84 protein-coding genes and 23 pseudogenes (2 of these 107 running past the window's edge) are annotated in these 115,343 nt (G+C 63.7%); 64 read left to right on the top strand and 43 right to left on the bottom strand.

Translation table 11 applies throughout. The annotated features are described in order from the left end of the window. A pseudogene (locus tag ACX12F_RS20345) lies at positions 1 to 70 on the top strand (SDR family NAD(P)-dependent oxidoreductase) (it extends 756 nt beyond the left edge of the window). Positions 71 to 76: 6 nt separating this feature from the next. Here ACX12F_RS20345 and ACX12F_RS20340 read toward each other — a convergent pair. The 5 genes and pseudogenes from ACX12F_RS20340 to ACX12F_RS20320 all read right to left on the bottom strand — a co-directional run bounded on the left by ACX12F_RS20340 (position 77) and on the right by ACX12F_RS20320 (position 7,300). Continuing rightward, positions 77 to 670: pseudogene (locus ACX12F_RS20340) on the bottom strand (TetR/AcrR family transcriptional regulator). Positions 671 to 872: 202 nt separating this feature from the next. Beyond that, a complete protein-coding gene (locus ACX12F_RS20335; protein ID WP_061003864.1) occupies positions 873 to 2,426 on the bottom strand; it encodes an acyl-CoA synthetase in 1,554 nt (517 codons plus the stop codon). 25 nt (positions 2,427 to 2,451) lie between these two features. After that, the gene (locus ACX12F_RS20330; RefSeq protein ID WP_061003862.1) at positions 2,452 to 3,606 is read right to left on the bottom strand and encodes an acyl-CoA dehydrogenase family protein; all 1,155 of its coding nucleotides are present in this window, start codon (positions 3,604 to 3,606) and stop codon (positions 2,452 to 2,454) included. A gap of 56 nt (positions 3,607 to 3,662) precedes the next feature. After that, the gene (locus tag ACX12F_RS20325) at positions 3,663 to 5,693 is read right to left on the bottom strand and encodes an acetyl/propionyl/methylcrotonyl-CoA carboxylase subunit alpha (protein WP_260939851.1); all 2,031 of its coding nucleotides are present in this window, start codon (positions 5,691 to 5,693) and stop codon (positions 3,663 to 3,665) included. Between the two features lie 5 nt (positions 5,694 to 5,698). Further along, complete coding sequence (locus ACX12F_RS20320) at positions 5,699 to 7,300, bottom strand: acyl-CoA carboxylase subunit beta (protein ID WP_082763686.1); 1,602 nt, start codon at positions 7,298 to 7,300, stop codon at positions 5,699 to 5,701. 118 nt (positions 7,301 to 7,418) lie between these two features. On the opposite strand from ACX12F_RS20320, the gene ACX12F_RS20315 reads away from it, so the two are divergent. The 3 genes and pseudogenes from ACX12F_RS20315 (at position 7,419) to ACX12F_RS20305 (ending at position 11,475) form a co-directional block, all read left to right on the top strand. After that, positions 7,419 to 8,594, top strand: a complete 1,176-nt coding sequence (locus ACX12F_RS20315; RefSeq protein WP_260939849.1) for an acyl-CoA dehydrogenase family protein — start codon at positions 7,419 to 7,421, stop codon at positions 8,592 to 8,594. Between the two features lie 777 nt (positions 8,595 to 9,371). Beyond that, positions 9,372 to 10,728 (top strand): annotated as a pseudogene (locus ACX12F_RS20310) (IS481 family transposase); the annotation flags it as partial. 384 nt (positions 10,729 to 11,112) lie between these two features. After that, entirely contained in the window at positions 11,113 to 11,475 is a 363-nt protein-coding gene (locus ACX12F_RS20305) for a DUF732 domain-containing protein (protein WP_260973475.1), read from the top strand. A 508-nt stretch (positions 11,476 to 11,983) separates the two neighbouring features. Here ACX12F_RS20305 and ACX12F_RS20300 read toward each other — a convergent pair. Further along, the gene (locus tag ACX12F_RS20300) at positions 11,984 to 12,214 is read right to left on the bottom strand and encodes a hypothetical protein (protein WP_162563499.1); all 231 of its coding nucleotides are present in this window, start codon (positions 12,212 to 12,214) and stop codon (positions 11,984 to 11,986) included. A 327-nt stretch (positions 12,215 to 12,541) separates the two neighbouring features. On the opposite strand from ACX12F_RS20300, the gene ACX12F_RS20295 reads away from it, so the two are divergent. Then, on the top strand, positions 12,542 to 14,041 hold the full coding sequence (locus ACX12F_RS20295) for an FAD-dependent oxidoreductase (RefSeq protein ID WP_260939844.1): 1,500 nt from the start codon (positions 12,542 to 12,544) through the stop codon (positions 14,039 to 14,041). Between the two features lie 553 nt (positions 14,042 to 14,594). On the opposite strand, the gene ACX12F_RS20290 is transcribed toward ACX12F_RS20295, so the two are convergent. The 3 genes from ACX12F_RS20290 to ACX12F_RS20280 form a co-directional block, all read right to left on the bottom strand. Beyond that, entirely contained in the window at positions 14,595 to 15,701 is a 1,107-nt protein-coding gene (locus ACX12F_RS20290) for an NDMA-dependent alcohol dehydrogenase (protein WP_260939843.1), read from the bottom strand. A gap of 118 nt (positions 15,702 to 15,819) precedes the next feature. Next, positions 15,820 to 16,230, bottom strand: coding sequence for an SCP2 sterol-binding domain-containing protein (locus ACX12F_RS20285; protein WP_061003262.1), 411 nt, complete (start codon positions 16,228 to 16,230; stop codon positions 15,820 to 15,822). A gap of 504 nt (positions 16,231 to 16,734) precedes the next feature. Further along, the gene (locus ACX12F_RS20280; RefSeq protein ID WP_234785433.1) at positions 16,735 to 18,093 is read right to left on the bottom strand and encodes an aldehyde dehydrogenase family protein; all 1,359 of its coding nucleotides are present in this window, start codon (positions 18,091 to 18,093) and stop codon (positions 16,735 to 16,737) included. Positions 18,094 to 18,864: 771 nt separating this feature from the next. Here ACX12F_RS20280 and ACX12F_RS20275 point away from each other — a divergent pair. Both ACX12F_RS20275 and ACX12F_RS20270 read left to right on the top strand, forming a co-directional pair. Then, positions 18,865 to 19,548, top strand: coding sequence for an Rv1363c family protein (locus tag ACX12F_RS20275; RefSeq protein ID WP_061003258.1), 684 nt, complete (start codon positions 18,865 to 18,867; stop codon positions 19,546 to 19,548). A gap of 345 nt (positions 19,549 to 19,893) precedes the next feature. Further along, entirely contained in the window at positions 19,894 to 21,237 is a 1,344-nt protein-coding gene (locus ACX12F_RS20270) for an IS256 family transposase (protein ID WP_074328301.1), read from the top strand. Between the two features lie 24 nt (positions 21,238 to 21,261). On the opposite strand, the gene ACX12F_RS20265 is transcribed toward ACX12F_RS20270, so the two are convergent. Beyond that, a complete protein-coding gene (locus tag ACX12F_RS20265) occupies positions 21,262 to 21,747 on the bottom strand; it encodes a DUF6933 domain-containing protein (RefSeq protein ID WP_043370462.1) in 486 nt (161 codons plus the stop codon). Positions 21,748 to 21,828: 81 nt separating this feature from the next. Here ACX12F_RS20265 and ACX12F_RS20260 point away from each other — a divergent pair, with 81 nt between their 5' ends. The 3 genes and pseudogenes from ACX12F_RS20260 to ACX12F_RS20250 all read left to right on the top strand — a co-directional run. Next, on the top strand, positions 21,829 to 22,413 hold the full coding sequence (locus ACX12F_RS20260; protein WP_043370464.1) for a hypothetical protein: 585 nt from the start codon (positions 21,829 to 21,831) through the stop codon (positions 22,411 to 22,413). A 133-nt stretch (positions 22,414 to 22,546) separates the two neighbouring features. Beyond that, on the top strand, positions 22,547 to 23,050 hold the full coding sequence (locus tag ACX12F_RS20255; protein WP_459366207.1) for an Rv1363c family protein: 504 nt from the start codon (positions 22,547 to 22,549) through the stop codon (positions 23,048 to 23,050). 4 nt (positions 23,051 to 23,054) lie between these two features. After that, a pseudogene (locus ACX12F_RS20250) lies at positions 23,055 to 23,534 on the top strand (CAP domain-containing protein); the annotation flags it as partial. A gap of 314 nt (positions 23,535 to 23,848) precedes the next feature. Here the strand turns inward: ACX12F_RS20250 and ACX12F_RS20245 are convergent. From ACX12F_RS20245 to ACX12F_RS20235, 3 genes are read right to left on the bottom strand one after another with little or no spacing between them, the layout of a single operon-like run. Beyond that, positions 23,849 to 25,081 carry an IS110 family RNA-guided transposase gene (locus ACX12F_RS20245; protein WP_082762236.1) on the bottom strand — a complete coding sequence of 411 codons (1,233 nt, stop codon included), beginning with the start codon at positions 25,079 to 25,081 and terminating at the stop codon, positions 23,849 to 23,851. 51 nt (positions 25,082 to 25,132) lie between these two features. After that, on the bottom strand, positions 25,133 to 25,438 hold the full coding sequence (locus ACX12F_RS20240; protein WP_407667541.1) for a hypothetical protein: 306 nt from the start codon (positions 25,436 to 25,438) through the stop codon (positions 25,133 to 25,135). Further along, on the bottom strand, positions 25,329 to 25,871 hold the full coding sequence (locus tag ACX12F_RS20235; RefSeq protein ID WP_260939838.1) for an IS3 family transposase: 543 nt from the start codon (positions 25,869 to 25,871) through the stop codon (positions 25,329 to 25,331). Before ACX12F_RS20235 ends, ACX12F_RS20240 begins: the two co-directional genes overlap by 110 nt. Before the next feature lie 335 nt (positions 25,872 to 26,206). Between ACX12F_RS20235 and ACX12F_RS20230 the strand changes: the two genes are divergently transcribed. Next, positions 26,207 to 26,737, top strand: a complete 531-nt coding sequence (locus ACX12F_RS20230) for a PaaI family thioesterase (RefSeq protein WP_061010137.1) — start codon at positions 26,207 to 26,209, stop codon at positions 26,735 to 26,737. A gap of 473 nt (positions 26,738 to 27,210) precedes the next feature. On the opposite strand, the pseudogene istA (ACX12F_RS20225) reads toward ACX12F_RS20230, so the two are convergent. Next, positions 27,211 to 28,282, bottom strand: a pseudogene (istA, locus tag ACX12F_RS20225) (IS21 family transposase); the annotation flags it as partial. Between istA (ACX12F_RS20225) and ACX12F_RS20220 the strand changes: the two are divergent. The 5 genes and pseudogenes from ACX12F_RS20220 to ACX12F_RS20200 form a co-directional block, all read left to right on the top strand. Further along, positions 28,281 to 28,906, top strand: a pseudogene (locus ACX12F_RS20220) (DDE-type integrase/transposase/recombinase); the annotation flags it as partial. The pseudogenes istA (ACX12F_RS20225) and ACX12F_RS20220 sit on opposite strands and share 2 nt — an antisense overlap. A 600-nt stretch (positions 28,907 to 29,506) precedes the next feature. Then, positions 29,507 to 29,932 carry a Zn-ribbon domain-containing OB-fold protein gene (locus ACX12F_RS20215; RefSeq protein ID WP_061009849.1) on the top strand — a complete coding sequence of 142 codons (426 nt, stop codon included), beginning with the start codon at positions 29,507 to 29,509 and terminating at the stop codon, positions 29,930 to 29,932. Beyond that, complete coding sequence (locus tag ACX12F_RS20210) at positions 29,932 to 31,074, top strand: thiolase family protein (RefSeq protein WP_110917514.1); 1,143 nt, start codon at positions 29,932 to 29,934, stop codon at positions 31,072 to 31,074. The genes ACX12F_RS20215 and ACX12F_RS20210 overlap by 1 nt, the downstream gene beginning before the upstream one ends. Before the next feature lie 298 nt (positions 31,075 to 31,372). Then, positions 31,373 to 32,266 carry an SDR family oxidoreductase gene (locus tag ACX12F_RS20205; RefSeq protein WP_459370435.1) on the top strand — a complete coding sequence of 298 codons (894 nt, stop codon included), beginning with the start codon at positions 31,373 to 31,375 and terminating at the stop codon, positions 32,264 to 32,266. Between the two features lie 31 nt (positions 32,267 to 32,297). Next, on the top strand, positions 32,298 to 33,902 hold the full coding sequence (locus ACX12F_RS20200) for a class I adenylate-forming enzyme family protein (protein ID WP_061001026.1): 1,605 nt from the start codon (positions 32,298 to 32,300) through the stop codon (positions 33,900 to 33,902). A 569-nt stretch (positions 33,903 to 34,471) separates the two neighbouring features. Here the strand turns inward: ACX12F_RS20200 and ACX12F_RS20195 are convergent. After that, positions 34,472 to 34,736, bottom strand: a pseudogene (locus ACX12F_RS20195) (ATP-binding protein); the annotation flags it as partial. 42 nt (positions 34,737 to 34,778) lie between these two features. On the opposite strand from ACX12F_RS20195, the pseudogene istA (ACX12F_RS20190) reads away from it, so the two are divergent. The 3 pseudogenes from istA (ACX12F_RS20190) to ACX12F_RS20180 all read left to right on the top strand — a co-directional run. After that, positions 34,779 to 36,340: pseudogene (istA, locus tag ACX12F_RS20190) on the top strand (IS21 family transposase). A 49-nt stretch (positions 36,341 to 36,389) separates the two neighbouring features. Continuing rightward, positions 36,390 to 37,141, top strand: a pseudogene (gene istB / locus ACX12F_RS20185) (IS21-like element helper ATPase IstB); the annotation flags it as partial. Positions 37,142 to 37,252: 111 nt separating this feature from the next. Then, positions 37,253 to 37,354 (top strand): annotated as a pseudogene (locus tag ACX12F_RS20180) (ATP-binding protein); the annotation flags it as partial. Between the two features lie 511 nt (positions 37,355 to 37,865). Here ACX12F_RS20180 and ACX12F_RS20175 read toward each other — a convergent pair. The 9 genes from ACX12F_RS20175 to ACX12F_RS20135 form a co-directional block, all read right to left on the bottom strand. Continuing rightward, positions 37,866 to 38,021 (bottom strand): TetR/AcrR family transcriptional regulator, encoded by a 156-nt coding sequence (locus ACX12F_RS20175; protein WP_162563878.1) that lies wholly within the window; start codon positions 38,019 to 38,021, stop codon positions 37,866 to 37,868. 218 nt (positions 38,022 to 38,239) lie between these two features. Next, positions 38,240 to 39,697: an MCE family protein gene (locus ACX12F_RS20170; RefSeq protein ID WP_260940852.1), complete on the bottom strand. Its 1,458-nt coding sequence runs from the start codon at positions 39,695 to 39,697 to the stop codon at positions 38,240 to 38,242. Between the two features lies 1 nt (position 39,698). Then, positions 39,699 to 40,820, bottom strand: coding sequence for an MCE family protein (locus tag ACX12F_RS20165; protein ID WP_061010796.1), 1,122 nt, complete (start codon positions 40,818 to 40,820; stop codon positions 39,699 to 39,701). 5 nt (positions 40,821 to 40,825) lie between these two features. Next, a complete protein-coding gene (locus tag ACX12F_RS20160; RefSeq protein WP_061010792.1) occupies positions 40,826 to 42,169 on the bottom strand; it encodes an MCE family protein in 1,344 nt (447 codons plus the stop codon). Further along, positions 42,166 to 43,458, bottom strand: coding sequence for an MCE family protein (locus tag ACX12F_RS20155; RefSeq protein WP_061010789.1), 1,293 nt, complete (start codon positions 43,456 to 43,458; stop codon positions 42,166 to 42,168). Before ACX12F_RS20155 ends, ACX12F_RS20160 begins: the two co-directional genes overlap by 4 nt. Continuing rightward, on the bottom strand, positions 43,455 to 44,483 hold the full coding sequence (locus tag ACX12F_RS20150) for an MCE family protein (RefSeq protein WP_061010787.1): 1,029 nt from the start codon (positions 44,481 to 44,483) through the stop codon (positions 43,455 to 43,457). Before ACX12F_RS20150 ends, ACX12F_RS20155 begins: the two co-directional genes overlap by 4 nt. 30 nt (positions 44,484 to 44,513) lie before the next feature. Next, the gene (locus ACX12F_RS20145) at positions 44,514 to 45,860 is read right to left on the bottom strand and encodes an MCE family protein (RefSeq protein WP_061010785.1); all 1,347 of its coding nucleotides are present in this window, start codon (positions 45,858 to 45,860) and stop codon (positions 44,514 to 44,516) included. A 12-nt stretch (positions 45,861 to 45,872) separates the two neighbouring features. After that, a complete protein-coding gene (locus ACX12F_RS20140) occupies positions 45,873 to 46,727 on the bottom strand; it encodes an ABC transporter permease (protein ID WP_061010783.1) in 855 nt (284 codons plus the stop codon). Further along, entirely contained in the window at positions 46,727 to 47,488 is a 762-nt protein-coding gene (locus ACX12F_RS20135; RefSeq protein ID WP_082762349.1) for an MlaE family ABC transporter permease, read from the bottom strand. The genes ACX12F_RS20140 and ACX12F_RS20135 overlap by 1 nt, the downstream gene beginning before the upstream one ends. A gap of 274 nt (positions 47,489 to 47,762) precedes the next feature. Here ACX12F_RS20135 and ACX12F_RS20130 point away from each other — a divergent pair. The 6 genes and pseudogenes from ACX12F_RS20130 to ACX12F_RS20105 form a co-directional block, all read left to right on the top strand. Beyond that, a pseudogene (locus tag ACX12F_RS20130) lies at positions 47,763 to 48,098 on the top strand (transposase); the annotation flags it as partial. A gap of 38 nt (positions 48,099 to 48,136) precedes the next feature. After that, positions 48,137 to 48,455 (top strand): annotated as a pseudogene (locus tag ACX12F_RS20125) (transposase); the annotation flags it as partial. Positions 48,456 to 48,755: 300 nt separating this feature from the next. After that, on the top strand, positions 48,756 to 50,588 hold the full coding sequence (locus ACX12F_RS20120; RefSeq protein ID WP_061010673.1) for an acyl-CoA dehydrogenase: 1,833 nt from the start codon (positions 48,756 to 48,758) through the stop codon (positions 50,586 to 50,588). Between the two features lie 242 nt (positions 50,589 to 50,830). Beyond that, positions 50,831 to 51,955: an acyl-CoA dehydrogenase family protein gene (locus tag ACX12F_RS20115; protein ID WP_061010674.1), complete on the top strand. Its 1,125-nt coding sequence runs from the start codon at positions 50,831 to 50,833 to the stop codon at positions 51,953 to 51,955. A gap of 54 nt (positions 51,956 to 52,009) precedes the next feature. Further along, positions 52,010 to 53,269: an acyl-CoA dehydrogenase family protein gene (locus ACX12F_RS20110; protein ID WP_061010676.1), complete on the top strand. Its 1,260-nt coding sequence runs from the start codon at positions 52,010 to 52,012 to the stop codon at positions 53,267 to 53,269. Beyond that, positions 53,268 to 53,409: pseudogene (locus tag ACX12F_RS20105) on the top strand (IS3 family transposase); the annotation flags it as partial. The gene ACX12F_RS20110 and the pseudogene ACX12F_RS20105, both read left to right, overlap by 2 nt. Positions 53,410 to 53,591: 182 nt before the next feature. Here ACX12F_RS20105 and ACX12F_RS20100 read toward each other — a convergent pair. Continuing rightward, positions 53,592 to 53,789 (bottom strand): annotated as a pseudogene (locus tag ACX12F_RS20100) (IS3 family transposase); the annotation flags it as partial. An 805-nt stretch (positions 53,790 to 54,594) separates the two neighbouring features. Between ACX12F_RS20100 and ACX12F_RS20095 the strand changes: the two are divergent. Both ACX12F_RS20095 and ACX12F_RS20090 read left to right on the top strand, forming a co-directional pair. Further along, a pseudogene (locus ACX12F_RS20095) lies at positions 54,595 to 55,906 on the top strand (IS256 family transposase). A 206-nt stretch (positions 55,907 to 56,112) separates the two neighbouring features. Beyond that, positions 56,113 to 56,600, top strand: a pseudogene (locus ACX12F_RS20090) (DUF6933 domain-containing protein). An 85-nt stretch (positions 56,601 to 56,685) separates the two neighbouring features. Here the strand turns inward: ACX12F_RS20090 and ACX12F_RS20085 are convergent. Further along, positions 56,686 to 57,691 (bottom strand): annotated as a pseudogene (locus tag ACX12F_RS20085) (IS256 family transposase). Positions 57,692 to 58,061: 370 nt separating this feature from the next. Between ACX12F_RS20085 and ACX12F_RS20080 the strand changes: the two are divergent. Continuing rightward, positions 58,062 to 58,652 carry a TetR/AcrR family transcriptional regulator gene (locus ACX12F_RS20080; protein ID WP_061006417.1) on the top strand — a complete coding sequence of 197 codons (591 nt, stop codon included), beginning with the start codon at positions 58,062 to 58,064 and terminating at the stop codon, positions 58,650 to 58,652. Between the two features lie 27 nt (positions 58,653 to 58,679). Here the strand turns inward: ACX12F_RS20080 and ACX12F_RS20075 are convergent, their stop codons facing one another. The 4 genes from ACX12F_RS20075 to ACX12F_RS20060 all read right to left on the bottom strand — a co-directional run bounded on the left by ACX12F_RS20075 (position 58,680) and on the right by ACX12F_RS20060 (position 62,317). Beyond that, a complete protein-coding gene (locus ACX12F_RS20075; RefSeq protein ID WP_455984368.1) occupies positions 58,680 to 59,477 on the bottom strand; it encodes a metal-dependent hydrolase in 798 nt (265 codons plus the stop codon). An 822-nt stretch (positions 59,478 to 60,299) separates the two neighbouring features. Continuing rightward, positions 60,300 to 60,872 carry a TetR/AcrR family transcriptional regulator gene (locus tag ACX12F_RS20070; protein ID WP_061003646.1) on the bottom strand — a complete coding sequence of 191 codons (573 nt, stop codon included), beginning with the start codon at positions 60,870 to 60,872 and terminating at the stop codon, positions 60,300 to 60,302. 96 nt (positions 60,873 to 60,968) lie between these two features. Continuing rightward, the gene (locus ACX12F_RS20065) at positions 60,969 to 61,853 is read right to left on the bottom strand and encodes an alpha/beta fold hydrolase (RefSeq protein WP_061003648.1); all 885 of its coding nucleotides are present in this window, start codon (positions 61,851 to 61,853) and stop codon (positions 60,969 to 60,971) included. A 26-nt stretch (positions 61,854 to 61,879) separates the two neighbouring features. Beyond that, positions 61,880 to 62,317, bottom strand: a complete 438-nt coding sequence (locus tag ACX12F_RS20060; protein ID WP_061003656.1) for a PaaI family thioesterase — start codon at positions 62,315 to 62,317, stop codon at positions 61,880 to 61,882. 310 nt (positions 62,318 to 62,627) lie between these two features. Here ACX12F_RS20060 and ACX12F_RS20055 point away from each other — a divergent pair. The 9 genes and pseudogenes from ACX12F_RS20055 to ACX12F_RS20015 form a co-directional block, all read left to right on the top strand. Beyond that, a pseudogene (locus ACX12F_RS20055) lies at positions 62,628 to 63,299 on the top strand (IS256 family transposase); the annotation flags it as partial. Positions 63,300 to 63,426: 127 nt separating this feature from the next. Then, complete coding sequence (locus ACX12F_RS20050; protein WP_226519092.1) at positions 63,427 to 64,191, top strand: tyrosine-type recombinase/integrase; 765 nt, start codon at positions 63,427 to 63,429, stop codon at positions 64,189 to 64,191. Positions 64,192 to 64,225: 34 nt separating this feature from the next. Then, positions 64,226 to 64,498, top strand: coding sequence for a tyrosine-type recombinase/integrase (locus tag ACX12F_RS20045; protein ID WP_234785575.1), 273 nt, complete (start codon positions 64,226 to 64,228; stop codon positions 64,496 to 64,498). A 2-nt stretch (positions 64,499 to 64,500) separates the two neighbouring features. Then, a complete protein-coding gene (locus ACX12F_RS20040; RefSeq protein ID WP_061003650.1) occupies positions 64,501 to 64,818 on the top strand; it encodes a helix-turn-helix domain-containing protein in 318 nt (105 codons plus the stop codon). 563 nt (positions 64,819 to 65,381) lie between these two features. Beyond that, entirely contained in the window at positions 65,382 to 66,245 is an 864-nt protein-coding gene (locus ACX12F_RS20035; RefSeq protein WP_226519091.1) for a site-specific integrase, read from the top strand. Then, positions 66,205 to 66,456 (top strand): hypothetical protein, encoded by a 252-nt coding sequence (locus ACX12F_RS20030; protein ID WP_226519090.1) that lies wholly within the window; start codon positions 66,205 to 66,207, stop codon positions 66,454 to 66,456. Before ACX12F_RS20035 ends, ACX12F_RS20030 begins: the two co-directional genes overlap by 41 nt. A 48-nt stretch (positions 66,457 to 66,504) precedes the next feature. Continuing rightward, a pseudogene (locus tag ACX12F_RS20025) lies at positions 66,505 to 66,681 on the top strand (transposase); the annotation flags it as partial. Positions 66,682 to 67,249: 568 nt separating this feature from the next. After that, positions 67,250 to 68,332 (top strand): annotated as a pseudogene (gene ltrA / locus ACX12F_RS20020) (group II intron reverse transcriptase/maturase); the annotation flags it as partial. A 74-nt stretch (positions 68,333 to 68,406) separates the two neighbouring features. Next, positions 68,407 to 68,822, top strand: a pseudogene (locus ACX12F_RS20015) (transposase); the annotation flags it as partial. A 21-nt stretch (positions 68,823 to 68,843) separates the two neighbouring features. On the opposite strand, the gene ACX12F_RS20010 reads toward ACX12F_RS20015, so the two are convergent. Then, entirely contained in the window at positions 68,844 to 69,518 is a 675-nt protein-coding gene (locus ACX12F_RS20010) for a TetR/AcrR family transcriptional regulator (RefSeq protein WP_061003654.1), read from the bottom strand. Positions 69,519 to 69,614: 96 nt separating this feature from the next. On the opposite strand from ACX12F_RS20010, the gene ACX12F_RS20005 reads away from it, so the two are divergent. The 8 genes and pseudogenes from ACX12F_RS20005 (at position 69,615) to ACX12F_RS19970 (ending at position 78,792) form a co-directional block, all read left to right on the top strand. Continuing rightward, a complete protein-coding gene (locus ACX12F_RS20005; RefSeq protein ID WP_061010628.1) occupies positions 69,615 to 71,186 on the top strand; it encodes an MFS transporter in 1,572 nt (523 codons plus the stop codon). Positions 71,187 to 71,245: 59 nt separating this feature from the next. Beyond that, positions 71,246 to 71,725 (top strand): PaaI family thioesterase, encoded by a 480-nt coding sequence (locus ACX12F_RS20000; RefSeq protein ID WP_061001145.1) that lies wholly within the window; start codon positions 71,246 to 71,248, stop codon positions 71,723 to 71,725. A gap of 17 nt (positions 71,726 to 71,742) precedes the next feature. Next, complete coding sequence (locus ACX12F_RS19995) at positions 71,743 to 72,366, top strand: TetR/AcrR family transcriptional regulator (protein ID WP_061001146.1); 624 nt, start codon at positions 71,743 to 71,745, stop codon at positions 72,364 to 72,366. A gap of 73 nt (positions 72,367 to 72,439) precedes the next feature. Beyond that, entirely contained in the window at positions 72,440 to 72,862 is a 423-nt protein-coding gene (locus ACX12F_RS19990) for a DUF6188 family protein (protein WP_061001143.1), read from the top strand. 120 nt (positions 72,863 to 72,982) lie between these two features. Then, the gene (locus tag ACX12F_RS19985; RefSeq protein WP_226519088.1) at positions 72,983 to 73,657 is read left to right on the top strand and encodes a TetR/AcrR family transcriptional regulator; all 675 of its coding nucleotides are present in this window, start codon (positions 72,983 to 72,985) and stop codon (positions 73,655 to 73,657) included. Between the two features lie 149 nt (positions 73,658 to 73,806). Next, on the top strand, positions 73,807 to 75,135 hold the full coding sequence (locus ACX12F_RS19980; protein WP_061001144.1) for an IS1380 family transposase: 1,329 nt from the start codon (positions 73,807 to 73,809) through the stop codon (positions 75,133 to 75,135). Between the two features lie 334 nt (positions 75,136 to 75,469). Beyond that, a pseudogene (locus tag ACX12F_RS19975) lies at positions 75,470 to 78,389 on the top strand (MMPL family transporter); the annotation flags it as partial. Positions 78,390 to 78,525: 136 nt separating this feature from the next. Continuing rightward, positions 78,526 to 78,792, top strand: a complete 267-nt coding sequence (locus ACX12F_RS19970) for an Imm61 family immunity protein (protein ID WP_060998875.1) — start codon at positions 78,526 to 78,528, stop codon at positions 78,790 to 78,792. 89 nt (positions 78,793 to 78,881) lie between these two features. Here ACX12F_RS19970 and ACX12F_RS19965 read toward each other — a convergent pair whose 3' ends face one another. Together ACX12F_RS19965 and mobF are read right to left on the bottom strand one after the other, a co-directional pair. Then, positions 78,882 to 79,109, bottom strand: a complete 228-nt coding sequence (locus ACX12F_RS19965) for a hypothetical protein (protein ID WP_060998878.1) — start codon at positions 79,107 to 79,109, stop codon at positions 78,882 to 78,884. A 134-nt stretch (positions 79,110 to 79,243) separates the two neighbouring features. Beyond that, positions 79,244 to 85,069, bottom strand: a complete 5,826-nt coding sequence (gene mobF, locus ACX12F_RS19960) for a MobF family relaxase (RefSeq protein WP_071288461.1) — start codon at positions 85,067 to 85,069, stop codon at positions 79,244 to 79,246. Between the two features lie 292 nt (positions 85,070 to 85,361). Here mobF and ACX12F_RS19955 point away from each other — a divergent pair, with 292 nt between their 5' ends. From ACX12F_RS19955 to ACX12F_RS19945, 3 genes are all read left to right on the top strand, one after another. Further along, positions 85,362 to 86,066, top strand: coding sequence for a hypothetical protein (locus tag ACX12F_RS19955; protein WP_162563270.1), 705 nt, complete (start codon positions 85,362 to 85,364; stop codon positions 86,064 to 86,066). Positions 86,067 to 86,206: 140 nt separating this feature from the next. Continuing rightward, entirely contained in the window at positions 86,207 to 86,992 is a 786-nt protein-coding gene (locus tag ACX12F_RS19950; protein WP_162563271.1) for a hypothetical protein, read from the top strand. Then, positions 86,989 to 90,282 carry a DEAD/DEAH box helicase gene (locus ACX12F_RS19945; protein WP_060998886.1) on the top strand — a complete coding sequence of 1,098 codons (3,294 nt, stop codon included), beginning with the start codon at positions 86,989 to 86,991 and terminating at the stop codon, positions 90,280 to 90,282. The genes ACX12F_RS19950 and ACX12F_RS19945 overlap by 4 nt, the downstream gene beginning before the upstream one ends. Before the next feature lie 439 nt (positions 90,283 to 90,721). Here the strand turns inward: ACX12F_RS19945 and ACX12F_RS19940 are convergent, their stop codons facing one another. The 6 genes from ACX12F_RS19940 to ACX12F_RS19915 form a co-directional block, all read right to left on the bottom strand. Then, on the bottom strand, positions 90,722 to 91,468 hold the full coding sequence (locus ACX12F_RS19940) for a hypothetical protein (RefSeq protein ID WP_226519087.1): 747 nt from the start codon (positions 91,466 to 91,468) through the stop codon (positions 90,722 to 90,724). A gap of 133 nt (positions 91,469 to 91,601) precedes the next feature. Continuing rightward, the gene (locus ACX12F_RS19935; RefSeq protein ID WP_061003546.1) at positions 91,602 to 91,814 is read right to left on the bottom strand and encodes a hypothetical protein; all 213 of its coding nucleotides are present in this window, start codon (positions 91,812 to 91,814) and stop codon (positions 91,602 to 91,604) included. A 1,096-nt stretch (positions 91,815 to 92,910) separates the two neighbouring features. Then, positions 92,911 to 93,492, bottom strand: a complete 582-nt coding sequence (locus ACX12F_RS19930) for a metallophosphoesterase family protein (RefSeq protein WP_226519086.1) — start codon at positions 93,490 to 93,492, stop codon at positions 92,911 to 92,913. Positions 93,493 to 93,711: 219 nt separating this feature from the next. Continuing rightward, complete coding sequence (locus tag ACX12F_RS19925; RefSeq protein WP_162563522.1) at positions 93,712 to 93,996, bottom strand: hypothetical protein; 285 nt, start codon at positions 93,994 to 93,996, stop codon at positions 93,712 to 93,714. A 622-nt stretch (positions 93,997 to 94,618) separates the two neighbouring features. Then, complete coding sequence (locus ACX12F_RS19920; RefSeq protein ID WP_459366206.1) at positions 94,619 to 94,978, bottom strand: Rv2640c family ArsR-like transcriptional regulator; 360 nt, start codon at positions 94,976 to 94,978, stop codon at positions 94,619 to 94,621. An 82-nt stretch (positions 94,979 to 95,060) separates the two neighbouring features. Further along, positions 95,061 to 96,104, bottom strand: coding sequence for an ArsO family NAD(P)H-dependent flavin-containing monooxygenase (locus ACX12F_RS19915; RefSeq protein WP_459366205.1), 1,044 nt, complete (start codon positions 96,102 to 96,104; stop codon positions 95,061 to 95,063). Between the two features lie 122 nt (positions 96,105 to 96,226). Here ACX12F_RS19915 and ACX12F_RS19910 point away from each other — a divergent pair, with 122 nt between their 5' ends. The 11 genes from ACX12F_RS19910 to ACX12F_RS19860 all read left to right on the top strand — a co-directional run bounded on the left by ACX12F_RS19910 (position 96,227) and on the right by ACX12F_RS19860 (position 107,049). Then, positions 96,227 to 96,712 carry an ArsI/CadI family heavy metal resistance metalloenzyme gene (locus ACX12F_RS19910; protein ID WP_459366204.1) on the top strand — a complete coding sequence of 162 codons (486 nt, stop codon included), beginning with the start codon at positions 96,227 to 96,229 and terminating at the stop codon, positions 96,710 to 96,712. Positions 96,713 to 96,826: 114 nt separating this feature from the next. Next, a complete protein-coding gene (locus ACX12F_RS19905) occupies positions 96,827 to 97,204 on the top strand; it encodes a metalloregulator ArsR/SmtB family transcription factor (RefSeq protein WP_459366041.1) in 378 nt (125 codons plus the stop codon). Next, a complete protein-coding gene (arsB, locus tag ACX12F_RS19900; protein ID WP_459366203.1) occupies positions 97,201 to 98,319 on the top strand; it encodes an ACR3 family arsenite efflux transporter in 1,119 nt (372 codons plus the stop codon). The genes ACX12F_RS19905 and arsB overlap by 4 nt, the downstream gene beginning before the upstream one ends. Further along, positions 98,316 to 98,984 carry an arsenate reductase ArsC gene (locus ACX12F_RS19895; protein ID WP_459366202.1) on the top strand — a complete coding sequence of 223 codons (669 nt, stop codon included), beginning with the start codon at positions 98,316 to 98,318 and terminating at the stop codon, positions 98,982 to 98,984. The genes arsB and ACX12F_RS19895 overlap by 4 nt, the downstream gene beginning before the upstream one ends. A gap of 321 nt (positions 98,985 to 99,305) precedes the next feature. Further along, on the top strand, positions 99,306 to 101,480 hold the full coding sequence (locus ACX12F_RS19890) for a glutamine synthetase III family protein (RefSeq protein WP_459366201.1): 2,175 nt from the start codon (positions 99,306 to 99,308) through the stop codon (positions 101,478 to 101,480). 426 nt (positions 101,481 to 101,906) lie between these two features. Beyond that, positions 101,907 to 102,869, top strand: a complete 963-nt coding sequence (locus ACX12F_RS19885) for a DUF4129 domain-containing protein (RefSeq protein ID WP_459366200.1) — start codon at positions 101,907 to 101,909, stop codon at positions 102,867 to 102,869. Then, on the top strand, positions 102,866 to 103,348 hold the full coding sequence (locus ACX12F_RS19880; protein WP_459366199.1) for a hypothetical protein: 483 nt from the start codon (positions 102,866 to 102,868) through the stop codon (positions 103,346 to 103,348). The genes ACX12F_RS19885 and ACX12F_RS19880 overlap by 4 nt, the downstream gene beginning before the upstream one ends. 31 nt (positions 103,349 to 103,379) lie before the next feature. Then, the gene (locus ACX12F_RS19875) at positions 103,380 to 104,348 is read left to right on the top strand and encodes an AAA family ATPase (RefSeq protein ID WP_459366198.1); all 969 of its coding nucleotides are present in this window, start codon (positions 103,380 to 103,382) and stop codon (positions 104,346 to 104,348) included. Next, positions 104,345 to 105,589: a DUF58 domain-containing protein gene (locus tag ACX12F_RS19870; RefSeq protein WP_459366197.1), complete on the top strand. Its 1,245-nt coding sequence runs from the start codon at positions 104,345 to 104,347 to the stop codon at positions 105,587 to 105,589. The genes ACX12F_RS19875 and ACX12F_RS19870 overlap by 4 nt, the downstream gene beginning before the upstream one ends. A gap of 4 nt (positions 105,590 to 105,593) precedes the next feature. Further along, positions 105,594 to 106,049: a hypothetical protein gene (locus ACX12F_RS19865; protein WP_459366196.1), complete on the top strand. Its 456-nt coding sequence runs from the start codon at positions 105,594 to 105,596 to the stop codon at positions 106,047 to 106,049. 160 nt (positions 106,050 to 106,209) lie between these two features. Beyond that, positions 106,210 to 107,049: a cutinase family protein gene (locus ACX12F_RS19860; RefSeq protein WP_459366195.1), complete on the top strand. Its 840-nt coding sequence runs from the start codon at positions 106,210 to 106,212 to the stop codon at positions 107,047 to 107,049. Positions 107,050 to 107,110: 61 nt separating this feature from the next. Here ACX12F_RS19860 and ygiD read toward each other — a convergent pair whose 3' ends face one another. The 3 genes and pseudogenes from ygiD to ACX12F_RS19845 all read right to left on the bottom strand — a co-directional run bounded on the left by ygiD (position 107,111) and on the right by ACX12F_RS19845 (position 109,877). Then, entirely contained in the window at positions 107,111 to 107,875 is a 765-nt protein-coding gene (gene ygiD, locus ACX12F_RS19855; RefSeq protein WP_459370434.1) for a 4,5-DOPA-extradiol-dioxygenase, read from the bottom strand. Between the two features lie 52 nt (positions 107,876 to 107,927). Then, entirely contained in the window at positions 107,928 to 109,379 is a 1,452-nt protein-coding gene (locus ACX12F_RS19850) for an FAD-binding protein (protein WP_459366194.1), read from the bottom strand. Further along, positions 109,379 to 109,877 (bottom strand): annotated as a pseudogene (locus ACX12F_RS19845) (VOC family protein). The gene ACX12F_RS19850 and the pseudogene ACX12F_RS19845 overlap by 1 nt, the downstream one beginning before the upstream one ends. A gap of 121 nt (positions 109,878 to 109,998) precedes the next feature. On the opposite strand from ACX12F_RS19845, the gene ACX12F_RS19840 reads away from it, so the two are divergent. Next, positions 109,999 to 110,652, top strand: a complete 654-nt coding sequence (locus ACX12F_RS19840) for a TetR family transcriptional regulator (RefSeq protein ID WP_459366193.1) — start codon at positions 109,999 to 110,001, stop codon at positions 110,650 to 110,652. A 14-nt stretch (positions 110,653 to 110,666) separates the two neighbouring features. Then, a complete protein-coding gene (locus ACX12F_RS19835; protein ID WP_459366192.1) occupies positions 110,667 to 111,806 on the top strand; it encodes a 3-ketosteroid-9-alpha-monooxygenase, oxygenase component in 1,140 nt (379 codons plus the stop codon). A gap of 20 nt (positions 111,807 to 111,826) precedes the next feature. On the opposite strand, the gene ACX12F_RS19830 is transcribed toward ACX12F_RS19835, so the two are convergent. Continuing rightward, positions 111,827 to 112,465, bottom strand: a complete 639-nt coding sequence (locus tag ACX12F_RS19830) for a TetR/AcrR family transcriptional regulator (RefSeq protein WP_459366191.1) — start codon at positions 112,463 to 112,465, stop codon at positions 111,827 to 111,829. Between the two features lie 105 nt (positions 112,466 to 112,570). Here ACX12F_RS19830 and ACX12F_RS19825 point away from each other — a divergent pair, with 105 nt between their 5' ends. The 3 genes in view from ACX12F_RS19825 to ACX12F_RS19815 are tightly spaced (at most 1 nt apart) and all read left to right on the top strand, a layout consistent with a single transcriptional unit that may run on beyond the window. Continuing rightward, positions 112,571 to 113,326, top strand: a complete 756-nt coding sequence (locus tag ACX12F_RS19825; RefSeq protein WP_459366190.1) for an SDR family oxidoreductase — start codon at positions 112,571 to 112,573, stop codon at positions 113,324 to 113,326. Then, a complete protein-coding gene (locus ACX12F_RS19820) occupies positions 113,326 to 114,357 on the top strand; it encodes a phosphotransferase family protein (protein WP_459366189.1) in 1,032 nt (343 codons plus the stop codon). Before ACX12F_RS19825 ends, ACX12F_RS19820 begins: the two co-directional genes overlap by 1 nt. A gap of 1 nt (position 114,358) precedes the next feature. Beyond that, positions 114,359 to 115,343, top strand: partial view of an acyl-CoA dehydrogenase family protein gene (locus ACX12F_RS19815; RefSeq protein WP_459366188.1) — the 5' portion only. It continues 236 nt past the right edge of the window; 985 of the gene's 1,221 nt are visible here — the first part of the coding sequence; its start codon is at positions 114,359 to 114,361; the stop codon falls past the right edge of the window.

The raw sequence follows: 115,343 nt of genomic DNA, 5'->3' as shown, positions 1-115,343 counted from the left end.
CCTGTGCTTTCCCGAGTCGGACTACATCAGCGGCCAGGTCTTGATCTGCGGGGGCGGCTTCAACACCTGAGCAATCTCAGCCGGCCGTCGAGCGTAACCGGTCATTGCTCGCGCTGAACAGCGCGGCAGCTGCCGCGCTGTTCAGCATTGCCTCGACTGTCGCGTCGTCCAGCGACGCGGGCATGTGCGCGGCCGCGTTCAGCAAAGACAGCACGGCGACAACTAGGCCCTGTGCGCGTACGTCGTCCAGATCGTCGCGCGCCAGTACCAGCGCGTCGACCCAGATGGCCTCGTAGCTGCGCTGTCGGCACCCGAAGGGCACGGGTGGCAAGCGGCGATAGTGAGCGGTGCCCGCGGGCGTAGACGGCCAGCAGGCCACGGTGCCGAGCGCCGAAAGCCGCATGCAGCTCGACCAGGGTGCGCAGGACCTCCGACGGCGTCTTGGCCGTCGTGGCGCGTCGCGCGCCGGCTAACAGCTCAGTCATTGCGGAGTCGCACAGTTCGCGCAGGATTGCATCCTTATTCTGGAAGTGGCCGCTGGCCCGCTCACCCCCGCTGCGGCACCGATGTCATCAATACCCACCGAGTGGAAGCCTTGGCGCGCGAACAGGTCGGCGGCGGCCTCAAGAAGCAATTTGCGGCGCAAGCCAGACGCGTTCGTGCCTCCTATCAGTTCGTCGCGATCATTACGTGTGGAGTGCTCCGCAGAACGATAGTCCTATCGACGCCCGGGTTTCCTGCGTCGACACCCACCGCACCGTCTTCGAAAAGGACAACGCAACTGCTGAACTCGGCCGTTGTTGCCAAATTCTCGCATCAGCACGTCGATTGAGAGACCCTGCCCCGAACCCGCGAGGCGCTGCGCAGGCCACTCAGCGCAGAACGACTCCGGCCTCGATGCCTGTGAACTGCGTACGCAGCTCGGTCTTGAGCAGCTTGCCGGTGGCGTTGCGTGGCAGTTCGTCGACGAAGTGCACGTCGCGCGGGCACTTGAAATGTGCCAGCCGCTCACGACACCAGTCCACTATCTCTTGGGCGCTCGGCGCTTCCACCGCGGGTTGGGCGACGACGACCGCGACGACGCGTTCCCCCCACTTCGCGTCCGCGCCTCCGATCACAGCGGCGTCGAGTACCGCCGGGTGACGGAACAGAACCTGCTCGACCTCGATCGGGTAGACGTTCTCGCCGCCGGAGATGATCATGTCCTTCTTGCGGTCGACGAGGGTGATGTATCCCTCGGCGTCCATGCGTCCGAGGTCGCCCGTGTGGAACCAGCCTCCGCGGAACGCCTCAGCGCTCGCCTCGGGCTTCATCCAGTAGCCTGTAAACACGTTGGGGCCACGCACAATCAACTCACCCACAGTGTCGATCGCGACTTCGCGATCGTGGTCGTCGACGATGCGAGCGTCGACGTGCATCGCCACGCGGCCAATCGACCCCGCCCGAGTGCTGGTGTTCTCGGCGTCCAGGACGGTCACCAACGGGGCGGTCTCGGTCATGCCGAAGCCCTCGGTGAAGGGCACACCACGCTCGCGCATGAAATCGATCACCGTCAGGGGAACGGGTGACCCGCCGCCCATAGCGAAACGCAGCGCGGACAGGTCGAAGGAGTCGAAGTCGGGCACCTTCATGAGCGCGGCCCACATGGCCGGCACCATGAACTGAATCGTTACTTGGTGGTCGGCCATCGCTTGCAGCGTTGCTCGCGGGTCGAAGGCGGGCATGATGACGCTGGTGCCGCCGACGTAGAGCAGCGGCAGTGTGTGCACACCCAAGCCACCGATGTGGAACATCGGCGCCACCGCGGCCGTGACGTCGTCGCCCCGCACGCCGATATCGGTGCCGAGGACGTTGATCGCGTTCCACAGCAGGTTGTCGTGGGTGAGGATCGCGCCCTTGGGTCGGCCGGTCGTCCCCGACGTATACATGATGAACGCCGGGTCGCGGCCCTCGACATCGCCGTTAATCGCGTCGAGCGTTCCGCCTGAGACGAGGTCGTCGTAACTGAGCTCACCCGTCGCCGGCACCCCACCGGCGCGCACGATATGGCGCACGCGGGCTCCGGATTCGGTGACGGCTGTCGTGGCTTGTGCGGCCAACGGCTCGTGGAAGATGAGGACGTCGGCCCCGGAGTCGGCCAGGATGTACCCGATCTCGGGTGCAGCAAGCCGCACGTTGAGCGGTACGGTGATAGCGCCGATCTTGGCGCAGCCCAGCAGCACCTCGATGAACTCGGCCGAATTGACCAGCAGCACTGCGACCCTGTCGCCTTTTCGCACGCCGAGCGCGATCAAGGCGGCGGCGAGCTGGTTGGTGCGCCGATCCAAGTCGGCGTAGGTGATGTGCTCGCCGTTGCTGATCAGCGCGGTACGCCCGGCGTTGAGGAAGGAACGCCGGGTGACCCAATGACCGATGCCGCGTTGCATGTGATCTCTTTCCGTTTCCGCCGGCTCAGTAGGACGCTGGAAGACGCAGGCTGTGCTGCGCCACGAAATTGAGGATCATCTCGCGGCTGATGGGGGCGGTGCGCATGAGTCGGGCCGGGCCCCAGAGCGTGGCGAGGCCGTACTCGGTGGCCATGCCGTTGCCGCCGTGGGTCTGAATCGCCTGGTCGAGCGCCAGGATGCCTGCCTCGGCCGCGGCGTACTTCGCCATGTTGGACGCCTCACCCGACCCGGGGTCGCCTGCGTCGTGCAGGGAGGCGGCGCGCTGGGTCATCAAGCGCGCCAGTTCGACCTGGATCTTGGCGTGGGCGAGCGGGTGCGATACACCCTGGTGCGAGCCAATTGGCGCTCCCCATACGTGCCGCTCACGTGCGTAGTTGGCGGCTTTGTCGAGCGCGTAAAGGCCGATGCCGTTGCCTAGTGCTGCGCCCATGATCCGCTCAGGGTTCAAGCCCATGAAGACCTGGCGCAGCCCTTCGTTCTCTGCGCCGATCAGGTTGGCGGCTGGCACACGAACGTTATCGAAGAATAGGGTGAATTGCTTCTCCGGAGTGACGGCCTGCACCGGGATGAGGGACTTGGTCAATCCAGGTGCATCGGTGGGCACGACGAGCAGGCTCAAAAGGCCGCGACCACGGTCGTTGGTGGACGTCCGGGTGACGACCAGAATGGCTTCGGCCTCGTCGACGCCGGAGATGTAGTACTTGGTGCCGTTGACGACCCAGTCGTCACCGTCGCGTTTGGCGGTCGTGGAGATGTTGTGCGAGTTCGAGCCCGCATCCGGCTCGGTGATCGCGAAGGCCATGATCGTTTCGCCGCTCGCGATGCCGGGCAGCCATCGTTGCTTGAGTTCCTCACTGCCGAAGGCCTGAATGATGGTGCCGCAAATGGTCGGCGAAACGACGGTCATCAGCAGCGGGCATCCGGCCGCGGCGAGTTCCTCACCGACGATCTGCATGTCGTAGATGCCGCCGCCGCCGCCGCCGTACTCCTCGGACAGGTTCACGCCGAGGAAGCCCTGCTTGCCTACGGCCCGCCACAGTTCGGTGGTCTTCTCGCCGGCGAGTGACTTCTCGAGGTAGTACTTGTGGCCGAAGTCCTTGGCCATCTCGGCGACCGCCTTGCGCAGGTCTTGGCGTTCCTCAGTCTCGTGTAATTCCATGACATTCCTGACGTCGTGCGGTAGCACGCGGCCGGTCGGCAGCGCGCTGGCTTTACCTAGGGCTGTATGGCGCAGGCCGCCTCGCCGCCGTCCACCGCCTCGACCACGGCGAGTACATCGCCGGTGGAAACCTGCTGGCCGACCTCGACCGGCAGGGCGCTCAACACGCCGTCGATCGGGCTGGCGACGGTGTGCTCCATCTTCATCGCCTCGAGGACGACGAGCGTCTGTCCGGCTGACACCGTCTCGCCCTCGGCGATTGGTAGTCGGACCACCGAGCCGGGCATCGGTGCCGTGAGGGAACCCGGCGGGGTCAACGTGCTCGGGTCGACGAAGCGCGGCACCACTCGTAAGGCGGTATAGCCCAGGACCGAGTCGACATGGGCGAGATCGCCGTCGATGAGCACGTGGAACGTTCGGCGCACTCCGCCCACGCTCAACACGACGGATTCGGTGCTCCCCACCACGACCGCGAGGTCGGCCGACGGTTGGTGATCGACGCTCAACGACGTTCCCGTCGGATGCAGGGTGTATCCGATGCGTATGTCGCGCCCGGTTTGCGTTTGCCAGGTTGTGGTCTGCGCTTGCGAGGGGTTGTTGCGCCAACCGGCGGGCAGTGACGCTTGCAGGGGCGCGACGGCACGCCGAGCGGCCACACCGGCCACGGTCGCCGCGATGGCGTGCAGACTCTCGGCGTGTGAGTCAGCCAGGGGCGCGCCGAGTTCGGCCACGTCGTGTCGTTGCAGGAATCCGGTGTCGGTGCCGCACCCGGCGAACTCGTCGTGGCGCAGGGTTCGCACCAACAGGTCGCGATTGGTGGTGACGCCGTGAATACGGGCGCCGGCCAGCGCCGCCGAGAGACTGGAGAGGGCCTCGTCGCGCGTTGGTGCCCACGCGATGACCTTGGCGAGCAGCGAATCGTAGTGGTGACCGACGACTGAACCGGCGCGGAATCCCGAATCGACCCGCACGCCGGTAAGCGCTGGAACATCCATGGTGCGCAGGGTGCCCGTGCAGGGCCGGTAGTCGTCGGTTGGATCCTCGGCGCACAAACGGGCCTCGATCGCGTGACCGCGAATTCGCGGGTTGTGCATCTCGTCGGGCAGAGGGCGGCCCATCGCAACCAGCAGCTGGGCCCGCACCAGGTCGAGGCCCGTGATCAGCTCCGTGACGGGGTGCTCGACCTGCAGCCGGGTGTTCATCTCGAGGAAGGCGAAGGAGCCGCCCATGCCGTCCCGGCCCACGTCGTAGACGAACTCAACCGTGCCGGCGCCTACGTACCCGACCGCGCGCGCGGCAGCGACGGCGGCCTCGCTCATCCGTGCACGCAACTCCTCGTCGACGACCGGGGACGGCGCTTCTTCGATGACTTTCTGGTGTCGACGCTGCACGGAGCACTCGCGCTCGAACAGAGAGACGACGTTTCCGTGCGTGTCGGCCATGACCTGGATCTCGACGTGTCGCGGGCGCTGGATGTATCGCTCGAGGAAGACGGTGCCGTCGGCGAACGCGGCAGCAGCCTCACGCGAGGCGGAGGCCACCGCCTCCTCGAGTTCATCCGGCGAGGTGACCACGCGCATACCCCGGCCGCCGCCACCAGCGCTGGCCTTCACCAGAACCGGGTAGCCGACGTCGGACGCCAACTTCGCGAGGTGTTCGGCAGACAACCCCGTCGTGTCGCCACCGGGGAGTACGGGAACGCCTGCGTCGGAGATCATCTTCTTGGCCGCTAACTTCGAGCCCATTGCGTCGATCGCCTCGGCCGGTGGGCCGACGAAGACCAGGCCGGCCGCGGCACAGGCCCGCGCGAACGCGGCGTTCTCGGACAGGAAGCCGTAACCGGGGTGAACGGCGTCGGCGCCGGTGAGCGAGGCCGCGGCGATGATCCGTCGCATGTCGAGGTAGGTCTCGGCGGGGGACGAGCCGGGGAGGCGCACCGCCTCGTCCGCGTCGGCGACATGCCACGCGTCGGCGTCTGCGTCGGAATAGACGGCCACCGTGGCGATCCCGAGGTCGCGGCAAGTGCGGAACACTCGCCGTGCGATTTCACCACGGTTGGCCACCAGTACCTTGGAGATCTTGGGCATCGTCATCACATCCGGAAGACGCCGTAGCCGCGCTGGCCACGAACTTCGCCGTTGTGGATGACCGACAGACAGAAACCGAGAACCGTCCGCGTGTCGCGAGGATCGATGATTCCGTCGTCATAGAGGCGACCGCTGTTGGCCAGGGCGACGGATTCCCGCTCGATTTGTTCCTCGACCGCGGTGCGCATCTGGGCGTCGGCGTCCTCGTCGAAGGGCAGCCCGCGGTCGGCGGCGGACTCGCGCGCCACGATGGACAGCACTCCGGCCAGTTGCGCCGGACCCATGACCGCCGACTTCGAGTTGGGCCAGGCGAACAGGAACCGCGGCGAGTACGACCGACCGCACATGCCGTAGTTCCCGGCACCGTACGACGCACCCATGGTGATGGTCACGTGCGGGACAGCGCTATTCGACACGGCGTTGATCATCTTCGCGCCGTCTTTGATGATGCCTCCCTGCTCGTACTCGGCGCCGACCATGAATCCGGTTGTGTTCTGCAGGAAGATCAGGGGCGTGTCGATCTGATTCGCCAGCTGAATGAACTGCGAGCCCTTCTCGGCCTCCTCACTGAACAAGATGCCCCGCGCATTGGCGAGGATCCCGACCGGAAAGCCGTGGATCGAGGCCCAGCCGGTGACCAGCGACGTGCCGTACAGCGGTTTGAACTCGTCGAAGGCCGATCCGTCGACCACTCGGGCGATGACGTCGCGGGGGTCGAAGGGAACCTTCGGATCAACCGACGCGATGCCGAGCAGCTGATCGGGGTCGTACACCGGCGGGTGCGGCGGCAATGTGGGCCCGGTGCCACACTTCCGCCAGTTGAGCCGCGCCATGATGCGCCGGCCGATGCGGATCGCATCCTGCTCGTCCTCGGCCATGAAATCGGCCAACCCCGAAGTGCGCGCGTGCATATCGGCGCCGCCGAGCGATTCGTCGTCGGAGACCTCTCCGGTGGCCATCTTCACCAACGGCGGACCGCCGAGGAACACCTTGGAGCGATTGCGCACCATCACGACGTAGTCGCACATGCCAGGGATGTAGGCACCGCCAGCGGTCGAATTACCGAAGACCAACGCCACGGTCGGCAACCCTGCTGCGCTGTGCTGTGTCAGGTCGTGGAACAGCTGCCCGCCGGGCACGAAGATCTCCGCTTGTGTGGGCAGGTCGGCACCGCCGGACTCGACGATGTTGATGATGGGCAGTCGGTTCTCCCGCGCGATAGCCATGCCGCGGAACACTTTTCGGAACGTGTACGGGTTCGATGCGCCCCCACGAACAGTGGGGTCGTGAGCGATGATCATCGACTCGATTCCCTCGACGATGCCGATGCCGACCACCACACTGCCTCCGACGGGGAACCGGGTGCCCCATGCGGCGAAGGGGCACAGTTCCAGGAACGCCGTGTCGGGATCGAGCAGGAGTTCAATGCGTTCTCGGACGAGCAACTTGCCCCGTTTACGATGCCGCGCAACGTACTTCGGTCCGCCACCGGCATTGGCCTGCGCCAGCTGCTCCGCGATGGCGTCGAGTTGAGCGCTCAGGCCGTCGCGGTTCTCGAGGTAGCCGGGCGCCGTTGCATCGACGTGATCGGGTAGGACGTGAACCAAGGTATTCCTCCGAGCGAGCATCGACGCCGATCTGCTTACGCGGTAATGTTAGCCACAATTAACGTCGGGTGACAACCGTGGCAGAACATGCCTCGGGTCGAGCAGGAGGAGCATCACGATGACCCAGTTGGACGAGCAGTCGGGCACCGCGGTGGTCAGCCCGTGGGAGACCCCTGAGCGCCGCGCCCTGACCGATCTCGCGCAGGCCTTCACACACAAGGAGATCGCCCCGTACGTCACCGAATGGGAGGAGGCCGGAGAACTACCACGCGAATTGCACCGCAGCGCGGCTAAGGCGGGCCTGCTCGGTATCGGCTTCGCCGAAGAAGTCGGCGGCGCCGGCGGCGACCTGCGCGACCTCGTCCTTCTCACCGAGGGCGTGATGGAGGCCGGCGGCTCGTCGGGGGTGCTGGCGAGCCTGTTGACACACAACATCGCCTTGCCGCACATGGCCGCCCACCGAGATCCGGACCAGGTCCGCCGGTTCGTCGCGCCCACTCTCGCCGGCGAGAAGATCGGCAGCCTCGGCGTGACCGAACCCGACACCGGTTCCGACGTCGCGGGGATCCGCACGACCGCAGTTCGCGACGGCGATCATTACGTCGTCAACGGAGCGAAGATGTTCATCACATCGGCGGTGCGCGCCGACTTCGTGACGACGGCCGTGCGCACCGGCGGCCCTGGCGCAGGCGGAATTTCGCTGCTCGTCGTCGAGCGCGACACACCCGGATTCACCGTGTCGACCAAGCTGAAGAAGATGGGCTGGTGGTGCTCGGACACCGCCGAACTGGGCTACGCCGACGTGCGTGTCCCCGCAGGCAACCTCGTCGGCCCCGAGAACAGCGGCTTCATCCAGATCATGCAGCAGTTTCAAGTTGAGCGTGCCTTCATTGCGGTGCAGTGCTACGCCACGGCGCAGCGCTGCCTCGACCTCACCCTGCAGTGGGTGAAGAAGCGCGAGACGTTCGGGCGAGCACTGTCAACCCGTCAGGTCATTCGCCACAAGGTCGTCGACATGGCTACCGCCGTTGACGTGGCACGCACCTACACCCGTGCCGCCGTCGACCGCATCGTTGCGGGCGACACCGATGTGCGTATGGTGTCAATGGCCAAGAATGCGGCCGTCGCCGCATGCAACCTCGCGGTCGATACCGCCGTTCAGTTGCACGGCGGTATGGGCTACCTGCGTGAGACCGAAGTCGAACGCCACTACCGCGATTCGCGCATTCTCGGCATCGGCGGCGGCACCACCGAGATCATGAAGGAGATCATCGCCAAGCAGATCGGTCTTTGAACCGCCCAGGGTTCGATGCACACCATCGTGTGTCTGAGGGGTCTTGAAGGTTCGGTTGACGCCTGATATCTGAGGATCGTGGGGTTCTCGGTGGAAGGATGCCGATCATGGCGAAGGCGTATCCGGAGGAGTTCTGGGACGATGTGGAACCGAAATTAGCTGCTCAATCGGAATGAACCACTGTCGCAACGGGATTGCGAAGAATGATGGCCAGATGCAAACGCGTTGACCGCCAACTGCGATTTCATCGGCAATCGATCGAGTAACCAACTATACGATTAGAAAACACGCCGTTGACCGCACAGATGTAGCTTGCCCTCGGTCGTAACGTGTTAAGTGATATCGATGAGCCACAACTGATTTGGCCGATCGGCGGTGAACACACGGTGCACGAACCCGGGATCATCAAAATGGGGTTGCGACCGCCCCTAGAAACCACCCCGGAGCAGGCTGCGCAGAATTCAACCGGAGCTGACACTCCGGTGCACACCGTGCTTGTCGGCCAGCGCCCTAATCGATAGCCCCTCCACCCGATGATCCAGGCGGATCGCCACGAACTGCTCCACTTTTGATCGCACCCTTTCGAACCCTCACCTTCGAGATCACCAATCCAGACCATCCGGATCCGTGATCACCGTCAGATGAAGCCACTTCGAGCCGTCCTCCCGTCACCTCCCTGTCAATGGAAAGGTTCAAGAACATGTTGGACGCCATGGGTTCTAGACATCTTTGACGGGTTCAGGACTTGCTTGACGGGTCTGGTTTGATCTTGATTTTGTGACTGATGAGCTGCCGGGTAGTCCCGGCGACTGGGTGACCGAACACCGATACCGCGCCGTTCTGCAGGTTCTTGAATGCGCGCCGAAAGCTCAGGTTGCTCGGGAGTTTGGAACCTCGCGCCAATCGGTGCACTCCTGGGTCGCCCGGTACCGGGTCGGCGGGCTGGCTGGGTTGGTAGACGGTTCACGCCGGCCTCATAGCTCGCCGAATGAGCTCGCGCCCGGCATGGTGGCGATGATCTGCGAGCTGCGCAGGACCTACCCACGGTGGGGCCGCAACGGATCGCCCATGAGATCGGACTCCGTGACATTGAGTCTTCACCCTCGCGATCAAGCGTGCATCGGGTTCTGGTACGTCACGGCTTCGTGGCCGCCCAGCAGCAGAACCACAAGCGCAAGTACCGGCGCTGGCAGCGCGATGCCGCTGTGGTAGCTCGACATCATGGGCGGGGTATTTCTGGCCGATGGAGGTGAGTGCAAGTTGGTGACCGGGATCGACGATCACTCCCGGTTCGTGGTGATTGCCACGGTGGTGACCAAGCCCTCGGCGCGCGCGGTGTGCCAAGCCTTACCGCAGCGATGACACGTCATGGTGTTCCGTCGGAAGTGTTGACCGACAACGGGAAACAGTTCACCGGCAGGTTCACCAAGCCCTATCCCGCCGAAGTGTTGTTCGAACGGATCTGCCGGGAGAACGGGATCACCACCGGGCTGACCAAACCACGCTCACCGACAAGGACGGGCAAGATCGAACGCTGGCACAAGACCCTGTGCCGTGAACTGCTCGACGCCGCCGGAGCGTTCTCCGACGTCGAGACCGCACAAGCATCGATCGACGCGTGGGTAAACGGCTTCAACCACACCCCGGCCGCATCAGTCACTGGCCATGGCCGCCCCGGCGACGCTGTTTTGGCCCGCTCCCATCGCACCCGTCGCTGCGCTGCCGACGCTGGTGGACCCACTGACGTCTTCAGTGGTCGATCGTGTGATCCACCCCAGCCGGTGCCGGCACCGGCGTCGGTGGTGCACTCAGACAGTCTGGTCGACAACGATATTCACGCTGTCGAATGGGAAGCCGACCTCACCCCACGCGCGCGATTGGTGTTGCCCGGCAACCAACAGATGAAGTTCACAGCAGCCCTGGCGCGGCGCACCGTCACCATCTGGGCCAACGACCGGAGCATCCACGTGATGCTCGACGGACGCTGATCCGGAACGGCCCCTCGCGATTGTCCGAACACGACCTGCGTGAGCCCGTACGCCGCGGTGCACATCTCGCCGGAGCCGAACCTGCCCGAGGCGCCGTCTCCATGGCCATGCTCACCACCAGTACAGCCATCGAAGTGCACCGCACGTTCCGTGGAGGTCGATTTCGTGGAAGACATTTCGGGGAAGACGAGGCCTGTCTGTACCGCGGCTACCAGGTGCGGAGCCCTGACAGCAGACTAGTAGTCGCGGTCGTAAGTTCGTCGGGGGTTAGGTCCAGGCGGCCCTGCCGGCATCACACCCGCCGAGACGGCCGAATCAACCGGCCATTCGGCGTATGCTTTCCCGATGACTTCCGTCGTGATGGGCGGCGTCGCGCAGAAGAGCCATCCGCGACGAACCCGAAGGTGGCCTGTCGCCCCGACACTACAGGACGGGTGTCCAGCCAAGCTGCATATGCAGCGGCCACGTTCGGATAATTGGACGGGTCACGAAGGCTACTAAGTCAGGATCACGAGTGAAAGGGCGATGCGGTGGTGACGGGAACGGTGCAGAGATCGATCGGCGCGGCAGTCCTTGCGGCCCTAGCGTTTTTGGCGTTTGCTCAGCCGGCTGCCGCTAAACCGGCACCGGAGATCGAGTTCACGTACAACGTTGCGTTTCGACGCCACTATCAGTTCCCGAACAACGATGCAGTTGGATATGGACGCACAATTTGTGATGCTATGCAACGAGGCGATACCTACGGTGTGGTCGTCGCCGATGTGCGGAATGAGATCACACCCAATGACGAGGAATCGGTGAACTACCTTGTAAGTAACGCAGTCGATATTCTTTGCCCAGCCCAGATCTGGGAGCTGCGTCAATCAGCGGCCGGCTATCGGCCGGAGCGGTAGCGCCCGACGAGAAGCCCCATCGCGTCAGATGGACAGTCCAGAGCGTCGCCGAACGGTCGAGAAGCTCGACTTTCTCGGCTTCACTCCCGCCAGGGTCAGTTGTGTCAGACCGAGGCCGATTCTGCATTGTTGTCACGTTCTCGGGCAAAATGCGTGATCTCTCACAGCCGGAGCAGCCGTCGGTGAGACGCTTCATCTCAGACACACGGGCCTACGTCGAACGGTGTCGCGCCGAAGGGCGCACCACCAAGGAGATCCGACGTTGCCTCAGGCGCTGTCCTGCCCATCACCTCTACCAACCTTGCGGAGACTTGCACCGAGCCCGCGACCACACCGCACCCAGCGGTCAGCCACCAGCCATCTGTGTTCCCAACTTCTCAGGTCAGCACTTGGGGTTGACCCCGCGTGCCCGGCAGCGCGATCCTGGAGTCAGGAAGTGAAGGGGTATCGGGTGGCGCTCTACCGGGCCAGTCACGACGACTACAAGACTCGTTTCTGCCCACCTCAATCATGAGCGGCTCAGCAGAAGACGGATGGCGAAGCCCCAGTTTCGTGCTGAGCCGCCGTAGCGCAATCGGCACAGTCGCAACACTTCTCCGTCGGGCAGGACACCGTCGATGTAGGCGAAACCGGCGCGGTAGCGCAGGTGTATCTCACGCAGTTGCGGCCACCGTCGGCGGGAATGCTCGGTCAGCCGTTGATGGAAGGAGGCCTTGGTCGAGTCGGGGATCGTCGCCATCTGCTCATCGTGGACCACCTGGGCGAATGGTGATGTCAACGACGACGGCGTGTCGCGTCCGGGTAGCGAACGCGATTGCGGGACAACGGAACCATGACGATAGCCAGTGCGTTCATCATCGAGTTGAGCTCGTTGGACGAGTCTGTTCTGCAGGCCAGGTCCCGGTCGGCGACCACGGCGCACCGTGAGGTGATCCGCGCACCGATGGTACTCGCGGCAGCGCAAGGGCGCCACCAACTCCGCGATCGCCGCCGGGGTAGGTGTGCACGTCGACACGGGTGCGCAAATGGCGCCGCCGGTTCACCCAGACAGGTCTGGGCGGGCTCGATGACCTGCCCCGCAGCGGACGGCGCCGAACGGTTCACACCGGTGCAGGTCGCCGAGGTCAAGGCACTAGCGTGCACGCTGCCCGCCGAGACCGGTGCGCCGTTGTCGCGGTGGTCGAGCACTGAATTAGCCGGCGAGGTGATCGGTCGTGGGATCGCCGAGACGATCTCGCCGGCTACGGTGCGCCGCTGGCTGGCCGCTGACGCGATCAAACCCTGGCAGCACAGATCCTGGACTTACCCGCGTGACCCCGACTTCGCGATCAAAGCCGCCCGGGTACTCGACCTGTACGCCCGGTCGTGGCACGGCAAACCCCTCGGACCCGGCGACTACGTGATCAGCGCCGACGAGAAATCCCATCTGCAAGCCCTACACCGGCGCCACCGCGGACAACTATCAGCACCCGGGCGGACCCGGCGCGTGGAATTCGAGTACCGCCGCGGCGGCACCCTGGCCTATTTCGCCGCCTACGACGTCCACCACGCCCGGGTGCTCGGCCAGATCGCCCCCAAGACCGGTATCGACCTCTTCGAGAAAGTGGTGGCCCACGTCATGACCACCGAACCCTATGCGTCGGCCCGGCGGGTGTTCTGGGTCGTGGACAACGGCTCATCGCACAACGGGACACGCTCGATCGAACGCATGCACACCACCTGGCCGACCGCGACCTGGTGCACCTACCGATCCACGCATCCTGGCTCAACCAAGTCGAAATCTACTTCTCAATCTTGCAACGAAAGGCCATCAACCCCAACGACTTCGAAGGCCTCGACCAACTCGCCGCAGGTCACTGTGCTGGAGGCGACGGATCGTGTACTTGAACGGGTTATCGCGCCGGAGGTGTCGGCGTTCTTCACGCGGATCCACCGCGACGCGGGCGTGGACATTAGGACTCAGGCCCTCGTCGAAGCCTTCACCGGCAACGGCAACGTGCGAGAGGTAGTGCTGGCGGACGGCGCATTACTTCCTGCCGATGTGGTGATCGTCGGTGTCGGCGTGGTACCCAACACCGAACTCGCTTCAGCCGCAGGATTATCCGTCGATAATGGCATCGTGATCGATGACCAGGCCCGCACCAGCGATCCGGACATCGTGGCCGCCGGCGACTGCACCAGCCACGTGATGGCCCGATACGGTTCACGCATTCGGCTGGAATCGGTGCCGAGCGCCGGCGAGCAGGCCAAGATCGCCGCGGCGACCATCTGCGGGAAGCGCAGCGCCATCGCTGCGCTACCGTGGTTCTGGTCCGACCAGTACGATCTCAAACTCCAGATCGCCGGTCTGAACACCGGATACGACGAAGTCGTGCTCAGCGGCGATCCGTCGCGCCATAGAGAATTCAGTTGCTTTTACTTCCGTGATGGCGAACTCATCGCCGCCGACTGCGTCAATCGACCACGCGATTTCATGCTTGCTAAACGGGCCATCACCAAATGTCTTCCCACCGACCGCGCCGAACTCCTGGCCGCTTCGGAAACAAGTTCGGCCAGCGGGAACTAATGAACCACATCGCGCGTAACTACCGGACCCACGTGTTCGGTGGGCATCTGCGCGCAGTCAGGTACGCTACGCGCATAGCGCGTCAGGCCGGGCTCTGTGCTTTGGCCGCCGCCGCATCGCAATGTGTGGCACAGCTGGCTGTGACGTGATCACGAAGGCAGACGTGTCAACCGGATTACACGGCGGTGACGATCAACGCGTACACCCGGCACCGACCATCACCTGTATCGGTGAGCGTACCCCGGCAGCCGAAGTCGGTCTCGCATTCCACCCCGCATCGCCGTCGGCGACGGGTGTCCTTGCGGCCAAAACCGCTATTTATGTCCGACTGGTACACCAACACCACTCGCCGGACGCAAGCGATTGGAAGGCCGACAACCGCGAAGAGTCCTCACCAGTCTGCTTGTGAGCGTGACACGTCAGATCGCCCCACAATTTCTCGAAGCGACCTGCGGCCGACCAGATTTCACCGCGCGCTGAAGCCGAGCCGACTGCCGCCGTATTCGTGCCAAAGACGAAACACAGCGCCACGACATTGGCGTCCGCTCCGTCGTCAGAACCTGACGAGACCTCGGATGTTGCGGCCCGATCGCATGTCTTCGTAGCCCTGATTGATCTGGTCGAGCGTGTAGTCGCGCGTGATTAACTCGTCCAACTTGAGCGATCCGGCGTTGTAGAGTTCGACCAGGCGGGGAATGTCGTGCGCCGCGTTCGACGAACCGTAAAGTGCGCCTCGAATTTGCTTCTCGTACAGTGTCAATTCTAGAAGAGATCCCGACATCGACGTTTCCTCGGGGTGCCCGATGGCGGTGACGACGACCCGGCCGCGCTTACCCACGAGAGCCAACGCCTCGCTGATGTATGCGGCTTCAGCGACATCCGTCGTAAGCACGCACACGTCGGCGAGCTTGCCTCTGGTGATATCACTAACGAGATCCCACGCGTCGTTCATCGACGTCGCGGTGTGCGTCGCTCCGAACGTCGTCGCTTGCTGCCGTTTGAATTCGACCGGATCGACCGCCACGATCGTGAGGGCGCCGGCGATCCGGGCACCTTGGATGGCATTCATGCCGATGCCCCCGGCTCCCACGACCACGACCGTATCGCCCGCGCGCACTTCTCCTGTTCGGACCGCCGAACCGTATCCCGTCGTTACGCCACATCCGATCAAGGCGGCCTTGTCCAAGGGGGTGCCCTGATCGATCTTGACCACTGACGACTTCGGAACCACCGTGTATTCGGAGAACGTACCGAGCAGACACATCTGGCCGACATCCTCGCCGCGCGAGTGAAATCTGTACGTACCGTCGATCTGCGGACCCATCATGAGCGCCGCGCCCATGTCGCAGAGGTTCCCCATACCGCGCGCGCAGTAAGAGCATGTGCCGCAGGCCGGTAAGAACGTGAGGATTACCGAGTCGCCTTCGGCGATATCATCGACCCCTGCGCCAACTTCGACCACCGTTCCGGCGCCCTCGTGGCCGCCGACAACTGGGAGAGGGAACGGGAGATCTCCGGTGACGAGGTGTTCGTCGGAATGGCACAATCCGGTCGCCGCCAGTTGAACTAGAACCTCACCCGCCCCGGGTGGATCGAGATCGACCTCCTCGATCTCCCATTTCTGTCCCAGGCCCCAAAGTACTGCAGCACGTGTTTTCATCCGTCGACCTCCTGTACAAGTAGATTCTTTGAAATGTAAAACCGCTTCGAAGTAAAATCGGATAGTCAGACCAATTGGTTTCAGTGACGCCCCAGAAAAGTTTGTTGCCGCACCGCTCCTACGCGTCGAGAAGATCCTGCCTGTTGGCGCCGTCCAACATCGATCGGTACTCCGGGAACAGATTCTTGGCTTGCGGAATCAGTTTGATCAACTTCGGCACCGGTCCTTTCGCGCGGACCGTGCCTTTAGCCATCGCCATCGCCAGATTGAGCTTGCCGAGCCAGAATCGGTTGCCGGTATCGGCCGTCATGAACAACTCAACGTTTGGAGTGACCGAACTGTGCGAACCGGTCTCGACAAGTTTGTTGGACATATCCACGGTGATCTTCGCGTCAGGGTCGGTGTAGTGAATCCGGAGTATTACACCCGATTCAGCGAGCTTGCTGGCGAGGGTGTCCTGTTCCATTGCACGCCGGAATATTCCACCCAGATAGGTATAGACTTCATCCTCATCGACAAAAACGGCCATCGATAAACTCCTTCTGTCGTTCGTTAAATGCGCTGTCGCGCAATGCTTCAGCACGACTTGACGTATGGGAAACCCCAGCTGACAAGGTCACGTGACCGGAGTCGTCACTCCGTCGTGGTCGATGTCAATCGGGATCTGAGATCAGAGGCGAACGCTCAAATACCAGAGCCCTCACACTTCGATCGCTACTTCTCGGATACCGCTCAAATTCAGTTAAGTCAATCACCTGCGATGCGAATATGGCAAGGGCGCAAGCACATTCGCCGTCCATGCTTTGAACGGTATCGCCGATCGCCGGCCTCAATCACGGAACCTTGCTTGCCACCAGACAGGACGCAGTGCGGCACTCTTGGAAGCCACGTGTGCGGTCGATACCATAGTTGGTCATCATCTCGCCTATTCGCTGCGCCGGGGCCGAAACTCACCTGCCGGTGCCACGGTGCGGAAACGCGGCCGTTTTATCAACACCTGTGCAGCTCAGAATCGGTGTTCGTTGCGGAAGCGTCAGAAGAGTTTGCGGGCCAGTTTCCAAGCCAAGTCCGAATACGGAGGGTAGACCAGCCTGGACAGATCTGGACGGGTCGTTTTGGTGAGGACCGACTTGCGATGGCTAAATTCCTCGAAACCGAACTTGCCGTGATAAGCCCCGATCCCAGACGGTCCAACTCCACCAAACGGCAACCGAGTAGTGGCGAAGTGAAAGAGCAGATGATTCACCACCATGCCGCCGGCGGGCACGTCCCGGATCACCCGCTCGCGGATGGACCGGGATCGCGTGAACAGATAGGCCGCAAGCGGTTTGGGCCGCGCGTTGACGAAGCGGATCGCTTCATCGAGATTACGAACGGAAACGACAGGCAATACGGGCCCGAAGATCTCCTCGGTCATTAGAGGCTCGTCCAACGCGGGATCGACGACAACGGTCGGCTCGATCTCCAACGCGTCCCTGTCGCAGCCGCCGCCTATAACCACATCGCCAGTCGTAGCGGCAATCGCGCCCGCCAACCGGTCGTAGTGACGCCCGTTGACGATCCGCTTGCCGCCGACAGATTCGGCCTGGAACGCTTCGACGGACTGTCTGATTCGATCCACCAGCTCGTCTTTGATGCTGGTTTCGGCCAGCACATAGTCCGGCGCGATGCAGACCTGGCCCGAATTAATCAGCTTGGTCCACGCGATCCGCTTAGCCGCCACGTCGAGATCGGCATCAGCAGCTACGATCACCGGGCTCTTACCACCGAGTTCGAGGGTCACCGGAGTGAGTTGGGCGGCCGCGCTTTCGTAGACCTTGCGTCCGATCTCGGTACCACCGGTGAAACAGATCTTGTCGAAACCCTGTTGGATGAGCTCCTGGCTGACTCCGCCGTCGCCCTCCACGACTGCGACCGCGCGCGGATCTAGGTAATGCGGAACCAGTTCGGCCATGAGGGTCGATGACGCCGGCGCCAATTCGGATGGCTTGAGCACGATCGTGTTGCCGGCGGCGATGGCACCGACCGCCGGCCCGAGAGTTAGCGCGAATGGGAAGTTCCACGCGCCGATGATCAGCACAGTGCCGTAGGGCTCGTACTCGATCCATCCGCGACCTGGTAGCTGCGAAAGCTCGAGGCGTCGGTATTTGCGGCGAGCCCATTTCGCCACGTTCTTTGCGGCGTCAGTCGCTTCGGCCGACACACTCGCGACATCGGCGAGCCAGGCTTCGAACGGCGGACGGCCGAGATCCTCGTCGAGCGCGGCGGAAATCGCCTGCTCGTTGTCTGCCACAAGCGCGTGAAGAGCCAGTAACTGCCGCTTGCGCCACCCCACGTCACGTGTGAGTCCGTCGGCGAAGGCCTTGCGCACCCCGGCAACGGAGAGCGAAATCCTCTCGGCCGCAGATGAAGTAGCTTCTGGAGATACCCTGATTGTTGTCACTTAGGTCCTCAACCTCCCGATCGTTATCTGTATGGTAGCCAACCGCGGTATGAACGTCGACACCAGTTTGTTAGCAGCAGTTACGGGCTGGACGGCGCGCATCGTCTTGCCGACGACCGACGATGCCGCTCGGGATGAGGAGATTGCTTGAAAACCCAGGCGTCCGCCCGACAATCAGTGCAATCAGTGACGAAGGGTGCGGATAGACGGCGGCCCATTCCGCCCTTAAACGCTGTCGCGACTCGTCAAGACGTCTACTTGTTGGGCATCGATGCTTGCTCGGGTCGAGCTTCTAGGTTAATTTGAGTTCACTCGACGCTACTGAGTCATGGCCTTCGGGCCCAGGTAGTAACTGAACCCACCTTGCGGAGATGGCCACTGTGCAACCGTCCTACATGCGACGCTGGAGGCGATACCAGCTCGTGAACTCTCGGTCGTGCGCGATGACGCTGCGCACGTTCGTCCGTATGCTGCACCACCCGGTCGCGGGCTGCGTACACCCATGCCAGACACTGCTGTCGGCGCCGGTCTCGGTGCCGCCTAAGGCGAGATTGTTCCCGTTCACGGTACGGACCGCACGCACGAACAAAGTAGGCTTCGTAAAACGGTACGTCGGTCTCGACGGAAAGCCCTACCTGCCGACCGACCTCTCGCCAAACGCAACACAACACCGAACGTGGCAGGACATTTCGCTGCCACCAATGCGATAGGGGAAACCGCGTGCTCGGCCGCACTACGAAGAGATCCGCATCGTCACTCCCCGAAGAGGACGGTCCTCTTGAAGCGGATGAACATCAGACGCTGAACGGCGACGACGAAATTGTGGAGGGTGACACCGCGACGAACGCGGCCACACAGACCGATCTCGAGCCTAGCGACGCGGAGTCGATTCCGGCCGCACCGGATGACGATGGCGCGGTGCTGCATGTGTACCGCATGGCCATCAACGTGGGAATCGCAATCGTAGTAGCCCTCGGCGCCCTCGTTGGCTGGCTCGGATTCGAGGTGAACCGCAATGACCGCGTAGCCGATCAGCGCGCGATCTTCGAGCAAACGGCTCGGCAGGGGGCAATCGATCTGACCACTCTTGACTGGCGCCAGGCGGACGCGGACGTCAAGCGCATCTTGGACGCCGCGACCGGAACCTTCCGCGACGACTTCGCTTCGCAATCTAAACCGTTCATCGATGCCGTGAAGGACTCGAAGTCTGTGACCACAGGCACAGTCACCGCGTCGGGCTTAGAGTCGGCGACAAAGGATACAGCCCAGGTAATGGTCGCTGTGAGCGTCCGAACATCTAGCGCGATGGCGCCGGAGTCGGACCCACGCACCTGGAGGATTCGGATCGCCGTTCAAAAGGTGGATAACGAAGTCAAAGTAGCGAACGTGGATTTCGTTCCGTGATCCGGCAGCGGAGAAAGCCGGCGGCCGCTAACAGTCTCGCCGTTGAAGGGGACGCCGCCGACTACGCCCACACGGTACCGGAAGCTCCTGCAGCAGACGGCGCGCCGGATATTCGAGACGAGCCCGGAGATCGAGAATGCGGTGAAGAAACTGGGAACGAACTGGATCCGGGATCGCAGACTTCAGTGGTCGAAGTTAGGCGGTGTCCGAAAAGTTTCCGAAAGCTAGTGGCGTTCGTACTTATGCCCGCTGTAATGGGTCGTGTCCGGGACGCGGTGTAAATACGGAGCACGGGCGTAGGTTCCGCTTCACGACCTGCAAGTCTGCGAAGAAGGAGTCACGCCCGTGCCTGTTCGAGTATCAGCCGTCGATCGCATCCGCACCAGAATCGATGCCCTATTTGCCGAGGATCGGGAGCTTTCGGAGATCCTTGAAGAGGTTGCCCGGCTGGGCGCTCAACTGTTGATGCAGGCGGCCCTGGAGGCTGAGGTCACCGAGTTCCTCGGTCGCGAACGCTACCAACGCGCTGCTGCCTGTCCCGACGCTAACGGCGGCTCGCGCAACGGGTATCGACAGGTGACGGTGAAAACCACCACTGGGCCGGTTACGTTGGAGCGGCCGAAGCTGCGTGGCACCACCGCAGCGTTTGCGTCGCGGTTGTTCGGCAAGCACGTGACGAGAACCAACGCCTTGGAGACGCTGGTGATTGCCTCGTTCGTACGCGGGTTATCGGTGCGCGACGTGCAGGCCACCCTCGCCGAAACACTTGGCGACCAGGCCGCGATCTCCAAATCCACGGTCTCGGAAGTGTGCAAGGCGATCCGAGCCGAATACCAGGCGTGGGCGCGTCGTCGACTTGACGAGATCACGCTGGATTACCTGTTCTTGGATGCCAGCTTCTTTCGGATGCATCCGGGGTCGCCGGCCGAGCCGGTGCTGGCCGCCTGGGGCATCACCACCGAGGGCAAGCCGGTGTTCGTCGGGTTGGCGCCCGGGACCGGCGAGTCGACCGACGCATGGGCCGACTTCCTGACTGATCTGGGCGATCGCGGCCTGGGTTGTCCACTGTTGGTTGTCTCTGACGGCGCCAAGGGCCTGATCGCAGCCATCGAACAAATTTTCCCAAAAGCGTTGCGGCAGAGATGTCTTATTCATCGACTCCGCAACGTGCTCGCGAAGATTCCCGCCGGGATGCAAGCCGAGGTCCGCGACGGCTACTGGGCCATCTTCGATACCGCCGATCTGACGGTTGAACCGGGGCCTGGGCTCGTTGAGATCATCGACAAGCGGATCGAGGCGTTCGCCGCCAAATACTTCGACCTCTATCCGGCGGCGATGCGCATTCTGCTCACCGACAAAGCTGGGTTGACTGCCTATCTGCGGTTCCCGGTCGAACACCATGGGCGCGTTCGACATTCGAATTTTATTGAGCGCTCCTTTGGGGAGACCAAGCGTCGGACCAAGGTCATCGGCCGATTCCCCGGCGAGACCAGCGCCGTTAGCCTGGTATGGGCGGTGCTCGACCGGGCCTCGGCCGGTTGGCGCGGGCTGTCCATGACACCGGTCGGTACCCGATTGCTGCACGACCTACGTCGATCGCTGCTGGACCCACCCCGTGAACTGCGGCTGACACCGTCCACCACGAGTAACGGCACCAACCCCGCAGATCCCATCTCGGCCACCGCGTAACAACTCCGTGTCGCTTTGGCAGGCTCAGTTTCGGTGACGGCTGGCGGTGACCAGGTCGATCGGTGGGATGTAGCCGGTGATGCTGTTGATGGTGCGATGCAGGCCGTGGTGCAGCGCGTCGATGTCGCAGCGGGCCAGGCCGCCAGCGGTGGCGATGACGTGTTCGGTGGTGAACGCCAGGTCGTTGATCGTGCCCAGGATGCGGCGGTCGGCGGTCTTGGCCACGGCCACCTGCTGGGGATCAAGATCGCCGAGCGTATCGGCGGGCAGACCCTCGACGTGCAACGCGGCCTGGATCGCCGAGACGACCGGCGGGCCGATCGGGCGCAACCCGGCGGCGGTGACGTTCGGCATGAACACCGAGAACAAGGTCCCGGCGTGGGTCACCAGCAGGCATTTGCGTCGGTCGATCCAGACCAGGTGGGCATACCAGTCGGTCGCGCAGGCTTGGCCGATGGCCGGCTCAGGCGCCCTCAGCAGCGCCAACACCTTGGCGGTACATCGCAGCATCACGACCCATGATCGTAGGCAGCGTCCCCGAGGATCGGTACCCAAGAACACCGCGACGTGGCGCCGGTACAGTGTGGCGACGTGTTGGTCGCCGATCTGCATCACTTCCTCGACATGCCGCACGACGCTTCCGGTCCCGCGCGCCGCCTGGCACAACACCTGGGCGACATTGTCCGGGCGGGCACCGCCGGCCAGGTCGGTGATCGGTGGGTATCGGCATTGCCGTGTCGGCGCCGCCCCGCCCACAGGCGCTGCCCCGGGCGGATGACCATCGCTATCGCCTCGGCCGAGACGGCGGCGCCGATCCGATGGTCGTGCAGCGTCTGCGACGACGAGGGGGTGATCAGCAACTGGGCAGACTCCCCATACGACCTGCGCCGCCGCCGCTCCAGCGTTGCCGGCGACCTCAAGGAGGTCATCGTCAGCGACACGACCGCCGCCGTGTTACGCGACCTGATGCTGCTTGACCCCGACTGTGAGCGACTGGTGTACGGCATGCGCGCCCACCCAAACGGCGCTGCCTTACTGACCAATGCCGACGACCTCGAAGAGCTTATCGGGTTCGTAGCCGCCGAAGCCAACCACGAACCCAACCGCCGCCGCCAAGACCGCCTCGACGCCGCGTTCAACGCACTGACCGACGCCGCCCAAACCCTCTCCAGCTGAGCATCTCTCGGCCCTACGCATCAGCCCTGGGCGCGCCAAAGCATCCGCAGCAAGCTACCGAACCCGCTCGCCGTTATCCCCAACACCACCAGCTCAAGCTGCAAGAGCCTGTCACTTGAGTTCCCCAGCCCGTATGCTCACCCACGAAGCTGCGAACCGACCGGTGCTTTTACACCCACTTTCGGACGCGACCGCTGTAATGCTGGCACTTGCTGTCACGGCTGGTTTACTGTCTTACCACTATCGGACGGCGCGGGTCACACAAAGCGCGGCCCAATCCTCAGTGCAGGCAGCGAAGGACGGAACCGTGGAACTCCTGTCCTACACTCCCGATAATGTGAAGGCGAAGCTCACTGCGGCGCGGGATCTCCTGACCGGCGACTTCCGAAACACTTACACGTCGCTCACCAACGACGTCGTCATACCTGGAGCACTACAGAAGCGAATCTCGGCGACCGCTGAGGTGCCTGCGGCATCCACGACCTCAGTCACTGCCACCCATGCAGTCGTTCTGGTTTTCATCAACCAGACCGTGGTGATCGGCCACGATGCGCCATCGGAAACCGCATCCGCAGTCGAGGTGACGTTGGACAAGTCCGGGGATCGTTGGCTGATCTCCGGTTTCGAGCCGAAATGACATTATGAGAAATACGGCGTGCGCCTACACGTCTGGGGCAATCCTAATCGCGATGTGCGCGATGCCGTTCGCGCAGCCTGCATGGGCGGACAATCAGCGCCTCAACAACGGCGTTGCGGCCAACGTCTACACCATTCAGAGACAGGCCGGCTGTACCAACGACGTGGTGATCAATCCGCAACTGCGGTTGGCCGCACAGTGGCACACCATTGACGTCCTCAACAACCGCGGTCTCGACGGTGATATCGGATCCGACGGCTCCACCGTCGCGGACCGCGCGCGGAACGCTGGCTATGCTGGTGTCGTAGCCGAAACCGTCGCGATCAATCCGGCGCTCGCAATCAGCGGACTAGAGATTCTCAACCGGTGGTACTACGATCCCACCGCGATGTCGACCATATCCAACTGCGCGAACACGGAAATCGGTGTCTGGTCGGAGAACAGCCTCGATCGAACGGTCGTCGTCGCCGTGTACGGTCAGCCCGCTGCGGCGATTAGCCGTCAATGACGGCTGCACGCGACCCTGGAGCGGACAAGACATCCGACGACGGCTTCCCGCGACCTAGCTTTCGCGCTGGCAGTCAAGGGTGAGTGTGCGCGTTGTTGATTGGCCGGGCGGGTCGCTCGGCTTTTGACGCGATGAACAGTGCGTCGGTGTTGGTTGGCGGGGGCCGTCGTGTTCCGGCAGGCTGATTAGTCGCCGTGAGCGGCAGGCTTTCGTGTGCGCCGTGATGGCGGCCCAGGGCGAGCGGGCGGCAAGCTAGTTTGCGCCGTCGTGCGGCATAGCTATCGTGGCCGTCACCGTTCGCCGCTGAGCCTTCCTTGACGATAGCGCTGTTCATCGAAGGGTTGTTGGGTTCGAAGTAGTCGGTATGCCAGGCGGCATGCATGGCGTGCGAGCGCGACGCGGGCCTGGATCGGGGCCATGCCGCGCGCTCGTAGTTCGGCGTCGCGTTCGGTGAACGACGGCGAAAATTGCGAGAGGCCCCAGGCAATACCCATCAGGGCATCGCGGTGCTCTGCCAGTCCTTGTCGAGAGATTCGGCCGCGTCGGTGCAGGGTGGCTGACTGGTAGAGAGCAGGCGCCAAACCCGTTGCCGAGTAAAGATGATCGGCATCAGGGAACCTTTCGATAGGCAAACTGTGTGCGGCGAACGCCGCCGCGCGGATCGAGGCGACGCCGGGAAGTGTGGTCAGGATCTGGCCGTCAGTTTCGGAAAGCAATGCCCCGATTTCCAGGTCGATAGCATCGATGTCCTCGCGCAGACGGCGATAACGATCCAAGTCGCGGGTCAACCGACGAGCGCGTTGTTCGGCATCGGCCGGCGGAGGCAGACATCGGTGCCATCGTTGCAGCCAGTAGCGAGCGGTCGTCGTTGTCAAGGGCCCAGGTGCCCGGCACATCAATGACCGAAGTTGCGGTGGCCGTCCGGCAAATGCGGCAGCACACGCCAGCACCGCCAAGCCAGTCGAGGTCTCCAGCGCCAGGGACCGGCCGTGGCCCGACGGCGCCGACAATCCAGGGCACAGGGCGTTGAGTTGCTCGTGCAGACGCTGTCGAGCGACCTTGCGGTCGGCCACCAACCCGCGGCGATGCCGCACGGCGGTGCGGAGCGCTTCGACCCCGAACAGCTGGCCGTATCGTCGACCACCACCTTGGCGTGCCATGTACGTCAAGGCTGCGCAGTCACGATCATCGGTCTTGAACCTGCCCGAACCCAGTTGTGTACGAGCCGATTTCGTTTCCGAGGGAGCAAACAGTCGTACCGAACCTGGATGCCGACGTTCCAGTTCAGTGACCCATGGCCGATGCAAACTGCCCGTCGCCTCGATCGCAATCACCGGCACGCCCGGACCGTGCTTGTTCAGTACCAGCTCGAGCTGGGCGATGCCATCGCGCGAGACCGACAGCGACATCGGATCGGCGAGCAACCCCGAACCGTTGCTGATCCACACCCGACTGAACACCTTGCCCGGATCTACGGCGACGATCACCGTCGATGGATCAAGCGCAACTCCTAACACCGCCATCAGTAGCCTCCTCCGAACCGAACCTCCATCGAGGATCCGCCCAGCGACTACTCATGGCCTATCAGCTGAGCGCGAGCGCGGGTCACGACCCAGGTTCAGAGTGGCGCTAACCGTCGTTGCCAGTCGCCGACTGCGAGCCTGGCAGCGTGCTTGGTGGGCCAGGCGTATCGGTGGCAGAACTCCGATTTCAGTGTGCTCCAGAAGGATTCGGCCTGGGCATTGTCCCAGGGTGTACTGCGTGCCACGGTCAGCGTGGAAGATGACCTGTGCGGGCAAGGCCCCACGCAGCGCCACTGCCATCGACGGTGCGGACTCCACCAGATCGGTGCGCATGTGGTCCTCGACTGCCCAACCCAGGACCCGCCGCGAGCACCCGTCGTCGAACCGCGCACAGGTACAGCCAGCCCTCACCGGTGGGCAAGTACGTGATGTCCGAGGTCCAGACCTTGTCGAGCTCACCGCGGTCGAATCGACGGTTGACCAGGTCGTTGGGGCGGTGTGCGTCGAGGTCGACCACGGTGGTCACCGGGGTGAACTTCCGCGGGCTGATCCCGGCCAGGCGTTGGCGGCGCATCGAGGCCGCCACCGTCTTGCGGGAGATCACCTCCCCGTCTTCACGCAGATCGGCCAGGATGCGCGGTGCGCCGTACACCTGATCGGAGGCGTCGTGGAAACCCTTGACCTTGACGTCGATCGCCTCACGGCGCTGCTGGGCCGGCGTGGGCCCCGCCGCACGGGCTGTGCGCCACTTGTAGAAGCCCGACCGGGACACCTCCAACAGTCCAGTCATCCGCACGATCGTGAAGTTGGCCTTCTCCGCTTCGATGATCCGGTACATCTCTACCAGTTCTGTTCGGAGGCGAAGAAGGCTGCGTCCTTTTCAAAAACGCACGGTCCAAACGCAATTCGGCGTTCTCTGTGCGCAACCGTTCTCACTCTTTGCGTTCATCATCGTCGAGCACCTCGGGATGATCGGATGCCGACGCCGATGTTGTCCACGGGGGTGGGGTCGGCCGGGTGGCGTTTCTGCGCATTGCGGACAGACGTTATCCGTGACTAACATCACGACGCGAATCCGCGGCTTCCGAATGGTCTGCTTGATAGCCTGCCCCAATGAGTACTCCGATGGGGCCCGATGACGACGAGCCGCTGTTCAGCCTCGAGTTCGGGAAGCTCCTTTGTGCGGGCTGCCGTGCGATGAACCGTTGTCGATTCGGCATGCGTTTGCACCGCGTCGCCGAGTGCGACGCGGTTGAAGGTACGGCGTGGTTCGCGCCAGACCACGAGGGAGCCGGGGGCGTCGTGCACGGCGGGTCAGTGATGGGCGCACTGGATGAGGCATGCGGTGCGGTGCCGATCGCTGCGGCGGTTTTGGCGGTTACCGCCGAAATGGAGGTCAAGTTCCGGCGCCCGGTTCCCCTGGAGCGTGAACTGCGTATCCACGCCTGGCCAGAATCGCGCGATGAGCGCGGCCACTGGATTATTCGTGCCGAGATCCTACTGCCCGAGACAGACACGTTGCTGTGCCACGCGCGGGCACGCTTCGTCGAACGGGACCCCGTCGAGCACTATGGTCGATTCCGGCGGTGGCTCAATGGTGAGCCCGGCCCATCTGGCGGCGAGCAGGCTGTCGTTCCTGTCACGAATCCCATGTGAACGCACCTCATGGTGCGGGAAGCTGTCGGACATGGCGCGGCGGTCGCGGGAAAGCACGTCGCCCGGCTAGATCTGCCATTCGTACCCGGATCGCAGTTCACTGCCATCCACTACGGCGAACGCATCGCCGTAGTCGCTGAGGTACCCTAGCATCGGTGCTCCGTTAGCGGCTGGCGCATATAAACCTAGAAAACCCCGAAACCCCCATCGCCCCAGGGGACTTAGCGCTAGAAGTTGTTAGTGGCCCTTTTCCGATCGCATTCGTTGGTCTATCGTCTCCATCAGTAGCGATCGACGGTTAACAACGCTGATTGGCGTCGAATGACATCAATCCGGGCCGCATCCTTACCGAAGACGCACGAAGCGCCGGAGGTGGAGAAAGTCGACGTGCTCGTTTCGGCTCGGGTTTTGCGGGGCTCTGCCAACTCCAGTGCCTCCGCACGCAGCGGCTGTCAGTGAAGGTTTACCGAGTCGGGATCGCCAGCGTCGATGGCGCGGGCGCAGGCAGCTTCCAGACGGTCCATGCCGTGCTTTTCGCGGAGCCGCGGTGTCCCCTGAGCGGCGCGCAGGCGGTGGATCGCATTGGGTGACAACAACTCACCGATCACCAGTTCGCAGGCCGGGCCGACTTCGGCGGCGATCTTGCGGCACCAGGTCGGGCCTTGCAGGTGGAAGGCGATCTTCTCCGGAGGGTAGTGCTCCAGGTTGGTTGCCCGCCTCGACAGGTGCAGCACGTGGGTGGCCACGACGTTCTGGTCACGGAAGATTTGCACGATGTCGCCGCTGGTGCGGGCGTGCCGCCGTTGCCCGATCAGCCGACATGGCACCGAATACAGGGGCTTTGCCGATTTTCATGTGGGTGTCCGAGCCCACCACCCCAATGGACCATACCGATAGCGTGAACGGCGCCGCCGGTAGCGGTGCCAGCTCACCTGCTTCGAGGCTTCGAATACCCGCACCGGCTGCCCACCATCGAGAGCCCACGAGTTCCGCATTCCGGCGACCTGCAGACTCCACCGGATCGCTTCGGCTTACATCGCCGTGATGCTGGTGAATTCCCTTCCCCGCCAGAAAGACGCGCACGTACTGCATGGGGCGTTCGACCCGGGGTTTGTTGTTGGGCTTGCTGGCCCGTGCCGGATCGATCAGCGTGCCGTAATGCGCCGCCAGTTCGGCGTAGGTGCCGTTGAGCTTCGGGTCGTAGAGATCGGGCTTGTCGACCCCGGTCTTGAGATTGTCGATCACCAACCGGGCCGGGACCCCGCCGAAGAACTCAAATGCCGCCACATGCGATGCGCACCATGATTTTTGGTCCATCTTGAGCACCGGTTGCAGGAACAGATGCCGCGAACAAGACAGCACCATCACGAACGCCCATACCGCCACCCGCCGGCCGCTGCCCGGATCGAGCCACATCCCGAGCTTGCCGTAATCGGTCTGCGCTTCGCTACCCGGATCCACCGGACCACGCGGCACCGTCACCTTCTGTCGTGCCGCTTCCTCTGCGAAATATGCTGCGACCCAACGCCGCACCGACGACTCCGCACCGCGCATCCTGGCCGATCTGCGTGAAGACGGGGAGGTGATCTCCCGCAAGACGGTGGCGGCCTCGATGCGCCGCCAACGCCTGGCCGGGATCAGCCCGCGGAAGTTCACCCCGGTGACCACCGTGGTCGACCTCGACGCACACCGCCCCAACGACCTGGTCAACCGTCGATTCGACCGCGGTGAGCTCGACAAGGTCTGGACCTCGGACATCACGTACTTGCCCACCGGTGAGGGCTGGCTGTACCTGTGCGCGGTTCGACGACGGGTGCTCGCGGCGGGTCCTGGGTTGGGCAGTCGAGGACCACATGCGCACCGATCTGGTGGAGTCCGCACCGTCGATGGCAGTGGCGCTGCGTGGGGCCTTGCCCGCACAGGTCATCTTCCACGCTGACCGTGGCACGCAGTACACCCTGGGACAATGCCCAGGCCGAATCCTTCTGGAGCACACTGAAATCGGAGTTCTGCCACCGATACGCCTGGCCCACCAAGCACGCTGCCAGGCTCGCAGTCGGCGACTGGATCGAACGGATCTACAACCGCCGACGAAGGCACTCCAAGATCGGCATGATCAGCCCAATCGACTTCGAGCACCGCCATCATCAGACGGCACAAGCCGCCTGACCCCGTGTCCACCATCCGGGGGCAACCTCACACTATGCCTTCACGGAACTATTTTGATAGTATGTTAACGACCAATAACTTCGGCTCAACCTGGGCGCTGCGGAGATGACTTTGAGAGTGGGGAGGTGGAGGTGAGTCGATCGCTGTCGGATGCACCGCGGACCGAGTATTCGACGTTCGGCCCGGCCGGGGAGCTTACGGAGAAACGAGCGCGGGTACCCTTCCTCATGGCGCAGGGACAACAACATGAGACACCACCTTGACTTCAAAGGTGTTGTGGCAACGGCAATCTCACCTTCGGCGTCGAAGCCCGCTGTAGCTGATCCGGTGCGGAATTGCTGATGTTCGCCCGCTTCTGCCGTGCCTCATCGGTCCTCCCTCAAGTGGCAACCGTCTTCGGCGCACTTACTGACCACGCCAACACACTCAGGGATGACCAAACAACGCGATTCCAATTTATAGCCACTGCACGCGAAGCAAGAGTTAAGGCGATCGATCCTTCGGAACGCCGCAAGGCGAGGGGTCGTCCAGCATTCGCCACGACAAATGAGACAAATGAATTGTCCAACCTCAATCCCACACGACCGGAGACCCCACACGATGCGTCGACCATTCGAAGACGGTTACTTCACGATGCCCGACGGCCACGAACAGCCGCGGTTGATTGGTTCCTACAGCCAAACCGCAGACAAGTACTTCTTTCCACGTCGGCGCCGCTGTCCGCTGACGGCAGGGGCTGTGGAGGATGTCCTGCTGTCGCCAACCGGTGAGCTGTACGCCTGGACCTTCGTAGAGTCGGCGTGGATGGGGAAAACGCGTTTCAGCTCCACCGGCGACGGCCACGGTGTCGGCCAGATTGAACTGCCTGAAGGCGTCCGTGTGCAGTCCATCCTGCGGGGCGGAATGGGTGACTGGGAGATCGGGATGCCCATGCAACTCGAGGTGTATCCCCTCGTCACCGAAGCCGACGGCACCGAGTTGTGTTCGTTCCGATTCGGCCCGGCGGGACAGGAGACACCCCAGTGATGGCTCGCGATGTTTATGTGATCGGCGTCGGGATGGTGCCGTTCGGCCAGCCGGACGCCAATGCCGCTGACCTGGGCTTTGAGGCGGCGGTAAACGCGCTCGAAGATGCAGGTATCGGCTTCGAAGCCGTGGGCTATCTGTACAACGGGTACATCAGCGCCGGTCTGCTCACTGGTGTCACACTCGCCAAGGATCTCGGTCTCACCGGCATCCCCATCTCTCACGTGGAGAATGCTTCGGCAACCGGATCGTGCGCCTTCCACGAGGCGGTCCAGGTGGTGGCGGGGGGTAGCGTCGATGTTGCGATGGCGCTGGGTTTCGACGACCTCAACCGAGCTGCGCCGGCTATCGGGGGCGACAAGCCGGGTATTGGCCAAGTGATTCTTCCGGCCGCGTTCTTCGCCATGTGGGCGACGCGGCGGATGTACGACGTGGGTACGACGGTCGAGACCTATGCCGCCATCGCCGCAAAGAACTGGAATCACGCTCGCCTCAATCCATATGCGCAGCGGCGGGCTGATCATGAGGTCACCGTGGAAGAGATTCTCGCTTCACGCATGATCTCCTACCCACACACCTCAAAGATGGCCTGTGCCGCTGGCTCAGGAGCTGCGGCCGCCATCGTCGCAACCCGAGAGGTGGCAGAGCGACTGGCCGGTTCACGTCCCCTGATTCGGGTGGTCGCCAGTCAGCAGCAGTCCGAGCAGTACGTCGACGGCCACATCTTCATGGGCGCGGTCGTCGGTCCGGGTGAACTCACCCAGACCACGGCCAAGGCCGCCTATGAGGAGGCCGGCGTAGGGCCGGCTGACCTTGATCTCGCCCACGTGCACGACGCTTTCCCGATCGAGGAACTGATGTACTACGAGCTTCTGGGTGTGTGTGAGGCAGGGGAGGGGGACAAACTCGTCGCCGAGGGGGCGACAAGTTTGGGTGGTCGGATCCCGTTCTCCACCGACGGCGGGCTAATCGGTCGCGGACACCCCGGTGGTCCGACCGGCCTGGCTCAGATCTGGGATGTGACGCGGCAGCTCCGGGCCGAGGCGGGGCCGCTGCAGGTCGAACGAGCCCGCACCGGGCTCGCTCACATGATGGGTGCTGGCGCGGTCTGCGTAATTCACATTCTGCAGTCCACCGCGTAGCCGGCGGCTCGGTAGCGCAGACCTTCGAGTTGGAGGGCCACACCATGCTTGCGACTAACACCGCAAGCTTCGCAGCGGGGACGGGAGCGCAGATGGAGCCGCCGCGGCAATCCGTTCAGCGCGTTTCCCACTGGAATGTGGCTCGCGTTCGATCGCTCAGGTAGCCGCGAGGGTATACGGGCGTTCGGTCGGGTGAAGTCTGTCGTCGCTGATCGGACCACCCGCATGAATGGTGCTGTCTTTGTTCGACGACGTTAGAGAACCCGCCCCGCGGGGCAACGAAATGAAAGGAATTGGCATGGATGGTTTTAGCTACGACGGGAAGGTCGCCATCGTCACCGGGGCTGGAAACGGCGTCGGTAAAGAGCATGCGATGTTGCTGGCATCACGCGGCGCGCGCGTCGTCGTGAACGATGTCGGCGGCAGCGTCGCCGGTGTGGGTGCCGACTTGACCCCCGCGGAGGCCGTCGTGAAGGAGATCGAAGCAGCCGGCGGTGTCGCGGTCGCCGACGGTCACAGCGTGGCGACCCAAGAAGGCGGGGTGGCAATCGTACAGACTGCGATCGACGCCTTTGGGCGAGTCGACATTCTCGTCAACAACGCCGGCATCTTGCGAGACAAGTCATTCCATCATCTGACGCCAGAGTTGCTCGACCCGGTGATAGACGTCCACCTCTACGGCACCATATGGGTGACGCAACCCGCGTTCACGAGAATGCGTGATCAAGGCTACGGGAGGATCGTCAACACCTCGTCGGCCGCCGGCATCTTCGGCAATTTCGGTCATGCAAACTACGGGGCCGCGAAAATGGGGATCGTCGGCTTCACGCGTGTGCTTGCACAGGAGGGCGCGAAGTACAACATCAAGGTTAACGCGATCGCACCGATGGCGCGCACGCGGATGACCGAGGAACTTCTGGGGCCGGTCGCAGAGAAGCTCGATCCTGCACTTGTCGCCCCGGTTGTGGCCTATCTATGCCATGAGTCGTGTGATCTCACGTCGAGGATCTTCTCCGTTGGGGGCGGGCGAGTAGCGGAGATTTTCATTGGTGTGACGAAGGGGTTCGCATCGCCGACGCTCGATATCGAAGCAGTCCACGACAACCTCGAGGCGATCTGCGACCGAGACGGCTACATCACTCCGACGCAGGCTAATGACGAGATCGGCTTCGTAATGAAGGCGCTCGGCTGACGATGAACGCACGACGAGAAGGGGCTACCTCATGGCAGTGATCGATTTGCTGAGCCGGGCCGCCGAGCTCCAACCGGACAAGCCCGCCGTCATCGCCGATGACGGCGCAGTGACCTTCCGAGAACTCGATCTCGCCAGCAGTCGGGTCGCCCACCGATTGCACGCCGTCGGTGTTAGCCGCGGTCAGAAAGTGGCCATGCTTCTCGCGAACGACCAGGCCATGCATTTCAACGCCGCGTACTGGGGAATCCACAAACTAGGTGCCGTGCCGGTGCCGCTCAATACCAGGTGGGCTGCGCCGGAGAAACAGTATGTGCTCGAGCACAGCGACGCCGTGGCGGTGATCAGCGGACCCGCCCACCGTGACGTCCTAGTCCCACTCGCCGCAGGGCGAGAGGTCGAGCTCGGCGGTCGTCCCGGCCGCTTCAAGCTCCAACATTTCTTCGTGACGGGCGGCGAAGCACTGGACGGCCTTCATCCCCTCGGCGACGTGACGGGTGAGGGGTCGACGGACGTGCCTGCCCTCGAACCTCCCCCTGGGGCCGATGACCCGGCAGACCTCCTCTACACATCCGGTACGACGGGGATGCCCAAGGGCGTGTTGGTGCCCGAGGGCAATCTCGCAGATGAGCCCGGACAGGCGAATCTCAGTGCGCTTCTTGGTGCGCTCTTCGGCGACAGCCTGCTCCACGCCGTTCCCCTGTTTGGCTTTACGGGCTGCCACGGACTGATGCTCCTCAGCGTTCGTGCAGGCATCACGCAGATCGTGCTGCCCCGCTTTGATCCGGAACAGTTGCTCGCTTCGATCGAAAAACACCGAGCGACGTCGATCATGGGGGTGCCCACCATGCTGAACTTGGCTATGAAACACCCCAAGGTGAAGGATCACGACTACAGCTCGCTTCAGTTCGTCTTCTTCGGAGCAGCACCGATTCAACCCGACACGGTGCGCAAGATGTTGGAGATCTGGCCGACAGTGAAGATGCTGAACGGCTACAGCCTCACCGAGGCAGGTGCCGGTGCGGCCTGCATGCTCGGTCCCGACCCGCAAGACATACTTGCCCGTCCGGGTTCCGTCGGCCGACCTCTGGGTTGCGAGGTCGTCGTGGCCGACGATGACGGTAACCCGCTCCCGCAAGGTGAGGTGGGCGAGATCTGCTTCAGGTCGGAGACCCCGCGGCGCAGCTACTACAAGGGTGAGCAGACCACCACAGAGCTTTGGCGCGGCAACGTGCTGCACACCGGTGACGTCGGGTATGTCGCTGAGGACGGCTACGTCTATCTGACCGACCGCAAGAAGGACATGGTCTTACGCGGCGGCTACAACATCTTCGCTATCGAGGTCGAGCGCGTGCTGCTTGAGATGCCCGAGGTCCTGGAAGCCGCCGTCATTGCGGTGCCACACCCCGACCTGGGTGAGGATATTCTAGCGGTCATCGTGCCCCAGGCGGGGTTCGGTGGCGAAGATGATGTCAGCGCCGAACGGGTCAACCAGTTCTGCCGGCAGCACCTCGCTGATTACAAGTGCCCACGCCACGTTGTTGTCGTGGACGAACTGCCGAAGAATGCGATGGCCAAGGTAATGAAGGCCGAACTCCGACAACGCTTCCGTGAGTACGTGCTCGACCGACGGTGAATCGCCGCAGACCGGACAGGTGATTCGTCTTAACTTCAGTAGTCTCTTGACAGAGCGGCGGCAATCGGCGTGGCGTTGTCCCCATAAGCCCTGGGTGCAGCCAGACAGCGAAGCCGGCCGGCGATCAAGCAAGGCGTGGAACTGGGCCACTTGAAGCATCGGGGCTGTGACGTGATCAGAAATTTCACCAGAATCGGTCACCCGATAGAACACTGCGTAATCCATTGCACAGCAACGGGATTGACCTAGATGTAGTTCCCATACAGGTTGTGAACGGCGTGGTGAGCGCAGATAGGTGAGGACCTCCGGTATCGGTGTGGTTACCACACGAGGTTGTCCCGAGTTCCGTGGAACTGCGGCTGCGGCCCGGTGAGCGTCAGGCTGCGCTCAGCTTGTCATTGTGCACGACGGGTCCGACAGTTTCGGCGAACTGATGCTCACGAGCGGTGCGCAGTGCCGCGAGGTGCAGGTGGCCATTGACGCGGCGGAACCGCTTGCCGGCTGGCAACGGCCATGTAGAAGTCTTCGTTTTTGGCCGGGGAAAGTCCCCACTCAGTTGCGGTGATTGGCTAACTTTTTAGGGTCCCGTTCCTGTGGTCGGCGTGGCGCATCCGGTAGGACTGGCCGGAGGTGATGACGATGCTGGCGTGGTGCAGCAGGCGGTCCAGGATGCTGGCTGCGGTGGTGTGTTTTGGGCAGGAAGCGGCCCCGCTGCTCCCACGGCCAATGTGAGGCGACGGCCAGCGAACGGCGTTCATAGCCGGCGGCTACGATTCTGAACAACAGTTTGGTGCCGGTGTCATCGAGCGGGGCGAATCTGATCTCGTCGAGGATGTGTCAGCGGTCATGTAATTCCTCCAGGTGTGGGCGTGAGAGATGGCCGCATCGCTAGGGATCGACCGGAAAACGATCCGTAAATACACCGCCCCGGCGATCGCTGAGGGCATCAAACCGGGCGGGCCACCGCTATTGTTGACGACGCCTGAAAACTGACCCCCTATCGACGCTACGGGGTCAATTTTCGACCGTCGTTGACAGCTATCGATGGAGCAGTGGGCAGTCAAAGCGGCGCAATGGTTTCCGGCACTTCAAGATCCGACCGCCCGCGCAGTTACGTGGCCGGCAATCGCCGGGCACGCCGAGCAGATTATGGACTGGCTGGCCGCTGAGGTGACGGTGGCCAGGATCGCCCAACGGCTGCGTGACGAGCATGACGTGGCCGCGTCGGAGTCGTCGGTGCGGCGTTGGGTCGCAGCATATTTCGCAGAGGAAGCGGCACGACAGAAGGTGACGGTGCCGCGTGGTCCGGTGGATCCGGGTAGCGAAGCGCAGACCGATTACGGCAAGCTCGGGATGTGGCTCGATCCGGGCAGCGGCCGGCGGGTGGCGGTATGGGCGTTCGTGATGGTGCTGTCTTGTTCGCGGCATCTGTTCCTGAAACCGGTGCTCAAGATGGACCAAAAATCATGGTGCGCATCGCATTTGGCGGCATTTGAGTTCTTCGGCGGGGTCCCGGCCCGGTTGGTGATCGACAATCTCAAGACCGGGGTCGACAAGCCCGATCTCTACGACCCGAAGCTCAACGGCACCTACGCCGAACTGGCGGCGCATTACGGCACGCTGATCGATCCGGCACGGGCCAGCAAGCCCAACAACAAACCCCGGGTCGAACGCCCCATGCAGTACGTGCGCGTCTTTCTGGCGGGGAAGGGAATTCACCAGCATCACGGCGATGTAAGCCGAAGCGATCCGGTGGAGTCTGCAGGTCGCCGGAATGCGGAACTCGTGGGCTCTCGATGGTGGGCAGCCGGTGCGGGTATTCGAAGCCTCGAAGCAGGTGAGCTGGCACCGCTACCGGCGGCGCCGTTCACGCTATCGGTATGGTCCATTGGGGTGGTGGGCTCGGACACCCACATGAAAATCGGCAAAGCCCCTGTATTCGGTGCCATGTCGGCTGATCGGGCAACGGCGGCACGCCCGCACCAGCGGCGACATCGTGCAAATCTTCCGTGACCAGAACGTCGTGGCCACCCACGTGCTGCACCTGTCGAGGCGGGCAACCAACCTGGAGCACTACCCTCCGGAGAAGATCGCCTTCCACCTGCAAGGCCCGACCTGGTGCCGCAAGATCGCCGCCGAAGTCGGCCCGGCCTGCGAACTGGTGATCGGTGAGTTGTTGTCACCCAATGCGATCCACCGCCTGCGCGCCGCTCAGGGGACACCGCGGCTCCGCGAAAAGCACGGCATGGACCGTCTGGAAGCTGCCTGCGCCCGCGCCATCGACGCTGGCGATCCCGACTTATCGCACCGTGAAAGGGATCCTGTTCGCCGGCACCGACACCGATGACCCGATCAGCACCACCAGTGGCCGCAAGATCGCGGCGGTCCCGGCGTTCCTGCGCGGCCCCGACGAGTTCGGTGATTGCGGCGCCGCCTGAAAGCTGCTGCCCACCATACACTTTCCCAACGCACCTTTTAGGAATCATGATGTCTATCAGTGACCCCGCGCTGCGTAACGTGCTGCGCACCCTCAAACTCACCGGCATGCTCGACACCCTCGACGCCCGCCTGGCCCAAACCCGCGAGGGAGAGCTCGGGCACCTGGAATTCCTGCAAGTGCTCTGCGAAGACGAGATCGCCCGCCGTGAAACCAACGCTCTCGCAAGGAGAATCCGCCGCGCGCGCTTCGAGGAACAAGCGACCTTCGAAGACTTCGACTTCGCCGCCAGCCCGAAACTCCCGTCCGCGATGATCCGCGACCTGGCAGCCGTGCGCTGGCTCGACGCCAGCGAATCCGTGATTCTGTATGGCCCGGTCGGGGTGGGAAAACCCATGTGGCACAGGCACTCGGGCGTGCAGTCGCCCGCCGCGGCGGTGACATCCGGTTCGCCAAAACCAGCCGGGTGCTGGCCGATCTGGCTGGCGGTTACGCAGACCGGTCCTGGGGCAAAAGGATACGCGAGTACACCAAACCCCACGTCCTGATCATCGACGGTTTCGCGATGCGTGAGCACACCGCCCTGCACGCCGACAATCTCTATGAGCTCATCAGCGACCGAGCGATCAACGGCAAGCCGTTGATCCTGACCTCCAACCGCGCCCCGAAAGACTGGTACCCGCTGTTTCCCAACCCCGTGGTCGCCGAAAGTCTGCTCGACCGGCTGATCAACACCAGCCACCAGGTCCTCATGGACGGCCCGTCTTTCCGACCCCGGAAACGACCGGCCGCCCCAACAGCCGACCCAAGTTCAGGCCCGCGCTACCCTCAACACCGAGGCCCGCCCTGGAGGAATTCCGTGACGGCAGGCCGGGGAATTGCGTGACGGACGACATTCGTCCGTCGTTGACACCTGCAATCAGCAGCCTACGAACTCGTCGTGGAAGGCGAGTCCTACTGGCAACGCCAGAAACCCGGAAAGTCAAAACCGGTCCCTCCGACTTCGTCGGATTGACCGGCAACCATCGCATCGGTCACCATCGACACACGGCCTGAAATCGGAACAACCCGGTCCCATGCGAATGGCAAACCAGTGGTCCCATCACCCTGGTAGGCTACAACCAGGTCCCGCGCGGTCGCCAGCTCATCCGGTGTGGGTGAGCTGGCCATGGACACATCATCGTGGGTATCAGCTGCAGAGGACACAGCCTTCATCGTTTCGGTCACTGTGGACACTTCCCGCCAAGCTCACGCTCGGCGTGTTGGGCCATTTACACCGAATTCCGCAACTCCCGCCTGATCCACTTCGCGAGCCCAACGCCGTAGTTGCGCCGCCCACGCCGAAAAAGCTGGTGCTGATCCGCCAATAGGATCTTAGAGTAGGCACGGTCGCGGATAGCCTAGTCGACCTGTAGACGAATGTAGCTCTCAAGTTTCGTCCGAGATGTGTAGTCGCTGTTCACAATCTCCAAGACACCATCGCGCAGCGGGTAGATCAATTGCTCGACGATCGTTTCCAACGGCCACTACGTGGATTCGACGTATTGATAGACGGTCGGTTTGCTCACCCCTGCTTCTACTGCAATATTGCCGATCGTCGCGTCTCCGTACCCTTTGCGTTCACAAGCTTTCGCGGCCGCATCGACAATCGCCTGCGCGCTCGTTGCCCGTTGCCTTGCCATATACACCTCCCTGATTCTTTGGAATCCTATCCACATGGGCCGCTGGGAAGTACTTGACGCGGCACTGGGAGGCCAGGGCGGTTCATCAACGCCGACGATGCCGTAGCTGGCCAGCGTGCTTTTCGCCGAGTTCACAGGCAAGTGGCCAACCACACCCTGGTCCGCCGGTTCTGGGCAGTCCGCTTCTCCGCGATTCGCGGCCAGCGGGCCCTCTGCTGTCACCTGCTCTGTGGCGGCAGCAGCATCGCCTTCCAGTCGTTCGCCGGCTTCACAGTCTGGCTCACGCTGATTGCCGAGTAGACCTTACCGTCAGGACCGGTGAAGTTTCCCGTGCCAGGGTCGTATTCGACAACCGACAGCGGCGGCGGTGTCGATGGCGGCGTGTTAGGCACCGGCGGTGCGCCCGCAGGGAACTGCGGAATGCCCTGGCCGGTCAGGGTGGCGTTCGGGTCGCCCTTCCAGTTGTTCCCATCGTTGAGCGGCACATACCGCTCGTCGCTCTCGCACATCCACGCGGTCGGAGCTCGCTTACCGGGCTTCGTCTCGCACGGGATGTTGCGCGCGCCGCGGACCGCCATGGGCGAGTCCTGCGGAATACGACAGTACAACGCGCCTCGCGGCGGGTCCGGGTAGTCCTCAAGTGCAGGCGAGCGTCGCTGCTGCGCAGGCAAATAACCGGTTGTGCAGGGCGGCGGTAGGTTGATGTTGAGATTGAAGTCCAGGGTAGCACCCCGGTACGCCTGTTTGGTGTTGTGGTTGGCGACGGTGACAGAGTAAAAGTTCTGGACAGTCATCGGCACAGCGACTAAGAGCTGTTCGATACCGGCCTGGTAGAGCACCGCCACCTTCCCCAAGCTCACCAGATTCGCCAACAAGATCGGCACGGTCGGCCGCACCCGCTTGAATAATTGGCGAGCTTGGTCGGTGGCCGAAGGACCCGTTGTCAACAACCCGGCGACGTCCGCGTCACGGTTCCGCAACTGAGCGGTTATCTCGGCCAAGTGCGCGGACCATGCCTGAATTGCGTCGGCGGTGCCAGCTTGGGAATCTAAAACCGGCTGGGCCTGGTCGATCAACGAGGTGAGCGAATCCAGCTGGGCGTTGGCGTCGATGGCGAGTGCGGTGGAACCGCGCACGATCCGTGAAATCTCCGGTCCCAAGCCGCCAACAGCGGTGTAGGACTCATCGACGACGGTCTTGAGGTTGTCGCGCGGAATAGCCTGCAGGCCCCGGTTGGTGGCATCGACAAGCCCATTGATGTCGGGCGGGACGGTGCTGCGGTCTAGGACGACGGTGTCGCCGTTCTTCAGGGGCGGTGAGGTGCCGTTGCGTGGAGACAGTGCGACAAACTGCTCTCCGACCGCCGACACGCTGTGCACGTCCGCGTCGAGATCCGAGGGGATCGCGACGTCGGATCGAAGCGACAAGACCGCCGCAACACCCTTGTCTGTGAGATGCACCGCGGTAACGCGGCCCACTTCCGTACCGCGGTACGAGACGTTGGCACCGCCATAGATGCCACCCGCTCGCGGCAGTTCAACGGTCACCGTGTACTCGCCTACACCAAACAGTGTTGCCGGCAGCCGGATGAATCCGAAGATCATGACAGCACCGGCGACCAGGGCCACCACCATGAAGATTGCAAGCTGAAGCTTGACACGTCTGTTCAGTCGCACGTCACGGCCCCTGGTCGGTTCGGTAGGGCGCTACAAGCGGATTGGCAGCAGTGCACGGGCTTGGCTTCTGGCCGATGGTGCGGCCCCACTGCAGCTCGAGTTGGGTTAGCTGGCACTCGAACCGGGTGCCGGTGAACAGCGATGAATCGAGGCGGCTGAGAGTGAGGTCGATAACCGCCGTCAAGTTGGCGAAATCACCTCGCCACCATTTCTGGAGCGTTTCCTTGGCCCACGGGGGAGCGAGGAAGAAGCTGAATGATCGCGTCAGTGCGGAGCCGGCGTTGGCCAGGGACTCCAACACCGGGCCGATGTCGTTGAGTTCTTTGACCAAATTCTCTTTGGTGTTATTGACGGCGTCGGTAGTCACTGCGCTGAATTTGCCAAACGCATCGAGTGCGTCGGCAAGATTCGTGCGCTGTTCGTTGAGCACCGCCAGCGCATCGGGGATCGTCACGAGGGCGCGGTCCACGACCGGCTTCTGCTCGGCGAACTGGCCGGTGAGGCGGTTGAGGCTCTCAGTGGCCATGATGATATCGTTCTTCTGGGTGCTTACCTGCGTCGCGAACCGGTCGAGTTGCTCGACCAGGCTGCGCAGGTCCTTCTCGCGCCCGGCGAAGGCCGTGCTGAACGCCCGGGTGATCTCTTCAATTCTGCCGATGCCGCCACCGTTGAGCAACAACGAAACGGCCGCCAGCGTCTGCTCGGTGGTGGGGTAGGTCGCGCTCGACGACAGCGGGATCAGCGATCCGTTGTGCAGCCGGCCCTGCGGGGCGGCATCTGTCGGCGCGGCCACCTCGACGTGCGTCGAGCCCAGCAGACTCGTCTGCCCGATGGTGGCGATCGCATTCGCGGGCAGGGTCACGTCACCATTGAGTCGCATCGTGATCAGGGCGTGCCAGCCCTGCAGCTCCACCTTCGTGACAGTGCCCACGTTGACATCGCCGATCCGAACACGGGAGTTCGGCTGAATCGTCGTCACGTCCGCGAGCTCTGCCTGAACTACGTACGAGCCGGGTCCGCCCCCCTCGGTGCCCGGCATCGGCAGCGAATTCAGGCCCTGCCAGCCGCAGCTCGACAGCACAGCCGCCAGCGCAAGAGCCAGCAGGATCGCGGGTAGACGCATCGCCGTCACGATCCTCCCCCCGGCGGCAACATCAGGCCGGGCAGACCGGCGGCCGGGTCGGTGGGCACAGCCGTGGGAGCGGGTGCAGGCAAAGACTCCTGACCGTTCGGCAGCGGAACTTCGGCGGGCAGCGGGCCTACCGGGGGCGCTGCCTCCGGCGCCGGCGCGGGCCGCGGTGGCACATAGTCGGGTCGCATCCAGTCCTCGCTATACGTCACTTCGTTGGGGCGGGCGGTTGTTCCGTCGAAGAGGTTCTCTCCGATCGGCGGGAAGTTGTACTGCCGGTTCTTCAAGATCGGCGCCAGATACTGCGCGCACAGCTTCGCCGACTGCTCCCCGTTCTCACGTGAGGCGGCCTCAATGGCCGAGCAGAGGAACTGGATCGGATTAGCGAAATTGTTGATCGCCAGGGCACCTGAGAGAGTCCCCTGCGCGGGCTGGTAGATGTTGTTGAGATTCTGGATCGTATTCGGCGCAGTGTGCAGGAGTTCTTTGATGTCGCCGAGGGAGTCGACCAGGGCCTGGGACACTGATGCGAGCTTGTCAGAGGTGGTGCCGATGGCCTCCCGGTTGTCGGCAACGAAATCCGTGACATCGCGAGCAGCGGTGTTGAGATTCTGGACGGCGCGCCCCACCTCATCGGGGTCGTTAGCCAGCGTGGCGGTTACCGCGGCGAGGTTTACATTCAACTGGGCCAACAAATCGCTGCTCGATTGCAGAGCGGACACAAGCGCATTTAGGTTCTTGACGGTCGAGAAGATGTCGTTGCTGTGGTCTCCGAGTATGGCGAAGGCTTGCGAGATTTTGATGACTGTCTCGCGGATTTTGGCACCCTGACCACGGAGATTGGCCGCGGCCGTGTTGACGAATGCACCTAGCGTGCTGACTCCACCGGGTTGGGTGGGTTGTAGGGCCTTTGTCAGCTTCTCGAGCTGGTCGCGCAGTTCGTCCCACTCCACCGGCACGGCGGTGCGGTTCTGGGGGATTACGGCACCGCCACTCATCGCGGGTCCGCTGGTGTAAACAGGCGTCAACTGGATCGCACGCGCTGTGACTAGGCGTGGGGCAAGAATCACCGCCTTCGCGTCAGCGGGAACTTTGTACGCGCCGTTGATCCAGAACGAGATCTTCGCGCGCTGCGGCTGAGGTTCGATCCGGTCGATCTCGCCTACCGGGACGCCGAGGATGCGCACCTCGTCCCCGACGAAGATGCCGTTGCTGTTGTCGAAGTAGGCAACCATGTGCGTCCGATTCGTCACACCCCACAGCGGACGGACGACAACAGCGACAGCGGCGACCAGGATGAGCAACAGCCCGACGGCGAGGATCGCTCGGCTCTTGCGGCTCACGGTGCCGGCTCCTCTGCCGGAGCTTGGCTGACGACCGTCTTCGGCGCGGGCGGCGTCCACACCGGGCCGGGCGTCGCCTCACTCGGAGGTCCTGGCGGCGGCCCGCCCGGCGGCGGCGCCGGCAAGGGCTCCCGGTACGGATACCGGTGATCGCCCGGATTTCCGGTGATCGAATCAGGGAGCGTCAAGTGTGGCTCGCCGCCCTGACCGGTGCGGGGGTACGGGAGCGGCAGCGGCGGGGTGGCGCGTTGCCCGGTCTGTGGGTCGCTCAACTTGCTGGGCGGCAACACGTTCGGGTCGAGACCGAGATCGGAGAAAGCGGCGTCAATGAATGGTTGCACGAACTGCCCGGGTAGTAGGTTGACGATGTAGGCCATGAAGAACGGGCCCGAAGCAAGGCACTCACCCAAGCTCAGCAGATAGCCCGGGAGCTCTTTCAGTGCTTGCTGCACTTGTTTTTTCCGATTGTCGATGATCGTGAGAACACCGTTGAGCTTATCCAGGGCCGGCCGCAGCGATTGCCGGTTCTCCGCGATGAACCCCGAAAGCTGTCCGGCGGCCGCCGAAATGTTCGCGGAGAGCTGATCGAGGGCAGCGCTCTGCGTTCGTAACTCGGCTAGCAGTGTGTCGGTGTTGGCGATCAGGCCCACTATCTGGTCGGTGCGCTCGGCGAGCACCGTGGTCGCCTTATTGGCGTTAGCCAGCAGGCCGCGTAGTTGGGTGTCGCGATCATTGAGGGTTTGGGAGAACCGGGCCACCCCGTCGATGGCGAGCTTGAGATCTGGTGGAGTATCGGAGAACGTGTGGGCCAGCGTGGCCAGTGACTTCGACACCTGGTCTGTGTCCAACCCGCTGACCGTGGTGGCCAAGTCACCGAGAGCGTCGGGCAGTTCGTAGGCCGGCGTGGTGCGGTCCAGCGGGATCGGCTCGGACAGTTGGCCGTCACCCCTCGACGTGAGGGTCAGGATCTTGGCGCCGAGCAGACTCTTGGTCTTGATCGCCGCCTCGGTCCGCTCGCCCAGGCGAATATTCTTGTCCACCGTGAAAGTGACCCGCACGCGGGGTCCGTCGAGTTCGATGGCAGAAACCTTGCCCGCCTTCAGTCCCGATACCTGCACAGCCTCGCCCTGCCGCAGGCCCCCGGCCTCGGCGAAGTACGCCGAGTACTGCCTGCCCTGGTCGAAGAAGGGCAGCTTGTCGTACTGCAGGGCAGCGAGGATGAGGCCCACGGTCAGTGCGATGCCGATTCCACCGGTGACCACAGGGTTGCGTTGAGCGAAAGGTTTCATCGAGGAGCGCACCGTCCCGAGGTCTGACCAGCCAGCTTTACGAACACCGGTTGACCTCCCTTGCCGTTGAGCTTGACCAGAATTTCGCACAAGTAAAAGCTGAAGAACCCGCCGTACAGCCCCTGACGTCGAAGCATGCGGTACGAATCTGGCAGGGTCTTGAGCAGATCATCGACATATTGGTGATCGGCCACCACGTTGCCGGCCGTGCGGTCGAGGTTGGTGACGACCTTATGAATCGGCGGCCGAGCAGCCCCTAGCAGATCTGCGACTGCCGCCGCAGCGGCGTTGGTGTGTGCAACCGCGCTGCTGATGTCGCTCTTACGCTCAGCGAGCAGCTGAATCAGCTGCGCGAGCGAGTCGATCGCCTTGCCGAACTGGTCGCTGCGCTGTGCAAGTGACCCCAGCACCGTATTCAGGTTGGTGATCACCTCACCGATCAGCTGACCGCGGTCTGCCAGTGTGGCGGTGGCGTCTGCCGTATGAGCGAGAAACGAGTTCACCGTTGTGCCCTCGCCCTGAAACGCTGCGATCAGCTGACCGCTCAGAGCGTTGACCTGGTCGGGGTTCAGCGCCCTGAACAACGGTCTGAACCCGCCGATCAGCGCATCCAGGTCGAGCGCGGGCCGGGTCTGCCCAGTGGCGATGGTCTGCCCTGGCGCCAACCGCTTCACACCCCCGGCACCCTCCTCGAGGGCAAGGTAGCGTCCGCCTATCACGTCGGCCCAGCGGATCGCGGCAATGGTGCCATCAGTCAGCACAGCGGACTTGGCTGCCGAGAACTCCACTAGCACGAGTGCGTTCGGTTCGATGGAGATCTTGCTGACCTTGCCGACCTCTACGCCCGCGATCCGCACGAAGTCACCTTCTTCCAGCCCGCCCACATCAGTGAACTCGGCCTTGAAGAGCTGCTCGTCGCCAAATCGCAGTTGCGCGAACACGGCCAGCAGGCCGAAGGTGCCCAGTGCACACACGACCACGAAGATCGCGAGGCGCCGGGTCGCTCCTGCTAGGTTTTCTTTCATAGCTGCATTCCTCAGCGTCTGGTCGGGCGGTCAGGGTGACGGGGGCGGAGCCGGCGGAACTCCCGGATACAGCGGCGCGCCGTCCGGGCTGTACTGGGGCGCTCCGTATGGTGGTGCTCCCGGGTACGGCACCGGGCCGATCGCCGGTGGCCCGTCACCCCGCACGGATGGCGGTTTGGGCACCGCCTGAGTGCCAGGGAAGAAGTTGATCAACCCCGGATGGCCGACGCCTGGATTCGGCCGCACATCGAGACCGGTACCCCACCCGGTGTTGGTAACCAGATAGCGCACTGGGTAGTTCTTGTTGGGGTCGGGCAGCGAACCGCAGCCTGGCTTTCCGCCAGGGCCGCCCTTGGCCGCGACGATCGGCAGGTTTTCGGGGTACCTGTAGAGATCGTCACCCAGGTCCAAACCCACATCCAAAATGATCGAATGGCCGTTGCCGCCGCCGTACACGTAGTACCCGCCGTTCTCGGACGTGATCAGATTCCTGGTGGCCACCAGGGTGCAGGTGTACTCAGGGTTGTACTTCAGCAGCAAAGCTGTGGTGGGGGCCGCGATGTTGATCGCATTAACCAGGTTGTCCCTGTTCGGCGCCAACACGTCGACACCCGCATTCGCGAAACCGATCGTGTTGAGCAGCAAGGCGTTCAGGTCCGAGGCGTGGTTTGTGATCGTCGTGCTCGTCACGCTGGCCGCATCGATTGTGGCCAGTATGTCGTGAGCGGCCGCACGGTAGGCGTCGCTGAAACCCGCCAGCGAGCGCCAATCCTGCGCCAAGGTGTCCATTCTCGGGTTGACCGCCGTTAACACGCTGTTGGCTGCGGTGGTGGCTTCTCCGATGCGCCGGCCTTGACCGCGCACCCCGTCGGCCAGCGCGCTCAACGTCGCGTTGAGCTTCGAGACGTCGACCTGCTTCAGCACGCCGACGAGACTCTGGAACACCGTGTTGACTTCAGTGCTGACGTTGCGTGATCGCAGCACCGCCCCCTCTGTCAGGTGTTGGGCGCTCGGATCACTCGGCGCAATCAGTTCGACGTACTTCGCGCCGAACACGGTCGTCGCTTTGATCTCGGCCTCGACGTTGGCGGGGATGAACTGCATCTGGGTGGGGAAGAGGTCCAAATTCATGCTTACCGGTCCGGCACCGCCGCTGATCGAGGCCACCCGACCGACCTCGACGCCGCGCATTTTGACTTTTGCCCCTCGCTCCATCACCAACCCTGAGCGGTCCGACACCAACGTCACCGTCTCGAAAGACTTGAAGGACCCCGCGAAGAAACCCAAGCACACCACCACTGACGTCACGATGGCAGCCACCAGAATCAGCGTCCACCACGCCGGGTGAATGCTGCGTTCCCCTGATCGAAAGTCCATGAGCGGAGCTCCTTAACCGGCCAGGTGGAAGTTGCCGGCCTGACCGTAGATGGCCAGCGACACGAACACGATCACCATCGCGGCGCTGATCAACGACGCACGCATCGCCCGTCCCACTGCCTCACCAACGCCTGCCGGCCCGCCGGCGGCTGTAAATCCGTAGTACGTATGTACGAGCATGACCACGATCGCCATCGCGATCGCCAGGAAGAACGACCAAATGAGGTCGGTTGGGCTCAGGAACGTATTGAAGTAGTGGTCGTACACACCGGTCGACTGGCCGTACACGAAGGTAGTGCCGAAGCGCGCAGCGAAGAAAGACATCAGTACCGCTACGCAGTAAAGCGGGATTAGCACAATCACCCCTGCCACCAAACGGCTGGAACCCAGGTATGCGATCGACCGGATACCGATTACCTCGAGTGCGTCGATCTCCTCGTTGATCCGCATCGCGCCCAGCTGCGCCGTTGCACCGGCACCGATGGTGGCGGCCAACCCTATGGCGGCGGTCAGAGGCGCGATGAGCCGGACATTCAGATATGCCGATGCGAAGCCGGTGAACGCCTCGACGCCGAAATCAGCGAACTGGTTGTAACCCTGCACCGCCACCAGCGCTCCAGTTGACAGGGTGAGGAATCCGACGATCGAGATCGTGCCGCCGATGATTGCCAAGGCCCCAGTCCCCAGTCCCATCTGGGCGACCAACCTCACCGTCTCGGCCCGGTAGCGCACCAGCGCGTCACCGGTGGACGCGAGCGTACTGAAGTAGAAATGGGCCTGGCCACCCATTTGGTTCCAACGGTCGACGACGCCCCGCACCGTCCGGCTCAGCCTAGACAAACGTCTGCTGGGAACACTAGCGGTCATCATTTAGCCTTCACGCCGACGGCGGTGGCAACCACGTTGATAAGAAACAGCGCTACGAACGAGAACACCACGGTTTCGTTCACCGCATTGCCGACCCCCGCAGGCCCACCCTGGACGGTGGTGCCCTTGTAGCAGGCGATCAACCCGGCCGACAAGCCGAATAGCGCGGCTTTGATCAGGGCGACTATCACGTCGGACAGTCCGGTCACCAATGTCAGACCGGCGACAAACGCCCCCGGCGTAACGTGCTGAACAAACACCGAGAACCCGAAGCCCCCAGCGAGTCCAACCAACACCACGACCGATGACAGCAGCAGCGCGACGACCATGGCCGCCAGCACGCGCGGCACCACGAGGGTCTTTATTGGATCAACGCCCATGACCCTCAGCGCGTCGAGTTCCTCACGGATGGTGCGGGCACCCAGATCCGCGCACATCGCCGTCGCGCCGGCGCCGGCGACCACCAGCACCGTCACGATCGGACCGATCTGGGTGACTGTCCCGAGGGCAGCACCGGTGCCCGAGAAATCTGCGGCGCCGAACTCCACCAGCAGCACGTTGAATGTGAAGACCAACAGCACTGTGAACGGGATCGACAGCATCACAGTCGGCACGACCGATACCCGTGCAACGAACCACGCCTGCAGCAAGAACTCTCGCCAGGCAAAGGGCGGCCGCACCATTGCCACCAGAGTATCCAGGGTCATCGCGAAGAAGCCCCCGAGCGCACCAACGGGTTTCAGAACTACGTCAGACCGCATAACTCCCCAACTTCTCGGTAAAAGCAGCAAGCTCGCGACTCACCCGTAGAGACCCGGGCCTGGAAGTAATGCAAATGGGAGCGTGACCATCCGCGCTGGCAATCAAACCCTCTTCACGGCCCCTACTAAAGCCGAACTCGAATGTTACTTCAGATTCACAGTCGGGAGCGTACGGCACGTCGAGCGAGAGGACAAGAGGAGCCAGCGGGAGTTTGCGGGATTCGGTGTAAATGGCCCAACACGCCGAGCGTGAGCTTGGTGGGAAGGGTCCACAGTGACCGAGACGATGAGGGCTGTGTCCTCTGCAGCTGATACTCACGATGATGTGTCCATGGCCAGCTCACCCGCACCGGATGAGCTGGCGACCGCGCGGGAGCTGGTGCGCCTGTTGCAGGCCTGCGGGGTGTCGTTCGCCGATACCGCCGACGGGGTGCTTCGGGCGTTGACCAAGACGGTGGTCGAGACTGCGCTGGAAGAACTGGCCGTTCACCTGGGCTATGACAAGCACGACCCGGCTGGCCGAAACGGTGCCAACTCCCGTAACGGTACGCGCACCAAGACGGTGCTCACTGACACCGTCGGCCAGATCGACATTGAATCGCAACGGGAAATGTGGAGGCTCCTGACCTTGGAAACGAGGATGGAGTCATGCCGAGTGAACAGTCACCAGGGAAGCCGACCACACGTAGGTACAGCTGGGAGGAGAACGCCGCTGCGGTCCGGACGGTCCGCACGTTGGGGGCGGGCGGAGCTGGGTACCGAACATGGGACGGTGTATCGGGTCGCCCGTCAGCTCGGCTACGGGGTGGAGTCGGTGCGTTCGTGGGTGCGCCAAGCTGACATCGACGACGGGTACGAGCCTGGCGTGACGACCACGGAGTCGGCGCGGGTCAAGGAACTCGCGCAGGAGATCCGAGAACTCAAGCGCGCCAACGAGATTCTGAAGCGAGTGGCGTGTCGGGTTGGGCATCACCGGCGGCCCATAGCGGTGGCGCAGGTTGACGGGTGGTGTGGTGTTGGTCTCAATTTCGATCAGCCTATCCCGTCCGAGATGAACAATGATTAACATCACCCACATGGGAGTTCTGAGGCCGGTATCCCCAGTGTCGTTTCTCGCTGATCTCTTAGCGGCCGCGGGATGGGTTCGGCGATTCGTAAATAGTTATGCGTGGTTAACTTTCCCAGAACGACGAGGACTTCGGACCGATCGACGACAGGACCCCAGACAAGCCACGCGAGCATCTGAGTGCCCCACGAAGGAAGACTGATGAATCACTACAAGTCACCATTGCGAGATCTCGAGTTCAATCTGCTTGAAGTGCTGCGCCTGCCCGAGGTTTGCGGCGCCGAGTTCAACGGCTTGGACCAAGCGACGATTCGCGAGTTGCTCTCCGAAGCGGGTCGGCTATGCGAAGGTGCGCTGTCCGCTTCGTTCGCCAGTGCCGATCGCAATCCTCCAGTTTTCGATCCCGCCACACACAGTGTGACGCTGCCTGCTCCGTTCAAGGAATCCGTGCGCGCGCTGCTCGATGGGGGGTGGGACAAGGTCGGCATCGAGGAGGAACTCGGGGGTCTGCCGATGCCCAAGGCTCTCGCCTGGGCGCTGCGGGAAATGCTTGTTGGAGCGAACCCCGCCGCGTTCTTCTATGCGGGTGGCGGCGGTTCTGCCAGCATCGTCTACAAACTCGGGACCGTTGGGCAGAAGAGGTGGGCTGTCATCGCCGCCGAGCGCGGGTGGGGCTCGACCATGGTGCTGACCGAACCGGACGCCGGCTCGGATGTTGGCGCCGGGCGTACGAGAGCTGTTGAACAAGAGGACGGCTCATGGCACATCGAGGGAGTGAAGCGGTTCATCACATCTGCGGACGCAGATGATCTATTCGAGAACATCTTTCATCTGGTGCTGGCTCGCCCTGGGGGCGCTGGACCTGGCACCAAGGGTCTGTCCCTGTTCTTCGTTCCGAAGTTCCTGTTCAACTTCGAGACTGGCGAACTCGGCGAGCGCAATGGCGTTTTCGTTACCAATGTCGAGCACAAGATGGGCATTAGGGCCTCTGCGACGTGTGAGCTGACCTTCGGCCAGCACGACGTCGCGGCCAAGGGCTGGCTGGTTGGCGAGGTACATGAGGGCATCGCGCAGATGTTCGACGTTATCGAGTATGCCCGCATGATGGTCGGCACAAAGGCCATCGCAACCCTGTCGACCGGTTACCTGAACGCCCTGGAGTACGCGAAGTCGCGCGTGCAGGGAGCTGACTTGACCCAGATGGCTAACAAGGCCGCGCCAAGGGTAACCATCACCCACCATCCTGATGTGCGTCGCAGCCTGATGACCCAGAAGGCTTACGCAGAAGGACTGCGCGCGCTGTACATGTACACCGCGACCTACCAGGACGCGGTCATGGCCAAAGCAATGCACGAAATCGACGACGACCTGGCTGTCAAGGTCAACGACCTTCTGCTGCCTATAGTCAAGGGTGTCGGCTCGGAGCAGGCTTACGCCAAGCTCACGGAGAGCCTGCAGACCTTCGGTGGTTCCGGCTTCCTGCAGGACTACCCGATTGAGCAATACATCCGTGACGCCAAGATCGACTCGCTCTACGAGGGCACTACGGCAATCCAGGCGCAGGACTTCTTCTTCCGCAAGATCGTCCGCGACAAGGGTGCGGCACTGGCACATGTTTTCGGTCAGATCGAGAAGTTCATCAACGACGACTCCGGCAATGGTCGCCTCAAAGCCGAGAGAGCGCTGCTGTCGACTGCGCTCGCAGACGTGCAAGCGATGACGGCGACACTGACCGGCTACTTGATGGATGCGCAGGAAGACGTTTCGAGCATTTACAAGGTTGGCCTGGGGTCGGTGCGGTTCCTGATGTGTGTCGGCGACTTGATGCTCGGGTGGTTGCTGCAGCGACACGCAGCTGTGGCGTTGAAGGCGCTGGATGCCGGGTGCAGCGACACTGATCGCACCTATTACGAGGGGAAGATCGCCGTGGCTTCGTTTTTCGCGAAGAACTTCCTGCCGCTGCTCACCAGCACTCGCCAGGTGATCGACACCATGGACAACGACGTCATGGAACTCGACGAAGCAGCGTTCTGATGATGCACTCGCCGCAACCTAAGGTGTGTCTTTCATCAGACGCAAACGCTGACTATCGGAGATGGGACTGCCCCGGGGCTAACGCCAAGCCCGCTGGCGGAGCGGCGATTTCGAAGCAGCTTGCTCAAACTGTTTCGGAACTGTCCTGCCGCTGGCAATTGCCATTGCCGGACCGTCGGCATGGATGGGTCGCCACACAGTGGGGTGAGGCAGACAATGGGTTTGAACAGGATTGAGGTGCCATGGATTTCGTGCTGAGCCCGGAGCAGAACGACTTTCGACAGAGCGTCCGGCAGTTCGTGGAAAAACTGTCGCCGTTGTCAAAGGTCCGACAGGTTGTCGCAACTGCGCCGGGATACGACAGCGACCTCTGGTCTCGCATGAGCCGGGAACTCGGGTTGCCGAGCCTGCTGATCCCGGAAGAGTACGACGGGGCCGGAGCAACGATGATCGAGGTGGCCATCGCAATGGAGGAGCTCGGACGCGGCGTCGTACCGTGCCCGCTGTTCGCGACCGTTGCGTTGGGAGTCGTTCCGATTCTGATCGGGGCGAGTGAAGAGCGGAAGAAGGAACTGCTCCCGGAAATCGCGGCTGGCACTCGTACGGCGACGACCGCCGTCAACGAACCGGGTAACGCCGCCAGCTTCGGTGGCGTGTGCATGCGTGCGATGGAAGACGGCGGAGCGGTCACTCTGACCGGATCCAAGAACCAGGTGATCGATGGGCACGCTGCGGATACGTTGCTCGTGCTTGCACTGCCACCTGGGGACTCCGTTGAACCAGAGTTGTATCTCGTCGACGGCGATGCTGCGGGTCTGACTCGGACCCGCGTCGACACGCTTGACATCACCAGGCCGATGGCCACGCTGGTGTTCGAAGCGGTTAAGGCGGTGCCCTTGTCCGACGCGAACGGTGCTGCAGGCGCACGCCAAGCGTTCGATGTGGCGCGGACCTTGCTTGCGGCGGAGATCGTTGGCGGCATCGAAGGTGCGCTGTCGATGTCGGTCGAGTACGCAAAGATACGCCATCAGTTCAATCGACCCATCGGCTCCTTCCAGTCGATCAAGCATCGATGTGCCGAGATGGCAATCGATTTGGACAGCGCACGGGCGATCACCCTCTACGCGGCCTACCTGGCGGCGGCGGAGGACAGGCCTGAACTCGCTAAAGCGGCTCCGATGGCGCTGGCGACCGCCATTGCCGGATTTGATCTCGCCGCGTCGTCGAATGTGCAGATTCACGGCGGGATCGGGTTCACCTGGGAGCACGACGCGCACTTGTACTACCGGCGTGCGAAAGCCGACAGCGTGCTGCTTGGGTCAATACGTGATCAGTGGCTCGATGTCGCCGACCGCATCGGAATCTAAGTGCTCCCGCACTTGGGTTGACGCCATGACTGAAGAAGGGACAACGACCCGACCATGGATCTAACTTATCCCCCAGCAGCTGAATCGTTTAGGACGCGGGTACGCAGCTTCATCGCCGCCAATGTGCCTGCCGACTTCGCCGGAATCGGGGCGCTGAATCAAACCGAGCGCGAGGAGTTCATCCGCAAGTGGCGGAAGATTCTTGCAGACGAGGGACTACTCGCAGTGTCATGGCCAGAGCAGTATGGCGGCGCCGGTCTGAGTCCGGTCGAGCAGGTCGTCCTGGCTGAGGAGTTCGCACGCGCTGGAGTACCTACGGGAACCGAGAACGACATGTTCGGGATCCAATTGCTCGGCAATACGCTCGTCGTCTGCGGCACCGAGGAGCAGAAGGAGTGGTTCTTGCCGCGAGTTCTGTCCGGTGAGGACCTCTGGTGCCAGGGATTCTCCGAACCCGACGCCGGATCGGATCTTGCCAGTTTGCGGACCAGGGCGGTGCTTGACGACGGTGAGTGGGTGATCAACGGATCGAAGATTTGGACCTCCGCCGGTCATCTCGCAAACTGGATTTTCGTCTTGTGTCGGACGGACGTGGACGCCTCCAAACACAGGGGGATCTCCTTCCTCCTCGTACCGATGAATCAGCCGGGCGTCGAGGTTCGGCCCATCAAGAACATGGTCGGTCAGACGATGTTCAATGAAGTATTCTTCACTGACGCTCGGACCTCGGCGGGCAACATTGTGGGGGAGCTCAACGGCGGATGGTCGGTGGCGATGACCCTGCTCGGTTTCGAGCGCGGAACCAGCGTCACCACCGATGCAATCCGATTTCAAGCCGACGTCACTCGGCTCATTGACCTGGCGCGAGAGCGAGGCAAGACGAGCGACCCGCACATCCGTGAACAACTCGCGTGGTGCTGCAGCCGCGTCGAGATCATGCGCTGTCGTGGCTACCAAGCGTTGTCGCGCTTCTTGAAGGGTGAGTATCCCGGAGCCGAGGCGGCGATGACGAAGATAATCTGGAGTGAGTTCTTCCAACGTGAAACCGAACTTGCAATGGAGATACTCGGGTCGGACGTGCTCACGCCGTCTGGCACGGGAACAAATGGAGCCTTGATAACGGCGGACCTCGGTACGCCGAACGCGTCGCTCGCGTGGGTTGAGTCTGCGCTCGCCGCAAGGGCCGCAACGATTTACGCGGGTAGCTCTCAAGTGCAGCGAAATATTGTTGGGGAGAAACTGCTCGGTTTGCCCAAGGAGCCACGACTTGACTCTGGTCCGTTCCGCACCTTGGTCGGCGCCCGAGAAGGATAGTGAGGGCTGGCTGTACCTGTGCGCGGTTCGACGACGGGTGCTCGCGGCGGGTCCTGGGTTGGGCAGTCGAGGACCACATGCGCACCGATCTGGTGGAGTCCGCACCGTCGATGGCAGTGGCGCTGCGTGGGGCCTTGCCCGCGGTGGGCAAGTACGTGATGTCCGAGGTCCAGACCTTGTCGAGCTCACCGCGGTCGAATCGAGGGTTGACCAGGTCGTTGGGGCGGTGTGCGTCGAGGTCGACCACGGTGGTCACCGGGGTGAACTTCCGCGGGCTGATCCCGGCCAGGCGTTGGCGGCGCATCGAGGCCGCCACCGTCTTGCGGGAGATCACCTCCCCGTCTTCACGCAGATCGGCCAGGATGCGCGGTGCGCCGTACACCTGATCGGAGGCGTCGTGGAAACCCTTGACCTTGACGTCGATCGCCTCACGGCGCTGCTGGGCCGGCGTGGGCCCCGCCGCACGGGCTGTGCGCCACTTGTAGAAGCCCGACCGGGACACCTCCAACAGTCCAGTCATCCGCACGATCGTGAAGTTGGCCTTCTCCGCTTCGATGATCCGGTACATCTCTACCAGTTCTGTTCGGAGGCGAAGAAGGCTGCGTCCTTTTCAAAAACGCACGGTCCAAACGCAATTCGGCGTTCTCTGTGCGCAACCGTTCTCACTCTTTGCGTTCATCATCGTCGAGCACCTCGGGATTATCGGACGCCGAACGTGCTCTGGCGGTGGCGACCCACCGGCCGAGCAATTGATCTCCGACACCGATCTCTGCGGCTACGTCCGCAACGGGCCGACCGGTATCGACAAACCAGGCGCACGGCCTGCTCGCGATACTCCGGGGCGTACTTCTTGCGGTTTCCCGACACGGGAACATCCTCCCCGCAGGACCAGCAGTCCCGCGATCAGATGTCCACCATCAGGGGTCAACCCCAACACCCGGCCAAGGACCCCGCACTGTCACCCCCCGTCCCGAAACCCCACCATGCCAGGGGACTTACCCATCCTGATGTCGTTTCATCGCAACTATCACTACCATCGCGCTAGGCTTGCTCGTGTATCGAGCGGTAGATACCTGGTACTTTCGAACCCTGTACTCACAAGAGCGCTCGAATCGTTCGTCGATGATCGAGTGAGCGTCGAACGTGCTCGCGACAATCGCTGTAGAGAACGCCGGCTGGAAGTGAAGACGCGCTTACCAACTGCCGTCACCACGCTTCGGTCGTGGCCCGCTTCGGCACCGCAAGTGAATACTTGGGGGGAGTTTGCGGGATTCGGTGTAAATGGCCCAACACGCCGAGCGTGAGCTTGGTGGGAAGGGTCCACAGTGACCGAGACGATGAGGGCTGTGTCCTCTGCAGCTGATACTCACGATGATGTGTCCATGGCCAGCTCACCCGCACCGGATGAGCTGGCGACCGCGCGGGAGCTGGTGCGCCTGTTGCAGGCCTGCGGGGTGTCGTTCGCCGATACCGCCGACGGGGTGCTTCGGGCGTTGACCAAGACGGTGGTCGAGACTGCGCTGGAAGAACTGGCCGTTCACCTGGGCTATGACAAGCACGACCCGGCTGGCCGAAACGGTGCCAACTCCCGTAACGGTACGCGCACCAAGACGGTGCTCACTGACACCGTCGGCCAGATCGACATTGTGGTGCCCGGGACCGGGACGGCAGGTTCGAGCCGCAGATCGTTGGTAAGCGTCAGCGGCGGTTGACCCGGGTCGATGAGATCGTGTTGTCGTTGTATGCCAAGGGTATAACCACAGGGGAGATCGCCGCGCACTTCGCCGAGCTCTACGACACTAAAATCTCTCAAGATACGATCAGCCGGATCACCGACAAGATCATCGGTGACATGTCCGACTGGGTGGCCCGGCCGCTGGAGACGATCTACGCCGCAGTAATCGTCGACGCACTGAGCGTGAAAGTCCGCGACGGGCAGGTCGCCAACCGGCCGTTCTACGCCACGATCGGCGTGGACCTAGCCGGCCACAAGGATGTGCTCGGGCTCTGGGCCGGTGACGGGCACGGGGAATCAGCCAAATTCTGGTTCGCGGTGCTGACCGACCTGCGCAACAGGGGCGTCACCGACGTCTTTTCCTGGTCTGTGGCGGACTCAAGGGGCTGCCCGACTCGATAAGCGAGGTGTGGCCGGCCACCATCGTGCAGGCCTGCACCGTGCACCTCATTCGCAATAGCTTCCGTTACCTGCCGCGCCAGACCTGGGACGGGCTCAAACGCGATCTGCGGCCGATCTACACCGCACCGTCGGTTACCGCTGCCGAGGACGCGCTCGAGCACCTCAACGAGCAGTGGGGCGCACGCTATCTGGCGTTGATCCGGATGTGGCGGTCCTGCTGGAACGAGTTCATTCCGTTCTTGGACTATCCCACCGAGATTCGCCGAGTGTTGCGCAGTACCAATGCGATTGAGTCACTCAACGCCCGCTACCGGCGGGCCATTAAGGCACGTGGCCATGTGCCCTCCGAGGCTGCCGCACTCAAATGTCTGTATCTGGTGACCCGATCACTGGATCCGAAAGGCACTGGCCAGCAGCGATGGGCAGTGCGATGGAAGCCCGCTTTGAACGCGCTCGCGGTAACATTCGCCGACAGGATGCACGACCTCAACCGAGGCTAGGAAAACCGCCATTTACACCGAAATTCGGATAGGCCCGACGGTCCCGGCAAGCCAACTCAGATGTCACCTATACGTGCAGCACACCCCGGCATGTCGAGGAAGTGATGCAGATCAGCGACCAACACGTCGCCACACTGTACCGGCGCCAAGCCACGGTGTTCTGGCGTACCGACCGTCGGTGGCTTTGCCTGCCATCATGACCCGTGATGCTGCGATGTACCGCCAAGGTGTTGGCGCTGCTGGGGGTGTCTGAGCCGGCCATCGGCGAAGCGTGCGCGCGGGACTGGTATGCCCACCTGGTCTGGATCGACCGGCGCAAATGCCTGCTGGTGACCCATGCCGGGACCTTGTTCCCGGTGTTCATGCCGAACGTCACCGCCGCGGGGCTGCGCCCGATCGGACCGCCCGTCGTCTCGGCGATCCAGGCCGCGCTGCAAGCCGAAGGGCTGCCCGCCGATACGCTCGGCAATCTTGCCCCCAGCAGGTGGCCGTGGCCAAGACCGCCGACCGCCGCATCCTGGGCACCATCAACGACCTAGCGTTCACCACCGAACACGTCATCGCCACCGCTGGCGGCCTGGCCCGCTGCGACATCGACGCGCTGCACCACGGCCTGCATCGCACCATCAACAGCATCACCGGCTACATCCCACCGATCGACCTGGTCACCGCCAGCCATCATAGCCAGCGGTAAAAGCTGTCAGATGCGGGCAGGTAGACCCTCACACGTATAGCGGCGATCCCTTACTGAGTCGTACCGGCGTCGCGACCCGAGGTCGCTACGCGGTGGCCGAAATGGGCTCTGCGGAGCCGGTGTTGGAACTCATGGAGGCGGGCGGCGGCCGCAGTTCACGGGGTGGGTCAAGCAGTGATCGGCGTAAGTCTTGCAGCAATCGGGTGCCGACCGGTGTCATGGTCAGCCCGCGCCAATCGGCCGAGGCTCGGTCGAGTACCGCCCACTCCAGGCTGATGGCGTAAGTCGATGAATAAGACATCTCTGGCGCAACGCTTTTGGGTAGATCTGTTCGATTGCCGCGATCAGGCCCTTGGCGCCGTCAAAGACGACCAGCAGCGGACAGCCAAGGCCGCGTTCGCGCAGATCGGTCAGGAAATCGGCACACGCCGGTCGAGTCGCCGGTCCCGGGGGTCAACCCAACGAACACCGGCTTGCCCTCGGTAGTGATGCCCCAGGCGGCCAACATCGGCTCGGCCGGTGACCCGGGGTGCATCCGAAAGAAGCTGGCGTCTAAAAACAAGTAGTCCAGCGTGATCTCGTCGAGTCGGCGACGCGCCCACGACTGGTATTCGGCTCGAATCGCCTTGCACACTTCCAGCACCGTGGATTTGGAGATCGCGGCCGGATCACCGAGTGTTTCACCAGGGTGGCCTCCACGTCGCGCACCGACAGCCCGCGCACGAACGAGGCGATCACCAGCGTCTCCAGCGCGTTGGTTTTCGTCACGTGCTTGCTGAACAACCGCGACGCGAACGCTGCGGTCCTGCCGCGCACCTTTGACCGCTCCAACGTGACCGGCCCGGTGATGGTTTTGACCATCACCGGCCGATACCCGTTGCGTGAGCCGTCGTTAGCGTCGGGACAGGCGGCGGTGCGTTGGTAGCGTTCGCGGCCAAGGAACTCGGTGACCTCGGCCTCCAGGGCCGCCTGCATCAAAGCTGGGCGCCCAGGCGGGCGACTTCTTCAAGGATCTCCGGCAGCTCGCGATCCTCGCCAAACAAGGCGTGGATCTCGGTGCGGATACGGTCGATGGGCTGATACTCGAACAGGCACGGGCGCGACTCCTTCTTCACAGACTTGCAGGTCGTGAAGCGGAACCTACGCCCGTCCTCCCTATTTACACCGGATTCCGGACACAACCCCGCTAACGTCCACTGTGGTCATGCCATCTCGTCACGCAGGACGACAGGCAACGGCCGCACCGGGAGAAACTGGGAACTTTCACTTAGCGCCATCAAAGACGCTGCACAGCCGGCGCGCTCGGCCATCGGCTCGCCGGCACGATCGCGGGCCATCGGATCTGAATCTCCACCTAAGCCAGTGGGCTTCCCTGATGAGTCGGTGTTAACATTTTGTTCAACCCCTTGTGTGGCATGATAAATTCCACCAATTCGGCGAAAGGGCTGGTCGCCAACGCACATGACAGTCGCTCACAGTCGCGGTAAAGGAGATCAACGTCGGGAGAGGATTCTCGCGGCGGCCGCGCAGCACATCGCCGACCGCGGATACCACGCGGCGTCGATGGCGGATATCGGCGATTCTGCTGGTGTCGTCGGTCCGGCGATCTATCGTCACTTCGACAGCAAAGCAAGCTTACTGACGGCACTCTTCGAGCAGGTGATCGATTCCCTGCTGCGACGCGCTTCTTTGATTGTGGAGAAAAGTAAAAGCGAGACCGAGGCGCTGACAGCGCTAGTGGCAGACCACGTAGCCCTCGTCTTGGATCAACGCGAGCTTGCCATCGTCTACTACCGTGAACTTCACAATCTCGCTGCGCAGCACCGCAGCCGGTTGCGCCGCAAACAACGTCTGTATCTTGAGGAGTGGGTGCACGTACTGAGTGAGTTGCGTCCCGAACTAGACGAAATCGGCCTACGTGTCGTAGTGCACGGAGCGATCGGCGCCATCCAGTCGACGCTTCAGTACGGTGAAACCGGGATGGCGACCGAGCGCACAACTGCGCTACTGACTCAAATGGGTCACGCTGTACTTGGCGTCGACCCGCTGTAACCGAGACGACGTGCGTCGGCCACTCAGCTACGGGCCGACGGACTTCTGCGATCCATCTGCTTCGAACAATTCTCGGCTCCAGTATTCCAAGACCGCGGTACTATCCCAGTCGTCTGGATGGAAGCCGCGTTGCGTGTAAGAGCGAAAGCGCCGCAGTGCGTCCGCAGTAAAAATCGGGCTACGGGAAAATCGATAGAGGCTGCGCAACAGGCGAATGGGATTGTAGGATGCGCGATCTGCGGCCATTGAAAGGGCCGTATGGGCGAACAACTCGGCGAAAAGGATTACCGAAGCGATGCGCATGCCGCGGATACGCATCTGCTCGGTGCCCCCGATTGTTTGATAGACATCGAAAGCCACCGCCTTATGTTCGGACTCTTCAAACGCATGCCAAAGAAGAATCGATCTCACTTCGCCATTGCCGATGAGTTGGCGGGCGCTTTCGCTAGTGAGGATTATCTCCGCCAGTGTTGCGGTATAATGCTCTAACGCTGAGGTCAGTGACAGTCGCATCGCTGGAGAAAGACGCTTTTCGAGTCGCTCTATCAGCCTGCCTACGTGGCGGTCAATACGCGCGGTGGGATATCCCATGGTCTGAAGGCGCTCGTTCAATAGTCGATGCTGGTATCGGTGCGTCGCTTCTTGGCCCACAAAGCCTTTTACCGCCTCTTGCAGGCTTGCGTCGATCACCGAAGTTCGGAATTGGCGCACTGATCGTATGAAGAAATCTTCTCCCTCCGGAAACGTCGCCGATAGTACGGCTATGAAATGACTCATCACAAGATCGTCGTCTACGAAATGCTGTCGGCGATTCCCTGACGGCATCGCAAACGTCACTCGTCGTGGTGTTGGTAGAACGCGAGTATTCCGAGAAGCTTTGTCTTCAAGCATGTTTCGCTCTGACCTTTCGGGAGGAGGCAGCTCTGTGTGTCCGACCTGACGGCGCGGCACGTTTACAGATATATATTGAAAGTAAATATATCGACAGAAGTGCCCTTTTGCAAGCGTAGTCTTATGTGTGCATGGCGGTGTCGGCTCGGTCTAGAAGTGAGCGGGCGGGTGGCCCAGGATCGACTACATTTTGGGCAAGTCGAGCCACCCAAACTGCAGCCGGTGTGACACTCCTACGGGAATCGGCTTGGCGGTGTCGGCGGCAACTGAATCGTGACCAGAGCGCGCGACAACTGATGAGAATTCAGTTGCTGTTGAGAGGCGGCCCCAGAGGATGAAGTACGAGCATGTGGGTAGAGCAATCAACTCTTCGGCGCCCCCAACTCTTCGCTGACCGTCGCCGCGCATTTTGCGTCTCGCGACGAGACCGGGCTGAGACCAGGGTTTGAACTCGGATCGGCCGACCATGCCCCAGTGAAATCTGCTGTACGCCTCGTATTTTCAATGCACGCGTGAAGTGATGAGTTAGAGTCGACGCTGTTTCTGACGACGCCATCGGCAAGTGCTTACTCGGCCTGCTTGTGCCTAAAAGTGCATCGTTGAAGCTGGCAGAGGCATCGGCAGCGATCTGTTGCCTTCGGAGAGTGCCTCTTGAACAGCTGATCTCATTGACTATGCGGCCTTGGACAATAGCGGTGCAACGGTGGCGGCGGCCGCCAGTGCCTCGCGCGTGACAGGCCGATCATTGATGCACCGCTATCGCGGGGCCAGATAGCGCAGTGCTACCTGCGAGATTCGCCGCCCGGTGGTGTGGGCGTCGGCGGCTGGCAGCACGAGGTGGCTGACGGTGAGCCGGACCAGTACGTCGGCCACTTCATTGACGTCCTCGGGATCGAGCTGGTCGAAGTGCTCGCCGAACCACGCGATTAGCGCGGCCGATGACAACTCAAGCAGTGATGCGGATGTGGGCAACAGCGGAAGGACACCGGTTGCGCTGTCGCGTGTCTCCGTTGTAGTTGTACGGGTCGATGTCAACGCGGCTTTCAGCAGAGGACTGGCCTCAGCTTCCTTGAGCGTGTACTCCACGGCGGCGGTGATTCCACCACCGATATCACCGGTATGCGATGCAAGGACGGCGTGAATTCCTTCCAAGAAGAGCTGACCTTCAGTGACAACCAATGCGTCGCCTAGGCCCTGCTTGTCGGTGAATTCCTTGTACAGAGTTGGGCGAGATACGCCGACGAGCTCGGCAACCTCGCTCATTCGGACTCGCTCCCACCCTTTCTCGATCGTGAGTTCTCGGGCCGCCCGCAACACCTCGTCGCGCATGTGTCGGCGGAATGACATCCGCATGGATTCTGTGGGCATGTGAGCAGGATAAACGCGACGGCGCCGGACGCCGCATCAGAGTGGTTGATCAAGGAGCTAGACGAGGTCGTCGAGGAAATCGAGCACCGCTTCCGAGAAGACAGCGTTGTCATCGCCGGCGATCATATGGCCTGCGCCCGTGACATCGACAGTGCGCGCATGCGGCACGAGGTCGCGGAAATCGTTCACAGTTTCGTCGGATACCACGTCGGACAGCAACCCGCGCACGAGGAGTGTTGGTGCCGTAACACGCTGCGCACCGTCGACCAACAAAGTGCTCATCTTCTCGAATTCCGCTGTCCCGGCTGCCTGGTCGCCTTGGAGAAACTGGAAATTCGATGCCACGAACGCGGGATCCCAACGCCACACCCACCGGCCGTCGCTTCGTTGATGTAGGACTTTTCGAAGTCCGTCGAGGTTGTTCGGTCTCGAGCGGTGCGGGTTGTATGCCGCGATGGCCTCGGCGGCGGATTCCAGGTTGTCGAACCCGTTGGCGTGCGCCGACATGAAGGCGACGACGCGCCGTGCGCCTTTCATCTCCATACGTGGTGTGACGTCCACAAGAATCACGGCGTCCCACAAGTCTGGCGGAGCTAGCAAGTGACTGCCGAGAATGGTGAGGCCGCCAAGGGATGCCCCGATGGCCACGATCGGCCGTCCCAGGTTCGCGTACGACCGTACTGCGATCAGATCGGATCCGAGCCGATTCAGATCGTAACGGCCTGTGGGATCCCAGTCGCTGTCACCGTGCCCGCGTGCGTCATACGCGGCCACCGTGAATCCGCGCGCGCGCAAAAGCAGTGCTGTGACGTCCCAGGCGTGTCGGCTCTGACCGCCGCCGTGGAGTAGCAATACAACCGCGCGAGGTGCGGCACAGCGGTAGAAGTCAACAGCCAGAGTGAGCCCGTCGCTGGTTGGCACGCGCTCAAGCGCAGCGGTCACCCTTCAGCCCTTCCGCTCGCCATTGATCACGAGGTCGGCTTCAGGCCCACGATCGTCACAGTGCCCTGGGCGACACATACTGCGCGACTTTGGTTGGTGATGTCGATCCGAGCAACGCCGCTGGTTCTCCCGAGCGCGACAATCTCGGCGACTGCGACGCACTTGCCGGCGGATACGGGCCGAAGCAGGTTGAGCTTGAACTCTGTTGTCGCAACCCATGAGCCCTCAGGGATGACTGGGTAGAACACGACACCGAGGCAGTGATCAACCATGGCGGACAGGCAGCCGCCGTGCAGGTTGCCGAACGGTGTCTTCAAGTCGTCTCGGGCGTCCATTTCTGCGACCAGTCGGCCGGCGATGAACTCGGTGTGTCGGAAACCGAGGTAGCCCGCGAGTCCGCCGACGGTCACTGTGGAGTCCTTCAACTGTTCGGCGACACGGTCGTTGAATGTGGCGAAGTTCACCGGCATATTCAGCCTTTCAAGACATAGATGCTGATGAGACAGTACGTCAAGGTTGTTCCGTTGCGCGATCGTTATTGCTGGAGGCGATCGCGGGAATTAGCGGCCGTTCGTCGTACCCGCGTAATCCGTCTCCGCTGCGCTCTCGGGGCCCGCTGGCGGCAAGCAGGCTAAGAATAGTGCGAAGAATCCACTCCGAGCCATGATCGATGGATACGCCGGGCGTCAGCTGTGTCCAGAGCTTCGGGACTGTGGATTTATCGGTGTTTCCGGCCTGACACGCTGAGCGAAGCTCGGCGAGGAAGGTGCCGTGATGACGCCACTGGATGTGGCGAAGAAAAAGTCGGGGCCCTCCGCTGCGCAGCAGGCTGCGGTCGAGCTGGTGCGGCTGGCCCAGCAACAGGGGCCATCGCTGACCGGTCCGGACGGACTGCTCAAACAGCTGACCAAAACGGTGCTCGAGATCGCGCTCAATGAGGAGATGACCGAGCACCTGGGCTACGACAAACACGACCCGCCGGAAGCGGGGACGGGCAACATCCGCAACGGCACACGGGCCAAGACGGTGCTGACCGACACCACCGGCGCGGTCGAGCTCGACGTGCCCAGGGACCGGGCAGCGACGTTTGAACCGCAGATCGTCAAGAAACGCCAACGCCGCCTGTCCGGTGTTGATGAGGTCGTATTGTCGCTGTACGCGAAAGGACTTACCACGGGCGAGATTTCGGCGCACTTCGCCGAAATCTACGGTGCCTCGGTATCGAAGGAAACGATCAGCCGGATCACCGACAAGGTGATCGAGGAGATGAATGACTGGTCGGTGCGTCCGTTGGATGAGACCTACGCGGCGATTTTCATCGACGCGATCGTGGTCAAGGTCCGCGACGGCCAGGTCGCCAACCGGCGGTTCTATGCCGCGATCGGGGTCACCCTGGGCGGGGAACGCGACATCCTCGGATTGTGGGCCGGCACCGGCGGGGAGGGATATGGAACGAGCACACGTTCGTTTCCCCGGATTGGTGCTGCTGCCTGAGGTTTTCCGGTCTATTGGCGTGTCGCTGATCTTCAAGGCGTAGGCCCGTGAGTTAAGGTACTGCCTCGAAAACTCTGGCGTGCAGAAGGTGCAGGTGGGCGACGGGCCGCTGCGGGTGATCACGGGCGACGTCGCACCAGTCGTCCAGACGCGAGATCCGCAGCGGTTCCAGGCCGAATGCGTGGACGCGTTCGTCACATCGTGGACCGCGCGGGGGTTCGCCGAATCGACGATCGCCAACGACATTGGCGTGCTGGAGCGGATGCTGGCAGCCCTAGGGCGACCGGCATGGGAGGTGACCGCCGACGACGTCGACCGGGTGGTGGGCGAGCTGGCCAGCTCGGGACGAGCGGTCTCGACGCGACGGAACTATCTGCAGGTCTTCAAGGGTTTTCACCGATTTCTCGAGGTCCGCAAAGCGGTCGAGATCGAGGCGGCGTTCGGGGTGCGACTGGCGTGTCCGCTGGATGAGTTCAACGCCGCCCGACACGTCGGTGACGACTCGCCGAGCACCGATGCCCCGCCGACTCCAGAGCGGGTGGGCGCGTTCTTCGAGTTCCTCAAGGGGCGGATCGCGACCGCCCGTAAGTACGCGCCGGCTGCGCGGGATTACACACTGTTCCGCACGCTGTATCACGCCGGACTGCGGTCGGAAGAAGCGGTGATGCTCGACCGGTCCGACGTGCATTTTGGGCGTGGCACGTTCGGCAAGCTGCACGTGCGGTTCGGCAAGGGCGCCAAGGGGTCCGGGCCTCGACCGCGCTGGGTACCGATGTTGGACGGGCTGGATCTGGTGCTGCGTTGGTATCTGCAGGACGTTCGCGGCCGGCCGGTTCCCGGATAGTCCGGCGCTGCTGTGTGACGAGTCTGGTGGTCGGATGGCCGCGGCCACGATCCGCAATCGGTTGCGGCACTTGATGAGCGTGGAGGGACGGCCCGAAGTCGAGTGGTTCAGCCCGCACGGGATGCGCCGTGCCTGCGCAACCCACAATAATGAACGAGGCGTGGATCTGGTCGCCATCCAACAACTTCTAGGGCACTGGACAGTCGCGTCAACCATGTGGTATGTGCGCCCGCCGGAGACCTTCATCGAAGATGCCTACCAGCGCGCGATCTCAGCGACGCTGAGCGAACTGACCGGACAGGAGTGAGCATGCAGATCAGGTGGAAACTTCGGATGGCCGCCGCTCAGCGTGAGGTGTGGACCGGTGCCCAGCTGCAACGGCTACTGGCGGAGAAGGAGGGATTGGAGCTGTCATCGGCGTCGGTGTCGGCGTTGTTCACCAAGCAGCCCAGCCAGATGAAGTTGGCTACCCTGATCGCATTGTGCACCGCGCTTGAGCGCACGCCCAACGACCTCTTTGACATCGATACCACTCCAGTCGCACAACCAATTTCACCCAAACCGGCCACGGCCGTGGTGAACGACGCGCCAGCGTTGCGGCGTGGCCGGTCGATGCCGCCGATCTGAGAATGACTCGACGGATCCGGGACTGCCGGCGGTGCGGCCGCGCGGTTGGCAAGCCCGGCCGTGATCTGTGTGCTCGATGCCAGTGGGCGGCTGTGCACGTGCCGGTCAAGCATCCCTGCCCGCGCTGCGGCATCGATCAGGTCCGGCAGCCAGATACCTGCCACTGCGTGCTCTGCTCGCGCACCTGCCGGACCTGCGGGGCGCCGGTGCTATTTGTCGACCGCGACCTTTGCAAGGACTGTGTCCGACGCCAGCGGCGGGACGCCGATCGAGCCGAGTGCCCACGATGCCGCAAACGCAGGGTCCTGCGATCCGATACCGGTTGGTGCGGGTCGTGCTCGCATCCGGGCCGGCCACCGAATCCGGACGCCGCCTGCGTCGACTGCGGGCGGGTCACCCGGCTGACCGGTGCCGGGCGGTGCGGGTCCTGTTGGGCGCGCTCACCGCACAGGATCGCGGTACGGGCCGCCAATCTGGCTGCAACACTGGATGATCCACCCGATTGGCTGGGCGACTTCGCCGCCTACCTAGTCGGACGTCATCATCCCAGCCGGGCGTGCGCCGTGCTCAGCCGACTCGGCCAGCACCTGGTCCAGGATTCCCCGGTGCATCCGGAGGCACTGCTGGAAGCTGTCGCCAAGGAGGGGCCGCTCGCGCGGGCTCTGGAAGACTTCCTCACCGCGAGCAAGCTGGTGCTGTGGTCAGACCACGACGAGCGTCGCGCCGCCGCCCGCCGACGGTCCCGCATTGACGCCGTCCCTGAACCGTTGCGGCCGGCGGTGGCCAGGTTCGCCGAGCACATGGTCAGCGGCCGCGATCGCGCCCGCCGCGTCGGCGGTCAACCCCGCGGGCACGCCACCGTCGAGGCCCGACTCACCGCGGTGCGTGATTTCGCCCGATACCTGCTCAACGACCGCGGCAAAGCTGACTGGGCCACCGTCGAGGTCGGTGATATCGAAGCGTTACTGCACGCTCATCCCGGCCGACGTGCCTCCTACCTGACCGGGCTGCGCCAGTTCTGCCGCTACGCACGCCGACGCCGGCTGATGCTCATCGACCCCACTGCAGGGGTAAAAGCACCGCAGACCATGGCATTTCGCGGACCGACTCGTCCCGCCGACCGCCAGCGCGAGCTGTTCTATCGATGGAGCACAGGCCCCGAGGTTCACCCGCACGAGGCATTCGTCGGGCTGGCCGCCCTGCTGCACGGCGCTACCACCCAAGACCTGCAACACCTCACCGACAAGGACATCGATCACGATCGGCACCGCGTCCGACTGGGTCGCCGACGACAGCCGACCCCATTGGATCCTTGGACCTGGACGGCGCTGCAATGCTGTCTAGACCACCGAAAGACGCTCGGCAGCAACAAACTCCCACCTGCTTGTGACCGCGCAGACCAAGGCCACCAGAGCGCCGGCCTCTGACGGCTATGTCAAGAACACCCTGCGCGGGGTCGGCCTTCAACCGCGCATCCTGCGCTCCACCCGCCTGGTCGATCTGGTTGGCACCGTAGATCCCAAACTCGTCGCCGTCGCCGTCGCCGTCGCCGTCGCCGTCGCCTACGGCATGCGCCACGAAGCCGTCATCGCCTACCTGACCGACCACGTTGACACCGCCCGCCTACCAAACCCGTGACAATTCAGGCGGCGCCTCGCACACGTTCGCGCGAACCCGTGCGCTTTCGCGAAGTTTTGGATGAGCGTACTGACCGATCTGCGTAACCGCGGCGTCAAGGACGTGTTCTTCGTGGTCCGTGACGGGCTCAAGGGACTGCCCGAGGCGGTCAGCAACGTGTGGCCACAAGCGACCGTGCAGACCTGCATCATTCATTTGATCCGCAACGTGCGCCGTGAGGCGTCTGTTTTACCGATTGGAGGTGGAAGACCTTCAACGCTGGGCCGTCGTAGCGGCCGGGTGAAGCTGGGGGCAGCCTGACTTGGGAAACGCCGAGGAGGGTGGAAGCGGCCCCGACAAAGCCGGAACGTGCCAGCACTGCCAGATGGTGCGGGTTCGGCGAGCAAGACGAGAAGGTGTACGCGAGGAACCAGCGTGGGACGCCTCGTTAACAGGAACCGGCTCGAATCTGGTGGATATGGGCCGGGCAGCGGTGCGCGTCACCATTGTTGCGGTGGTGGCGTCCGTCCCTACCGAACCCATCGGTAGGGACAGGGCGGGAGGAAAGTCTGCGGCGTACTCCCGTCGACCGCCGGGGTATAGCTGGGCACCGGACTCGTTGAGCGGTAACAGATGAACACGGGAACCGTCTCGGTCCCACCACATTTCCCGCACATCCGGTGCGGGCGGTGGAGGTTGGGTTCGTTGTCGGCCGATCGGGCCGGGACGGGGCGGAGCCGTCGTAGTAGTCAGAGATCGGGAGAGCCGGTCACAGGGCGAAGGGCGGCAGCAAGTCAGGCAGAACGGAATTGTCATGTCAGAAGATGCGCCGGTGAATATCGTTGCGCTGCTGGAGTGTTCCCCTGTGGTGCACCAGCGGGTACTGGGGATTCAAACCAAACTGCACAGTTGGGCAGCGGCCGATCCCGGCCGTTGTTTCGATGATCTGTTCAATCTCGTGGTGGACCCGGCGTTCCTCGTGATGGCGTGGACCCGAGTCCGGGAGAACAAGGGCGCTCAAACTGCTGGCATCGACGGGGCCACCGCGTGGTCGGTCGAAAACAGCGAGCGCGGCGTTGCCGGTTTCCTGACTGAACTGCGGAACTCGCTGAGGGACCGCTCGTTTCGTCCGGTGCCGGTACGGACGGTGGTGATTCCCAAAGCGAACGGTAAACCCCGTCGCCTCGGCATCCCCACGGTTCGCGATCGCGTCGTGCAAGCGGCCCTAAAGCTGGTGCTGGAGCTGATTCTGGAGGCCGATTTCGACCCATCCAGTTACGGTTTCCGCCCGGAACGCAGATGCCAGGATGCTATCGAGGAGATCCGTTTCTATGCCGCGCGCGGCTACGAACAGGTCTTTGAGGGCGATATCGCCGCTTGTTTCGACGAAATCTCGCATCCGGCCCTCGTGGGCCGGTTGAGGATTCGCGTGAGCGACCGACGAATCCTGTTGCTAGTCAAAGCGTTCCTCAAGGCGGGGCTGCTGGACGAGTTGAATGAAGCCTGCGACAGTACTACCGGAACTCCCCAGGGCGGGATATTGTCTCCGCTGCTGGCCAACCTCGCTTTATCAGTCCTCGACGAGCACTTCCGGGATAAGTGGCAGGCCATGGGCAACCAGACCCAGCGTTGGCGTGCCACCCGCCGCGGCGCCGCGACCTACCGGATCATCCGCTACGCAGACGATTTCGTGGTCATGGTGTTCGGCACCCGGCACCAAGCCGAGGAACTTTACGGCGAGATCGAGACCGTACTCGCCACGGTCGGGTTGCGTTTGGCGACCGATAAGACACGAGTCGTCGGAATCGACGAGGGCTTCGACTTCCTCGGGTTCCGCATCCAGCGGCACCGGCAGAGGGGAAGCGACCGGAAACTGATCTACACCTACCCGTCGAAGAAATCGCTGAACACCATTCGACGCAAAGTTACGACAGCAACCGGCAGACAGACCACCAGCCTGCCCGCGAAGAACGCAAGTATTGGGATGAGATCAAGCGTGACATTAGACCGATCTAAACCGCGGTCAACGCGACCGCGGCCCGGACGGCATTCGACGATCTGACCGAGAAATGGGGCCAGCGCTACCCGGCGGTGATCCGGTTGTGGGACAACGCCTGGGCCGAGTTCATCCCGTTCCTGGACTACGACGTGGAGACCCGGCGGGTCATCTGCAGCACCAATGCCATCGAGTCCCTCACCGCCGCGCGATCAAGGCCCGCGGACACTTTCCCTCCGAGCAGGCCGCACTGAAGTGCCTGTATCTGGTGACCCGTTCCCTGGACCCGACCGGGGTGGGCAGGGCACGATGGATGATGCGGTGGAAGCCAGCGCTCCACGCGTTCGCGATCACCTTCGCCGACCGATTCCCGGCAGCAGAAACCTACTGATGAAAACCGCCGGAAACACCGTTAACGAGATAGCCCCTCGGGTCTTGTCGTGGCCGGGTTGATGCTGTAGGTGTCCATGAAGGTGTCGACGAGGCGGACGCAGTCGTTGTGGGTGATGGCGCGGATGCCGGTCAGTCGGGCGAAGACGATGGGACCGACGAGTTGGCACATGGAGAGGTCGAGGTCTAGGTTGCCGAGTTGGTGGCGGCTGTCGGGGCTTTGCAGGATGTTGTCGAAGGGCTGGCGGTATTGCTCGACGACGCGGGCGCGGAGAGTGTGGGCGCTGGGGTGAGGGGTGCCGTCGGTGTCGGTGCTGGGGGTTTCGGTGGTGCCGAGTGCTGCCCAGGCGAGGGTAGTGACTTGCACTGGGGCTTCGGCGATGAGGTCGGCTTGTCGTGACAGCAGTTCGATGAGTCGTTCGCGCGGTGTTCCGCTGGTCGGTTCGGGCGGAATGACTTGCGGCAGTAGGCGTTCGAAGGTCGCTGCGAGTAGCTGGGTGGAGCTGTTGAAGTGGCGGTAGAGGGTGGTGCGGGCGACTTTGGATGCTTTGGTGACCGCGTCGATGGTGACGGCTTCAACGCCGCCGGTCTTGAGCAGGTTGGCGGCGGCATCGAGCAGTCGGTTCCGTGACCGGGTGCGGCGCGGATCGATGTCCTCGTCATAGTCGTCCGGTATCGGCAGGGCCTGATTCTTCACTGTGGCTCCTTTGCTGATCCCGGGTGTGCTTGTCGATAACCTCAGATATGGTACATCGAGTAGCGCAGCGAAACCGAGTGTACAGGGGTGTTGAGCGTGCCGGATCAGCAGAGGTCGTTCTCGCGTGGGCAGCAGTGGACCCTGGTGGTGTCGTGTGCGGCGGTGGCGCTGGTGATCGGTTCGATGGCGGCGCTGTATACCGCGTTGCCGAACATCGCGGTCGATACCGGGGCGATGCAGAGTCAGCTGACGTGGGTGGTCGACGGGTACACCTTGGCGATCGCGTGCCTGGTCTTGCCGGCGGGCGCGGTCGGTGACCGTTATGGCCGGCGGGGCGTGCTGATCGCCGGTTTGGCGGTGTTCGCGGCGGCGTCGGTGGTTCCGTTGGCGTTCGACAGCCCGTGGTGGCTGATCGGTGCGCGGGCGGCGGCCGGGGTGGGTGCGGCGTTGGTGATGCCGTCCACGTTGTCGATCCTCACCGGGGAGTTCGGGGTGACGCAGCGGCGACGTGCGGTGGGCATCTGGGCGGGTGTGGCCGCCTCGGGTGCAGTGGTGGGGGTGCTGATTTCTGGTGTGCTGCTGCAGCTTTGGTCGTGGCGGGCGATTTTCGTCGGACTGGCCGGTGCGGCGGTGCTGCTTCTGGTCGCGGCGCTGCGGGTGCCCACGTCCTGCGAGGGTGCCCATCCTCGTATCGACGTGCTGGGATCGGTAGTGATCGCGCTGGCGATCGGGCTGCTGGTGGTCGCTCTTGTCGAGGCGCCGCATCGCGGCTGGACGGACACCATGGTGATGGCGCTGTTTGGTTGTGCCGCTGGATGTTTGGTGGCGTTCGCGGTGGTGGAGCTGCGGCGCGCGGACCCGCTGCTGGACATGAGGTTGTTTCGCGATCGCGGTTTCGCGGCGGGCACGGTGTCGTTGGTGCTGCATTTCGTGGTGATTTTCGGGGTGTTTTTCCTGCTGGTGCAGTACCTACAGTTGATCAGCGGCTATTCGCCGATCAGGTCGGCGGTGGCGCTGACGCCGTTGATTGTGCCGATCGTGGTGGTCTCGGTGGCGGCACCGCAGTTGGCGGCGCGCTGGGGTTTGCGCGTGATGCTGGCCGGTGGTCTGGGGTTGCTGGCGGTCGGGATGTTTCTGGCGAGCCGGCTCGATGTGCACTCGGGCTATGCGGACATTGTGTGGTCGCTGCTGGCGCTGGGGACCGGGTTGGGGCTGTGCACGGCGCCGTCGACGGCAGCGGTGGTGGACGCCACCCCGGTGCACAAGCATGGGGTGGCCGCGGCGGTCAACGATGCGGCCCGCGAAGTCGGCGCGGCCATCGGGATTGCCATCGCGGGCAGTGTGCTGGCCGCCGGCTACAGCGGTCGGGTCGCCGCGACCGCGGCCGCCCTGCCGCCGCCGCTGCGGGCCGCGTTCGAGGACTCGCTGGCGGCCGCGGCGCAGGCCGCGCATCGTGTCGGGCCGGTGGCTGACGCCGCCGTCGAGCAGGCGAGGTCGGCGTTTGTTCATGGTTGCGCGACAGGGGCTTTCGCGCTTGGGGTGATCAGCGCGGTGTCGGCGGTGCTCGTCGCGGTGTGGGCGCCGGGCCGATCGGCACCCCCACCCGAGGAGCCTGCGCCGGTGGTGCCCGCCCCGGCGAGTTCGGGTGAGCCGGCGGGGGCGGCGTGAGCGACCCGGTAGCCGATGAGGGTGTGCCGCAGCGGCTCCCCGCGCACACCCCGGTGTGCATGGGGTGCGGCCCTGATAATCCGCATGGCCTGCAGTTGACGGCCTACCGCGACGGCCCGGAGGTGTTCGCCGATGTGACCTTCGATGAGCGGCACATCGGTGCGCCCGGCCTGGCCCACGGCGGCGCGATCGCCGCGGCCTGCGATGACGTGCTCGGCTTCACGCTGTGGATCGCCGGCACCCCGGCAGTAACACGCAGCTTGACAGTCGAGTATCTGCAGCCGGTCCCGCTGCACCACCTTCACCGCGTGCGCGCCCGCGTCGTGGATCGCCGCGGCCGCGTGCTGCGCGTGGAGGCCACCGGGGTGGGCCGTGACGGCGTCACCCGGTTCACCGCGGCGGCGGTCTTCATCGCCGTGGACGCGGCTCATTTCGCCGCGCACGGCGACATCGCCGCGTTCAACGAGATGTTCGCCGACCTCGCGCGCCACGCTGTCATCGACGGCGACGGTGGCGCGCGCGATAGTGGGCCGCGATGAGCATGCCCGATGTTCAGATGAGCACCCCTGATGCGCACCTGCGCCCGCCGCCGGTTCGCCCGAGTCCGGTGGCGGTCGGCGGGCGGCGCGAGGAGATCCTCAATGCCGCGCTGGAGATTGCCTCGATGCACGGCTTTGAGGGCGTGCGTATGCGTGCGGTGGCCGCGCGAGCCGGCACGGCCGCGAGCGCGCTGTATCGGCACTATGCGTCCAAAACGCACCTGCTGGTGACGGTGCTGGCCCGCGAAATCGAGCGCCTGGACGCCGAATTCCACTGGAGCGCCGATGAATTGACCTCGCCGCAGCGATGGGCGCGGTTGACGGCGCGGCTGCATCAGCGGTGGCTGGACGAGCCTGCGTTGACCGATGCGATGGTGCGGGCGTTCGTGGTGGCCGATGCCGGCGCGGCCGATGCCGTGCAGTACGCCGTCGGCGTGATCGAGGACATGTTCGCCCGCGCGCTCGGCGGACCCGTGCCCGCGCCGCGGGATCGGCACCTGGCCGGTTTGATCGCCGATATCTGGCTGGCCAACCTCACGGCCGTGATCAGCGGGCGGGTGGCCCCCGCCGATGCGCGGGAGCGCATCGACCGCGCCATCGGCCAGCTGCTGGGGGCATTGGCGCGCACTGACATTCGATAGCGGAACTTGTGGTATCGCTGCGCTACTTTTTGTACCATGAGTGTGCACAACGATGTGCCGAAAGGAGCGGGTCATGCACACTTTGTGGATCACGCAGTGCACCATCCAGCGGGTTTCGTTGCACGAGGGGCTGGTGCTCGATCTTGACGACTACAACGAGCTGGTGATCGCCACCGCGATGGAGTTGACGCTGCCGCCGGTGGGCCCGTATCCCGAAGAGCAGGTGGTGATCGACCCGGACAACATGGCGCCGCAACACCGCGCCCTGCTCGATATGGCCGGCGCCACGTGCACCCATGCCGAATGTGACGACAACGGGGCGCTACATCTGGCCTTGTCGACCGGGCATCGTATCGATGTCACCCCCGATGGCGACCGGGCCTCCTGGGAGCTGTACGGCAAACGGCACGGCTACATGGCCTGCCTGCCGCCCGGGCAGGTCCGCATCGTGCGTCATGACCTGCCGGTCGACGATATCGACGCTGCCGCAAGCTAATTGCCTCGCCGACTCCGCCGCGGGCCGCCACAAATATGTTGACGAACGCTGCACCGGGCGAACATGGAACAAGTAGTATCGGAGGGATACTTTTTGTTCCACTGACGTGGGAGGCTCGCGATGGGTACTCGAACCGATAGCTCCGTGGCCGCGGCGTCCGCGGCGGGTAAGCCGCGCACCACGATGGCCGATCGTCAGCGCGCCCAGCGTGCCGAATTGGTCCGCGAAGAGGTCATTGATGCCGCGTTGGCCGAGTTCGCCGAACGGGGCTATCACCAGACCTCGATCAGCCATATCGCCAAGCGGCTCGGCTCGGGGCACTCGATGTTCTACCGGTATTTCGAGAACAAGCGGGACATCGTCGATCACGCGGTGCGGCAGATCAACAGCCGACTGGGCGCTGCCATCGACGAGGCCACGCCGTGCCTGGTCACCTCCATCGAGGAGTTCGGTCAGTACCTGTCCTCGATCGGCATGGCCTACACCGACGTCCTCGCCGAAGAACCGCGGCTGTTGCAGCTGATCGTGGTGCAGGCCGCCGGGGTGGATCAGGAGATGTCGCAGCGGTTTCACCGTATGTATGACAGCGGCGCCGCGGTCCTGGGTGCGGCGCTGCGCAACGGCATCGACCGCGGCTACATCCGCCCCGACCTCGACATCGGTGCCACCGCCGAGTCGATCGTGGCGATCCCTTTCGGGATCGCGCTGCGCTACGGGCACCAACCCGACCGTGACGTTCTGATCGCCCAGACCAACGCGATCACCGCCCTGGTGTGCCGGGGTATCGCCGCCTAACCTCGACATTTCATGAATTGGCCCGTGACACGGGCCTGTAATGCACGGAAGTGCCTGTCCTACTTGGAAAACTTGGGATTGCGACGTCACAAGTAAGTCCGAGGAAAGGCACTCCGTAGGTGAAGGGTAGCTCAGTAGGTTCTGTGGTGATGGAGGCGACCCGCGAGTCGTTGGTGTCGTCAGCGGGTGGGGTTCTGCTGCGGCAGACGCTGGCCTGTTCGGGACTGCAAAAGGCGATGTCAGCGGCATTGGGGCCGTGGCGGGCGCCGCGGTCGGTCCACGATCCGGCCAAGGCGCTGTGCGACTTGTTGGTCGCGGTGGCCCTCGGTGGGGACTGCGCCGCTGATATCGCGATCGTGCGGGCTCAACCGGACCTGTTTGGGGCGGTGGCCTCCGATGCCACGGTGTCGCGGTTGATCACCACGCTCGCCGGCGATGTCGATGTTGTGTTGGCCGCGATCGGCGCCGCGCGGGCCGCTGCTCGCCAGCGCGTCTGGCGTCGCCGACGACCGTTGCCCGGGACGGGCAATCAGGTGATCGTTGACCTCGATGCCACCTTGGTGACCGCACATAGCGAGAAGGAATGTGCGGCACCGACATTCAAGTACGGGTACGGGTTTCACCCCATGTTGGCGTTCGTTGATCACGGTGTGCATGGATCCGGTGAAGCCCTTGCCGGGCTGCTGCGCCCAGGATCAGCGGGGTCCAACAGCGCCGCTGACCACATCAGCGTCCTGGATGCTGCGCTGGCGCAGCTCCCCGAACACGAACGACCGAACGTGTTGGTGCGTACCGATACCGGTGGGGTCAAAGACTTCCTGCACCACATCACCAGGTTGGGATTGCAGTACAGCGTCGGGTTTTACGGCATGCCCCCGATCGTCGACGCCCTGGCGAAGGTGCCCCGGCAGGCATGGCGCGCTGCCTTGGACGGGGACGGCGCACCGCGCGAGGGCGCCCAGGTCGCTGAGCTGACCCGCTATCTGCCCGACACGCTGCGTGGCTGGCCGCCGGGGATGCGGGTCATCGCTCGCCGTGAACGCCCTCACCCCGGTGCCCAGCTGCGTCTGACCGACGACAACGGGTGGCGCATCACCTGCTTTGCGACCAACACCAAGGGCTGGTCGATCCCGGATCTGGAAGTTCGCCACCGCCACCGCCAACGCGCTCGTGCCGAGGACCGTATCCGCAACCTCAAAGACACCGGGCTGACCAACCTGCCCTTTCACGGGTTCGCCCAAAATCAGATCTGGCTGCAGGTCACCTTGCTGGCCGCTGACCTGCTGGTATGGACCCAAGTCCTGGCATTCGCCAGCGGGCCCGCGCGACGCTGGGAACCCAAACGGTTACGCCTGCGCCTGCTGGCGGTGGCTGGACGGATCATCCGAACCGGACGGCGCCGATACCTACGACTGCCCCGCGGCTGGCCCTGGAGTGACCTCATCGAAACCGGCTGGACCGCGCTACAAACCGCTTGACCCACAACCACCACTTCAGCGACCAAGGACCAGGAGCACCGGCGAGAAGCAACGCCGGAAATCCCTGCTGCCCAACCACTTACCCATCCACGGTGAACAGAACTCAACAACATCACTGCCCACGTGAAAGATCGAGGCTAACCGCTGGACCTCACTGCCGCCGCCGGCCGCGAGGACCGGCGCCCGTGTGGACGGCATCGACGAAAGTGACTCGGCCGCAACTTAATTGGGCTCATACCAGTATCGAAGCGATACTTTTAGTTCCATTTTGGCGACAGGGGCAGCATGAGTGATCACACCGACGGGCCTGGCACCGCGCGGCGGGTCCGGGTCACTGCTGGCCCTGCTGTTCCCGAAGCTGGAAACTGTGGTGCGCCGCCAGTCGGTGGACCTGATCCCGCGCGATGTGCCGTCGTTTCAGACCGTGGACCGCATGAGCACGGCGTTCGGCGAGCAGGGCTCAAAGACGATGCTGTTCGTGGCGATGGAGGACCCCGCCGGGCTCAGCGATCGGGCGCGTCAGCGGTACGCGGTGTTGATCGACCGGTTGCGCGCCGATCATGCCCATGTGTTGCTCGTGCAGGATCTGCTTGCCGATTCGGTGACCCGAACTCAGGCGGTCAGCCGGGACGGGAAAGCCTGGTATCTGCCGGTGGGTATCGCCGGCGCGCTCGGTGATCCCACTGCGGCCGAATCGGTGGTCGCGGTGCGCGCCATCGTCACCGGGGTGTTCACCGGATCGGGGGTGAGCGCCTATGTCACCGGCCCGGCGGCCACCTTCAGTGACCAGATCTCTTCTGCCGAACACGATTTGCTGTTCGTGTCGATCGCCACCGCTGGTCTGATCGCGCTGATCCTGCTCATGGTGTACCGATCCCTGTTCACCGCACTGCTGCCGCTGCTGGTCATCGGGCTGAGCCTGGCCGTCGGGCGGGGCGTGCTCTCGGGGCCCGGCGAGTCCGGGTTGCCGGTCTCGCAGTTCACCGTGGCGTTCATGACCGCGATCCTGCTCGGCGCCGGCACCGACTACACGGTGTTCCTGATCAGCCGGTACCACGAACAGCGCCGCGCCGGGACACCACCGGAGGCGGCGGTCATCACCGCCACCGCCAGCATCGGCCGGGTCATCCTGGCCTCGGCGGCGACCGTCGCTTTGGCGTTCCTGTCCATGGTGTTCGCCACGTTGAGCGTGTTCGCCGCGCTAGGTCCAGCCTGCGCGGTCGCCGTCGCCGTCGGCTTCGTCGCCACGGTGACCTTGCTGCCCCCGGTGCTCGCTTTGGCTGCCCGCCGCGGCATCGGCGAACCCAAACCCGACCGCACCCGCCGCTACTGGAATGCCGTCGCCGTCGCGGTGGTGCGCCGCCCGGTGCCGCTGCTGGTCGCCAGCCTGCTCATCCTGGGGCTACTGGCGGCCGCGGCCACCGCGATGACCATCAGCTACGACGACCGCGCCGGACAACCCGCCAGCACCGCCAGCAACCAGGGCTACCAGCTGCTCAACCGGCACTTCCGCAAAGACATGGTTCTGGCCGAATTCCTCGTAGTGCAGAACCCCACCGACATGCGTACCGCCAAAGGGCTGGCCGACCTCGACGAAATGGCCTCCCGCATCGCCCAAGTGCCCGGCGTCGTCTCGGTCGCCGGTGTCACCCGCCCCACCGGCGCCCGCCTGGAGCAGGCCCAACTGTCCTGGCAGAACGGGCAGATCGGCGACAAGATGGCCCAATCGGTCACCGACGCCAACGCTCACCGTGCCGACCTGAACACCCTGACCCGCGGGGCCGACCAACTGGCCGATGGCCTGGCTCAACTCGACACCGCCGTGCGCACCGCCATGGGACCCCTGGGCGGTGTGCTCACTCAGGCCTCCACCGCCGGTGCCCGCATGCAGCGTTTCGGCCCACTGCTGCAACAACTCTCGGCCACCGCACCCGGTGTCGATCAGGCCATCCAGGCCGGCCCCGGTATCCGGCCCCTGGCGCAGCGCGCTGAGAACGCCATCGGTGTCCTCGACCCACTGGCCGGCGCCCTCAACGCGGCCCCGTGGTGTGTGGCCACCCCCGAATGCGCCCAAATCCGTGACCAGGTCGCGGTCCTGGTCACCTTGCGCGACAACGGGTTTTTCACCCAGGTCGCCACACTAGGCGACCACTACAACCCGGCCACCGATGCCACCGTGACCGGCACCCTCACCGACATTCAACACACCGTGGCCGCCATGAACGCCGCGTTCAAAACCCTCGGTGATCCCGCCGATCTGGCCGCTAACATCCGCCGGCTGCAGCAAGGCATCGGCCAACTGGCCGCCGGGTCCCGTGCGCTGGCCACCGGCGTGCACGCCCTGGCCGACAGCAACATCCAAATGCTCACCGGCATGAGCACGATCGCCACCGCACTGCAGAACTCGGCACGCGCCACCGCCGGCTCGGACGCCGCCGCCGGTTTCTTCCTGCCCGCCACCACCTTCGATGACCGCCGATTCGCCGACGTCGCCAAACATTTCGTCTCACCCGACGGCAAAACCGCCCGCTTCGCCATCGACACCAACACCGACCCCTACAGCATCGGGGCGATGCGCCTGGCCCAGCAGATCACCGACGTCGCCAACGCCGCCCGCCCCAACACCACCCTGACCGATGCCAGGGTGGCGGTCGCCGGGTTCCCGGCCGTCAACGCCGACATCCCGCGCCTGCTGTCCGCGGACTTCACCCAACTGGCCATCGCCACCCTGGTCATTGTCGGGTTGATCCTGGTGGCGCTGCTGCGTGCCCTCATCGCCCCGCTGTACCTGCTGGGCACCGTGATCCTGAACTACCTGGCCTCCCTAGGCATCGGCGTCATCGTCTTCCAATGGATTCTCGGCTACCAAATCGCCTGGCCCGTACCGCTATTGGCATTCATCATCCTGGTCGCCGTCGGCGCTGACTACAACATGCTCCTGGTGTCCCGGTTGCGCGAAGAATCCACGGCCAACCTGCGCGTCGGGGTCCTGCGCACCGTCGCCACCACCGGATCAGTCATCACCTCCGCCGGCCTGATCTTCGCCGCCAGCATGTTCGGCCTGATGATCGGCTCGGTGGCGATCATGTTCCAAGTCGGACTGATCATCGGCTGCGGACTGCTCCTGGTGCGTACCCTCACTGTCCGCCATCGCAACCCTGCTGGGTGAAGCCAGCTGGTGGCCACAAACGCCGTCACGGCGCCGGGCGCCCGTCACCGCGACCGCACCCCGAGAACCGGTCACCACGGCCTGAGCCAACGCCGGCCATACTGTTGCCAGAATCTACGTACCGTAGTCATTAGATACCAAGCTATTTCCGTGCCTGGAAGAAGTTTCTATCAACAGTTGTTACTAGCGATAGAATTCTCGGCGACGACATCCGCGAAGACTTGGACCTCGATTACCTCGACTTGCCATGGTCAGCCGAGTTCGTCGCCCCCGGCTACGTACTGGGCCCGTTCACGCGTGGATACCGGACGCTCAGCCGGGTCGACGGTAGCCCCGTGGCCGCCGCACGCGACGAAACCTTGAGTCTGGTCAAATTGGTTCCGCTGTCGCACTTCATGTCCCGTGACCTGGAGACGCTGAAACGGGCTTTCATTAGCCCGACGGGTGCGCCGCTGCTGGCCGCCGACGGCCGTTATCGACCGCTCTGACTTGCATGGCTCCCGTTTTGGGCACGTAGGTACCAACAACATTCTCCCGCAACGAATCAACGAATCGCTCGGAGCGCACGCCGATGCGCTCATGTCCACGGATCTGGTGGTTTTACCGTGTCGATGAATTGACGCTCGACACGCGTCACTTGCTTTAGGAGCAAGCGGGTCTTGATACCTGGGTAGATGCGCTGCTGCGCGATCGCGTCCAGCTGGGTGGTCATGTTCTCGTAATCGCTTGTGCTGCAATTCCCGCCGTGCAGTATCAGGTAGCACCGTATGTAGTCGATCCTGCTTTGGATGACGTTGATTTCCATAGCCGCGGACGGTAGGTCGATGCTCGACTTGCCGCAACTCACCTTTGCGGGGACAGTCGCGCTCACGAAGGTGAGTTGCGGCAGCGTGGGCGACTGTTCTACCGTGCGAAATTCGCCTGGAAAACCTACGGCGGTCAGTCGTCGGTGAGGTCGACGGTGCTGGCTTGGGTGCGCTGCAAGCCTTGGTTGTGGCCGCGAGTACGTAGCCAGTTGGCGTCCTGGTGCCGACGGTAGGCGGCCAGGTTTTCCGCACGGACGCGGTCGGCGTGCTCGAGCGCGCCGCGCAGTGGGCCGGTGAGGACGTCCGGGGTGACGCGACGCAGCTGGGCGATGACCGGATCAAGGTCGGGTGCGCCGGCGTGGCTGGTGGCCACCGACGGAGCGCTGGTCAGCGCGCGGGTCCAGGGCAGTTCGGCCGAGAGCAGTTTCATCATGCGGTCCGCTGGCTGTGGTGGCCAGGTGCGGGTACTGGTGTCGATGAGGATCAGTCCGGCATTGGCTTGTGCGGCGTGCTCAGCGAGGTCGGCGATCTGCTCGGGCTGGGCGGACTGGGCGTGGTCGATGATGATGAGGCCGCCGGCGGGCATGGCGCTGGCGCTGCCGCTGGTGAATTCCGCGTGGGCGTCGTCGATGGTGGTCGCGCCGTCGGCGAGGTTGTCGCGCTTTGCCGCTTCGGCTTGTTCCGCGGTGGGGCTGCACCACAATACTTTTCGGCCGGCGGCGGTAGCAGCGCTGTGCAGGATGTGCAGCGCTGTGGTGCGTTCGGCGTCGGGGTGTGCGTGCACGACGCTGACGGCGAACGGTAGTTCGGCGACGCTGCGCAGGGCCGCAGCAGTGGTATCGGAAGGTCCAGCGGTCGCGGTCGGGGCGATACGCAAGGCGCGGCTGCTCTGATGTTGTCCGGCGACATCAAGAGTCCGCATTTCTGTTGCTAGGGACGCACTTTGGGTGGCGACATGTTCGGCGGTCCGGGTTTCGGCGTCACCGAAAGCGGCGACGACGTTGCGCTCAGCGGCATCGAGGTGCTTGCGCACCAGCTGGGTGTCGTAGCGTGCTTGTTTGACCGATTCGAGGTCGCGGGCGTGCAGCTCGGCGACGAACGTGTCGACGTCGTGTCCGCTGATGATGTTCTGCGAGCCTCCGGCGGCCTCAGCGCGGGCGGCGTGCGCGGCGGCCAGTTGCGGCTGGTAGCGCTTGGCCGGTGTGGTGGTGCCCAGCCGCATTGCGGCGAGCTCGACCATGCCGCGAGCGGAGGTGATGTCGAGTTCGTCGGCGTCGGGATCGGCGCGCACCGCGGCAAGCTGGTCGCGGGTCCAGTCGTGGAACTTGAGGTCGTCGTCGTATGCCTGGTCGGCGTCGGCCCATGCGGCGATGACCTCTTGCACGGCCATCAGGTAGGGACGGTCGGCGTCGGCCCGTGCCCGCATGGTGGTGATTTGCGTGGCGGCGGCGCGCATTGCCGGACCGCCGAAGATCGCGACGTCGCGTTCGAGGGCGGCCAGGTCGGCGGTGGCGGCGGCGTATTGGTCGCGGAGCAGATACACGTTGGACACCGCGACGGGGACGACGGGGACTGCGGGTCGGGTGCGCGGCAGATCATCGAAGGCGATCGCCGCGGCATCTGGGGCTGGGTGGTCGTGTTGGTCAAGCCAGTGCTCGATGTCGCTCTGGGACAGTGGTTCTGCGGACATGTCGATCCATGGGGCCTCGGGGTCGTGGGGGAGAAGCTCTTCCTCTTCCCGGGACATCGGTGGATGCTCGGGCAGGGCGGCGCCGGCGGGGTGGGGGGTGCACAGCAGGTCCACGGTGTAGGTGATCAGCCGGGCGTACTGGTAGGCCGCGATGGTGCGGTCGGGGTCTGCGTCGGCGAGCTGTTCGGCCGCGACGTGCAGCAGGTCCGTTGGGGTCCAGCGGCGCGGATCGGCGGCGGTGATCGCGGCAACCAATGCGGGCCAGGCGGCGCCGGCGGTGATCGCTTGCGCCGCAGCAGAACCGAAAATGTTGTGCAGTTCCTGGGTCCAGGGCGGGCGCAGGTGTGCGTTGGTGGTGTCCAGGGTGGCGATCGGGGATAGTTCCCCATCGAGCCGGTACCAGAGGGCGGCGGCGGGAAGTTCGTCGGGCAGCGGGCCGGACTCGGCCGCGGTAGTGATCAGGGTGGCCAGGTCGGGGCGGCTGGGCGCGGCTTCAGCGAGGCGCGCGGCCAGTTGGGGCCAGTAGGCGTCGGCGCGGATGCGTGGGTCGATGTGGTCGATGAGCCGTTCCCAGCGGCGGGTATCGGGGTTGTGCTCGGCGATCGCTTCGACGGCGCATTTTTCGAGCAGAAGTTGAATCTTTCGGTGTCGCACCGCGTATTGGGGTGCACCGAGAATCCTGGTGTCTTCGGCCTCGACGCGGTGCGCGGCGCGGAACACCGCGATTTCGGCGGCAAGCAGCGGGTCGGCGGCCAGGACGGGTTTGGCCCAGGCGGGCGCGGTTGCTGGTGTCCAGGTGGCGACCTGCTGACGTATCTCGTCGGCCAATTCGGACACCAGCGTGTCGCGGTCGGCGAGGTAGGGGCCGCACTCCTCGAGGGCGGCCATCGGCTCGGGGATCGAGGGCAGCCAGCGCAGCGGGCCGATACCCGAGGAGTGCTCGCCGGTGATGTCCAACCGCCAGTCGAGCACCGCGGCCAGATCAGCGGCCGTGCCCAGCTCGCGAGCGCCCGCCGATTCACGGAGGGCGCTCGCGGCGTCACGTCCTTGTACAGCAAGGGTGGCCAGGTGTTTGCGCAGCGTGGGCCAGGCGGGCATGCCCGCCAGGTCGGGGTGGACCTCGTTGGCGGCGGCGTCGATCGCCGCCATGACGTTGGCGCCGGCGAGCGTTTCGGCGATGGAGCCCAGTGCGTCGTCGTACATTTCGGCGACCGCGCCGAGTCGTTGGAACGGATCTTGTGCCAGGCGGGCGGCGGTGGTGGCCGAGATTTGGGCGCCGTCGCGGGCCAGTGCCTTGGACAGTACGTCCACCGCGGTCTCGGGGTGGGTGGCTTTGGGTGCCAGTACGCGGTGCGGGTCGGATTCGGCGGTGGACAGGTAGATGTGGTTTTCAACGCGGCCGCGCGTGAGGGCGACGTAGAGCAGCTGACGAAACAGCGATCCCGCGCCGACGACGTGGCAGGCGTGTCCGGCGGTCAGGCCTTGAGCGCCGTCGATGGTGCAGGCGTACCCGAGGGTGACGTTGTCTTTGACGTAGCGGGCGGGCAGGTGCACCATCCGGCCGGTGCTCAGGTGCTTGGCGTTGATTGCGCCGTCGTCGAGTGTTTCGATGATCTGGAAGCGGTACCCGTTGCGGACGAAGTCGGTGCGGCTCAGCCGCAGATGCCGCGCGTTTTTGCGGGTCCGAATGATGTCACCGGGTGAGGCGTGCAGTAGGTCGGCGAGCACAATTTCGCGCCCATGCAGCGCGGCGGGGTCGGCCGCGACGAGGCGGTCGTGGCGTGCGCGGGCGTTGAGGGCATCGACGATGTCGTTGGTAGGGGCGAGCAGGACGCTGTCGCGCCCGGCGTCCAGATCGGCCGCCCACGCGCGGTATGCCATGTCGGCGGCGGTCTGTTCGGACCCGACGTGCACGCGCCCGTGGTCGATGTAGTACCCGAGTCCCATGGGGTCGCCGCGGCGGATCGCCAGTGTCGCAGCACCTTCGGCGGGCGAGACGAATCGCACCAACTCGGTCAGGGTCAATGCGTCGGTTTCGGCGGCGATGTCGCGCAGGACACCGCCCGCCGATACTGATGCCAGCTGCGCGTCGTCGCCGACCAGCCGCACGGTCGCACCCCGCGCGATGGCGTGCGAGACGACCGCTTCCAGCGACAGGGTGTCGGCTTTACCGGCCTCGTCAATGATCAGCAGCGTCTCGGACGTGATCTGGTCGAACCAATCCGGCGCGGTCCACAGCGAGCGGCCGGCAGAAAGGTCTGCGTACTTGGCGAGAGTGTCGGTGGGCGCGGACAAGTCAGTGGACAGTTCGATCGCGGCCGCGGCCGTGGGCGCCAACCCGATCACTTGGCCGCCGGAGTTGCGCCACGCGTGCGATAGCGCGGCCATCGCGGTGGTCTTGCCGGTGCCTGCCGGCGCGAGCGCCAGGGCAAGGCTTCGGCCGCTGGTCGCCATCTCCTCGACAAGGGCCACCTGTCCCGGATTGAGGGTTTTGCCCCGCGCCGACGAATCCGCCAGTGCCAGTTCGACATCGGCGGAACTGATGGCTCGGCCGGTCTGTTGGTGCGCGGCGGCGATGATGCGGCGTTCGGCGGAAAGCACTTCGGCGGAGGTGAACATTTCCGTGCCGTGGCGGGTGTAGACGCTGGCACCGTCGCGGCGCCGCAACAACGCGGGCTCGCCCAATTCGCCATCGGTGATCCGCGCGTGCGGCAGCGACAATGGCTCGGACAGCGCGGCATCGCTGATTTTCTCGGCCAAATCCAGGTCGGCGGCGTGACCGGTGGCGCGGATGATCCGTTGGGCTTCGGCGAGCACATGGTGGCGCTGCCAGGTCGCGCGCGCGCCCGACACGGTGGCGATGACTTCGCGTGCACGGTCGGCAATCCAGGTATCGGTGACGAGCTCGACCTGCTGGGCAGGGGTGGACAGCACCGCGCCGAGCATGCGGGTCACGGCGCGAACGTCGCCGAGCACCTCGACCGCCTGGGTGTACCAGGCTTGCCGTTGCTCGGCCTGCGAGCGTGGCTCATGTTTGGCTTCGCGGGTCTCCAAGGTGGCCTGTTGACCTAGGGCGATCGACTCGGCCATGGTCGGTTCGCGGCCATGTGCGGCGTGAAATTCTTTGGCCAGGTCGGCCTTGCGGGCGGTAATCATGGCCCGCCGCGAGGACATCGCTTCGTTCAGTTTGGCCGGGACACCGACGATTTCGCGGATCGGTCGCTTGCCGCGACGGTCGGGGGTGACTTCGTCGAATCGCACTGAGACCCGGCGCACAAGTTCGGCCTCAAGGCGGGTGTTGTAGAACTCCGAGGCCGCCACTCCGAAGCGGTGCAGGGGTTGGCCGTCGAGTGCGAGCCAACGTACGACGCCGTGTGCGTCGATGGTCGCGACCTTGTTGGAGATGGCCACGTGGGTGTGCAGATCAGGGTCGCCGGCGCGCGAATCGCGGTGGGTGAATGCGGCGCCGATGAAGCCCGTGGTGTTCAGTTGGGCGATGCCGTTGGTGCCCGATCGGGTCAGCGCGGCCTGGTTTTCGAGCCATGACAGGGTCTCGGCTACCGCTGCATCGTGTGCGGCTTCGATCTGCCGTGCGGTGTCCAAGGGGGCGATCGCCAACAACACCGAGACCGACTTGACTGGCGAAAAGGTGAGGTCGTAACCGGCGACCGCGGTTGTGCGCGTGCGTGTTTCGCGGGCGAGGAAGCCTGACAGTTCGCGGTCGTCGGCGGGCGCGCGGCCGTACTGCTCGGCGAACTTGTCGCGCGCGACGGTGGTGCGAATGGTGGCGCGCACGGGCGCGGCGATGGGGGTATCGCCGGGCAGCCCAGCCGCGTTGTTGTGCTCGCGGTAGGCCTTGGCCAGGGCGCGAAGAAACTCGTTGTCGTCGTCGCCGATGTAGAACTCGCGACCGAGTTTGGCGGCCTGTTGTGCCGCGCTGCCGTGCATTCCCCGGCCGGCGACGTAGAGCGAAATCGCTTCGGCGTTGGGGTGATAGCCCTCCCCGAATAGGGCTTCCATTTGTGATTCGGTGACCTCTGATCCGGCCTCGACGGTCCAGAGTTTGGCCAGGGTTTCGGTCGGTACCCAACGCGCTCCAGTGTCGGACAGCGAGGCTAGTCCCGAGCCAATCCAGCGGCCCGGTGATTCACCCTTGGCGCTGTAGTACTCCGAGAGGCTGGTCCGGCCCCGTTCGGTGGCATCGACAGCAGCGACCTGCCGGATCAGGTACTTGTACCCGTCTCCGGCGGTCAGTTTGTGCAAGGACATCACGGCCGCTGGTCTCCCATCAGGCCGGACGTTATGAACTGGGGCGCACCGGATTCCATCAACACCCAGGTGGTTGTTACCAAAACGTGACCTTAATGCAAGAGGTGTGTCGTTTCTGGTGGGGCTGGGAGGTACTTGAATTTGGAAACTGGAAAATTTTTTCTGTGGGGTAGCTGTGAACGGATCGGCTGGTTGGGGTCACGAAAAGGCAATGGACAACGACAAACTCACGGACGACGAAGTTGGTTGCGTTGCTGGAGATGGATTGCGCAGCGGCTCTAGGGTGCGGGCCATGGAAGTGAAGTCGATGGCGCCGGCGCGCCGGAAAATCAAAGAAGCCCAAGCCCAGGCGAACGCTGAGCAGACCAAGCGCGAGCGGGACAACGTCGAAGACGCGGCGGTGATCATGGTCGAGCTCGGCAAAATCACGGCCGTCGATACCTGGGAAGCCGATCAGCTGCGCGAAGTACAGGTCGAAGCCGAACGTGGCCGCGATGAGCGGCGAAGCGAAGCGGCCACAGCACTGCGTCGTGTGCAGGAGCACGGCGAAACGCTCACAGCGATCAGTGATCGAGCGGGCGCGCCGTCGGACGCACTAGGTGAGGTCGTGGCCGGCGCGGCCGCGGTCTGTTCGACCGCACTTACTGCGCGGCGCTTGCGAGGTGAGCAGCAGCGGCAGCGTTGGCGGCCATGCGCTTTTTCGGGGCAGATGTCGGTACGGGCGCTTAGGGTGCGGTGGTGCAACGGGCTTTGGGTCGACATTGTGGCTGGACCAGATCATCTGTCGCGACCCGTGTGCGCGATTCGGCTGCTTCATTCCACGTCGTGGCCGGACCAAGCGGTGGTGACGGTGCTGGCAACGCTCGCGTCGTTGGAGAGGCCAGCAAGACGAGAGTCTGCATCTGCAGTGATGGCTTCGGACCGTATGGCCCGGCGAACAGCGGTGCGTCATCGGCGCCAACTGAGTTACCGATATAGGTCGCGGTTCCGCAGATGAGGTGCGCTCCATTTCAAGCGGGTAACCGCAGTAGCCGCGGACGATTCGCTGCGCATCGCAAATTCGCACCATCGGGGTCTCATTACACTTGCGGAGGCGAAGGGGGTCGTAATCTCCGAGGGGGTAAATACGGAGAGGCGGTGGTCGTGGTTGACGCTGCGGTATACAAAGTCGATCACTGTGCGGTGCATGCGGCTGGCCATTCGATCGACGAGGACCGGGCTGATGCAATCGCCGCCGAGGTTCGCGCGATACTGCGTGACGACAAAGGTATAGAGGATGCCTATGGGGCACTCGCCGATCTGGCTAAGACCGATTTCCACACGGAGACCCTTCAACGAGTGCTCGCAGCTCCAGATTCGTATGACGAGTGGCGGGTCGGAGAGGCTCTAGCCGAGCACCATCTTGTCAACAACAAAAGTTGCAGCTTCCCGTGGCCTGACTGCCGATCGACGAGGAACCCGAACAGTAGTGGCGGAGGCGTCGACCTGATCGGCTTCGAGCATGGCGAACGCGTGAGATTTGTATTCGCGGAAGTGAAGACAAGTCATCAGCAGGCTTGGCCGCCGAGTGTCCTTACGAGCCGCTCACATGGACTTCACGCTCAACTCACCGGATTGAACGCCGGGGACCAACGGAGCGAGTGGGCCATTCGCTACCTTGCAATGAACGGGAACGGGCGCCCCTGGTTCGATGATTTTCGCTCAGCCGTCCGTACATATCTCGCCGATAAGCTTGACGTAGTCATTTACGGGCTTCTCGTCCACGTGGCCGCGCCCAACCAGGACGACCTTCAGGGGCAGGCAGTCAAACTTTCGAAGACTTTGAAGGAACCGACGACGATGGAACTCGTCGCGATCTACCTCCCAGCGGAGCTGCTCGTCAAGATCGCTGATGCGGCCATCGTGATTGAGACGGCAGCGTGACTATCTCGCAGGAATCCTTTGACCGACTCCAGTCGCACTGGGCCGTCAGCGCAGTCGGTGTCGAGCGAGTCGCAGCCGCGCACAAGGCAGCGACCGCAATGTATGTCGACGCAAACCTTGGAGCGCAGCTTAAGAGCGCCGCCGGTGCTGACCACAACGCATCGAGGTTGATCGAAGATGTCGCACTCGCGTATGAGCTCGCCGCGAGCGAGCGAATTGACGAACTGGCCAAGGCCTCAACCGTCATCCCCGGATCGCAAGCGGAGCTCGCGGAGGCAGCTGCTCATGAAGCTTTTGCGTTGCTACGTTCGCTTCCTCTGAGGACTGACTCTCTTGAGGAGCTTGTCCGACAGGTGCTTCAACTTGGTGCGCTCGCATATTGCTCAGACCGCTGGGCGGAGTTTCGTTCGTGGATGCGTGAGCGGGACATCACACCCGAGCGCTTTCAATCCTCCGGAACGTGGGATTCACGGGTTCTGAGCGATCTCGGTCAAATCTGGACCCGATTGCTGCGGAAAGACGGCTGGGCGGACCTGGAAGGTGTCGCGGAGACCGTGGGTCGATTACGCGCCGACCAGTTGGAAAACGAAGTGGAACTCTTTGCGGCGAAGGATCGTCCCGAGAATGTGCACGCGGCCGGCTGGCGACTTGTCGCTCTTTACCACTGGGCAAGGCTTTCGGAGCTGGTTGCCACGTACCTCATGCAGGGTGAGCCTGTAGACGTCTCGACGCAGCTCGACTTTCACTTTGACCGTGCGATCTCTGCCGCCCAGCAGTCAGCAGACCCTGCCTTTGTTGTCGTCCTGCAGTGGCAACGTGCAATGTCTCAGCGAATGGTGGCAGGAGCGCTGTGGTCGGTTACCAGAATCGGTCCGGAGATTAGAAATGTCGTCGCCACGGTAACCCGCCATCGCTCGATGTTCGAGATGCTTCCTCCACAGCGCGTCGCTATCCAGGAACAAGGGCTGTTGGACCCTGCCAGCGCCGCAGTTGTCGTCGATCTTCCAACAAGTGCGGGCAAGACGATTCTCGCTGAGTTCAAGATCGTTCAGGCCATCAGTCAGTTCAAGCAAGATCGAGGATGGGTCGCATATGTGGCCCCGACCCGCGCCTTGGTCGCACAGATCACTCGGCGGCTTCGGCGCGATCTCGGACCAAGCGGCATCCGCGTTGAGGAACTCACCGCTGCGGTCGAGATCGACGAGATCGAGGCCGGAATGCTGAGTGATTCGGTGTTTGATGTTCTCGTTGCAACACCGGAGAAGCTCCATCTCGCGATCAGAAACGCGGCGGTTGATCGCCCGCTTGCGCTGTTGGTCCTCGACGAGGCGCATAACATCGAAGATGCCGATCGAGGTATCCGCATCGAGCTTCTCTTGGCGACTGTGAAACGGGATTGCCCTCAGGCCAACTTCTTGCTGCTCATGCCATATGTACCGAACGGTGATGATCTGGCACGTTGGCTGGCTCCCCGCACAGGGAAGAGCATCAGTTTGGCCACTACACCATGGCAGCCAAACGACAGGCTCATCGGGCTGGTGTCGGCGACTGCTCCTACAAGCGGTCGCGGACGCGATTGGAGACTCGACTTCGAACCACTTCTCACCAGCGGTTCGTCGATGCGGGTTTCAGGTACGTACCAAATCGGGGAGCGACCTCAACTCGACCGGACCTATTCGGGGATCAAGAATGACCTTGGCAGACTTGCTGGAGCGTCGGCATTGACGTTGTCGGAGCGCGGAACCGCAATCGTCATCTGTTCAACCATTAGCAGTGTGTGGAATGTCGCTGGAGAGCTGGCTACAAAGCTTCCTCAATTAAGCGATCCTGATATCGCACTTGTGCAGCGATACCTCGCCACCGAGATTAGTGAGGATTACGCGCTGATTCGGTTATTGTCCCATCAGGTCGGGGTTCATCACGCCGGATTGTCTGACGAAACTCGGACTCTAATGGAATGGCTCGCCGAACAGGGGAAACTTCGAATTCTGGTTGCGACAACTGGCCTCTCGCAGGGACTGAACTTTCCCGTCTCATCGATTCTCTTAGCGAGTCGGAATCTTCCAAGTGGAAAATTCAGCCGGCCGATGCGTCCGCGCGAATTCTGGAACTTGGCGGGCCGGGCCGGGCGAGTGGATCAGGACAGCATCGGCATTGTTGGAATCTCTTGCAAGGAAGGCGATCGCGATTCGTTGGTGGAGTTCGTATCTGGGCAGGCCGGTGACCTGGTATCGCGGCTTGTGACCCTGCTCGACGAACTTGAAGATGCCGGTCGACTGCTTGACCTCGACAAGTCACTTTACAACGATCAATGGGCCGATTTCCGCAGTTACGTCGCACATCTATTCGCGCAAAAGAAGAACCTTGATGCGGTGCTCGCCGAGACGGAGTTGCTTCTGCGCAACACTTTTGGGTATTCCTCACTTGCCGAGTCGACTCCTGCGGAACGAGAGAAAGGGTTCAAACTCCTTGAAGCGACACGCTCATACGCGGCCGAGCTGGCACAGCACGTTGAAACGGCGACCCTTGCGGACAGTACCGGCTTCACGCCAGAAGGTATCCGTTCCGCCATGGGTGCGATGCGGGAGATGGACAGCGCGCTCGACGTTTCGGACTGGCAGCCGGATAGCCTGTTTGGTGATGTGGCGTCCAGTGCACTTCCAGACCTAATGCGGGTCATGCTGCAGCTTCCTCAGATCAGGGGCAGTATCGACGAACTCGGTGGAGTCGGGTCTGGGATTGGTGACCGGGCTGCGAAGATTGCGAGTGACTGGGTCGAAGGCGTACCAATCAAGTTGATTGCAGAACGCTATTTCGGCAACGCAGAAAGTCCAACCGCTGCGCTAACGGACGCAACTAAGGCGATCTATCGCAATCTTGCAACCGCTGGGACATGGGGGCTGACTGCCCTGTCCAAGCTGCCAACAAGCGGTATTGACTTCGAGTCTGTTTCTGAGTCGGACTTACGCAATGTGAATCTCTTGGGTGCGATGCTGTACCACGGTGTCAATACAGAGGCCGGCGTCGTTATGCGAATGAGTTCGGTCCCAAGAACTGCTGCGAACTCGCTAGGCGCCGAATTCGTGGAACGCCAGTCCTCAGCTCAGTTGCGGCCGTCAGAAGCCCGCGAATTCCTTGCCAGCCTTTCCGATTCCGATTGGGACCGGCATGTACCTCAAGGCGCACCGTTAGTGGGGTCTGATCTCCGGGAGCTATGGCATGTGCTCTCGGGAAGTTCAGGTACCAGCCCTGACGAAGCCATTGCCGCGCAGACGCCCTCCCCGCGCTGAAGGATCCTCGGTGATCCTGTAGATACTGTCGTTCGCTTTGCCACGTCGCTGAATGACCTAAGGCCCGCCGTTACCGGGTCACGAACTCTCGCAGGCGCAACGTGGCGAGGGGATGACAACGCGTCGACCGCCGGCAGAGATCAAAGGCCTTGTTGGTTCCCGCGGAAGGTGCTGTTTCCTTGGGCTGGCAGCGGTGCGATATCTCGGGGGCGGCTCGATGCCAATCGCGTTGGCCGCGACAACGGAGCAGCAAAGCGTTCTCGACGCTTAGGGTGAGGAGTTGGGATTCAGCACGCGGAGCACCTGGATCGCACCAGTCCTCAACGCGTTCCTGCCGGGTCGGAAGGACAGTTGAGGCAGGCGCCATCGGCACACGGTTTTCGCGGTCAACGGAAGATCATTCTGTCTTAGATCAAGATTACGCAGAGGGGAACCCCACTTATGCGGGCGCGCACGGCTCTAGAAGCTCCCGAATTAGACGTGCCGAACGCTGCGGGATGGGTGTGCCGGGGAAGTAGCGTGCGGTGAGGGACCAGACTTCGTGCTGAGAAGTGACACTCAGATAATCGATGAGGTATCGAAGGTCGTCGCGGTCCGAGGTGGCCCGGGCTGAAAGTGCTTTCATGGCCAACAGGTGGTCGGCGGGAGTTGGCATGACTTGCAGATGGGGATGGTCAAAGATATGTGGACCTTCGCCTGGTGTCCGGGATGCGTAGACCGACGCTTGTTTGTTTAGCCAGCTACTCGGCCATCGACGTCGCCGCGCGATGTCGCGGACCGCTTTCAGCACAGAGGTGTCCGGGCTGAACGCTGCGTCGATGTCACGCAAGCTCGAACAGCCTGGCGCGTAAGTCAAAAGCATTGTGGCACCACCGATCACATGGACATGCCCTACAACCGCCGCCTGTTCGAGGCGGGTCGCCAGGTCGGTCAATGTGGCGATGATGCCATCGTGGTCAAAGAGCGGCGCGGGCATGGGTGTTTCTCCGTCGTGGGTGATGTCGTAGCGGTCGACGTAGATGCCGCGGCGCCGGAACGCCGCGGGCGTCCCCACCAGTGCGTATATGCGCGCTGACGGCAGGTCGCTGACCCACCAGGCCGACCGTAGAAATCGATCAGTGGTGATCGTCCACAGGGGACTGGGTGTGCCGTAGTGGGCTGTCACGTCCTCGGCGGCTGCCGCCAAGAGTGCGTCGTAGCGCAGGTCGCCGGTGGTGGCGGGTTCGTCCTGGATCAGGGGCAGGGCGGCGCGGTCGGCTTCCGCCGCACCGCGGCGAAATTCCAGGAATATGCGCCAGCGGACTTGCTCGGATTCTGCCTTAGCGATCGCGCGCGACGTCGGTGATGGGGAGTGCGTTGGTGGGAGCGGCTAGGTCGGTACGAGCACCGCGGCGGCGCTGCACAGACAGGATCTCGGCGCGCGGGTATCCGGTCACACGTTCAACGCCGCGCGAGGACAGGATGCCGCGGGCCCGGGCAGCGGTGACGCCCCAGTAGGCCGCGGCCTGATTAACTGTCCACAGCTGGCTCACACCCCGAACATACGCGCAAAATGCGCGTATGTTCGGGGTGTGAGGTCTCATTGCCGAGTGGGTCAGCGTGCCGGATCAAACTGACGCTCGCGGACGGTTGTGGCTGTCGTGCAGCGGCTGGTGACCTCCCCACACAAACTGCGACGGTAAGCCGAAACTGATCCAGGGGACGGTCGCGGGGTGGCCGGCACCAACTGACCTTCTGCCAGTTTTCCGCGGAAAACTGGTGATTGCCATACTGCCATTCAACGGCAGACGGATACGACTACGAGCCTCCGAGGAGATCCACTACATCGGAGCCCAACTTTTGGTCGGACGCCATTGAGATCGCTACATCGGCGCGGGTCGCAAGCTGGAGCGGTTCGATGCCAAGCACGAGATGTGCGTGAGTCAGTCGGTCGAGTGTCGCTCCCACTAGGGGTGCGACCACCCGCAGAGTTGAATCCAGTACGTCGCCTCGGGTGGAACCGCCGTGCACAATAACGTTGCGGCAACGGTACATTCGGCGACGGGATGCTTCGACGTAGCCGCTGACCTGTTTCAGAGTCTTCGCCGGATCAGCCAGGAGGCTGTTCATCCGGGCTACGGCTGCGATGTCGCTCTGGAACAGTCTGCGCGCCCAGGGCGTTTTGGGGCTGGTGAAGTCAAGGAAGCGGGCTGCCAGATGTCGGCTGTACGGAGAGGCCGGATCCAGGCCAGGTGCCGTCACGCCGAGCCTCTCGCAGTATGAAAAGGGGCGTGACCCGAAGGTCACGCCCCTTAGGGGGCAAGCCGCCCCTGGTTAGTTCATGAGCTGGACTTTATCCAGCACGCCTACATTACCGCGGGGTGTGGCGAGCCGGATGCCACGATGTTGGCCATGACCGATGGGTGTTCACACGGGTAGTCGGCCTGCCACACGTTGGGTCAGTTTTCCGCGGAAAACTGAGATGCCAAGCAACCATCCGACGGGCGTCGTCTGCTTGGTTGTGCGCGTGGACCAGTAGTCATAGGGCGGCTTGTCATCAGCAGGCAGAGCAGTTGCCGGCGTTGCAAGCACGATGACACTGAGCCTGAAAGCGCCCTTCGGATACTGCAGTTCGTGCGCGCCGGTGCGCTACCGTCCGATCTCCACGGCCAGCTCCGCTGCCGACGCCGGACGTAAGTCCCAGGCTTCTAATGAGACGCAGATCGATCGCATAGATGATCGCCGTTGCGTGGAGTGTGTGTGTCCGTGGATCAGCCAGGTTCCGCAGTCGGGGAGCTGGTACTGGTCAAAAGACTTGCGCATGAGCCGATCCGGTGTTCCCGCGTACGGGAAATGGCTGAGCATCACTTGTTCGCCCTCGATCTTCGTTCGTGCTACCTGCTGCACACTGGCGAACACGGCGGCGTAGTCGGCGAAGCGCCGCTGCGCGTTCCGGTGCATCGGATGCGCGGGATCATGGTTTCCGGTGATCAGATGCATACGTACCGGTACCGTTGCCAATTGGGCGAGAGCAGATTTCATGCTTCCGACGCTGCCTGAGCAGATATCTCCGAGTATCCACAGCACGGCCGCATTGGGGTCGAGCCGGTGCATGGGTGCCAGCACCATAGCGTCGTGTGCGGCGACCGTGTCAAAGCCGCGCAGGGAGGCAAGCTTGGGATGCGCCAGATGTAGGTCGGCGGTGAAGTAGTGCATCAGTGGCTGGTTCATCGCCGTTTAGCTCTCGGCGCTGTGACTGTCATCGCTGGCGTGTGCATTTCGAAGAGCTCCGGGCCGGTGAGAGCCACGGCGCCCGCGGTATTTATCGAACGTGGCCGCCGCTCGGCTGTTTCGGCCAGCTTATGTATGCGGCGCAGCGGTGTGCGGGTCACGGTAGACATGCCTCGATAATGGCATTGGAAATTGGCATCCTCCAGCGATTTTTGCTCGCTACATCGAATTCAATTGTCCACCAATAAAATTCAAACTTAGATGCAGCCTGGCTCGCGGCTGGCTGCGTCCGGCGGGCGCGTGGCGCATGAACTTCCCGGTTGTTATCATTGCCGCGTGGTTGGCCCGGCTCCTGTTGAAGTAGCTGCATGACGATTCCGTCGTGTTCTCAAGAGTCAGCTCCCTCAGCACGGCATCGTCGACATGCTCAGGGCGTACCGACTTGTCGGACGACCCATAGCCGTGAGAAGCCTCTTCCTCGGCCTGTGATTTGGTGAAACCCACCGTTAGAGCGTAGGGCGGAGCTGGGGCTGCAACGTCCACTGCTGCGGGGATAGCTGCACGGAACCCGGGCTTTGAAGGGATGACGTCGCGCATGGGGTGTGGGCGGTTTGCACACGTGCGGATCGCGTTTCGGCGCCCAAGTTTGTGAACGGATTTGTGAACGAAACGCAGCGAGACGAATGGAACATGGTGAAACGGACCGTAACGCCGCGGAACGTCGAGTCGCTCTGACCTGCACGGCTGAGACCGTGCGGACGCTATGAAATGCGTACCGGGTAGCTCATAACCCAGAGGTCGCAGGTTCGAATCCTGTCCCCGCTACTAGCGGAAATGGCCCTCAGAGGAAACTCTGGGGGCCATTTCCAATTCGCGTGTGGACGGACTTGCGAATGTCAGCGAAGCCGAATGATCTGATTGGAGCTTGTCGTCGCGGGCGACAGAGAGCGTCGGATTTTGGTACCTCGGCGGGCCGAGTAGCGACCAACGGATATAGCCCCGGCGACGGTAACCTCCCGAGGGGCCAGGGCTTCTTCGGCACGCTGATCTAAGCGCTACGTCACGGGATCGCCGCGTTGTCGATCCGGACCGCAGCCAAGTGGCCAACCGTGACCAGCCTTCTCCGCTAGGTGCAGCAGTTCGGGTCGAGCACCACGCATAGCGCTTGCAGCGCTTCGGGTTTCACGCGGTGAAAGACGTTCATGCCCCGTCGCTCGGAGATCACGAGCCCGGCTTTGCGGAGCTGACCGAGGTGGTGACTGACCGTGGACTCACTGAGATCGAGCACCGCGGCCAAGGCGCCGCTGGTCTCCTCGCCGGGGCGCGAGCTGAACAGCAGCGACATGATCTTCACTCGCATCGGATCGGCGATCGCCTTGAGCCGCATCGCAATCGCCAGGGCATCCCCGTCGCTCATCGGGCCTGCCGCCACCGGGGCGCAGCACACCGGGGCGGACATATCGATCACGGGCAGCGCTTTGGGCATCAACCCATCCTGCCACCGTCATTGATATATATCAAAAAGGTTGTGTCGCTGCGCCGATTGGATCGGGCGCTGTTGGTGTGGCTCAGTCCGCCAGGTCAAGGTCGGCGACGGCGGCTTTCGCGGTTCGGCCGACACCGATGATGGTGGCCGATCCGGGGCCGGTCCAGTCGCCGTAGCCCAGCAGGTGCAGTCGTGGTTCTTTGCGGGCCCGGGTGCCGTCGACGGCGATGGTGCCGTCGTGCTCGCGTAGCCGCAGGGGCCGCAGATGCGTGAGGGCGGGCCGAAATCCGGTGGCCCACACGATCACATCGGCATGTTGGAGCTGGTTTCCCCAGGCGATGCCGTCGCGGGTAAGGCGGTCGAACATCGGCAGCGCCCGCAGGACGCCACGATCACGAGCCGCGCGCACTTCGGGGACCATCACGATGTCACCGAGGGACGCCGGCCCACCAGGGTCTGGCCGTCCGGCGGCGATGGCGGCGGCGCGTTCGGATGCGACCCGAAACAGCACGCGCCCGTCGACATCGTCGTCGAGGAAGCGCGGTGGCCGGGTGGTCACCCACGTCGTGGTGGCCACGGTCGAGATCTCAGCGACGAGTTGGGCGGCGGAGTTGCCGCCGCCGACCACCACGACCCGTGCACCGGCGAAGTCACCGGCCTGGCGGTAGTCGACCGCGTGCAGTTGGCGGCCGGCGAATTCGCGCGCACCGGGGTAGGTCGGCCAAAAGGGATGATGCCAGGTGCCGGTGGCGCTGATCACCCGCTGCGTCCGCCAGCTGCGGTCCGCCGCGGACACCACGAGGTCCCGTTCGTCGCGGGTGACGCTCTTGGCGTGCACGGGCCGCTCGACCGGCAGCTCGAAGCGCTTCTCGTAGGCGGTGAGGTAGTCCACGACGTGCGAGGCGGGCGGGAAGCCGTCCGGCCATGGCGGCATCGGCCACCCCGGCAGCACGGCGAACTCGGCCGGGGAAAACAGGCGAAGTGAGGGCCACATATGCGGCCAGGCCCCTCCCGGGCGCGGTTGGTCATCGAGGATGGCGTACCGGTACCCGGCGCGGTGCAGGTAGTAACCGGCGGCCAAGCCCGCTTGCCCGCCACCGATGACGACGACATCGAGTGTGTTCACCGCATGCCCCTTACCGACATGAGAACTGATCCTGCCATTAGATTGACATATATCAAAAAGGTGGCATGCTGACGGCAACACGTTAGTTCGATATATGTCTCACCAGTAGTGGAGGTTCGATCATGTCCCGTGTTCAGTTAGCGCTCAACGTCGACGATCTCGACGAGGCGATCACGTTCTACACCAAGCTGTTTGGCGTCGAGCCGGCCAAGGTGAAGCCAGGGTATGCCAACTTCGCGGTGGCTGAGCCGCCGCTGAAGCTGGTCCTGCTGGAAAACCCGGGCAAGGGCGGCACCATCAACCATCTCGGGGTCGAGGTCGCGACCAGCGAGACGGTGCACGCCGAGATCGCCCGCCTTGCCGGTGAGGGCTTGTTCACTGACGAGGAGATCGGCACCACTTGTTGTTTTGCCACCCAGGACAAGGTCTGGGTGACCGGCCCGGCGGGGGAGAAGTGGGAGGTCTACACCGTGCTCGCGGATTCGGAGACCTTCGGCGACAGCCCCCAGTTCCTGGCCGGCGACGACGGTGACGGTGGGGTCTGCTGCGGCGGCACCGCCGCGGCCGCCGCACAGGCCCCGGCCGCGCAGGCAACGCCCTGCTGCTGACCCGAAGCTTCTCGCGACGTCGCTGGTCTGGTCCGGCGGTGTCGCCTTGCTCGCTCGCGGGTGTTCGGCGGTTGTTCACTTGACGGCCGATTCGATATCCATCAATATTGATGTGTGTCGAAATCGTTGGATTCGGGTGACCAGGTGTGTTGTCCGCCCGGGGCGCTGCTCGGTGAACCCCTTTCGGCCGCCGCAGCCGCGGACATGGCGGTCAAGTTGAAGGCCTTGGCCGATCCGGTTCGCCTGCAACTGTTTTCGGCGATCGCCAGCCACGCCGGCGGCGAGGCCTGCGTCTGCGACATCTCCGCCGGTGTGGAGGTCTCCCAACCGACCGTCAGTCATCACCTCCGGGTGTTGCGCGACGCCGGGCTGCTCACGTCGCAGCGCCGGGCGTCGTGGGTGTATTACGCGGTGGTGCCCGACGCGCTGGCCAGCCTGGCGGTGCTGCTGGGCACTTCGCCCGCCATCGCAGCGGCGGGGGTGCCGGCATGACCGACACCACCACATCGTCCGCCGCTCCGGTCGTCGGCAAGCTCTCCACCCTCGACCGGTTCCTGCCGCTCTGGATCGGCGCGGCGATGGTTGCCGGCCTGCTGCTGGGCCGGTGGATACCGGGTTTGAATACGGCGCTGGAAAAGGTTCAGGTGGACGGCATTTCGCTGCCCATCGCCCTGGGTCTGTTGATCATGATGTATCCGGTCCTGGCCAAGGTGCGGTACGACCGCCTCGACACCGTCACCGGCGACCGCAAGCTGATGATCTCGTCGCTGGTGCTGAACTGGGTGCTGGGTCCGGCGTTGATGTTCGCCCTGGCCTGGCTGCTGCTGCCCGATCTGCCCGAATACCGCACCGGGCTGATCATCGTCGGGTTGGCCCGCTGTATCGCCATGGTGATCATCTGGAACGACCTGGCCTGCGGGGACCGCGAAGCCGCCGCTGTGCTCGTCGCGTTGAACTCGATCTTCCAGGTGATCATGTTCGCGGTGCTGGGTTGGTTCTACCTGTCGGTGCTGCCCGGCTGGCTGGGCCTGCCCCAGACCGGAATCTCCACCTCACCGTGGCAGATCGCCAAATCGGTGCTGATCTTCCTGGGGATCCCTCTGGTGGCCGGCTACCTGTCGCGACGGATCGGGGAGAAGACAAAGGGCCGCCTCTGGTACGAGAGCGCCTTCCTGCCCAAGATCGGCCCGTGGGCGCTCTACGGCTTGCTGTTCACGATCGTGATTCTCTTTGCACTGCAAGGCCATCAGATCACCACTCACCCTTGGGACGTGGCGCGCATCGCCCTGCCCCTGCTCGCGTACTTCGCGATCATGTGGGGCGGTGGCTACCTGCTGGGCAGAGTGCTCGACCTCGGCTACGAGCGCACCACCACCTTGGCGTTCACCGCGGCAGGAAACAACTTCGAGCTCGCCATCGCCGTCGCGATCGCCACCTACGGCGCCACCTCCGGACAAGCCCTGGCGGGCGTGGTCGGACCGCTGATCGAAGTGCCCGTCCTCGTCGCCCTGGTCTATGTATCCCTGGCACTGCGCAAACGCTTCACCCACCACACCTCCCAGCACCTGCCCACCGGCGCAGCACCGAGAACGGACGACGCCCGATGACTGAGATCCCCATCACCCCCCACCGGCGCGGCGACCTTTCCATCGACCAACAGTTGGCCCTGCGGACCGCGGTGACCCGGCTCGAAACTGAATTCGCCGGTACCTTCGGAACCGAAACCATCGAACGGTTCCTGCACACCGCCTACGACCAATTCGCCAGCCGCGCGGCCATCCCCAACTTCCTGCCACTGCTGGCCGAACGGTTCGCCCGTCAACGACTACACGCGCTCGCCCGAGTCGAAGGCCACATCAGCGACGGCAAACCAACCGTGTTGTTCCTGTGCACCCACAACGCCGGCCGCTCCCAGATGGCGCTCGGTTACTTCACTCACTACGCCGGCGACAACGCCGTGGCCTGGTCGGGCGGCTCCGAACCTGGAAACGAGATCAACCCCGCAGCCGTCGCCGCCATGAACGAGGTCGGCATCGACATCACGGGCGAATACCCCAAACCCTGGACCGACGAAATCGTCCAAGCCGCCGACGTCGTCATCACCATGGGATGCGGGGACGCCTGCCCCATTTTCCCCGGAAAACGCTACGAGAATTGGGGGCTGCCAGACCCGGCCGGCCAAGGCCTCGAGGCCGTACGGCCGATCCGTGACGACATCGACGAACGCGTGCGTCGACTCTTGTCCGACCTCAGCGTGCCCGTCACCTACTAGCCCACCGGCGCCGCAACCACCGCCGGAGATGTCACCGCGTGAGGTCGCCGCCCGGGCCGAGACCAGTCACGCCCTGCTGCGGTACCACTTCGGGTCACTCTCGGGCGTCTTGGCGGCGATGCTCAAGGTGCAGTGATCTGCATGAGCAAAGGTGGACGCGCGTCACCCCCGAGTCCGGGGCCTTGAACGATCCTCGGCGAGAACGCCGGAGACGAATTGCCACGTTGACGCGTGCGTAACAGTTTCGCCACGAGGCGTTTATAGCGTTGGCGGTCAACCGTCCGTAACGATGCGGGCGATCGTGATGAATGAGGAACTCCTTTGAGCGGAAATGCCGTACGCCTGCAGGCGATCAACATGGTCGAGGCGTACGTGCCTCCAGCCGTCAGTTTCGTGCCGGGTGAGGAGCCCGGTGGAATCTTCGGAGCCAACGTCTTCAGCATCGCCGAGATGCGGTCACGCCTGCCCAAGTCTGTGTACAAGTCCGTGGTCGCCACCATTGAAAAGGGCGCGAAGCTGGATCCGGCGGTCGCGGACGCGGTGGCGTCGGCGATGAAGGACTGGGCTCTGTCCAAGGGCGCCACCCACTACGCGCACGTCTTCTATCCGATGACCGGGCTCACCGCAGAGAAGCACGACAGCTTCCTGGAGCCGGTGTCAGACGGTCAGACCTTGGCGGAGTTTGCGGGTAAGACGTTGATACAGGGCGAGCCGGATGCGTCAAGCTTCCCCTCCGGTGGCCTGCGCAGCACCTTCGAGGCACGCGGCTACACCGGCTGGGACGTCACCAGCCCTGCCTACATTCTCGAGAACCCCAACGGGAACACGTTGTGCATCCCGACGGTGTTCGTTTCGATGACCGGTGAGGCGCTGGACTTCAAGACGCCGCTGCTGCGCAGTCAGCAGGCGATGGGAGCCCAGGCGGCGCGCATTCTGAAGTTGTTCGGCCACAAGGATTTCGACCCGATTGTGTCGTTCTGCGGCCCGGAGCAGGAGTACTTTCTGGTCGACCGCCACTTCTTCTTGGCGCGCCCAGACCTGATCAACGCCGGTCGCACGCTGTTCGGCGCCAAACCGCCCAAGGGTCAGGAATTCGACGACCACTACTTTGGGTCCGTTCCCGACCGGGTGCTGGCCTTCATGATGGACACCGAGCGTGAGCTGTTCAAGCTCGGTATTCCGGCCAAGACGCGCCACAACGAAGTCGCTCCAGGGCAATTCGAGATCGCGCCGATGTTCGAGCGGGCCAACATCGCCGCTGACCACCAGCAGCTGCTGATGACGGTGTTCCGTAAGATCGCCAAGAAGCACGGCATGGAATGCCTGTTCCATGAGAAGCCATTCGCCGGCGTCAACGGATCTGGCAAGCATGTCAACTTCTCAATGGGCAACGCGCAGTTCGGAAGTCTGCTGGTGCCCGGCGATACCCCACACGAGAATGCCCAGTTCCTGGTGTTCTGCGCCGCGGTGATCCGGGCCGTGCACAAGTTCGGTGGACTGCTGCGAGTCTCGGTGGCCTCGGCCACCAATGACCACCGTTTGGGGGCCAACGAGGCGCCGCCCGCGATCATTTCGATCTTCCTCGGAGACCAGCTCGCCGATGTCTTCGAGCAGATCGCCAAAGGCGCGGCTACGTCGTCAAAAGGCAAGGGCAGCATGATCATCGGCGTCGACACCCTGCCTGTGCTGCCGACCGATCCGGGCGACCGGAACCGCACCAGCCCATTTGCGTTCACGGGCAACCGATTCGAATTCCGGGCTCCCGGATCAGGGCAGACGATCAACGTTCCGATGATCGTCCTCAACACGATCATGGCCGACTCGCTCGACTACATGGCATCGGCGCTGGATAAGGCCGTCGGTGACGGGGAAGCCTTCGACGCGGCAGTCCAGACGTTGCTCACCGAGGTCATCACCGAGCACGGAGCGGTCGTGTTCAACGGCGATGGCTACTCCGAAAATTGGCAGATCGAGGCTGCAGCGAGGGGGTTGCCCAACCTCAAGACCACGCTGGATGCCATCCCGCAGCTGTCGACTCCGGAGGCGATCGAAGTATTCGAGAAGTACGGGGTGTTCAGCGCGCGTGAGCTGAAGAGCCGCGAAGAAGTCCGGTACGAGATGTACGCGCTCACCGTCGGTGTCGAGGCGAAACTGGCACTGGAGCTCGGGTCGACGGTCATCTTGCCGGCCGCGATCCGGTACCAGACCGAGCTGGCGCAGAACGTGGCCGCACTGAAGGCGGCGGGGCTGGCCCCCGACATGACGCTGCTTGAAACCGTCAGCGCGCCGATCTCGGAGTTGACCACGGCTCTGGCGTCGTTGAAGGCAGCCCTGGCCGAACACGGCGGTGATTCCGCAGCCGAAGAGGCCGCGCACGCCCAGACCCTGCTGCCGAAGATGGACGCGGTGCGGGCGGCCGCCGACACATTGGAAGGCGTTGTTGCAGACGATCTTTGGCCGCTCCCCACCTATCAGGAGATGCTGTACGTCTTGTGACCTCGGCGCTGGCGGGCAGAGCCGCCGCCGGGTGTGGGGAGTGCGCCGTCCATGCGGCGCGGTGTTGCCCAAACCCCACACTCGGCGGCCACGACGCCCGACTTCACCCCGGCTGGCTCCTTCTGGCATTGCGGACGGACTGGTTCCCGCTGACCTGCGCGCCAGTGACATCGGCGCCATGGTGATCGCCGTCGTTGAAGGAAGCTATGTACTGGCCCGCGGTCAGAACAGTCCCGAGGTATTCACCGCTGCGGCCCATGGCGCCGTCGATTTGTTACGGCGGGTGAGCCTGCAGCCAGTCAGTTAGGCCTTGGACGCGCGAGTTGGCTTCGCGGATGCCGCCGTGTGGTTGCCTCGACGTATTGCTCCGGGACACGCCATCGCGTGCCACGATGGAGGTCAGGCAACCGATCGAGCGGTGTACCGATGAACGGTATCGACAAGGCGTTGGGGCGTGTGGTCGCGCCGATCGCGCTGCTGTTCGTCGTTACCGTGGCATTGCGCGGACACCTACCTGGGAGCGATCACCCCCAGCCCGAGAAGCCGGCCAACAGCGCCGCGAGCCAGGTTGGCCTGGACACCCTGCTCATCGTCTCGGTGGTCATCGTCGCGATTGCTTTCATCGCGTCGCTCCAGCGCCCGAGGACGGCCGGCGCGTCGGCACCCTTTCCGCTGTCGGGCTCGTTCGACGGCAAGCTCAAATGGAGGCCGGTCCGCCGCCTGTTGCTGATCAGCGTCGCAGCGTTCCTCGCCTGGCTGGCGATCCTCGTCGTGTTCTCACATCTGCATCTGCTGCAACCGCCCGATCTGCCCTTTTCAGCGCCCCCGCAGAACAGCGCACCGTTGGCGGGGGTACCACCGCCGCCGTCGTCACCCACGCCGCCGCCGATACCGCCTCGTCAACGGGAACCCAGCGTCTTCGGCTACCTCCTCGCTGCCACCGTGGCAATGCTGTTGCTGTGGGCCGTCGGCGGTGTCATGCTCCGCAGAAGCCGGCGCGCTGCCGAAACACAGCCGCCGGTCGCTCACCGCCAGGAACCGATAGTCGGTGAGTCCACACCGGAAACCCTCACGCGGGCGGCAGAATTCGGCCTTGCCGAGATCGGCGACCGCAGCCGCGGTCCGCGCGAGTCGATCATCGCCTGCTACGCCGCGATGGAGCGTGCTCTCACGGACGCTCCCGGCGCCGCACCGCAGGATTCGGACACGCCCTCTGAAGTCCTGGCCCGGGCCGTCGAACACCATGCTCTGCACGCGGGCAGTGCGACCGAACTCGTCGCCTTGTTCGCCGAGGCACGCTTCAGTCCCCATGTCATGACCGAACGTCATCGGGAGATTGCCGCGGATGCGCTGCTCCGGGTGCTCGGCGAGCTCCGGAGCCTGACATGAAAAAGGTCGCGCTCATAGGGATTTCGTTGGTGGTGGGAGCAGAGTTGGTCACGCTGCTGCTCGCCGATCGCCGCGCCGTCGGCTGGACCTCCGCTGCGATGGCGGTGATTGCGTTGCTGGCAGTACGCCGCCGGCTGGCCGACCGTGGACCGAAAGTCGCCGAGCCGGCCGTGAACGACGCCGAGAAGTCGCTGCGGGACTGGATCGTTCGCACTGAGACGCTGATCCAGTGGTCGGACACCACTCGCGGGGACTGGGACCAGCACCTGCGGCCCACGCTGGCCCGAGAGTTCTTCATGGCCACCGGCCCGCAGCAGGCCAGGGATCCGGACGCGATGCAGGCGACGGGCCGGATGGTCTTCGGGGATCAGTTGTGGCCGTGGGTGGATCCGCACGACGTCCGCCGGTCCTGCCGCGACGAGCCGGGGCCGGGCCGGGCCACGCTCGATGAAATCCTGCACCGATTGGAGCGGCTATGACGACCAGCGAGAAGCCGAAGGCGGATCGCGCATGACGATGCCGGCAGAGCTGACGACGGCCCACTCCGAGGCGGTACTCGACGAGATCGAACGCGTGGTGGTGGGCAAGCGTGCCGCGCTGACCCTCATCTTGACTGCCGTGCTCGCAGGCGGCCACGTGCTCATCGAGGACCTGCCCGGGCTCGGGAAGACGTTGATAGCCAAGTGTTTTGCCCGAGCATTGGGCCTGTCGTTCACTCGCGTGCAGTTCACCCCGGACCTACTTCCCGCCGATCTGCTGGGCTCGACCATCTACGACATGCAATCCGGCCGGTTCGAGTTCCGGCGCGGGCCGATCTTCACCAACCTGCTGCTGGGCGACGAGATCAACCGGACACCGCCGAAGACCCAGGCTGCGCTGTTGGAGGCCATGGCGGAAAGCCAGGTGAGTATCGACGGCGAAACCCACCGACTGCCTTCGCCGTTCATCGTTCTCGCCACGGACAACCCCATTGAGTACGAGGGCACCTATCCGCTGCCGGAGGCACAGCTCGACAGGTTCGCGGTCAGGGTCGAGTTGAAGTACTTGTCGGGTGCCGACGAAACGGTGATGCTGCGCCGCCGCTTGGAACGCGGTTCGGCCGAACCGACGGTCAACCAGATCGTCGATGCGCACGATCTGCTCGCCATGCGGGAGTCGGTCGAGCAGGTGACGGTCCACGACGACGTCCTGCACTATGTGGTGTCCCTGGCGGCGGCCAGCCGCAGCCATCCTCAGGTTGTGGTGGGCGCCAGCCCTCGGGCAGAGCTCGATCTCGTTCAGTTGGCGCGGGCGCGTGCCCTGCTGTTCGGCCGGGACTACGTCATTCCCGAGGACGTCAAATCACTGGCCATTCCCGCTATTTCGCACCGAATCAGTTTGAAACCGGAGATGTGGGTGCGCAGCGTCCACGGGTCGGACATCGTGGCGCAGCTGCTGCACCGCCTGCCCGTGCCGCGGACCCGGGGCGGCCCCTCGTGACGAATGCGACCGAACCACGCGAAGTCGAATTGCGTTGGCGAGCCTCATTGCTCACGAAGGCCATCGCGACGTGTGCGGGCGTCGCCCTCGCCGCGGCCGTGCTCGGCCGGTGGCAGCTCGTCGCCTTCGCGGCGCCGCTGCTGGGTGTGCTGTGCTCGATCAGTTGGCAGCGGCCGTCCGCCAAGGTGTACGTACACGGGCGGCCCGCTCTGACCCGGTGCTTCGAGACCGACGAGACGCAGGTGTCGGTGTGGACGACGACGGACACGCCGACCATCGCGTGCGAGGTCACGGTGTCGGTCGAATCCAGAATGGACGTCAAGGTCATCGAGGGCAGTTCCGCACAGCTGAAGACTGTCGCGGTTTCGGCCGAGCGCTGGGGCAGATATCCGATCCAGGCCCGGGTCGACGTACTGGCCGGTGGGGGACTACTGGCGGGGACCGGCACCGTGGAGGCCGCCGAAGTCTTCGTGTTTCCGGTTGCCCCGCCCCAGTCGACGCCGATTCCGCACATCGAATTGCCCGATCGGCTCGGCACCCACCTGACCCGGCACGTCGGTCCGGGCGTCGAGTATGCCGACGTCCGCGCCTACCTGCCGGGCGATCAACTCCGCACCATCAACTGGCCGGTGAGCGCCCGCCGGGGCCGGCTGCATGTCACCGAACGTTTGACCCACCGCGCCGCGGACGTGGTCGTCCTCATCGATACCAGCATGCAGCCTCCCGGTCCAGCCACGGCCGCGCTGGAGCGGGTCGTTCTCGGTGCCGCCCAGGTTGTGCAGAGCGCGCTGCGAAACGGTGACCGCGCCGGCATCGTCGCGCTCGGCAGCGCGCGCCCGCGGTGGATCGGTGCCGACATCGGTCAGCGCCAGTTCTATCGCGTGCTCGATGCCGCGCTGGGTGTGGGGAGCGAATACGAAATCACCACGGGGACGTTGGCGCCGCGCGTGGCCGTTCCACCGGGCGCGATCGTGTTCGCCTTCTCGACGTTGCTCGACACCGCGTTCGCGCTGGCGCTCACCGAGTTGCGCAGCCGCAGGCACGCCGTGATCGCTGTCGACGTCCTGGAGGGACCGCCGTTCGACGACGATCAGCCGCCGACCGTGGCCCGCATGTGGGCGCTGCAGCGACACGCGATGTACCGCGACATGGGCATCGTCGGTGTCGACGTGGTGCCGTGGCCGTCGACCGCCACTCTCGATCAGGCGTTGCGGTTGATGCCGATGCGCCGCGGGCGGTGAAGCGATGACGACCGATACGGCTGCCGGGTGGGGGCGGCCGGGCGCCCGCACCTTGTCGACGGGATTCGGGGCACTGATGGCCACGGCGGCCGGGGTCCAAGCCCATGGCACGGCCGTCGTCGTGTTGATGGTGGCGTTGGCCGCGGTGGGCGCCGGACTTCTGGTTCGGGCCGCTGCCACCGGTGCGGTGCTGCTCACCGTGGTGGCGCTGGCCGTGTCCGACCCGCCGCCGGTATTTGCGGCACTGTCGGGGCTTTCGGCCGCCGCGTACTTACTGCTACGGCATGCCGGCGGAGCGGGGGTGGTGACGATCACCCGGCCGACGTTGATCGCCATGCTCGGCTTCACGCTCGCCGGGGTGGTTGCCACCGCGGTGAATATCGATCTGCCGTGGTTACCGCTGCTGGCGCCGCCGGCGGTGGTCGCGATATATGTCCTGGCGTTGATCCCGCACAGTTAGTCCGTTGCTGACTCCCGGCGATCAACCTATCGTAGGCCTGTCAGGATTTGCCGGAAACTCGCCGAAGCGGTGCGTTTTGACTGGTCGCCGATTGCTGTGTGGCGCGTATGTGCAGGTCACAGGTTTGTCTTACTTTCCTGCTTGCGGGTAAGATGCAGGGATGCTGTTTCGCCACGTATGTAGCTCGGGCGTTGCTGGCGCTGCGGCGCTGCTGACAGCCCCGCTCATCATCACGGGCCCGGCTCCGGTCGCTGCCGCCGAGGACTGCCCCGACGCCGAAGTGATTTTCGCGCGCGGCACCGATGAGCCGGCGGGGATGGGCCGGGTCGGTGACGCTCTGGTTGACTCGTTGCGCAAGCAGGCCAGCGGCATGGTCATCAGGTCCTACGCGGTGGACTACAAAGCCACCATCACGCAGCGGCACAGCGGCGAGGGAGCCAAGGACGCGATTGCCCACATCAAATCCACCGCGTCCGCCTGTCCCGACACCAAGATCGTCTTGGGCGGCTACTCGCAAGGCGCGAGTGTGGTCAACATCGTCGCCGGCTTCTCTGGTATCAACTGGGGTAGTCCGCTGCCACCGGAGTACATGAAAAACATTGCGGCGATTGCTACTTTCGGCAACCAGGCCGACCGCACCGACGGAGCGCCGCCGACCCAGAATTCGCCGCTCAGCGCTAAAGCGATCGATCTGTGTAACCCCGCCGACCCGATCTGCCACGCCGGTTCGGGCAACTCGTGGAGCGGGCACACGCAGGGTTACGTCCCCGAATACACCGACGAGGCAGCGGCTTTCGTGACGTCCAAGCTTCTTGCCGGCTCGACTCGGATGCTGCCCGGCTATGGCCCACAAGCCCCGGGGTACGGCGCACTGCCCGGTCCGCCGCAGACATATGGCACGCCACCTGGCCCATCGGCGGGCTACGGCCTGCAGCCGCCCAGCGCGGTTCCGCCGGTGTCTGCGCCGACGTCGTCGTCACCGGTACCCGGATTGGCCTAGCGCGTCTCGTGCTGAGGCGGCCCCAACATCATCAGCGCACCTGTGACGGTTTCGTCGCTGATCACGTCACCACATAGGACGTCATCGACAGCGACCCGTAGGTGTAGCCGTCGACCAGCACGCTCGCCGTAGTGTCGGCCGCCGAACACAGCCCGGCGAGGTAGAGCATCGGGATGAAATGATCCGGCGTCGGCGCGGCGGCCGCGAAGTCGGGATGGTCGCGCAACCGCATGATGCGGTCGGGAGCACCGGTCAGCAGATCGGCCGCGGCATCGTCAAACCTTGTGGCCCAATCGAATCCGCCGTCAGGCAGCCGCGGATTCATGGCCCGCAGATTGTGCACGATGTTGCCGCTGCCGACGATCAGCACGCCCCGGCTGCGCAGCTCGGCCAATTGCGCGCCGAGAGCGACGTGCTCCTCCAGTGGCTTCTCGGCATTGATCGACAATTGCACCACTGGGATCGTGGCGTCGGGAAACGCATGCACCAACACGGACCAGGCGCCGTGGTCGATGCCCCAGCTGTCCCGATCAGCCCCTACCCAGGTCGGTTTGACAGTCTCGGCGATCTCGTCGGCCAGCTCGGGAAGTCCCGGCGCCGGGTACTGCACATCGAACAACTCCTGTGGGAAACCGTAGAAGTCGTGGATGGTGCGCGGCTGCGCCATGGCGGTGACCGCGGTGGCGTTGATGTACCAGTGCGCACTGATCACCAGAATCGCCCGAGGTCGGGGCACCGACTGGCCGAACTCCGTCCAGGCGGCTGTGAACCGATTGCGTTCCACGGCGTTCATCGGACTGCCGTGTCCGATGAACGCGGCGGGCATGACGATTGGGAGGTCAGCTGATCCGGTCATCGTGTAGTCAACGCTACCGGGATTACCTTCCGGCCGCTGCCGCAGCAGCGCGCCCAGCCCGCCGGCCGAAGAATGAGCCGGCACCCAGCTGAGTGCCACTGGAGTAGCCCTTGGCGTCCTGCGCAATGGTGGAGGCACAGGCGCCGGCGGCGTAAAGCCCGGTAATGGCGCTGCCGTCGTCGCGAAGCACCTCGCCGTCGACCGAAATCGCCAGGCCCCCAAGGGTGAAGCCGCTGTAGAACGCCTTGCCCAGGCTCAGATCGAATGCCGCCCACGGCCCGACGTCCTGTGGCTCCAAATATGTTGCAGCCTTGTGGAAGTCGGGGTCCTCGCCGCGTGCCGCGTTCGCGTTGTATCTGTCGAGCGAAGCCTGGAGCCGGCCCGCAGGGATGCCGAGGGCCGTTTCCATCTCGGCGACGTCCTCCCAACCATCGATCAACTGAACCAACGGCATGGTGGGCATCTCGACGTGTCGTGAGTCGACGACGAGGTACGCGGCGCTGCCGGGTTGTTCGAGGGCGAATGCGGATGTCCGTGCGTGATAGGAGTCTTCGGCGACGAACCGGTCCCCGTTACGGTTCACGATGATGCCGGTGAGGAGTGTGGCAGGCGGATACACCGGAGCGGTTACGAATGCCTGGTCCAGGTACTTGGTTGCCGCTCCGACAGATTGGCCCAAACGGATGCCGATGCCGTCGTCGTAGCTGCTGCCCAAGGCGAAAACGCGCTCCTCGGCCAGTAGAGGGAGATACTGCGCCAGCATCTCCCGGTTCATCACGAAACCGCCGGTGGTCAGGACGACGGACTTCGCCCGCACAGCCCCGGTCTCACCGAAGTGCTTCCAGGTGGCCCCGACGACTCGGCCGTCCTCGACGATGAGAGCGCAGGCGCCTGTCTCATAACGGATTTCCACCCCGAGGTCGGCCAGTCGCTCGACGAGAAGGTTGACGACCATACTCGCGCCACCGGTATCACCCGGCACTGGAACCTTGTGCCCCCGGGGCGCCGGCACCGCCTGCTCGCGGAACGGCCACACCTGCTCATTGCCGGTGTACATCAGGCCCTGCGTTTCCGGTTGGATGACGGCCTTGTGCGGGTAGTAGCTGCGCTCGAACTCGAAGCCCAGCGCTTCCAGCCATCGGAAGTGTTCGGCGCTGCCTTCGCAGTAGGTGTTGATCAGTTCCGGCACAGGGTCTGTCGACACCGCCGTCAGGTACGCCGCCATCTCGGCGGCGGAGTCGGGGTGGCCGGTGGCCTGCTGCACCTCGGTGCCGCCGCCCAGGTAGAAGTGCCCGCCGGCCATGGCCGTCGTACCACCGGCTACTCCGGCACGTTCCAGCACCAACACTCGCGCACCCGACGCGGCAGCTTCCACGGCCGCGCATCCGCCGGCCATCCCGAGCCCGACCACCAGGACGTCGACCTCATCGGAGAGCGACGAAATGCTTTGCGCCGATACTGTTTCCGGAATCATCAGGCGCCCGCCGCAGTCTTCTTGATGTGCCCGAACATCGCGCGAATCTCAGGACTGAACTCGCCGAGTTCGATGTACGGCACCCCGGCCGACGCACCGTCGATGTAGGCGAACCGCATCATGCCGCCCGACATCTCACCCTGCTGCACGAGACAGTCCCTGCTCCTTCGCCGCCGTCACCGCGGCATCGAAATCACTCGGCTCGAAGCACACGTGGTGTAGGCCCGGCCCGCTGCGATCCAGGAATTCGGTGTAGATGCTGGTGCCCCGTACCGGCTGGATCAGCTCCAATTGCATGTCGCCGGAGTACGACATCGAGATATGGGCGGTGAAATCCGCGGGTTCGCCGTGCACGCGGCAGGTCTGCGGTCCGAACTCGATATCGGGCATCCGTACCCATGCACCGACCCCGAACTGCTTGCTCAGTAGCTGCTCGGTTGCCTCGACATCATCTGTAACCCAGGCGATTTGGCAGATCGATCCATACGAGACGGTCATGGTGGTCCTTCCGGGAGGCGAACTGCGCAGGGCGTCGACGCAAACCCAAAATAAGCGTTGATGCTTAACTCGTCAAGCATATGTGATTGCATTCTGAAGCGTGCGGGATAGACTGACGCCTGTGAGTCGGCCCGATGCGCGCACGCAGCTACTTCTCGCCGGTGAACGCCTGATTGCCGAATTCGGCCCGGAAGTCTCCCTGCGCGATGTCGCGGTGGCTGCCGGTCAGCGGAACAATTCAGCTGTCCACTATCACTTCGGATCGCGAGATGGCTTGATCACGGCCATCATTGGTCATCGGCAAGCACCGCTGGAGCAGGCACGGCTGGCGCTGCTGGCCGAGCACGAAAGCGCCGGTGAGCCCGACGACAGCATCACCGCGCTGGTGACCATCCTGGTCGAGCCACTGTTCGATACTCCGTATGCTGACGGCTCCAGCCACTACGCGCGATTCCTCGAACGTGTCCGCAACCATGCGGTCATGGCCGAGCTCACCCTCACGGCCGAGCGATGGCCGGCCACCCGAATCCTCACCACGCGGCTGCTGCGGGCACTCGATTACCTGCCCGAAGCGCTTCGGCGCCAACGCATGGCCGCCATGGCTTCGGTCATGTACACGCTGCTCGCCGACCACGAACGTCATGTCGATGAGCATCGTGACGTGGTACGCGGCGCCCTGAGTGAGGCCGAGGCGAGGGACAACATCGTGGCGATGGTCGTCGGCCTCCTCACCGCACCGATGCCCGCACTGGTCGAGCACCAAACAACAAGATGACGATGGAGGAGCGTATGTCGGGCACTGAGCAGGAGTCGACGGAAATCCGGCAGATCGAGGCGGGGGAGAACCCGACCAGGTTCGCCCGCGGCTGGCATTGCCTCGGTCTCATCCGCGACTTCAACGACGGTGTGCCCCATCAGATCGACGCTTTCGGAACGTCATTGGTGGTCTTCGCGGACAGCCAGGGCCGGCTCAACGTGCTCGACGCCTACTGCCGGCACATGGGCGGCAACCTCGCGTACGGCAGTGTCAAGGGCGACTCGATAGCGTGCCCGTTCCACGACTGGCGGTGGGGCGGCGACGGCAAGTGCACGTTGGTGCCTTATGCCAAGCGGACACCGCGGCTGGCGCGTACCCGCTCCTGGCTCACGCTGGAACGCAACGGGCAGCTGTTCGTCTGGAATGACCCGCAGGGCAACACCCCTCCGCCGGAGGTCGACATCCCTGAGATCGAGGGATACGGCACGGACACCTGGACGGAGTGGACCTGGAACATCCAGTTGATCGAAGGCTCGCACTGCCGTGAGATCGTCGACAACAACGTCGACATGGCGCATTTCTTCTACGTGCACTACGCATTTCCCCGGAATTTCAAGAACATATTCGAGGGTCATGTCGCCACCCAGGTGATGGATTCGACGCCCCGGGATGACATGGTCGTCAGCACTTTCCACGACCCGACGTCCATTCTCTATTCGGAAGCCTCGTATTTCGGGCCGTCGTACATGATCGACCGGTTGCGCAGCGTGTCCAATGGCGTGACCGTCGAGACCATCCTGATCAATTCGCACTATCCGGTCAGCCCGAACTCGTTCGTGTTGCAGTACGGCGCCATCGTCAAGAAGCTCCCGGGTATGACAGAAGCGGAAAACGCCGAACTTGCACGGACTTTCATCGAGGGAGTGCAGACCGGATTCGAGCAGGACGTCGAGATCTGGAAACACAAGGCTCGCATCGACAATCCGCTGCTCACCGAGGAAGACGGCCCGGTGTATCAGCAGCGCCGTTGGTACGAGCAGTTCTATGTCGACGTCGAAGACGTCACGCCGGATATGACGGACCGCTTCGAGTTCGAGATCGACACCACGCATTCCATCGAGAGTTGGGAAGCTGAAGTGGCCGACAATCTGGCTGCCGCGACACCGAACTGATCGCCGCCACAGGCGGACGATCAGTCCTCGTCGGATCGACTGTGGCCGAGGAGCGCGGCCACCAGGTCGAGGGCGGTACCGATCTCGGGTGCTCCGCCACCGAGGAGCGGCGCGTAGAGGTGCGCGTCGCACATCCGGATGAGCGCCAGGCCGAAAGTGGCTGTGGGAAGCGGTAATTCCATTCTGCCTGCGGCCACCTCGGCGTCGAGGAGTTCGCCGACCAGTCGCCCTGCGGTCTGCTCCACGAGTCCGGGCAGCAGCATGAGCCGCACGATCAACAACGGCTCCCGGTGCGACACTGTCTGCAGCGGCTTCGCGTCGACGACCGCGTTCAGAAAGCGGTCCATGACCTTGAGGATGTATTCGGTGCCGCCGGCCGGTTCGGCGTCGGATCCGGCCTCTGCGGCCATATCGGCGACAGTGCGCCGGAAGGTGCGTTCGGTGGCCTCGGCCAGCACGGTGGCCAGCAAGTCTTCGCGGTTGCCGACCAATCGATAGAGGGTCGAGCGGCCGATGCCGAGCTCGGTGGCCAGGGCCGACATGTCGACCGGCTCGCCCGCGAGATACAGCCGCGTCGCCGCGTCGACCGCGGCCTGGCGGCTCAGGGCCGTTCCCAGTCGCGCGGACGGGGCGGACGACGTCGAATCTGCTCCGGACATCCGCCCATTATGGGACATTGCGTGCCTGTGTGCCACTGTGGCACACTTCGGCTATGTGTCCCACGTCCTGGGGCCGTGTACCGCCAACGCCACGAGGAAGTTGACATGAGCACGCGATTCGAAGGAAAGACCGCAATCGTCACGGGTGCCAGTCGTGGCATCGGATTCGCCATCGCCCAGCGTTTGGTCGACGAAGGCGCCAAGGTGGCCATCACCGCACGTAAGCAGGACGCGCTCGACACCGCCGTCGAATCACTCGGCGGGCCGGCCGTCGCCCTCGCAGTGGCCGGCCGCGGCGACGACAGCGAACATCAGGATGCGGTCGTGGCCAAGGCGATCGAAACCTTCGGGAGCGCAGACCTGTTCGTCAACAACACTGGCATCAACCCGGTGTACGGGCCGCTCATGGACATCGACATGGATGCCGCGCGCAAGATCCTGGAAGTCAACGTGCTGTCGGCGCTGTCGTGGGTGCAGAAGGTGAACCGGGCCTGGCAGGCCGAACATGGCGGCGCCGTCGTCAACGTCGCATCCATCGCCGGGTTGCGACCGGCCCCGGGCATCGCCTTCTACGGCGTCTCCAAGGCCGCGCTGATCCACCTTACCGAGGAACTGGCCGTCGAGCTGGGCCCGAACATCCGCGTCAACGCCGTCGCTCCGGCTGTGGTCAAGACCCGTTTCGCGACCGCGCTGTACGAGGGGCGCGAGGACGAGGTCAGCGCGAACTACCCGCTGAAACGACTCGGCATTCCCGAAGATATCGGTTCGGTGGTCGCGTTCCTGCTGTCGGACGACGCGGGCTGGATGACCGGCCAGACGTTGACCGTCGACGGTGGCGTGCTCCTGGGTGGTGGCGTCTGATGGCTGCGGATACGCACGTCGAGCTGCCCGGGCTGGACTTGGACCGGCTGGGCACCTGGCTGTCGTCGACCGTGCCCGGCGCCGGTGCCGCCTTGTCGGCGACACTGATAGCCGGGGGCAAGTCCAACCTGACTTACCGCGTCACAGATGGTGATTCGTCATGGATCGTCCGGCGCCCGCCAGTGGGTGAACTGCTCGCCACCGCACACGATATGGGCCGCGAACATCGCATGATGTCGGCGCTCGCGTCCACGGCGGTGCCGGTGCCGGCCATGTACGGCTTCTGCGATGACGTATCCGTCCTCGGCGCCCCGTTCTACGTGATGGCCGAGATCGACGGCATGCCGTACCGGCACGCCACCGAATTGGCGGCGCTCGGCGCCGAGCGCACCCGGCTCATTTCGGAGCGGCTCGTCGACACCCTGGTCGCGGTGCATTCCGTCGATCCGGCATCGGTGGGGCTCGGTGACTTCGGCCGGCCCGAAGGTTTCCTCGGGCGCCAGGTCGGCCGCTGGCACAAGCAGTTTGCTGCCGCCTACACCCGGGATCTGCCGGCCATGGAAGAGCTCTATCAGGCTCTGGCAGGGCGGGTCCCGGCCGACTCGACACCTGGCATCGTGCACGGTGACTACCGCTTGGACAACGTGCTTTTCGACTCCGATGACCGGCCTGCTGCCGTAATCGACTGGGAACTGGCCACTATCGGCGACTCGCTCACCGACCTGGCGCTGATGGTGGCGTACGGCCGGCTCGCCGGCTCGGATGCCGCGCAAGCGGTCAGTGATGTCAGCGAGGCGCCGGGCTTCCTGACCGAGCAGGAGATCATCGACCGGTACCGCGCCGGAATCGACCGCAGCCTGGGCGATTTCGCCTTCTACCTGGGCCTGGCCTTCTTCAAGATGGCGGGCATCTTCGAAGGCATCCACTACCGCTATGTCAACGGACAGACCGTCGGCGACGGGTTCTCGTTCGCCGGTGACGCCGTGCACTTCCTGCTGGACGCCGGCCTCAACGCACTCAAGGAGCACTGATATGGAATTCGCCTACGACGCCAGGACCAACGAAATGGTCGCCGAACTGACGGCGTTCATGGACAGTCACGTGTATCCCGCCGAGAAGACGTTCCATGAGCAGCTCAATGCTCTGGACAACCGGTGGGCGTGGGACAGCGTGCCGGTGCTCACCGAGCTGCGCGCCGAAGCCCGGCGTCGCGGGTTGTGGAATCTGTTCCTTCCCGGGCAAAAGGGCGCGGGCCTGACCAACCTGCAGTACGCGCCGTTGGCCGAAATCACCGGCCGCAGTATCCAATTAGCACCTGCGGTGTTCAACTGCGCCGCTCCGGACACCGGCAACATGGAGGTGCTCAATGAGTTCGGCACCGAGGAGCAGCAGCGCCGGTGGCTCGAGCCGTTGCTGGACGGCGAGATTCGGTCCGCCTTCGCCATGACCGAGCCCGACGTGGCCAGCTCCGATGCCACCAACGTTGAGTTGTCGATCGTCCGTGACGGCGACGAATATGTGATCAACGGTCGTAAGTGGTGGATCACCGGCGCGATGAACCCGAACTGCACGGTGTTCATCGTCATGGGCAAGACCGACCCGACATCAGAACGCCACCGTCAGCAGTCGCAGATCCTGGTGCCCCGGGACACCCCGGGGCTGGAGGTGCTGCGCGGCATGGAGGTTTTCGGCTACGACGACCACGACCACGGCGGACACGCGGAGCTGCGGTTCACCGATGTGCGGGTGCCGGTGTCGAATGTGATCGGCGAGGAAGGTGCCGGGTTCGCGATCGCCCAGGCCCGTCTGGGACCGGGCCGTATCCACCACTGCATGCGCGCCATCGGTGTCGCCGAGCGTGCCATCGAGATGATGTGTCAGCGGGCCGCGAGCCGGGTCGCGTTCGGCAAGTCGCTGGCCGAGCAGGGCGTGATCCGGGACTGGATCGCCGAGTCCCGTGTGCGGGTGGAGCAGTTGCGGCTGCTGGTGCTCAAGACCGCGTGGTTGATGGACACCG

The organism is Mycolicibacterium sp. HS_4_1 (genome assembly GCF_054515875.1).
This window is presented reverse-complemented; position numbering and strand designations above follow the sequence as displayed.

Excerpts from the sequence above, each read along its gene's own strand:
- ACX12F_RS19910 (WP_459366204.1), top strand. The coding sequence starts at position 96,227 with ATGTCCCGTGTTCAGTTAGCGCTCAACGTCGACGATCTCGACGAGGCG.
- ACX12F_RS19990 (WP_061001143.1), top strand. The coding sequence starts at position 72,440 with ATGCACACTTTGTGGATCACGCAGTGCACCATCCAGCGGGTTTCGTTG.
- ACX12F_RS19860 (WP_459366195.1), top strand. The coding sequence starts at position 106,210 with ATGCTGTTTCGCCACGTATGTAGCTCGGGCGTTGCTGGCGCTGCGGCG.
- ACX12F_RS20040 (WP_061003650.1), top strand. The coding sequence starts at position 64,501 with ATGCAGATCAGGTGGAAACTTCGGATGGCCGCCGCTCAGCGTGAGGTG.
- ACX12F_RS20210 (WP_110917514.1), top strand. The coding sequence starts at position 29,932 with ATGGCTCGCGATGTTTATGTGATCGGCGTCGGGATGGTGCCGTTCGGC.
- ACX12F_RS19980 (WP_061001144.1), top strand. The coding sequence starts at position 73,807 with ATGGAGGCGACCCGCGAGTCGTTGGTGTCGTCAGCGGGTGGGGTTCTG.
- ACX12F_RS20145 (WP_061010785.1), bottom strand. The coding sequence starts at position 45,860 with ATGGACTTTCGATCAGGGGAACGCAGCATTCACCCGGCGTGGTGGACG.
- ACX12F_RS20110 (WP_061010676.1), top strand. The coding sequence starts at position 52,010 with ATGGATCTAACTTATCCCCCAGCAGCTGAATCGTTTAGGACGCGGGTA.
- ACX12F_RS20200 (WP_061001026.1), top strand. The coding sequence starts at position 32,298 with ATGGCAGTGATCGATTTGCTGAGCCGGGCCGCCGAGCTCCAACCGGAC.
- ACX12F_RS20075 (WP_455984368.1), bottom strand. The coding sequence starts at position 59,477 with ATGCCGTCAGGGAATCGCCGACAGCATTTCGTAGACGACGATCTTGTG.
- ACX12F_RS20135 (WP_082762349.1), bottom strand. The coding sequence starts at position 47,488 with ATGCGGTCTGACGTAGTTCTGAAACCCGTTGGTGCGCTCGGGGGCTTC.
- ACX12F_RS19885 (WP_459366200.1), top strand. The coding sequence starts at position 101,907 with ATGAACGGTATCGACAAGGCGTTGGGGCGTGTGGTCGCGCCGATCGCG.
- ACX12F_RS20205 (WP_459370435.1), top strand. The coding sequence starts at position 31,373 with ATGGATGGTTTTAGCTACGACGGGAAGGTCGCCATCGTCACCGGGGCT.
- mobF (WP_071288461.1), bottom strand. The coding sequence starts at position 85,069 with ATGTCCTTGCACAAACTGACCGCCGGAGACGGGTACAAGTACCTGATC.
- ACX12F_RS19895 (WP_459366202.1), top strand. The coding sequence starts at position 98,316 with ATGACTGAGATCCCCATCACCCCCCACCGGCGCGGCGACCTTTCCATC.
- ACX12F_RS20120 (WP_061010673.1), top strand. The coding sequence starts at position 48,756 with ATGAATCACTACAAGTCACCATTGCGAGATCTCGAGTTCAATCTGCTT.
- ACX12F_RS20150 (WP_061010787.1), bottom strand. The coding sequence starts at position 44,483 with ATGAAAGAAAACCTAGCAGGAGCGACCCGGCGCCTCGCGATCTTCGTG.
- ACX12F_RS20215 (WP_061009849.1), top strand. The coding sequence starts at position 29,507 with ATGCGTCGACCATTCGAAGACGGTTACTTCACGATGCCCGACGGCCAC.
- ACX12F_RS19880 (WP_459366199.1), top strand. The coding sequence starts at position 102,866 with ATGAAAAAGGTCGCGCTCATAGGGATTTCGTTGGTGGTGGGAGCAGAG.
- ACX12F_RS20290 (WP_260939843.1), bottom strand. The coding sequence starts at position 15,701 with ATGAAAACACGTGCTGCAGTACTTTGGGGCCTGGGACAGAAATGGGAG.
- ACX12F_RS20230 (WP_061010137.1), top strand. The coding sequence starts at position 26,207 with ATGGGGCCCGATGACGACGAGCCGCTGTTCAGCCTCGAGTTCGGGAAG.
- ACX12F_RS20140 (WP_061010783.1), bottom strand. The coding sequence starts at position 46,727 with ATGACCGCTAGTGTTCCCAGCAGACGTTTGTCTAGGCTGAGCCGGACG.
- ACX12F_RS20315 (WP_260939849.1), top strand. The coding sequence starts at position 7,419 with ATGACCCAGTTGGACGAGCAGTCGGGCACCGCGGTGGTCAGCCCGTGG.
- ACX12F_RS20115 (WP_061010674.1), top strand. The coding sequence starts at position 50,831 with ATGGATTTCGTGCTGAGCCCGGAGCAGAACGACTTTCGACAGAGCGTC.
- ACX12F_RS19820 (WP_459366189.1), top strand. The coding sequence starts at position 113,326 with ATGGCTGCGGATACGCACGTCGAGCTGCCCGGGCTGGACTTGGACCGG.
- ACX12F_RS20080 (WP_061006417.1), top strand. The coding sequence starts at position 58,062 with ATGACAGTCGCTCACAGTCGCGGTAAAGGAGATCAACGTCGGGAGAGG.
- ACX12F_RS19985 (WP_226519088.1), top strand. The coding sequence starts at position 72,983 with ATGGGTACTCGAACCGATAGCTCCGTGGCCGCGGCGTCCGCGGCGGGT.
- ACX12F_RS19865 (WP_459366196.1), top strand. The coding sequence starts at position 105,594 with ATGACGACCGATACGGCTGCCGGGTGGGGGCGGCCGGGCGCCCGCACC.
- ACX12F_RS20000 (WP_061001145.1), top strand. The coding sequence starts at position 71,246 with ATGGGGTGCGGCCCTGATAATCCGCATGGCCTGCAGTTGACGGCCTAC.
- ACX12F_RS19835 (WP_459366192.1), top strand. The coding sequence starts at position 110,667 with ATGTCGGGCACTGAGCAGGAGTCGACGGAAATCCGGCAGATCGAGGCG.
- ACX12F_RS20285 (WP_061003262.1), bottom strand. The coding sequence starts at position 16,230 with ATGGCCGTTTTTGTCGATGAGGATGAAGTCTATACCTATCTGGGTGGA.
- ACX12F_RS20330 (WP_061003862.1), bottom strand. The coding sequence starts at position 3,606 with ATGGAATTACACGAGACTGAGGAACGCCAAGACCTGCGCAAGGCGGTC.
- ACX12F_RS20335 (WP_061003864.1), bottom strand. The coding sequence starts at position 2,426 with ATGCAACGCGGCATCGGTCATTGGGTCACCCGGCGTTCCTTCCTCAAC.
- ACX12F_RS20235 (WP_260939838.1), bottom strand. The coding sequence starts at position 25,871 with ATGACTGGACTGTTGGAGGTGTCCCGGTCGGGCTTCTACAAGTGGCGC.
- ACX12F_RS20265 (WP_043370462.1), bottom strand. The coding sequence starts at position 21,747 with ATGCTGCGATGTACCGCCAAGGTGTTGGCGCTGCTGAGGGCGCCTGAG.
- ACX12F_RS20165 (WP_061010796.1), bottom strand. The coding sequence starts at position 40,820 with ATGCGTCTACCCGCGATCCTGCTGGCTCTTGCGCTGGCGGCTGTGCTG.
- ACX12F_RS19875 (WP_459366198.1), top strand. The coding sequence starts at position 103,380 with ATGACGATGCCGGCAGAGCTGACGACGGCCCACTCCGAGGCGGTACTC.
- arsB (WP_459366203.1), top strand. The coding sequence starts at position 97,201 with ATGACCGACACCACCACATCGTCCGCCGCTCCGGTCGTCGGCAAGCTC.
- ACX12F_RS20245 (WP_082762236.1), bottom strand. The coding sequence starts at position 25,081 with ATGGCGGTGTTAGGAGTTGCGCTTGATCCATCGACGGTGATCGTCGCC.
- ACX12F_RS20325 (WP_260939851.1), bottom strand. The coding sequence starts at position 5,693 with ATGCCCAAGATCTCCAAGGTACTGGTGGCCAACCGTGGTGAAATCGCA.
- ACX12F_RS20070 (WP_061003646.1), bottom strand. The coding sequence starts at position 60,872 with ATGCGCGACGAGGTGTTGCGGGCGGCCCGAGAACTCACGATCGAGAAA.
- ACX12F_RS19850 (WP_459366194.1), bottom strand. The coding sequence starts at position 109,379 with ATGATTCCGGAAACAGTATCGGCGCAAAGCATTTCGTCGCTCTCCGAT.
- ACX12F_RS19955 (WP_162563270.1), top strand. The coding sequence starts at position 85,362 with ATGGAAGTGAAGTCGATGGCGCCGGCGCGCCGGAAAATCAAAGAAGCC.
- ACX12F_RS19930 (WP_226519086.1), bottom strand. The coding sequence starts at position 93,492 with ATGAACCAGCCACTGATGCACTACTTCACCGCCGACCTACATCTGGCG.
- ACX12F_RS20300 (WP_162563499.1), bottom strand. The coding sequence starts at position 12,214 with ATGGCGACGATCCCCGACTCGACCAAGGCCTCCTTCCATCAACGGCTG.
- ACX12F_RS19995 (WP_061001146.1), top strand. The coding sequence starts at position 71,743 with ATGAGCACCCCTGATGCGCACCTGCGCCCGCCGCCGGTTCGCCCGAGT.
- ygiD (WP_459370434.1), bottom strand. The coding sequence starts at position 107,875 with ATGCCCGCCGCGTTCATCGGACACGGCAGTCCGATGAACGCCGTGGAA.
- ACX12F_RS20295 (WP_260939844.1), top strand. The coding sequence starts at position 12,542 with ATGACCTGCCCCGCAGCGGACGGCGCCGAACGGTTCACACCGGTGCAG.
- ACX12F_RS19830 (WP_459366191.1), bottom strand. The coding sequence starts at position 112,465 with ATGTCCGGAGCAGATTCGACGTCGTCCGCCCCGTCCGCGCGACTGGGA.
- ACX12F_RS19965 (WP_060998878.1), bottom strand. The coding sequence starts at position 79,109 with ATGGAAATCAACGTCATCCAAAGCAGGATCGACTACATACGGTGCTAC.
- ACX12F_RS20155 (WP_061010789.1), bottom strand. The coding sequence starts at position 43,458 with ATGAAACCTTTCGCTCAACGCAACCCTGTGGTCACCGGTGGAATCGGC.
- ACX12F_RS19920 (WP_459366206.1), bottom strand. The coding sequence starts at position 94,978 with ATGCCCAAAGCGCTGCCCGTGATCGATATGTCCGCCCCGGTGTGCTGC.
- ACX12F_RS20175 (WP_162563878.1), bottom strand. The coding sequence starts at position 38,021 with ATGGCAAGGCAACGGGCAACGAGCGCGCAGGCGATTGTCGATGCGGCC.
- ACX12F_RS20255 (WP_459366207.1), top strand. The coding sequence starts at position 22,547 with ATGCTCACCCACGAAGCTGCGAACCGACCGGTGCTTTTACACCCACTT.
- ACX12F_RS20045 (WP_234785575.1), top strand. The coding sequence starts at position 64,226 with ATGGCCGCGGCCACGATCCGCAATCGGTTGCGGCACTTGATGAGCGTG.
- ACX12F_RS19825 (WP_459366190.1), top strand. The coding sequence starts at position 112,571 with ATGAGCACGCGATTCGAAGGAAAGACCGCAATCGTCACGGGTGCCAGT.